This window comes from Paraburkholderia dipogonis (genome assembly GCF_046027395.1).
GTDB classification, from domain to species: Bacteria; Pseudomonadota; Gammaproteobacteria; order Burkholderiales; family Burkholderiaceae; genus Paraburkholderia; species Paraburkholderia dipogonis_A.
The window spans coordinates 55,216-149,091 of record NZ_JAQQEG010000023.1 but is presented as its reverse complement, the minus strand read 5'-3'; the positions used below and the strand labels follow the sequence as shown (position 1 = coordinate 149,091).

At 61.1% G+C, this 93,876-nt stretch carries 86 protein-coding genes, 2 tRNA genes and 1 pseudogene (1 of these 89 only partly in view); 43 read left to right on the top strand and 46 right to left on the bottom strand.

The window, feature by feature from the left end; all coding sequences use genetic code 11:
• Nucleotides 1-77 precede the first annotated feature (77 nt).
• From fabF to PQR32_RS24090, 8 genes are all read right to left on the bottom strand, one after another.
• Nucleotides 78-1,316: a beta-ketoacyl-ACP synthase II gene (gene fabF / locus PQR32_RS24125; protein ID WP_408232577.1), complete on the bottom strand. Its 1,239-nt coding sequence runs from the start codon at nucleotides 1,314-1,316 to the stop codon at nucleotides 78-80.
• Nucleotides 1,317-1,535: 219 nt separating this feature from the next.
• On the bottom strand, nucleotides 1,536-1,775 hold the full coding sequence (acpP, locus tag PQR32_RS24120; protein WP_004197638.1) for an acyl carrier protein: 240 nt from the start codon (nucleotides 1,773-1,775) through the stop codon (nucleotides 1,536-1,538).
• A 151-nt stretch (nucleotides 1,776-1,926) separates the two neighbouring features.
• On the bottom strand, nucleotides 1,927-2,676 hold the full coding sequence (gene fabG, locus PQR32_RS24115; RefSeq protein WP_408232574.1) for a 3-oxoacyl-ACP reductase FabG: 750 nt from the start codon (nucleotides 2,674-2,676) through the stop codon (nucleotides 1,927-1,929).
• A gap of 100 nt (nucleotides 2,677-2,776) precedes the next feature.
• A complete protein-coding gene (gene fabD, locus PQR32_RS24110; RefSeq protein ID WP_408232571.1) occupies nucleotides 2,777-3,712 on the bottom strand; it encodes an ACP S-malonyltransferase in 936 nt (311 codons plus the stop codon).
• 111 nt (nucleotides 3,713-3,823) lie between these two features.
• Nucleotides 3,824-4,813 (bottom strand): beta-ketoacyl-ACP synthase III, encoded by a 990-nt coding sequence (locus tag PQR32_RS24105; protein ID WP_408232568.1) that lies wholly within the window; start codon nucleotides 4,811-4,813, stop codon nucleotides 3,824-3,826.
• Nucleotides 4,813-5,919 (bottom strand): phosphate acyltransferase PlsX, encoded by a 1,107-nt coding sequence (gene plsX, locus PQR32_RS24100; RefSeq protein ID WP_408232565.1) that lies wholly within the window; start codon nucleotides 5,917-5,919, stop codon nucleotides 4,813-4,815. Before plsX ends, PQR32_RS24105 begins: the two co-directional genes overlap by 1 nt.
• 172 nt (nucleotides 5,920-6,091) lie before the next feature.
• The gene (gene rpmF / locus PQR32_RS24095) at nucleotides 6,092-6,271 is read right to left on the bottom strand and encodes a 50S ribosomal protein L32 (protein WP_006051932.1); all 180 of its coding nucleotides are present in this window, start codon (nucleotides 6,269-6,271) and stop codon (nucleotides 6,092-6,094) included.
• Nucleotides 6,272-6,372: 101 nt separating this feature from the next.
• Nucleotides 6,373-7,008: a DUF177 domain-containing protein gene (locus tag PQR32_RS24090; protein ID WP_408232562.1), complete on the bottom strand. Its 636-nt coding sequence runs from the start codon at nucleotides 7,006-7,008 to the stop codon at nucleotides 6,373-6,375.
• A gap of 259 nt (nucleotides 7,009-7,267) precedes the next feature.
• Here PQR32_RS24090 and PQR32_RS24085 point away from each other — a divergent pair, with 259 nt between their 5' ends.
• Together PQR32_RS24085 and PQR32_RS24080 are read left to right on the top strand one after the other, a co-directional pair.
• Nucleotides 7,268-7,885: a Maf-like protein gene (locus PQR32_RS24085; protein WP_408232559.1), complete on the top strand. Its 618-nt coding sequence runs from the start codon at nucleotides 7,268-7,270 to the stop codon at nucleotides 7,883-7,885.
• Nucleotides 7,882-8,601 (top strand): SAM-dependent methyltransferase, encoded by a 720-nt coding sequence (locus PQR32_RS24080; protein ID WP_408232557.1) that lies wholly within the window; start codon nucleotides 7,882-7,884, stop codon nucleotides 8,599-8,601. The genes PQR32_RS24085 and PQR32_RS24080 overlap by 4 nt, the downstream gene beginning before the upstream one ends.
• 93 nt (nucleotides 8,602-8,694) lie before the next feature.
• Here the strand turns inward: PQR32_RS24080 and PQR32_RS24075 are convergent, their stop codons facing one another.
• Genes PQR32_RS24075 through PQR32_RS24060 form a run of 4 tightly spaced genes read right to left on the bottom strand, consistent with a single transcriptional unit; the run spans nucleotide 8,695 to nucleotide 11,811 of the window.
• Nucleotides 8,695-9,699 (bottom strand): S49 family peptidase, encoded by a 1,005-nt coding sequence (locus PQR32_RS24075; RefSeq protein ID WP_408232555.1) that lies wholly within the window; start codon nucleotides 9,697-9,699, stop codon nucleotides 8,695-8,697.
• 33 nt (nucleotides 9,700-9,732) lie between these two features.
• Nucleotides 9,733-10,137, bottom strand: coding sequence for a Rieske (2Fe-2S) protein (locus PQR32_RS24070; RefSeq protein ID WP_408232552.1), 405 nt, complete (start codon nucleotides 10,135-10,137; stop codon nucleotides 9,733-9,735).
• Nucleotides 10,134-10,793: an HAD-IA family hydrolase gene (locus PQR32_RS24065; protein WP_408232550.1), complete on the bottom strand. Its 660-nt coding sequence runs from the start codon at nucleotides 10,791-10,793 to the stop codon at nucleotides 10,134-10,136. Before PQR32_RS24065 ends, PQR32_RS24070 begins: the two co-directional genes overlap by 4 nt.
• Nucleotides 10,786-11,811: an RluA family pseudouridine synthase gene (locus PQR32_RS24060; RefSeq protein WP_408232589.1), complete on the bottom strand. Its 1,026-nt coding sequence runs from the start codon at nucleotides 11,809-11,811 to the stop codon at nucleotides 10,786-10,788. The genes PQR32_RS24065 and PQR32_RS24060 overlap by 8 nt, the downstream gene beginning before the upstream one ends.
• 731 nt (nucleotides 11,812-12,542) lie before the next feature.
• On the opposite strand from PQR32_RS24060, the gene PQR32_RS24055 reads away from it, so the two are divergent.
• The 6 genes from PQR32_RS24055 (at nucleotide 12,543) to PQR32_RS24030 (ending at nucleotide 19,977) form a co-directional block, all read left to right on the top strand.
• Nucleotides 12,543-15,818, top strand: a complete 3,276-nt coding sequence (locus tag PQR32_RS24055; protein ID WP_408232547.1) for an Rne/Rng family ribonuclease — start codon at nucleotides 12,543-12,545, stop codon at nucleotides 15,816-15,818.
• Nucleotides 15,819-16,022: 204 nt separating this feature from the next.
• The gene (moaA, locus tag PQR32_RS24050; protein ID WP_408232544.1) at nucleotides 16,023-17,132 is read left to right on the top strand and encodes a GTP 3',8-cyclase MoaA; all 1,110 of its coding nucleotides are present in this window, start codon (nucleotides 16,023-16,025) and stop codon (nucleotides 17,130-17,132) included.
• A gap of 10 nt (nucleotides 17,133-17,142) precedes the next feature.
• Nucleotides 17,143-17,757 carry a molybdenum cofactor guanylyltransferase MobA gene (gene mobA / locus PQR32_RS24045; RefSeq protein ID WP_408232541.1) on the top strand — a complete coding sequence of 205 codons (615 nt, stop codon included), beginning with the start codon at nucleotides 17,143-17,145 and terminating at the stop codon, nucleotides 17,755-17,757.
• A gap of 74 nt (nucleotides 17,758-17,831) precedes the next feature.
• Nucleotides 17,832-19,133: a molybdopterin molybdotransferase MoeA gene (gene moeA, locus PQR32_RS24040; RefSeq protein WP_408232538.1), complete on the top strand. Its 1,302-nt coding sequence runs from the start codon at nucleotides 17,832-17,834 to the stop codon at nucleotides 19,131-19,133.
• An 80-nt stretch (nucleotides 19,134-19,213) separates the two neighbouring features.
• Nucleotides 19,214-19,489: a hypothetical protein gene (locus PQR32_RS24035; protein ID WP_006053283.1), complete on the top strand. Its 276-nt coding sequence runs from the start codon at nucleotides 19,214-19,216 to the stop codon at nucleotides 19,487-19,489.
• On the top strand, nucleotides 19,489-19,977 hold the full coding sequence (locus PQR32_RS24030; RefSeq protein ID WP_408232535.1) for a GNAT family N-acetyltransferase: 489 nt from the start codon (nucleotides 19,489-19,491) through the stop codon (nucleotides 19,975-19,977). Before PQR32_RS24035 ends, PQR32_RS24030 begins: the two co-directional genes overlap by 1 nt.
• Nucleotides 19,978-20,065: 88 nt before the next feature.
• Here PQR32_RS24030 and PQR32_RS24025 read toward each other — a convergent pair whose 3' ends face one another.
• The 5 genes from PQR32_RS24025 to pncB all read right to left on the bottom strand — a co-directional run bounded on the left by PQR32_RS24025 (nucleotide 20,066) and on the right by pncB (nucleotide 26,044).
• Nucleotides 20,066-21,514 (bottom strand): DNA recombination protein RmuC, encoded by a 1,449-nt coding sequence (locus PQR32_RS24025; protein ID WP_408232532.1) that lies wholly within the window; start codon nucleotides 21,512-21,514, stop codon nucleotides 20,066-20,068.
• Nucleotides 21,511-22,500, bottom strand: coding sequence for a 2-hydroxyacid dehydrogenase (locus PQR32_RS24020; RefSeq protein ID WP_408232530.1), 990 nt, complete (start codon nucleotides 22,498-22,500; stop codon nucleotides 21,511-21,513). Before PQR32_RS24020 ends, PQR32_RS24025 begins: the two co-directional genes overlap by 4 nt.
• A 42-nt stretch (nucleotides 22,501-22,542) precedes the next feature.
• On the bottom strand, nucleotides 22,543-23,973 hold the full coding sequence (locus tag PQR32_RS24015; protein ID WP_408232527.1) for a sodium:proton antiporter: 1,431 nt from the start codon (nucleotides 23,971-23,973) through the stop codon (nucleotides 22,543-22,545).
• A gap of 74 nt (nucleotides 23,974-24,047) precedes the next feature.
• The gene (locus PQR32_RS24010) at nucleotides 24,048-24,710 is read right to left on the bottom strand and encodes a LutC/YkgG family protein (protein ID WP_408232524.1); all 663 of its coding nucleotides are present in this window, start codon (nucleotides 24,708-24,710) and stop codon (nucleotides 24,048-24,050) included.
• Nucleotides 24,711-24,847: 137 nt separating this feature from the next.
• Nucleotides 24,848-26,044, bottom strand: coding sequence for a nicotinate phosphoribosyltransferase (gene pncB, locus PQR32_RS24005; RefSeq protein WP_408206849.1), 1,197 nt, complete (start codon nucleotides 26,042-26,044; stop codon nucleotides 24,848-24,850).
• 302 nt (nucleotides 26,045-26,346) lie between these two features.
• Between pncB and fdxA the strand changes: the two genes are divergently transcribed.
• The 8 genes from fdxA to PQR32_RS23965 all read left to right on the top strand — a co-directional run bounded on the left by fdxA (nucleotide 26,347) and on the right by PQR32_RS23965 (nucleotide 30,929).
• Nucleotides 26,347-26,670 carry a ferredoxin FdxA gene (gene fdxA / locus PQR32_RS24000; protein ID WP_168794833.1) on the top strand — a complete coding sequence of 108 codons (324 nt, stop codon included), beginning with the start codon at nucleotides 26,347-26,349 and terminating at the stop codon, nucleotides 26,668-26,670.
• Nucleotides 26,671-26,786: 116 nt separating this feature from the next.
• Nucleotides 26,787-26,862, top strand: a tRNA-Asn gene (locus PQR32_RS23995).
• Between the two features lie 62 nt (nucleotides 26,863-26,924).
• A tRNA-Asn gene (locus tag PQR32_RS23990) sits at nucleotides 26,925-27,000 on the top strand.
• Between the two features lie 212 nt (nucleotides 27,001-27,212).
• On the top strand, nucleotides 27,213-27,689 hold the full coding sequence (locus tag PQR32_RS23985) for a CreA family protein (RefSeq protein WP_408232520.1): 477 nt from the start codon (nucleotides 27,213-27,215) through the stop codon (nucleotides 27,687-27,689).
• Nucleotides 27,690-27,788: 99 nt separating this feature from the next.
• The gene (locus tag PQR32_RS23980; RefSeq protein ID WP_408232517.1) at nucleotides 27,789-28,619 is read left to right on the top strand and encodes a helix-turn-helix transcriptional regulator; all 831 of its coding nucleotides are present in this window, start codon (nucleotides 27,789-27,791) and stop codon (nucleotides 28,617-28,619) included.
• Nucleotides 28,620-28,791: 172 nt separating this feature from the next.
• A complete protein-coding gene (locus tag PQR32_RS23975; protein WP_408232514.1) occupies nucleotides 28,792-29,553 on the top strand; it encodes an AzlC family ABC transporter permease in 762 nt (253 codons plus the stop codon).
• Nucleotides 29,550-29,873: an AzlD domain-containing protein gene (locus PQR32_RS23970; protein ID WP_408181065.1), complete on the top strand. Its 324-nt coding sequence runs from the start codon at nucleotides 29,550-29,552 to the stop codon at nucleotides 29,871-29,873. Before PQR32_RS23975 ends, PQR32_RS23970 begins: the two co-directional genes overlap by 4 nt.
• A gap of 285 nt (nucleotides 29,874-30,158) precedes the next feature.
• Entirely contained in the window at nucleotides 30,159-30,929 is a 771-nt protein-coding gene (locus PQR32_RS23965) for a DUF4088 family protein (protein WP_408232511.1), read from the top strand.
• 44 nt (nucleotides 30,930-30,973) lie between these two features.
• Here PQR32_RS23965 and PQR32_RS23960 read toward each other — a convergent pair whose 3' ends face one another.
• The 3 genes from PQR32_RS23960 to PQR32_RS23950 form a co-directional block, all read right to left on the bottom strand.
• Entirely contained in the window at nucleotides 30,974-33,127 is a 2,154-nt protein-coding gene (locus tag PQR32_RS23960) for an ATP-dependent helicase (RefSeq protein WP_408232508.1), read from the bottom strand.
• A 237-nt stretch (nucleotides 33,128-33,364) separates the two neighbouring features.
• Nucleotides 33,365-33,628 carry a hypothetical protein gene (locus PQR32_RS23955; RefSeq protein ID WP_408232505.1) on the bottom strand — a complete coding sequence of 88 codons (264 nt, stop codon included), beginning with the start codon at nucleotides 33,626-33,628 and terminating at the stop codon, nucleotides 33,365-33,367.
• A 99-nt stretch (nucleotides 33,629-33,727) separates the two neighbouring features.
• Nucleotides 33,728-34,183 (bottom strand): hypothetical protein, encoded by a 456-nt coding sequence (locus PQR32_RS23950; RefSeq protein ID WP_408232502.1) that lies wholly within the window; start codon nucleotides 34,181-34,183, stop codon nucleotides 33,728-33,730.
• Nucleotides 34,184-34,501: 318 nt separating this feature from the next.
• Between PQR32_RS23950 and PQR32_RS23945 the strand changes: the two genes are divergently transcribed.
• The 5 genes from PQR32_RS23945 (at nucleotide 34,502) to fumC (ending at nucleotide 41,155) form a co-directional block, all read left to right on the top strand.
• Nucleotides 34,502-34,720, top strand: a complete 219-nt coding sequence (locus PQR32_RS23945; RefSeq protein WP_011489423.1) for an RNA-binding S4 domain-containing protein — start codon at nucleotides 34,502-34,504, stop codon at nucleotides 34,718-34,720.
• A 248-nt stretch (nucleotides 34,721-34,968) separates the two neighbouring features.
• Entirely contained in the window at nucleotides 34,969-36,381 is a 1,413-nt protein-coding gene (locus tag PQR32_RS23940; RefSeq protein WP_408232499.1) for an MATE family efflux transporter, read from the top strand.
• A 459-nt stretch (nucleotides 36,382-36,840) separates the two neighbouring features.
• Entirely contained in the window at nucleotides 36,841-37,800 is a 960-nt protein-coding gene (gene panS, locus PQR32_RS23935; protein ID WP_408232496.1) for a ketopantoate/pantoate/pantothenate transporter PanS, read from the top strand.
• Nucleotides 37,801-38,119: 319 nt separating this feature from the next.
• Entirely contained in the window at nucleotides 38,120-39,739 is a 1,620-nt protein-coding gene (locus PQR32_RS23930) for a phospholipase D family protein (RefSeq protein ID WP_408232493.1), read from the top strand.
• Nucleotides 39,740-39,754: 15 nt separating this feature from the next.
• On the top strand, nucleotides 39,755-41,155 hold the full coding sequence (fumC, locus tag PQR32_RS23925) for a class II fumarate hydratase (protein ID WP_408232490.1): 1,401 nt from the start codon (nucleotides 39,755-39,757) through the stop codon (nucleotides 41,153-41,155).
• Nucleotides 41,156-41,297: 142 nt separating this feature from the next.
• Here the strand turns inward: fumC and PQR32_RS23920 are convergent, their stop codons facing one another.
• The 4 genes from PQR32_RS23920 to PQR32_RS23905 all read right to left on the bottom strand — a co-directional run bounded on the left by PQR32_RS23920 (nucleotide 41,298) and on the right by PQR32_RS23905 (nucleotide 44,810).
• Entirely contained in the window at nucleotides 41,298-41,804 is a 507-nt protein-coding gene (locus tag PQR32_RS23920; protein WP_310814291.1) for an acyl-CoA thioesterase, read from the bottom strand.
• Between the two features lie 274 nt (nucleotides 41,805-42,078).
• Entirely contained in the window at nucleotides 42,079-43,281 is a 1,203-nt protein-coding gene (locus PQR32_RS23915; protein WP_408232487.1) for a GlxA family transcriptional regulator, read from the bottom strand.
• Nucleotides 43,281-44,546: an MFS transporter gene (locus PQR32_RS23910; RefSeq protein WP_408232484.1), complete on the bottom strand. Its 1,266-nt coding sequence runs from the start codon at nucleotides 44,544-44,546 to the stop codon at nucleotides 43,281-43,283. The genes PQR32_RS23915 and PQR32_RS23910 overlap by 1 nt, the downstream gene beginning before the upstream one ends.
• A 126-nt stretch (nucleotides 44,547-44,672) precedes the next feature.
• Nucleotides 44,673-44,810: a hypothetical protein gene (locus PQR32_RS23905; protein WP_408232481.1), complete on the bottom strand. Its 138-nt coding sequence runs from the start codon at nucleotides 44,808-44,810 to the stop codon at nucleotides 44,673-44,675.
• A 318-nt stretch (nucleotides 44,811-45,128) separates the two neighbouring features.
• Between PQR32_RS23905 and PQR32_RS23900 the strand changes: the two genes are divergently transcribed.
• Nucleotides 45,129-45,842: an ArsR/SmtB family transcription factor gene (locus PQR32_RS23900; protein ID WP_408232478.1), complete on the top strand. Its 714-nt coding sequence runs from the start codon at nucleotides 45,129-45,131 to the stop codon at nucleotides 45,840-45,842.
• Between the two features lie 181 nt (nucleotides 45,843-46,023).
• Complete coding sequence (locus PQR32_RS23895; protein WP_408232475.1) at nucleotides 46,024-48,768, top strand: DUF6600 domain-containing protein; 2,745 nt, start codon at nucleotides 46,024-46,026, stop codon at nucleotides 48,766-48,768.
• Between the two features lie 105 nt (nucleotides 48,769-48,873).
• Here PQR32_RS23895 and PQR32_RS23890 read toward each other — a convergent pair.
• Nucleotides 48,874-49,089: pseudogene (locus PQR32_RS23890) on the bottom strand (thymidylate synthase); the annotation flags it as partial.
• Between the two features lie 388 nt (nucleotides 49,090-49,477).
• On the opposite strand from PQR32_RS23890, the gene PQR32_RS23885 reads away from it, so the two are divergent.
• The 9 genes from PQR32_RS23885 (at nucleotide 49,478) to PQR32_RS23845 (ending at nucleotide 59,570) form a co-directional block, all read left to right on the top strand.
• The gene (locus tag PQR32_RS23885) at nucleotides 49,478-50,641 is read left to right on the top strand and encodes a tyrosine-type recombinase/integrase (RefSeq protein ID WP_408232472.1); all 1,164 of its coding nucleotides are present in this window, start codon (nucleotides 49,478-49,480) and stop codon (nucleotides 50,639-50,641) included.
• Nucleotides 50,634-52,745: a site-specific integrase gene (locus PQR32_RS23880; RefSeq protein ID WP_408232469.1), complete on the top strand. Its 2,112-nt coding sequence runs from the start codon at nucleotides 50,634-50,636 to the stop codon at nucleotides 52,743-52,745. Before PQR32_RS23885 ends, PQR32_RS23880 begins: the two co-directional genes overlap by 8 nt.
• 2 nt (nucleotides 52,746-52,747) lie before the next feature.
• Nucleotides 52,748-54,637 (top strand): tyrosine-type recombinase/integrase, encoded by a 1,890-nt coding sequence (locus tag PQR32_RS23875; RefSeq protein WP_408232466.1) that lies wholly within the window; start codon nucleotides 52,748-52,750, stop codon nucleotides 54,635-54,637.
• On the top strand, nucleotides 54,630-55,082 hold the full coding sequence (locus PQR32_RS23870) for a hypothetical protein (RefSeq protein WP_408206080.1): 453 nt from the start codon (nucleotides 54,630-54,632) through the stop codon (nucleotides 55,080-55,082). Before PQR32_RS23875 ends, PQR32_RS23870 begins: the two co-directional genes overlap by 8 nt.
• Before the next feature lie 12 nt (nucleotides 55,083-55,094).
• Entirely contained in the window at nucleotides 55,095-55,928 is an 834-nt protein-coding gene (locus PQR32_RS23865; RefSeq protein ID WP_408206082.1) for a thymidylate synthase, read from the top strand.
• 329 nt (nucleotides 55,929-56,257) lie between these two features.
• Complete coding sequence (locus PQR32_RS23860; RefSeq protein ID WP_408206084.1) at nucleotides 56,258-56,944, top strand: ImmA/IrrE family metallo-endopeptidase; 687 nt, start codon at nucleotides 56,258-56,260, stop codon at nucleotides 56,942-56,944.
• 127 nt (nucleotides 56,945-57,071) lie between these two features.
• Nucleotides 57,072-58,052, top strand: coding sequence for a toll/interleukin-1 receptor domain-containing protein (locus PQR32_RS23855; protein WP_408232462.1), 981 nt, complete (start codon nucleotides 57,072-57,074; stop codon nucleotides 58,050-58,052).
• A 163-nt stretch (nucleotides 58,053-58,215) separates the two neighbouring features.
• Entirely contained in the window at nucleotides 58,216-59,064 is an 849-nt protein-coding gene (locus tag PQR32_RS23850; protein ID WP_408232459.1) for a hypothetical protein, read from the top strand.
• 137 nt (nucleotides 59,065-59,201) lie between these two features.
• Nucleotides 59,202-59,570 carry a helix-turn-helix domain-containing protein gene (locus PQR32_RS23845; protein ID WP_408206090.1) on the top strand — a complete coding sequence of 123 codons (369 nt, stop codon included), beginning with the start codon at nucleotides 59,202-59,204 and terminating at the stop codon, nucleotides 59,568-59,570.
• 65 nt (nucleotides 59,571-59,635) lie between these two features.
• On the opposite strand, the gene PQR32_RS23840 is transcribed toward PQR32_RS23845, so the two are convergent.
• From PQR32_RS23840 to PQR32_RS23830, 3 genes are all read right to left on the bottom strand, one after another.
• Nucleotides 59,636-59,944: a hypothetical protein gene (locus PQR32_RS23840; protein WP_408206092.1), complete on the bottom strand. Its 309-nt coding sequence runs from the start codon at nucleotides 59,942-59,944 to the stop codon at nucleotides 59,636-59,638.
• A gap of 324 nt (nucleotides 59,945-60,268) precedes the next feature.
• Nucleotides 60,269-61,015: an HNH endonuclease gene (locus tag PQR32_RS23835; RefSeq protein WP_408206094.1), complete on the bottom strand. Its 747-nt coding sequence runs from the start codon at nucleotides 61,013-61,015 to the stop codon at nucleotides 60,269-60,271.
• 81 nt (nucleotides 61,016-61,096) lie between these two features.
• Nucleotides 61,097-61,867 (bottom strand): hypothetical protein, encoded by a 771-nt coding sequence (locus PQR32_RS23830; protein WP_408232455.1) that lies wholly within the window; start codon nucleotides 61,865-61,867, stop codon nucleotides 61,097-61,099.
• A gap of 361 nt (nucleotides 61,868-62,228) precedes the next feature.
• Between PQR32_RS23830 and PQR32_RS23825 the strand changes: the two genes are divergently transcribed.
• From PQR32_RS23825 to PQR32_RS23810, 4 genes are all read left to right on the top strand, one after another.
• The gene (locus PQR32_RS23825) at nucleotides 62,229-62,891 is read left to right on the top strand and encodes a hypothetical protein (protein WP_408232452.1); all 663 of its coding nucleotides are present in this window, start codon (nucleotides 62,229-62,231) and stop codon (nucleotides 62,889-62,891) included.
• 286 nt (nucleotides 62,892-63,177) lie between these two features.
• A complete protein-coding gene (locus PQR32_RS23820) occupies nucleotides 63,178-64,110 on the top strand; it encodes a hypothetical protein (protein WP_408232449.1) in 933 nt (310 codons plus the stop codon).
• The gene (locus PQR32_RS23815) at nucleotides 64,110-64,550 is read left to right on the top strand and encodes a hypothetical protein (RefSeq protein ID WP_408232446.1); all 441 of its coding nucleotides are present in this window, start codon (nucleotides 64,110-64,112) and stop codon (nucleotides 64,548-64,550) included. Before PQR32_RS23820 ends, PQR32_RS23815 begins: the two co-directional genes overlap by 1 nt.
• A gap of 1 nt (nucleotide 64,551) precedes the next feature.
• A complete protein-coding gene (locus PQR32_RS23810; RefSeq protein WP_408232443.1) occupies nucleotides 64,552-66,612 on the top strand; it encodes an ATP-binding protein in 2,061 nt (686 codons plus the stop codon).
• A 238-nt stretch (nucleotides 66,613-66,850) separates the two neighbouring features.
• On the opposite strand, the gene PQR32_RS23805 is transcribed toward PQR32_RS23810, so the two are convergent.
• From PQR32_RS23805 to PQR32_RS23795, 3 genes are all read right to left on the bottom strand, one after another.
• Complete coding sequence (locus PQR32_RS23805) at nucleotides 66,851-67,069, bottom strand: DUF6566 family protein (RefSeq protein WP_408232440.1); 219 nt, start codon at nucleotides 67,067-67,069, stop codon at nucleotides 66,851-66,853.
• 34 nt (nucleotides 67,070-67,103) lie between these two features.
• Nucleotides 67,104-67,382 (bottom strand): hypothetical protein, encoded by a 279-nt coding sequence (locus PQR32_RS23800; RefSeq protein WP_143326689.1) that lies wholly within the window; start codon nucleotides 67,380-67,382, stop codon nucleotides 67,104-67,106.
• 154 nt (nucleotides 67,383-67,536) lie between these two features.
• Nucleotides 67,537-68,412 carry a restriction endonuclease gene (locus tag PQR32_RS23795; RefSeq protein ID WP_408232437.1) on the bottom strand — a complete coding sequence of 292 codons (876 nt, stop codon included), beginning with the start codon at nucleotides 68,410-68,412 and terminating at the stop codon, nucleotides 67,537-67,539.
• A 234-nt stretch (nucleotides 68,413-68,646) separates the two neighbouring features.
• Here PQR32_RS23795 and PQR32_RS23790 point away from each other — a divergent pair, with 234 nt between their 5' ends.
• The 4 genes from PQR32_RS23790 (at nucleotide 68,647) to PQR32_RS23775 (ending at nucleotide 73,171) form a co-directional block, all read left to right on the top strand.
• Complete coding sequence (locus PQR32_RS23790; RefSeq protein WP_408232434.1) at nucleotides 68,647-69,927, top strand: RES family NAD+ phosphorylase; 1,281 nt, start codon at nucleotides 68,647-68,649, stop codon at nucleotides 69,925-69,927.
• 808 nt (nucleotides 69,928-70,735) lie between these two features.
• Nucleotides 70,736-71,935, top strand: a complete 1,200-nt coding sequence (locus tag PQR32_RS23785; protein WP_408232431.1) for a PfkB family carbohydrate kinase — start codon at nucleotides 70,736-70,738, stop codon at nucleotides 71,933-71,935.
• Nucleotides 71,923-72,528 carry a 7-cyano-7-deazaguanine synthase gene (locus PQR32_RS23780; protein ID WP_408232428.1) on the top strand — a complete coding sequence of 202 codons (606 nt, stop codon included), beginning with the start codon at nucleotides 71,923-71,925 and terminating at the stop codon, nucleotides 72,526-72,528. Before PQR32_RS23785 ends, PQR32_RS23780 begins: the two co-directional genes overlap by 13 nt.
• Entirely contained in the window at nucleotides 72,515-73,171 is a 657-nt protein-coding gene (locus tag PQR32_RS23775; protein ID WP_408232425.1) for a nitroreductase family protein, read from the top strand. Before PQR32_RS23780 ends, PQR32_RS23775 begins: the two co-directional genes overlap by 14 nt.
• A 24-nt stretch (nucleotides 73,172-73,195) precedes the next feature.
• On the opposite strand, the gene PQR32_RS23770 is transcribed toward PQR32_RS23775, so the two are convergent.
• Nucleotides 73,196-73,978, bottom strand: a complete 783-nt coding sequence (locus tag PQR32_RS23770; protein WP_408232422.1) for an 8-oxoguanine DNA glycosylase — start codon at nucleotides 73,976-73,978, stop codon at nucleotides 73,196-73,198.
• A gap of 357 nt (nucleotides 73,979-74,335) precedes the next feature.
• Between PQR32_RS23770 and PQR32_RS23765 the strand changes: the two genes are divergently transcribed.
• The gene (locus tag PQR32_RS23765; protein WP_408232419.1) at nucleotides 74,336-75,160 is read left to right on the top strand and encodes a DUF2971 domain-containing protein; all 825 of its coding nucleotides are present in this window, start codon (nucleotides 74,336-74,338) and stop codon (nucleotides 75,158-75,160) included.
• A 153-nt stretch (nucleotides 75,161-75,313) separates the two neighbouring features.
• On the opposite strand, the gene PQR32_RS23760 is transcribed toward PQR32_RS23765, so the two are convergent.
• Genes PQR32_RS23760 through imuA form a run of 4 tightly spaced genes read right to left on the bottom strand, consistent with a single transcriptional unit; the run spans nucleotide 75,314 to nucleotide 81,588 of the window.
• Nucleotides 75,314-76,276 carry an SOS response-associated peptidase family protein gene (locus PQR32_RS23760; protein ID WP_408232416.1) on the bottom strand — a complete coding sequence of 321 codons (963 nt, stop codon included), beginning with the start codon at nucleotides 76,274-76,276 and terminating at the stop codon, nucleotides 75,314-75,316.
• A gap of 49 nt (nucleotides 76,277-76,325) precedes the next feature.
• Entirely contained in the window at nucleotides 76,326-79,475 is a 3,150-nt protein-coding gene (locus tag PQR32_RS23755; protein WP_408232413.1) for an error-prone DNA polymerase, read from the bottom strand.
• Between the two features lie 6 nt (nucleotides 79,476-79,481).
• Nucleotides 79,482-80,951: a Y-family DNA polymerase gene (locus tag PQR32_RS23750; protein WP_408232410.1), complete on the bottom strand. Its 1,470-nt coding sequence runs from the start codon at nucleotides 80,949-80,951 to the stop codon at nucleotides 79,482-79,484.
• Nucleotides 80,881-81,588: a translesion DNA synthesis-associated protein ImuA gene (gene imuA / locus PQR32_RS23745; protein WP_408232407.1), complete on the bottom strand. Its 708-nt coding sequence runs from the start codon at nucleotides 81,586-81,588 to the stop codon at nucleotides 80,881-80,883. The genes PQR32_RS23750 and imuA overlap by 71 nt, the downstream gene beginning before the upstream one ends.
• A gap of 148 nt (nucleotides 81,589-81,736) precedes the next feature.
• Here imuA and PQR32_RS23740 point away from each other — a divergent pair, with 148 nt between their 5' ends.
• Nucleotides 81,737-81,946 (top strand): hypothetical protein, encoded by a 210-nt coding sequence (locus PQR32_RS23740; protein WP_408206115.1) that lies wholly within the window; start codon nucleotides 81,737-81,739, stop codon nucleotides 81,944-81,946.
• 225 nt (nucleotides 81,947-82,171) lie between these two features.
• Here PQR32_RS23740 and PQR32_RS23735 read toward each other — a convergent pair whose 3' ends face one another.
• The 5 genes from PQR32_RS23735 to PQR32_RS23715 all read right to left on the bottom strand — a co-directional run bounded on the left by PQR32_RS23735 (nucleotide 82,172) and on the right by PQR32_RS23715 (nucleotide 88,165).
• Complete coding sequence (locus PQR32_RS23735; RefSeq protein WP_408232404.1) at nucleotides 82,172-83,512, bottom strand: MFS transporter; 1,341 nt, start codon at nucleotides 83,510-83,512, stop codon at nucleotides 82,172-82,174.
• A gap of 80 nt (nucleotides 83,513-83,592) precedes the next feature.
• Nucleotides 83,593-85,050, bottom strand: a complete 1,458-nt coding sequence (locus PQR32_RS23730) for an aldehyde dehydrogenase family protein (RefSeq protein WP_408232401.1) — start codon at nucleotides 85,048-85,050, stop codon at nucleotides 83,593-83,595.
• Nucleotides 85,051-85,087: 37 nt separating this feature from the next.
• Entirely contained in the window at nucleotides 85,088-86,149 is a 1,062-nt protein-coding gene (locus PQR32_RS23725; RefSeq protein WP_408206121.1) for an alcohol dehydrogenase, read from the bottom strand.
• Nucleotides 86,150-86,158: 9 nt separating this feature from the next.
• Entirely contained in the window at nucleotides 86,159-87,211 is a 1,053-nt protein-coding gene (locus tag PQR32_RS23720) for a Rieske 2Fe-2S domain-containing protein (RefSeq protein ID WP_408206123.1), read from the bottom strand.
• Between the two features lie 141 nt (nucleotides 87,212-87,352).
• Nucleotides 87,353-88,165: a helix-turn-helix transcriptional regulator gene (locus PQR32_RS23715; protein ID WP_408232397.1), complete on the bottom strand. Its 813-nt coding sequence runs from the start codon at nucleotides 88,163-88,165 to the stop codon at nucleotides 87,353-87,355.
• 240 nt (nucleotides 88,166-88,405) lie between these two features.
• Between PQR32_RS23715 and PQR32_RS23710 the strand changes: the two genes are divergently transcribed.
• Nucleotides 88,406-89,638, top strand: a complete 1,233-nt coding sequence (locus PQR32_RS23710) for a porin (RefSeq protein WP_408206127.1) — start codon at nucleotides 88,406-88,408, stop codon at nucleotides 89,636-89,638.
• Nucleotides 89,639-89,661: 23 nt separating this feature from the next.
• Here the strand turns inward: PQR32_RS23710 and PQR32_RS23705 are convergent, their stop codons facing one another.
• From PQR32_RS23705 to PQR32_RS23685, 5 genes are all read right to left on the bottom strand, one after another.
• Nucleotides 89,662-90,441 carry a FadR/GntR family transcriptional regulator gene (locus tag PQR32_RS23705; RefSeq protein ID WP_408232394.1) on the bottom strand — a complete coding sequence of 260 codons (780 nt, stop codon included), beginning with the start codon at nucleotides 90,439-90,441 and terminating at the stop codon, nucleotides 89,662-89,664.
• A gap of 72 nt (nucleotides 90,442-90,513) precedes the next feature.
• A complete protein-coding gene (locus PQR32_RS23700) occupies nucleotides 90,514-90,957 on the bottom strand; it encodes a Zn-ribbon domain-containing OB-fold protein (RefSeq protein WP_408232391.1) in 444 nt (147 codons plus the stop codon).
• A complete protein-coding gene (locus PQR32_RS23695; protein WP_408232388.1) occupies nucleotides 90,954-92,138 on the bottom strand; it encodes a thiolase C-terminal domain-containing protein in 1,185 nt (394 codons plus the stop codon). Before PQR32_RS23695 ends, PQR32_RS23700 begins: the two co-directional genes overlap by 4 nt.
• Nucleotides 92,135-93,445, bottom strand: coding sequence for a CaiB/BaiF CoA transferase family protein (locus PQR32_RS23690; protein WP_408232385.1), 1,311 nt, complete (start codon nucleotides 93,443-93,445; stop codon nucleotides 92,135-92,137). Before PQR32_RS23690 ends, PQR32_RS23695 begins: the two co-directional genes overlap by 4 nt.
• A gap of 59 nt (nucleotides 93,446-93,504) precedes the next feature.
• On the bottom strand, nucleotides 93,505-93,876 hold the 3' end of the coding sequence (locus PQR32_RS23685) for a PDR/VanB family oxidoreductase (protein ID WP_408206136.1). It continues 591 nt past the right edge of the window; 372 of the gene's 963 nt are visible here — the last part of the coding sequence; the start codon falls outside the window, past its right edge; its stop codon occupies nucleotides 93,505-93,507.

Sequence of the window (93,876 nt, the reverse complement as noted above, 5' to 3'; positions counted from 1 at the left end):
GGGGGGGGTGGCTGATTCAGGGGAAAACGCCGGCAGAGCCGGCGCCGTCGACTGGCGCGTCACCAACTATCAGGCGATCAAGCGCGCTTGAAGACCAGCGTGCCGTTCGTGCCGCCGAACCCGAACGAGTTCTTCAGCGCCACGTCGATCTTCATCTCCCGCGCGGTGTTGGCGCAGTAGTCCAGATCGCAGGCCGGATCCTGGTTGAAGATGTTGATGGTCGGCGGCGACACCTGATGATGCACGGCCAGCACGGTGAACACCGACTCCAGACCGCCGGCGCCGCCCAGCAGGTGGCCCGTCATCGACTTGGTCGAGTTCACGACCATGTCTTTGGCGTGGTCGCCGAAAGCGCGCTTGATGCCGGTGGTTTCAGCCAGATCGCCGAGCGGCGTGGAGGTGCCGTGCGCGTTCAGGTAATTCACCTGATCCGTGTTGATGCCCGCGTTCTTCAACGCAGCCAGCATGCAGCGGCGAGCGCCGTCACCGTCTTCCAGCGGCGCGGTCATGTGATAGGCGTCGCCGCTCATCCCATAGCCGCTGATTTCGGCGTAAATCTTCGCGCCGCGCGCCTTCGCGTGTTCGTACTCTTCGAGCACCATCACGCCGGCGCCCTCGCCCAGCACGAAACCGTCGCGATCCTTGTCCCACGGACGGCTCGCCGTTGCCGGATCGTCATTGCGTTGCGACAACGCGCGCGCCGCCGCAAAGCCGCCGATACCGAGCGGCGACACGGTCGATTCCGCACCGCCCGCGATCATCACGTCGGCGTCGCCGTATTCGATCAGGCGCGAAGCCTCGCCGATACAGTGCAGGCCGGTCGTGCAGGCGGTGACGATCGCCAGATTAGGACCTTTGATGCCGAACTTGATCGACAGATGGCCGGAAATCATGTTGATGATCGACGCCGGCACGAAGAACGGCGAAATACGGCGCGGGCCGCGATTGAGCAGTTCGGTTTGCGTCACTTCGATCATCGGCAAGCCGCCGATGCCCGAACCGACCACCACGCCGATACGCTCCGAATTCTCGTCGGTGACTTCGAGGCCGCTGTCCTGCATCGCCTGGATGCCCGCAGCCACGCCGTAATGGATGAACGTATCCATGTGGCGCGCTTCTTTACCGGGGATGTAGTCCTCGATATTGAAGCCCTTCACCTCGCCGGCGAAACGAGTCGAGAAGTTCGACGCATCGAACTTCGTGATATTGGCAATACCCGACTTGCCGGCGACCAGATTGGCCCAGCCGTCGGCAACATTATTGCCAACAGGCGAAATCAGCCCCAGGCCTGTAACAACAACACGACGGCGGCTCACGGTAACCCCTTTTTCATAGATGACAAAAGCAAAAGCCACAGCGGCCCCAGGAACCTGCCCTGTGTGCCCTGTGGCTGTTAATCCGGCAATCGCGCGAAAACTTGCGCAGTCAACATCGCTGGCTCCTGCACGGCAAAAAGCGCCAACCCTGCTGGCGTCGGCAACCGACACGGCAGGGCGTCATACGCCGCCAACGCAGAAACGCGGGCGTGAATGACTTTAGGCCTTGACGTTCGCGCGAGCGTAGTCGATCGCTTGCTGAACGGTGGTGATCTTCTCGGCTTCTTCATCCGGAATTTCCATGCCGAATTCGTCTTCGAGGGCCATCACGAGTTCAACGGTGTCGAGCGAGTCGGCGCCGAGGTCGTTCACGAACGAAGCTTCGTTCTTGATCTCAGCTTCTGCAACGCCCAGTTGTTCTGCGACGATCTTCTTGACGCGCTGTTCGATATTGTCCATTACCCCTCCAAGGGAAAAGAAGTTCAAAAATACAGGTGCGCGCATTTTATCAGGTTTGACCCGGCAAAAAAGCGGCGCATCGGGTTACTGTCAAGGCATGCGCCCTACGCATTTACAAACGCATCAAGGCGCGGATAGTAACCGAATTTGGTTACGCCATGTACATTCCGCCGTTCACATGCAGTGTCGTGCCGGTGATATAGCCGGCTTGCGGCGACGCCAGAAACGCCACGGCGTGCGCGATATCTTCCGGGCTGCCCAGGCGGCCCAGCGGAATCTGCGTTTTCAGCGCCGTTTGCTGCTCTTCCGGCAGAGTCTTGGTCATGTCGGTATCAATGAAGCCCGGTGCGACGCAATTCACCGTGATGCCGCGGCTGCCGATCTCGCGTGCGAGCGCGCGCGTCATGCCGGCCACGCCCGCTTTCGCGGCGGCGTAATTGATCTGCCCGGGGTTGCCGGCCGAGCCGACCACCGACGTGATGTTGATGATGCGGCCGCCCTTTGCCTTCATCATGGGACGCAGCACCGCGCGCGACAGACGGAACACCGACTTGAGATTGGTGTCCACCACCGCGTCCCAATCGTCGTCCTTCATACGCATGGCGAGTTGATCCTGCGTGATGCCGGCGTTGTTCACCAGCACGTGCAGCGCGCCGAATTCCTTCACCGTGCCGTCAATCAGCGCTTCCGCCGCGGCCGCGTCGTTCACGTTGAGCACCGCGCCGCGGCCGTTCACGCCGGCCGCGTTAAACGCTTCGCTGATGGCGGCCGCGCCGCTTTCGGTGGTCGCCGTGCCGATCACCGTCGCACCCTGGCGCGCCAGTTCCATGGCAATCGCACGGCCAATGCCGCGCGAAGCGCCGGTGACGATTGCGATCTGCTTGTCGAGAGTCTTTTCCATCTGTCAGTCCGGATGCCCTTCGGAGGGCTGATTGATTCTTGATGCGCAGTCCTGATGCCGTCGCTAAGCGCCTGCTGCCAGGTGCCGCGCGATGTTGCGTTCAGCCTGCCTTCACGAGTTTGAGCGTTTCTTCGAGCGAAGCCGGATCGAAAATCGAAGCGCCGACCAGGTTGCCGTCGATACGCTTGGTCAGACCCGCAAGGACCTTGCCCGGACCGCATTCGATCACGTGCGTGACGCCTTGAGCCGACATGGCTTGCACGCTTTCGACCCAACGTACCGCGCCGGCCGCCTGGCGCACCAGCGCGTCCTTGATCTTGACCGGCTCGTTGACCACGGCGACGTCGACGTTGTTGATGACCGGAATAGCCGGCACCTGCACCTCGACGCTCGCCAGATACTCACGCAACTGATCCGACGCCGGCTTGAGCAGCGACGAGTGGAACGGCGCTGATACCGGCAGCGGCAACACGCGCTTCGCGCCCTTCGCTTTCGCGACTTCGCAGGCCTTTTCGACCGCGGCCTTATGGCCCGCGATCACGACCTGCGCCGGCGCATTGAAATTCACCGCTTCGACGACGCCCGCCACCGACGCTTCGGCGCACACCGCGCGCACGGTGTCGTCGTCGAGACCGAGAATCGCGGCCATGCCGCCTTCACCGACCGGCACCGCCGTTTGCATGGCTTGCGCGCGAAAACGCACGAGCGGCACGGCATCGCGAAACGCCATCGCGCCCGCCACGACCAGCGCGGTGTATTCCCCGAGGCTATGGCCCGCGACGATCGCCGGCTTCGGCCCGCCAGCCTGCAGCCATGCGCGATACATCGCGTAAGCGGCAGTCAGCATGACCGGCTGGGTGTTGGTGGTGAGGTTCAGATCTTCGACAGGGCCTTCGGCGATCAGCTTGCCGAGGTCCTGATTGAGCGCATCGGAGGCTTCCTGAACCGTTTCACGCACGACCGCGTGATCGGCGAATGCGTTGAGCATGCCGACCGACTGCGAACCTTGCCCAGGAAAAACGAACGCAAATTTCATATCGTCCCCAAAATCGATTTAGTCAGATGTGGGTGGCGCGCCCGGTTGACGGCGAGCGCGCTCAAGCGTAGCCGAGCGCCGCAAACGGCGCTCGCCATAACGTCGCCGCTATCAGTAGCGGATAACCGACGCGCCCCACGTGAAACCGCCGCCGACACCTTCGATCAGCACGTTCTGGCCGCGCTTGATGCGGCCGTCGCGCACCGCGACGTCGAATGCGAGCGGAATGGACGCAGCCGACGTATTGCCGTGCTCGCCCACCGTGACGACCATGCGTTCCTGTGGCAAGCCGAGCTTGCGGCAGGTGCTTTGCATAATGCGGATATTCGCCTGATGCGGAATCAGCCAGTCGATCTGCTCAGCCGACAGATTGGCTTTTTCGAGCGCTTCGACCGCGACCTTTTCGAGCACATTGACGGCGAGCTTGAACACGGCTTGCCCGTCCATATGCAGGAACGCGCTGCCGGCCACCACACCGCCGTTCACGTTGCCCGGCGTGCAAAGAATATTCGAATGGCTGCCGTCGGCGTGCAACGCGCTTGCCAGCACGCCCGGTTGTTCGGACGCCTGCAGGATCACCGCGCCCGCGCCGTCGCCGAACAGCACGCAGGTGGTGCGGTCCTTGAAGTCGAGAATTCGCGAGAACGTTTCCGCGCCGATTACAAGCGCCGTGCGATGCTGACCACTGCGAATGAAGCTGTCCGCCGTGGCCACCGCATAAGCAAACCCGGAACAGACGGCCTGCACGTCGAATGCCGCACCGTGGTTCTTGATGCCGAGTTTGTTCTGCAACAGGCACGCCGTGCTCGGAAACACGAAGTCCGGCGTGGAGGTGGCGACGATGATCAGATCGATGGACTGCGGGTCGATGTCCGCCGCTTCGATCGCGCGTTGCGACGCGATGAGCGCCAGATCGCTGGTCGTGACATCAGGGTCCGCGAAGTGGCGTGCATGGATGCCCGTGCGGGCGACGATCCATTCGTCGCTCGTCTCGACACCCTGCTTGGCGAGACGCTCGGCCAGATCCTGATTGGTGACGCGTTGGGGCGGCAGATAGCTGCCGGTGCCCAGCACGCGGGAATAAATTGTCGATTGAGCCATTATGCCTTCGAGGATTGCGCAGCGTAGGGCTCGGCGGGCTGGCCTGCGATCGGGCTTGCGTGACCCGCACCGCTCGCGTCGCGCGCCGCCTGTTCGAGAGAACCCGCATTCTCTTCCATCGCTCGCGCAAGGCGTTCCAGCACGCCGTTTTTGACGGCATCATACCCGCGTTTGATAGCCCACTCAAACCCGTAAGCATCCGCCGAACCGTGGCTTTTGATCACCAGCCCGCGCAGGCCGAGCAACGCGGCGCCATTGTATTGCCGATGATCGACGCGTTTCTTGAAGCGCATCAATACCGGCAAGGCGAGCACCGCCATCACCTTGGTGAGCCACGAACGGCCGAACTCTTCCTTGATGATGTTGGACAGCATCTGCGCGAGGCCTTCCGACGTCTTCAGCGCGACATTGCCGACAAAACCGTCACAGACGATGACGTCGACCGTGCCCTTGAAGATATCGTTGCCTTCAACGTTACCGTGAAAGTTAAGTGTACTCGCGCGCAGCAGTTCGCCGGCACGTTTGATGGTGTCGTTGCCTTTGATGACTTCTTCGCCGATATTGAGCAGGCCGATGGTGGGCCGATCCTTACCCTCGAGCGCCGACACGAGCGCGTGCCCCATCTCCGCGAACTGCAGCAGATGCTGCGGCTCGCAGTCGACGTTGGCGCCCAGGTCGAGCATCATCGTGTAGCCATTGGGATTGGGCAGTGCCGACGCGATGGCCGGGCGTTCGATGCCCGACAGCGTTTTCAGCACATAGCGCGACACGGCCATCAGCGCGCCGGTGTTGCCGGCGGAAATGCAGGCTTGCGCCTCGCCTTCCTTGACGCGGTTCAGCGCCACGCGCATGGATGAATCTTTTTTCTTGCGCAGCGCGACTTCGACCGGATCGTCCATGGCGACGATCTCGGAAGCGGATACGACGGTCAGCGCAGGCAGGTCCTGAGCCTTCAACTTCTTCAACTGCGCACGAATCGCACTTTCAATGCCGACGAGCAGCAACTCAGCATCGGGATGCGAACGAACGAAGTTGACGGCCGCGGGAACGGTCACGGACGGGCCGTGGTCGCCTCCCATGCAATCTATCGTGAGCTTTACTGTCATGGAGTGCGACGAATTTCAGACGCCCTGCATGGGATCACAGTAAGCGCCAAAGCGCCAACTGCGATCGACACAAAAAAGCGGCAGTTGAATGCCGCCTTTTTGCCGAGCCGGGAAAATGTCAAGCGAGCCGATCGCCACGCGAAACGCCACAGGGCGCAACGCAGTGAAACGATTAGTCGTTCTTCGTCTTGACGACTTTCTTGCCGCGATAGTAGCCGTTCGGGCTAACGTGGTGACGCAGATGCACTTCGCCCGTGCTCGGTTCCACGGCCAGCGGCGCTGCCGTCAGGAAATCGTGCGAACGGTGCATGCCGCGCTTCGACGGCGACTTCTTATTTTGCTGAACTGCCATGACTAACTCCTAAAAATTTTCCGAATTCTAACACAGCCCGATCCGGTCTCCGCCACTGGCCGAATGGCCAATGCGCCCGCATCGCGCTCCCATGCAACTGTTCAGTGCTTCTTGTCGTCCGGCTCACCGCGCTTGAGACTCTGGAGCGCCGCAAACGGATTGGGCCGTTCGGGCTCACCGCCCTCGCCAGCTTCATCCGGCGCGACCTCGCCTTCAGCACCGGCCACACCAGAGACGAGACTCTCGTGCACTTCGGGACAGACCTCGTGCTTGGGCACGAGCGGCAAGGAAAGCAGCAGCTCTTCTTCGATCAAGTCGATGAGATCGAAATGGTTCGAACCCACGATCACTTCGACTTCATCCTCGTCGAGCGGAAACTCTTCGGCTTCCGCCTCAGTGTTGACGATCCGGTAAGTTGCATCGACGTTGATTGCCTGCAAGTACGGTGTCATGCACCGCTGACATTCGAGCCATGCGGCGCCGTGAATCGCCACCCTCAAATAAGGCTGGGGACCCTCGGTGCCGTCGTCCTGCAATTCCGGCTGCGTCGCCCCTTCGGCTTGCCAGGTGAACGCGGTATCGCGGTCTGGCGCTTCTGCCGGGACTTCGTTTAACATGCGCGGCAGTTGCGAGACGCGCACGACACCCGCGGCCTGACGCCCACTCCGCGCAAATTCGAATAGATCGATATCATGCGGGTCGGACAGACCTGCAGGGTTGCCAGGATGTTGAGTCATGTGCGCTCCTGCGTCGGCAAGGATTTCGCCGGGTATAAACCGCGAGGTATAACTGATTTGCGAGACAGCCCGCGAGACTCATGTGTTGCACGCAGTTACCACTGCAGTTGATACACACCGAGGCGCGCTTAGCGCAAGCATACCGATGAAAAGCCCGAAATCATATCCGTTTTGTCTTTTCGAGTCAAACACTTAAGCCCGTACACGCGCGAGCTTCGCGCAACTCCGTACGCCCCGCCTCTCTAGCCGTTGATTGCCCATGCCAGATTCCCCCAATCGCCCGCCACGCCTGATTCTGGCGTCGAGTTCGCCGTATCGTCGCGAACTGCTCGAACGCCTGCGCGTACCGTTCGATGTCGTCGTGCCGGCGATCGACGAGACGCCGCTCGCCGGCGAAACACCCGAAGTCACCGCGCTGCGGCTCGCGCAAGCCAAAGCTCGCGCGGTAGCCGACGGTCTCGGCGCCGGTGAGGCGGCGCTCGTGATCGGCTCCGACCAGGTCGCCACTTACGACGGTCTGCAGATCGGCAAGCCAGGCACGCACGACAAGGCGCTTGCCCAGTTGCAGGCGATGCGCGGCCGCGAAGTGCTGTTTCATAGTGCGCTGTGTCTGTTCGACAGTCGCTCGGGAAACGTACAAACCGTCGACGCAATCACCCGCGTGCATTTCCGCAATCTGCCGGATGCCACGCTGGAAGCCTATCTGCTGGCCGAAACGCCGTACGACGTTGCGGGCAGCGCCAAATCCGAAGGGCTCGGCATCGCCTTGCTGGAAGCCATCCATTCCGACGACCCGACCGCGCTCGTCGGCCTGCCGCTGATCGCACTCTCGCGCATGCTGCTGGCGGTGGGTTATCCACTCTTGGAGGCTCAATGAGCGGCACGCTCTATCTGATTCCGAACACGCTCGGCGAAGGCGACGCCGAGGCACTCGACGCCGTCCTGCCCGCGCCGGTGCGTGCCCGCGCAGCTTCGCTTCACTATTACATCGGCGAAAATGCGAAAACCACGCGCGCTTTCCTGAAGAAAGTCGGCACGGAACGGCCGATCCAGGAAATCGAGATTCGCGAACTGAATGTGAATACGCCGGCCGGCGAGATCGACAAGCTGCTCGCGCCGCTTCTCGCCGGCACGGACGCAGGCCTTGTTTCCGAAGCGGGCTGCCCGGCGGTCGCCGACCCAGGCGCGCTGCTGGTGCGCCGCGCGCATGAGCGCGGTGTGAAGGTCGTGCCGTTTGTCGGCCCGAGTTCGATTCTGCTGGCTTTGATGGCGTCCGGGCTAAACGGGCAGAGCTTTGCGTTTCACGGCTACCTGCCGGTCGATGCCACGGAGCGCGCCAAGCGTCTGCGAGACCTGGAGCAACAGTCGCGCAAAGGCAAGCAAACGCAGATTTTTATCGAGACGCCCTACCGGAATCGCGCGTTGCTCGACACGCTGCTGGCGACGTGCGCGCCGTCCACGCTCGTTTGCGTGGCGGTCGATCTGACGCTGGAAACGGAGACAATCGCCAGTCGCGCCGTGACCGACTGGAAGAAAAAGCCGGCGATCGATCTGCACAAGCGACCGGCTATTTTTCTGATCCTTGCCGTTTGACTCAGGCTGGATAGCCAACGAGGCGGAAAACAAAAAGCCCCGCGCGATCATCGAATACCGATCGCGCGGGGCTTCTTCAATAACAAGAACAGATCAACGCAGATTCATCTTCCCACCGAGCGCCATGGCGTGCACCGCGCCGCTGCCGACCGCCGCGCCGAATTTGCGCGCCACGCGATCCGTAATGCTCTCTTTCACCGTGTAGTCGACGATATCCGGCGCCTTGAACAGGTCGCGCGCCACGTAATCGGCGTCGCCCAAACCGTCAGCAAGGCCGAGTTCGACGCTCTTCTGGCCGGTCCAGAAAAGGCCCGAGAACATATCCGGCGTTTCATGCAGACGCTTGCCGCGCCCTTGGCGTACCGCGTCGATGAACTGTGCGTGGATCTGATCGAGCATATCCTGGGCATGTTCGTCCATCTTCGGCGTTTCCGGCGAGAACGGATCGAAAAAACCCTTGTTCTCACCCGATGTGTGCAGACGCCGCTGTATCCCGAGCTTATCCATCAAGCCGGTAAAACCGAAGCTGTCCATCAGCACGCCGATCGAACCGACGATGCTCGCCTTGTCGACATAAATCTTGTCAGCCGCCGCGGCCGCGTAATAGCCACCCGACGCGCACATATCACCTACGACCACATACAACGGAATCGACGGATATTTAGCGCGCAAACGGCGAATTTCGTTATAGATGATGCCCGCCTGCACCGGACTGCCGCCAGGGCTATTGCAGCGCAGGATTACGCCGGCAGTGCCAGCGTCGTCGAACGCGCTTTCCAGCGCGGTGTTGACATCTTCTGCGTTCGCATTCGTATCCGCCGATATCTCGCCGTCAAGCGTCACCATAGCCGTGTGACGGCCCGTGGCGGCGACCTTGTCGCCGGAGAAGTCGATGGCAACCCATATTGCCAGCACCAATACGACCAGAAAAACGAAACGGAAAAAAATCTTCCAGCGCCGCGCTGCGCGCTGCTCGTTGATCGCCGCGAGCGCGATACGCTCGAGCGCGGCACGTTCCCAGCCCGGCTCATCGGCAGGCGTGCGGGGGCGGCCTGTCAGGGACGGTTCCTTCGGCTCGGGAGTCAAATTGTCGGACATGCGGTGCAGTGGAAAGGTCTAAAGGGAGAAAAATCAGAGTGCGGCCGGGCGGAGTTCGCCGTCGGGCAGCCAGAATACGGCACGGCCTTCCGGCGTATCGCGTTCGTCCACCTGAACCGGCCGCAATCTGCCTCCGCGGCACGGACCACCAACGCATTTGCCCGTATCCGGCGCGTAAATCGCGCCATGTGTAGCGCACATCAAGTATAAACCGGACGATTCGAAGAACTGCCCCTCGGCCCAATCCAGCTCCATCGGCACGTGGGCGCAGCGGTTCAGATAGCCGTATGCGCGGCCATCATAGCGAACAAAAAATACGACGACGTCGCCGCCACCGAGCTTCGCCGCGTGACGCACGCCCGCGCCGCCGTCGACCAATTCGTCCGATGCGCAGACGCGAACCGCCTCCGCCGGCGCTTGCGTGGCAGCGGTGCTCATGCGTTCTCTCGCAGCCAGCCGGACAGCACACCGACGCTCGACGCAACGAATTTCGGCGACAACGCGCTCAACGAATCCGCAGGATGCGCCCCGTATGTGACGCCAATGCCCGCGACGCCTGCATTGATCGCCATTTGCAGATCGTGCGTCGTGTCGCCGACCATCACCGTACGCGCGTTGTCCTGCCCCAGTTCGCGCGTCAATTCGTGCAGCATCGCCGGATGCGGCTTCGAGAAGGTCTCGTCGGCGCAGCGGGTGCCGTCGAACAGGCTTGTCAGGCGCGACTGATCCAGGGCTCGATTCAGCCCGACGCGACTTTTACCCGTCGCCACGGCCAGCAGATAGCCCTGATCGCGCAGTTCCTGCAACATTTCGCGCACACCGACGAACAGCTCGGTGGTCTGATCCTTCACCAGATAATGGAAGCGATAGCGCTCGGCCAGCCGCGGATAGTCCGACGGATCGAGCGTGGGCGCGGCAATCTGCAGCGCGTCGCGCAAACCCAGGCCAATCACATAGCTGGCCGCCTCGTCGGCGGGAACCGGCAAACCGAGATCGCGGCACGCCGACTGGATGCTGCGCGTGATGTGCGCGGTCGAATCCATCAGCGTCCCGTCCCAGTCGAAGACGATCAGATCAAATTGCTCTCTAGCCATGCGGTGTCGTCTCCGGGTTTGACCCATTTCGTAATTCGTTGAGCTGCGCGATGAAGCTACGGCATTCTGCCGGCAACGGCGCCTCGAACTGCAGCGGCGCGCCGGTTGCCGGGTGCGTGAGCTTCAACCGGTAAGCGTGCAGGAACATGCGCTTCAGGCCAGGTTTGGCGTTGGCGCGCGCCAGTGCCTTGTTCAGCGCGAAGTCGCCGTATTTGGCGTCGCCCACGATCGGCAGTTCCAGATGCTGCAGGTGGACACGGATCTGGTGCGTGCGGCCGGTCTTCAGTTCCGCCTCGAGCAGCGCGTACTCCGGCCAGCGGTCGATCAGATTGAACACCGTGTGCGACGCGAGACCGTCCGGCTGAACGCGCACGCGGCGCTCGCCGTCGGCCGTCAAATACTTGTGCAGCGGCTCCTTGACCGCGCGGCGACGACCCCAGTCGCCGGCCCAGTCGCCATGAACGCAAGCATAGTAGCGCTTATCCATCTTGTTCTCGCGAATCTGCTCGTGCAAATTGACGAGCGCCGAGCGCTTCTTGGCGAGCATCAGAATGCCGGACGTCTCACGATCCAGCCGATGCACCAGTTCGAGGAATTTCGCCTGCGGACGCGCTTCGCGCATCTGCTCGATCACGCCGAACGCGACCCCGCTGCCGCCGTGCACCGCCACGCCGGCCGGTTTGTCGATCACGAGCAGGTGCTCATCTTCAAAAATAATTTTGAAATGCGCGGCTGGCACCGGCGCCTGAGCGGCCGCTTCGTTCTGTTGAGCGACGCGAATGGGCGGCACGCGCACCAGATCGCCGAGTTCGAGACGGTACTGCGCGTCTATCCGACCCTTATTCACGCGCACTTCCCCGCTGCGCAGGATGCGATAAATATGGCTTTTCGGCACGCCTTTACAGACGCGTAACAAGAAGTTGTCGATGCGCTGTCCGGCCGCACTGTCGTCGATCTCGATCATCGAGACCTGGTCGCTTGCGACCGATTTCTGGGATATTTTGCCTAACTCTTTCATTCTGAATATAATTTGCCCAGCAGTCTGCGGCGGCCGGCGCATTGTCCGGAATTCGGGCGGATTGCGCAGGTGCAAGCGATAAACCGTTATTTTACTTGCGCCGGGGTCTGGTTGCTCACCCTGAAAATGAGATGCAACAAGTTGCACGCACGAAGTCAGTGCCCGGCAGGGACGGCGCCCACAGGCGCGTTCGGTCAAGGTCGGCTTCGACGGTAACGGAATTTTGGTAAAAAAGAATTTAACTTTCAGCTTCGGTATCGGGCGGTCTGACGCCCTGCTGTACGAAGCTGCAGGTTGCGAAAATACGGCGTGCGCCCGAGGCGTCTTGTAGAAAGTACAAGACATGGCGACGTCAAAATGAGGCGAGACACCCCCAGCAGGAAAAGACGCGCCGACTGCGCGAACTTCCCGTTGCGGCACGACCGCAGCCTTCGACCCTCCGGTCACGCGCCCAGTTGGCGCACCGGCGCGAGTGGACGAAGGCTTATGAAGGTCGTCCGGCAGAACCCGCGGCGTGTCGGGTCGTTATTTGAAGCCGTGTTCGCATGTGCCCTGCGGCACCGTGCCCATTTTCAATGGGCCGGGCCCTCTCAGGCAATTCTCCCGCCAGCTTTCCCGCTCCAGCGTGCTTGTGAAAACACAATAAGGCGCGGCATGCCGCTGCCCGCTTCGCTCTCGCGACTGACAACCGCGCAGCGGAGGGACAGGCTAAGCCGCTCTGGAGCCGTTCAATGAAACGAATGTTGTTCAACGCGACGCAGCAGGAAGAACTGCGCGTCGCCATCGTCGATGGGCAAAAACTCATCGATATCGACATCGAAACCGCCGGGCGCGAACAGCGCAAAGGCAATATTTACAAGGGCATCATTACTCGCATCGAGCCGTCGCTCGAAGCCTGTTTCGTCAACTACGGCGAAGACCGCCACGGCTTCCTGCCGTTCAAGGAAGTCGCCCGCCAGTATTTCCGCGACGGCGTCGACATGCGCTCCGCGCGCATCCAGGACGCGCTGCGTGAAGGCCAGGAACTGATCGTTCAGGTCGAAAAAGAAGAACGCGGCAACAAGGGCGCGGCCCTCACCACGTTCATTTCGCTCGCCGGCCGCTATCTGGTCCTGATGCCGAACAATCCGCGCGGCGGCGGCGTGTCGCGCCGGATCGAAGGTGACGACCGTCAGGAACTGCGCGAAACCATGGCGCAGTTGCAACTGCCGGAAGGCATGAGCATCATCGCGCGCACGGCCGGCATTGGCCGCAGCGCCGAAGAACTGCAGTGGGACCTGAACTACCTGATGCAACTGTGGCGCGCGATCGAAGCCGCGTCGCAAAGCGGTTCGAGCGGTCAGCCGATGCTGATCTATCTCGAATCGAGCCTCGTGATCCGCGCGATCCGCGACTATTTCCAGCCGGATATCGGCGAAATTCTGATCGACACCACCGAAATCCATGATCAGGCCCGCGCCTTCATGGATATCGTGATGCCGGACAATGTCAGCAAGGTGAAGCGGTATCACGACGACGTGCCGCTCTTCTCGCGCTTCCAGATCGAGCACCAGATCGAAACGGCGTACTCGCGCACGGTGCCGCTGCCCTCGGGCGGCGCGATCGTGATCGACCACACCGAAGCGCTGGTCGCGATCGACGTGAACTCGGCGCGCGCCACCAAGGGCGCCGACATCGAGGAAACGGCCGCGCGCACCAACCTCGAAGCCGCCGACGAAGTCGCCCGCCAGCTGCGCCTGCGCGATCTGGGCGGCCTGATCGTGATCGACTTCATCGACATGGAATCGGCCAAGAGCCAGCGCGAAGTCGAGCAACGCCTGAAAGATGCGCTCAAGCATGACCGTGCGCGCGTCCAGATGGGCAAGATCTCGCGTTTCGGCCTGATGGAACTGTCGCGTCAGCGTCTGCGTCCGGCCCTGTCGGAAGGCAGCCACGTGACCTGCCCGCGTTGTAACGGCACGGGTCACATCCGCGACACCGAATCGTCCGCGCTGCAAGTGCTGCGGATCATTCAGGAAGAAGCGATGAAGGAAAACACCGCGGCAATCCATTGCCAGGTGCCGGTCGAAGTGACCGCCTTCCTGCTGAACGAGAAGCGCGCCGAGATCAACAAGATCGAGTCGCGTTTCAAGGTCAACGTCGTGCTGATTCCGAACAAGCACCTCGACACGCCGCATTACAAGCTGGAGCGTCTGCGTCACGACGACGCGCGCCTCGACGAGCCGCGTGCTTCGTGGAAGATGGCCGAGGAAGCAGCCCGCGAACTGGAATCGGAAACCGGCTACAGCAAGCGTGCCGAGGAAGTGAAGCCGAAGCAGGAAGCGGCGGTCAAGGGCATCACGCCTGAAAAGCCGGCGCCGAGCGCACCGGTTCGCCAAGTCGCTACTCCGGCTCCGGTCGTGGTCACGCCGGCGAGCGGCGGCTTCATCGGCTGGTTGAAGAATCTGTTCGGCATGCAGCCGGCCGCTCCGGCGCCTGCCGCGCCGGCCACGGCGGAAAAGCAGACGCGTCCGCAACGCGGCGAACGCACGGAGCGCGGTGAGCGCACGGGCGAACGCGGCGGCGATCGCAACCGTAATCGTCGTAGCGGCGCAGGCACTCGTGATACAGCGGGCCGTGGCGAAGGCACGACCGGTGGCCGTCAAGCGCAAGGCCAGCAACCGTCGCAACGTCGCGAAGAACGCGAGCCGCGTGAAGGCCGCGAGGTGCGCGAAGGCCGCGAGCCGCGCGAAGCACGTGAAGCCCGCGAACCGCGTGGCAATCGTGAGCCGCGTGAAGCCCGCGAAGGCCGTGAACCGCGCGAGGCCCGTGAGCCGCGCGAGGGTCGCGACAACCGTGACCGCGACAATCGCGGCGCCGAGCGCGCGGAAACGGCGGAGGCCGCACCGCGTGGCGAACGTCAGGAACGCGGCGAGCGCCGTGAGCGCGGCGACCGTGCTGAACGTGGCGAACGCCGCAAGCCGCAGGCGGAAACCGCGGATGCACTGACGCAAAGCGAAGCGCAAACAGCGGAAGAATTGGTGCAAAACCAGACCGCTTTGGGCGAAAACGGCGCGCCGGTCGATCAGGAAGCGGTGGCGCGTGAAGGTGAAGAGCGTCGTCGCCGCCGTCGCGGCCGTCGTGGTGGCCGTCGTGAGCGTGAAGAGGACGTGAACGGCAACCTGGCGGCGGACGTCGCCGAAGCCGAAGGCGACAACGCGAGCGCAACCGACGAAGCACCGGTGCGCGCGGCGCATCAGCCGCTCGAACGCAAGCCGGAAGTCACCGAGGCGCAGGACGTGACGCCGGTGGAAGTGGTGGTCGCTGCTGTCGCGACTGAAACCGCCGTGGTGACCGAACTGCACGCTGCAACCGAAACGCCGGCTCTGGCCGTCGAAAAGGCTGCGAAGACGGAAACGGTGGTACCGGTCGCGGAAGCGCCGGTTGCGCCGGCAGCCGTCGAGCCGGTCGCCGAAACGCCGGTGGCGCAAGCCGCCGCCGAGCCGGTCGAAGCAGCGCAAGCTGCGCCGGCCGCTAGCGAAACGGTTTCGCTGGTTGAACCGGTCGCACGTGTCGAAGCCCCAGCTCAAGAGCAGGTCGAGGCACCGGCAGTTGCGCCTGTTGTCGAAGCGCAAACCGCTGCTCCGGCTCCGGTCGAAACCGCGGCTCCGGCAGCGGTGGTCGACGCGCCGGCCTTCCAGCCTGCGCCGCAAGCTGAGATCGTCGAACCGCAGCCGGTCGTGGCAGCGGTTGCGCCGGTTGTCGAACCGGCCGCGGTTGAACCGGCGCCCGTCGCCGTTGCGCAACAAGCACCGCGTCAAGTCGCCGTGTCGGCGGAAGCCCTGCAGCCGGTGCTGGAACAAGCCGGTCTCGTCTGGGTGAACACCGACGCCGACAAGCTGCGCGCGGCTCAGGAAGCCGCTGCGCAGACCGCCAAGCCGACTCGGGTGGTGCGCGAACGCAAGCCGCTGCCGCCGCTCGACAGCGCGCCGATGCAACAGGTGGAAACAGGCCGGCATCCGCAGTAAGCTGACCTGCCGCACTCGAAAAGCCCGCCCTCACCGGCGGGCTTTTTTTTGGACGCGCGGCGCAGCCCGAGCGCGCCGCGGTAAGCCACTCCCCGTATACCCCGACACGGCCTGGGGTACCCCTGCCGTCGGAAGCATTTCCGATAGAATGAATATCTAGCTTTAATTTCAAGCACTAACCGACGCAATTCATCGAAGCAATTCATGTCCCGACGCATCATCCCTGTTGCCGATCTCAGCGCCGTGCCGGTCATCGCCGGCCCCGTGCAGACGCCCAGCGGCGCGCTGCACGACACGCTTGCGCGTCCGTTGCGCGACCTGCGCATTTCGGTCACGGATCGCTGCAATTTCCGGTGCGTCTACTGCATGCCTCGCGCGGTGTTCGACAAGGACTACACGTTTTTGCCGCACAGCGCCTTGCTGAGCTTCGAGGAAATCGAACGGCTGGCGCGGCTGTTCGTCGCACATGGCGTCGAAAAAATCCGTCTGACCGGCGGCGAACCGCTGTTGCGTAAAAATCTGGAATTCCTGATCGAACGGCTCGCGCAACTAACCACGCCGGCGGGCCGTCCGCTCGATCTGACGCTGACTACCAACGGTTCGCTGCTGGAGCGCAAGGCGCGCAGCCTGAAAGACGCCGGTTTGAGCCGCGTCACGGTGAGTCTCGACGCGCTCGACGACACGCTGTTTCGCCGCATGAACGACGCTGACTTCGCCGTCGGCGACGTGCTGGACGGCATTGCCGCGGCGCACGCGGTGGGCCTCGCGCCGGTCAAGGTCAATATGGTCGTCAAACGCGGCACCAACGACAGCGAAATCGTGCCGATGGCGCGTCATTTCAAAGGCTCGGGCGCGGTGCTGCGCTTTATCGAATACATGGACGTCGGCACGTCGAACGGCTGGAACATGACTGAAGTGCTGCCGTCCGCCGACGTCGTCACGCGCGTCGCCGAGCACTTCCCGCTCGCACCGCTCGAAGCGCACAGCGCCGCCGAAACGGCGCAACGCTGGGGTTACGTGGACGGCAGCGGCGAGATCGGCGTAATTTCGAGCGTGACACGCGCGTTTTGCGGCAGTTGCACGCGAGCGCGTCTCTCGACCGAAGGCAAGCTCTACTTGTGCCTGTTCGCATCGTCGGGTCACGACCTGCGCGCGCTGGTGCGCAACGGCGCGAGCGACGCCGACATCGCCACCGCCATCGCCGAAATCTGGCAGGACCGCGGCGACCGCTATTCGGAACTGCGCGGCAGCGCCGCGGCCGAGTCGCGCGCGCGGGATGGCCGCCGCGTCGAAATGTCGTACATCGGCGGCTGAGCGGCGGCGCATGAAGCCGACGCGCGAACACATCACCGGATTGTTGCTGGCGGGCGGCCGCGCCACGCGCATGGGCGGCGCCGACAAGGGCCTGCAAACGCTGCACGGCGAACCGCTCGCCGCGCACGTGCTCAAGCGCCTCGCGCCGCAAACCGGCGCCCTCTTGATCAGCGCCAATCGTCACCCTGAGGCTTACAGCGCGCTCGGCGCGCCGTTCGGCGCCACAGTGGTGGCGGACACTCTGGCCGGCTTTCCGGGCCCGCTGGCAGGCCTGCTCGCCGGCCTGGGCGCAGCCACCACCGCCTATGTACTCAGTGCCCCCTGCGACTCACCGTGGCTGCCCGCCGACCTGGCCGATCGCCTCGCGCACGCGCTGGACTCGAACGGATCTGACATCGCCACGGTCGCCACCACCGACGCGCACGGCCAAACGTCCTTGCATCCCGTCTTCGCGCTCTTGCGCGCGAGCCTCGCCGACGATCTGTCGGCCTTCCTGGAAGCCGGCGAGCGTAAAGTCCGCGCGTGGTACGCGCGCCACAAGACGGTGGAAGTCGTCTTTACCGACGAGCGCGCGTTTTACAATATCAATTCGCTACAAGAACTCGCCGACCTCCAGCGTGATTGAGGCCCCGGTTGAAATCCCGCTCCGGCCGCACGGCAACCGCCGCTCCCGCCTTCGGTCGCGACGCCCAGCTCTTCATGACCACGCTTAACGAATTTTCCCGCTGCGTCGCGCAGTACGATCCTCACGCGCTACCTGTGCCGGCCGCTCAGGCGATTGTTCGCCAGTGGGCCGCGCCGGTCACGGCGGTTGAACGCGTGGCCTTGCGCGACGCGCTCGACCGCGTGCTCGCGGCCGATATCGTGTCGCCGATCGACGTCCCTTCGCACGACAACTCCGCCATGGACGGCTACGCGTTCAACCGCGCTGCTCTCGCCGTCGGCGGGACCACCGTCGAACTGGCGATCGTCGGCAAGGCGCTGGCCGGGCATCCGTTCGCAGGCCGCGTCGACGCTACACAATGCGTGCGCGTGATGACCGGCGCCTGCATGCCGGCCGACTGCGACACGGTCGTGCCGCAGGAACTCGTCGAGCGCGGCGCCGATTCCGTTTCGATCCGCTTCGCGGCCAACGCCGTGGCGGGCGGCGCAAACCGGCGCCTCGCTGGCGAAGACCTCTCGCGCGGCCACGCCGCGCTGCGGGCGGGCCGCATCATGCGCGCGTCGGACCTCGGTTTGCTGGCCTCGCTCGGCATCGGCGAAGTCAATGTCAGGCGGCGTTTGCGCGTCGCCTTCTTCTCGACCGGCGACGAATTGCGCTCGCTCGGCGAGCCGCTCGATCCGGGTTGCGTGTACGACAGCAACCGCTACACGCTGTTTGCCATGCTGCGGCGCCTGAACGTCGACACGCTCGACCTCGGTGTGGTGCGCGACGAGCCCGCCGCGATGGAAGCCGCCTTGCGCAGCGCCGCGGCGAACGCCGACGTGGTGCTGACCTCGGGCGGCGTCTCGGTCGGCGAGGCGGATTTCACCAAGCAGCTGCTGCAAACATTCGGCGACGTCGCGTTCTGGAGTCTCGCCATGCGCCCGGGGCGCCCGCTCGCATTCGGCCGCGTCTGGTCCGGCGAGCGGCCGGGCGTCGGACTTCCCGCGTTATTCTTCGGTTTGCCGGGCAATCCGGTCGCCGTGATGGTGGCGTTCTATCAGATCGTGCGGGAAGTGCTGCTGCTGATGTCGGGCGCCATGCCGCAACCGCTGCCGGTCATTCACGCCATGAGCCGCCGGACCATCCGCAAACGCGCCGGGCGCACCGAATTCCAGCGCGGCGTAGCGGAACAGGACGCGCACGGACATTGGCACGTCACGCCGACCGGCTCGCAAAGCTCCGGCGTGCTGAGTTCGATGAGCGAAGCCAATTGCTTCATCGTGCTCGGGCACGATGAAGGCGAGATCGCAGAAGGAGAGCGCGTCGCTATCATGCTGTTCGACGGTCTAATCTGACGCACGGCTCAGGCAACGCACCGGCCGGCGTTCATTTGCAGCTTTACCCATTACCACTACGACACACGGGTTTGACTTACATGAAAAAACAGATCTCGTTCATTGCACCGGGACAGACGGCCAAAGCACTGATCCTCGTGTACCTGACGTTTTCGGTGCCTATCGTGCTGCTGGGCGTGCTGGTCGCGTTCGTGCGCTATGGTTCGGTGGAATTGAGCACGGTGTTCAGCGCGTTGCTGCTGAATGCGATTCTCGGTTTCATCCTGCTGTGGATCGCGTGTCATGCGTACAACTGGGTGGCGTCGCGCTTCGGCGGCATTGAAATCCAATTGACCGACGCGCCGGAAGAGGCGTAATGCCCGCGACGATCCGCGCCGCCACGCCCGCGGACACCGGCGCCATCTTCGCGCTGACGTACGAGCTCGCGCAGTTCGAAAGCCTTACGCACGTGTTCGTCGCGACCGAAGACGGCTTGCGCGACGCGCTGTTCGGCGCACGGCCTTCGATCGAGGCGCTGGTGGCGGAGAACGAAGGACGCGTCGTCGGCTATGCGCTGTTCTTCCACAATTACTCGAGTTTCGTCGGCAAACGCGGTCTGTATCTCGAGGACGTGTACGTGCAACCCTCGCAACGCGGTAGCGGCCTTGGCACCGCGTTGTTGCAGCGTCTTGCCGCATTGGCGGTGGAACGGCAATGCGGGCGGTTCGAATGGACCGTCCTCGATTGGAACAAGCAGGCCATCAGCTTCTATGAAAAGTTGGGCGCGACCATCATGCCGGATTGGCGCGTGGTGCGTCTGGCGGGCGAAGCGCTGGAGCAGTTGGCGGCGGGCGCAGGCGCCTGAGCGAGTGCCGGGCGGGTTATCGCGCGTTGGTTTCCGCGAAGCCAACTTGCCGCGCCACCGCGACTACCCAACCGCTAGCACCGCTCCGTCACTGCTCGTCGGGATCCACACCCGACAGCGCATCGCCGAGCAACCCGCTCGCCTCCCCGCCCGGCAACGCCTCGACGTCGCGCAATCTGCGGCTCATGACACGCGTGCGCGTTTCCGCCGCCTCGATAGAACGCGTGACGGTTTCCAGTTGCGCCTTCGTCTTCGCCAGCACATCGCCGAATTTGCCGAACTCCGTTTTCACCGCGCCGAGCACCTGCCACACCTCGCTCGATCGCTTCTCGATCGCGAGCGTGCGGAAACCCATCTGCAAACTATTGAGCAATGCGGTCAGCGTAGTCGGCCCCGCAATCGTCACCCGATAGTCGCGTTGCAACAGGTCCGTCAAGCCCGGCCGGCGCAACACTTCCGCATATAGCCCTTCAGTCGGCAGAAACAGCAGCGCGAAGTCCGTGGTGTGCGGCGGCGACACGTACTTCTCCGCGATCGTGCGTGCCTCGGCACGAATCCGCGCTTCGAGCGCGCGTGACGCTTCTTCCACCGCGACCGGATCAGCGCGCTCCTGCGCTTCGATCAGACGCTCGTAGTCTTCACGCGGAAATTTGGCGTCGATGGGCAGCCACACAGGTGTGGCCGCAGCGCCCTGCTCCGCGCGTCCCGGCAGCTTGATCGCAAACTCGACGCGCTCCGCGCTTCTCGGCACAGTCGCAATGTTTTTCGCGTACTGGTCGGCGGTGAGCAGTTGCTCGAGCAATGCTTCGAGCTGCACTTCGCCCCACGTGCCGCGCGTCTTCACATTGGTGAGAACCTTTTTCAGATCGCCGACGCCGGCCGCCAGCGTCTGCATCTCACCCAGGCCGCGGTGAACCTGTTCGAGCCGGTCCGACACCAGCTTGAACGACTCACCCAAACGCTGTTCAAGCGTAGCGTGCAATTTTTCGTCGACGGTGCGGCGCATTTCGTCGAGCTTGAGCGAGTTGTTCGCCTCGATATCCTTCAGCCGCTGCTCGATGGTCGTGCGCACTTCGGCGAAGCGGCGGTCGTTCGCCTCGGTGAGCTGCCCAAGTTGCAAGCTCAACGTATCTCCGAACTGTTTGAGCGAGCGGCCTTGTTCGTCGCGCGCCTGCTGGGCCTGCGCTTGCAGACTGTGGCGCACGGCGTCGAGCTGTTGCGCGAAGCCGTCGATCTTGCCGGCCTGCACTGTCGTCATGCTGCTGAACTGCGCGGCCAGCGTCTGCTGAAAATGCGCGAAGCCGCTGCTCTGTTCGGTACGCGACACGCGCGCCGTCTCGGTGATGTCATTGCGCAGTTGCCGTTCAAGTCGCTCGTAGGCATGCGCTTGCGCGTCGGCCGCGACGTCGATGCGTTCATTGAGCAACTCGAACTGCTCGTTGTCCTCCGCGCGGCTACGGCCGCGCATCAGCAAGGCCAGCGCGATAACCAAGGCGACCGCCAACACGGCGACGGCCGCCACCAGATACATTGTCATGAACGCGCCTTGCCGATGACCTCGGGGTTGACCGGATTCGGCGGCCGCCCCGCGCGCGGACCTTCACCCAGGCCCGCGATCAGATTGTCCGCGGCGAGATTCGCCATGGCGCGGCGCGTGGCTTCGGTCGCGCTGGCAATGTGCGGCGTCAGCACGACATTCGGCACGCTGAGCAGATCCTGATTCAGATTCGGCTCGCCTTCGAACACATCGAGACCGGCGGCGGCAATCTGCTTCGAGCGCAACGCCTCGACCAGCGCCGCGTCGTCGACGATGCCGCCGCGCGCGATATTCGTAAGCGTCGCGGTCGGTTTCATCAGCGCGAGTTCGGCCGCGCCGATCGTGTGATGGTTCTCCTTCGTGTACGGCAAAACGAGCACGACGTGATCGGCGCGCCGCAACAGGTCCTGCTTCGATACATACTCCGCGTTCAACTCGGCCTCGATCTCGGGCGCCACGCGCGAACGATTGTGATAAATCACCTGCATGTTGAAGCCCTTCGCACGACGGGCGAGCGCCTGGCCAATGCGACCCATGCCGATCACGCCGAGCGTCGAGCCGTGCAGATCGCTGCCGAGAAACGCGTCATACGCCCACTTCTGCCAATGGCCCGCGCGCAGCCAGTGCTCCGATTCGGTGATGCGGCGCGCCGCCGCCATCATCAGCGCCCAGCCGAAGTCCGCCGTTGATTCGTTCAGCACGTCCGGCGTATTGGTGGCGAGCACGTTAGCCGCGTTGAAGGCGGCCATGTCGAAGTTGTTGTAGCCCACCGCCATATTCGACACCACGCGCAGACGCGGCGCCGCCGCGAGTTGCGCCGCGCCGACCGGGTCGCCCGCGGTCAGCGTGCCGTCTTTGTCCGCGAGACGGCGCGTCAGTTCGTCGGCGGGCAACACGTCGCCCTGATTCCAGTCGACGTCGAAATACTGTTTGAGCCGTTCGATCACATCGGGAAAGATCGGACGGGCGACGAGGATCTTCTGCATTGCAATTCTCCGTATAGCGCGTCGAGTTCGATTGCCTCGGCGTCAAAAAAAGAGCCAGCCGGTGACGAGGAAAAGCGGCAACAACACCACGGCGGACCAGCCTAGATACGCGAAAAAACCCGGCATGCGTACGCCGCGCGATTCCGCAATTGCCTTCACCATGAAGTTCGGCGCATTGCCAATATACGTGTTCGCCCCCATAAACACCGCGCCGGCCGAGATCGCCGCGAGCGTGGTGGCGCCGGTGGTCATGAGCGTCTGCGCGTCGCCGCCGGCCAGGTTGAAAAACACGAGGTAGGTCGGCGCGTTGTCCAGAAACGAAGATAGCAGGCCGGTCGCCCAGAAGTACATCAGGTCGTGCGGCTGGCCCGAGGCGTCGTTGACCAGATGGACGATGCCCGCGAACGCGCCCGCCTCGCCGGCGCGCAGAATCGTGATGACCGGCGCGATCGTCACGAAGATGCCGGCGAACAGTTTGGCCACCTCTTCGATCGGCGCCCAGTTGAAGTCGTTGCCCGTGCGGGCTGCGCGCGGCGTGAGCGCCAACGAGAGCAAGGTGACGCCGATTAGCGCGATATCGCGCACGGCATTTTGTAAAGCCACGTGCGTGCCGAACACGTCGAATTCCACGCCTGGTTTCCACAGCCCGCTCATCAGCACGAGCGCGATCACCGCGGCAAGCAACACAAAATTGATTTTGCCGTCGATGCCGAGCGGCGGCGAGTCGGGCGTCGGATCGAGAAAGCGCGAGCGCTCTTCCTCCTTCCGATGAAAGTAGTACGAGTCCAGCGCATAGAACCCGAGCAGCAGCACGCCGCAGACGAACAGCATCGGCAGCGCGAGATGCGTGGTGGTCCAGAAGAAACTCACGCCCTGCAGAAAGCCGAGAAAGAGCGGCGGGTCGCCCAGCGGCGAAAGCGAGCCGCCCGCGTTGGCCACGAGGAAGATAAAGAACACGACCACGTGAACGACGTGCTTGCGATTGTCGTTGGCGCGCAGCAACGGACGGATGAGCAACATGGCCGCGCCAGTCGTCCCCATGATGCTCGCGAGCAACGTGCCGAGCGCGAGGATCGCCGTGTTCAGGCGCGGCGTGCCATGCAGATTGCCGCGCACGCAGATGCCACCCGCCACGGTGTACAGCGCCGTCAGTAACACGATGAATGGAATGTATTCCTCGAGCAGCGCATGCACGAGCGAGCCGAATGCGACGCCCGTGCCGAAGCTGAATCCAAACGGCACGAGAAATACAAGCGCCCACGCCGCCGCGATCTTGCCGAAGTGGTGATGCCAGAACGCCGGCGCGATCAACGGAAATACCGCGATCGACAGCAGCACGCCCGCGAATGGCAGCCCCCACAACGCCGACAGAGTCGCGCCATCGAGCGTGGCGGCCGACGCCAGCTGCGGCCAGCCGGCCAGCGTCAATGCAGCCGCGAGCCCCATGCCCGTCCAGACGGCACGTCCTTTCATAGGTTTGAAGTCCTTGTTATTGATTGCGGCCGCGCATCGGAACATGCGTCCTGCGGCACGGCCGTACTTGCCGCTCAGGCGTCTTGCACGACGATCACATGCACGCGGTAAGGCCCATGCGCGCCGAGCACAATGGTCTGTTCGATATCGCCGGTGCGTGAAGGCCCGGAGACAAAATTGACCGCACGCGGCAGTTCGCCGCGTTCCTTGCGGATCAGTGCGAACGCCTCTTCATGACCCGAGACGACGCGCGAAGCCGGCACGATCGCAATGTGCGTTTCCGGCAGCAGACCGGCCGACGCATAAGTTTCGGGCCCGGACAGCAGCACGAGCGTGCCGGTCTCGGCGGTCGCACAGAAGCAGCCGGTGAGACCGACCACGTCGCCGTCTTGCGGCTTGCGAAATTCGACGGTGAGGCCGGCCTCGGTCCACTGCAGATCCCGCAGCGTTTGCCAGGCGATGGCTTGCAGCGGCAACGCATGTTGCGTGAGGTAGCGATGCGCCGCAGCCGGCACGTCGCTCAATGCCTGAACCGAGTCGACTGTGGTCGCCATTTTCTGCGCTTCATCGATAAAGCGCGCGACGAGGTCGGCCGGCATCTCCGGACGCGGGCCGGCAGGATGGCGCGCCAGGTAATCCGCGGCGGTCTCGCGCTCGCAAGCGGAAGGCTCGGGCTCACGCCCTTGCGCCGCGCGGATGCGCGCCAGGATGTTGCGGCGGGCAAGCGATGTGTCCATGTGCGAAATCCTCGTGTCGACAGCCGTGCGATATGGCGAGAATTATACCGGCCACCCTGCGCACGAACACCCTGGCCGAACGGTCTATTGCCACGCATCACACACGCGGCTTACGCTATAGCCAGCTACGAACCGCGTTACTTCGCCGCCTCTTCCTCGGGCTGCGCAATGCCGAACACCTGGCGCAGATAAGCGAGGTAAGCCTTGTCTTCGCACATGTTCTTGCCCGGCGAGTCCGACAGCTTCGCCACCGGCTGACCATTGCAGCGAACCATCTTGATGACGATCTGCAGAGGGTTGTAGCCGAGGTCGTTGGTCAGATTCGTGCCCACGCCGAACGCCAGCTTGCAGCGGCCGCGGAAGCGCTCGTAGAGTTGCAGCACCTTGGGGATGTCGAGCGCGTCGGAGAACACGAGGATCTTGGTGCGCGGGTCGCAGCGATTCGCTTCGTAGTGCTTGAGCAGGCGTTCACCCCAGTCGAACGGATCGCCGGAATCGTGGCGCGCGCCGTCGAACAGTTTGCAGAAGTACATGTCGAAGTCGCGCAGGAATGCCTCCATACCGTACACGTCGGAGAGCGCGATACCCAGGTCGCCGCGGTATTCCTTGGCCCACATTTCGAAGCCGAAGATCTGCGAGTCGCGCAAGCGCGGACCGAGCGCCTGGCACGCCTGCAGGTATTCGTGCGCCATCGTGCCGAGCGGCGTGAGGCTGTGCTTCATCGCGTAGAAGACGTTGCTGGTGCCGGCGAACTGCTCGCCGAGGCCTTCTTTAAGCTTGAGGATCACTTCCTCGTGCCATTGCTTCGAGAAGCGCCGGCGTGTGCCGTAGTCGGCGATCTTGCAGTCGGCGAATTCCGGACGCGCGCCGAGCAGCTTGATCTTGTCGACAAGACGGCCGCGCCCTTCGCTGTAGTCCGGCTTCTGCTGGGTGTTGCGGAAATAGACTTCGTTGACGATCGCGAGCATCGGAATCTCGAACAGGATCGTATGCAGCCACGGCCCCTTGATCTCGATATCGATTTCGCCATTGCCCTTCGGCGACGGTTCGATCGAAATGTATTTCTCGTTCAGATGGAACAGCGCGAGAAACTCGATGAAGTCGCCCTTGATGAAACGCATGCGCCGCAGGTAGTCGAGTTCGTCGTCGGTAAAGCGCAGTTGGCAGAGCTTGCGCACTTCGTCGCGAATCTCGCCGATATACGGCACGAGATCGACATTCGGCGTACGGCAGCGGAAGCGATATTCCACGTTCGCCGCGGGAAAGTGATGCAACACCACTTGCATCATCGTGAACTTGTACAGATCGGTGTCGAGCAGCGAAGTAATAATCATGATGGTGCGAACTGGACTGCGGAGAAACGGAAGGCCTGACACGAAGGCCCGACTCACCCATGCGCGTAGGCACGCCCCGTGCGCACCGACCTGACGCATGTTACCCGAATGCGCCCGCATTCAGCGCGCCGGCAGACTCCCGCGCCGCGCGCCCCACGGAAGTCCCAATGCGGACGCCATAAACTAATCACGAAAACGTATAAACGGTCTTGCGCGATGCTGCATGCGCCTCTTGACGTTACGATACAATAGCGCTTTTGGCGTTTGCGCCTCCCCAGATACCGCATGCAGGAGCTGCCTGAATGACTCACGTTGTGACCGAAAGCTGCATCAAGTGCCGCTATACCGACTGTGTCGATGTGTGCCCGGTGGACTGCTTTCGCGAAGGTCCCAACTTCCTCGCGATCGACCCCGATGAATGCATCGACTGCGCCGTGTGCGTGGCTGAATGCCCGGTGAACGCCATCTATGCCGAAGAAGACGTGCCGGGCGACCAGCAGAACTTCATCGAGCTGAATGCCGATCTCGCGAAGAACTGGCCGAGCATCACCAAGACCAAGGCGCCGCTGCCGGAAGCCGACGAGTTCAAGGACGTGAAGGAAAAGCTCGAGCTGCTCGCACGTTGAGCCTCGCTGCCTGTCGCGTGCGCAGCCGAATTCGAATGAAATCGAGATGAACGCAAGGTATTGACAGGCGCTTAAGCTCCTCCTACAATTTCGTTTCTCTGCTGTTGTTGTTCTGTTCCTCGATAGCTCAGTCGGTAGAGCGCCGGACTGTTAATCCGTAGGTCCCTGGTTCGAGCCCAGGTCGAGGAGCCAAGAATTGCAAAGGCCCGTTAACCAAGACGGGCTTTTTTATGTAGATCAAGTTGTACTGCTGTTCCTCGATAGCTCAGTCGGTAGAGCGCCGGACTGTTAATCCGTAGGTCCCTGGTTCGAGCCCAGGTCGAGGAGCCAAAAAATTTGAAAGGCCCGCATTCGTGCGGGCCTTTTTCTTTTTGCACGGTGCCGAACATGCCACCCTGGTCGATGCCATGCTCACGCCGCTACAGCCAGGCGCGTCGCTCGGGAGCATGAGCCCTCTGAGCCACCGGCCGTTATACGATGGCGATTTCCCGGCGCACGTCCTGCGCCGAACCCAGGCGCTCAACTTCCGGCAATCTCATCCCATGAAACCCATTTTGTTGCGCATCGCGCTTGCGGCGGCCGCCGCCCTCCTGCTGCCTTCGGCACACAGCGAAGAAGTCGGCAGCGTCAATACCAATTTCCGCGTCACGGGCTCCGACCGCGTGGTCGTCGAAGCCTATGACGATCCGGTCGTTCAAGGCGTGACCTGCTACGTGTCGCGGGCACGTACCGGTGGCGTCAAGGGTACGCTCGGCATCGCGGAAGATCCCACCGAGGCGTCGATCGCCTGTCGTCAGGTCGGCGAAATCCACTTCACGGGCCCGGTGAAGAAACAGGCCGACGTGTTCTCGGTGAGCATGTCGTTCATCTTCAAGTCGCTGCATGTGGTGCGGGTGGTCGACGCGAAACGCAACTCGCTGGTGTATCTCACCTATAGCGACCGGGTGGTCAGCGGCAGCGCGAAGAACAGCGTGAGCGCCGTGCCGGTGCCGGCCGGAACAACGATCCCGGTCAAGTAGGCGCCGCCCTACGGCAAAACGCAGCCGGCCGGCACGTCGGTGCATGACGTGGTACCGGTCGCGACGCGCTACACTGACCGGTCCAGCCGGACCTTCATCATGACCGCCGCCCATCGTTTCCAGGATTCCGCCCGCTACTGGCGCACGCCGCTTCTGCCCGGCGCGGACCTGCTCACGGCCGAATATCACGATCACGAGTTCACGCCGCATTGGCACGACGCGTACACGATTCCGGTGATCGTGGCGGGCGCCGAGGGTTACCGGTATCTCGGGTCCGACTATGTCGCCGAAGCCGGCAGCGTGCCGATCATCAATCCCGGCGAGTTGCACACCGGCTCGAAGGCGGTCGAGGCGGGCTGGCGGTATCGCGTGATGTATGCACCGGTGGATTTCATCCACGCCCTCGCCAATGAGGTCAGCGGCAAGCCGCAGGCCTTGCCGTGGTTCGCGCCCGGCGTGATCCGCGATCCGGATCTGGCCGCGCGGCTGGCGCGCGCGCATCGTCTGCTGGAAGCGGGCGACGACGCGCTCGCCGCCGAGGCCGCCATGCTCGACGCCTTGTCCACGCTGCTGGTGCGCTATGCGCAAACGCAGCCGTCGCGTTCGCGCCTCGCCCCCGACGACGCTCGCGTGGCGCTCATGCAGGAGCGCCTGACGGGCGACCTCGTCGAGCCCGTCACGCTCGCTGAAGTGGCCCAGGCGGCGGGACTCTCGCCGTTCCACGCGGCGCGTCTTTTCACCCAAACGGCCGGTCTGCCGCCCCACGCGTGGCGCAACCAGGTGCGCTTGCAGCGCGCGCTCGCGCCACTGCGCGCCGGCGTTTCCGTCACGGATGTCGCGGCCGCCAGCGGCTTCACGGACCAAAGTCATTTCACGCGACACTTCCGGCGCATGTTCGGGGTGCCGCCCGGACGCTGGCAAGGCGTGTGAGGCGGCGCCGGGGCATGCGTTGTGCGGACCATCTTTGCGCATGCCGCGTTAGCCAGCCCAGCCGCAAACCACGCCTGGCGCCCACACCGCCGCATCAAACCACCCCATCCGCAAGAACGTACAAGCCCCGTCCAGCCGCCGCCGCTATGCTTCCCGAATCAAGGAGGCCAGATTGACCCATTCCACCGCAGGCCAGCCCACGAGCCCAGGCCATTTCAAAGAGTTCACCGCCGGCGCGCGCGACATCATCCCGATGATGGTCGGCGCGGCGCCTTTCGGCGTCATTTTCGGCACCCTCGTCGCATCCGGCCCGCTGCATCTATGGCACGGCCAGTTGATGTCGCTCGTCGTGTTCGCCGGCTCCGCGCAGTTCATCGCGCTCGGCCTGATCGCCGGACACGCGAGTTTCGCCGTGATCTGGGCGACCACGCTCGTCGTCAATTTGCGCCACGTGCTGTACAGCGCCACGCTCGCGCCGCATATCGCGCATCTGCCGGCACGCTGGCGCTGGGTGCTCGGCGCGCTGCTCACGGACGAAGTCTTCGCCGTCGCGTGGGAGCACTACCGGCATCGGGAACCCGGCACGGTCGGCCCGCACTACTTCTTCGGCGCCGGCCTCGCCATGTACCTGAACTGGCAACTCTGGACGGTCGCCGGCCTGCTTTTCGGCGCGGCTTTCCCGGGCCTGCAATCGCTCGGCCTCGATTTCGCCATGGTCGCCACGTTCATCGCGATCGTCGTGCCGCAACTCGTCGCGTTGCGCTATATCGCGGCAGCCGTCACCGCGGGCACGCTGGCCTTCTTCTGGCAGGCGTGGCCGTACAAGCTCGGTTTGCTCGGCGCGGTGTTCGCGGGCGTGGCGATCGGCGTCCTGCTGTCGACGTCGCGGCCCAACCTGCGCGGCACGGGCAAAACCGCGGAGGCGTCGCGATGAACTACGTCGTCCTGATTCTCGGCATGGCGGCCATCACGTGGGTGATCCGCGCCGCCGTCTTCGTGCTCGGCGACCGGTTGGTGTTTCCGCCGCTCGTGCGCACCGCCCTCGGCTTCGTGCCGGTCACCGTGCTGACCGCGATCATCGTGCCGATGGCGGTTTCGCCACACGGCAGCGACGCCGAGCTGACCTGGCGCAATCCGCAACTGGTCGGCGCGCTCGCCGCGGTGCTTGTCAGCGCGTTGACGCGGCGGCCGCTTCTGACCATCGCCGTCGGGCTGACGGTGTTTTTTGTCTGGCAATGCGTCGTGCTCAAATAGGCGCACGCCGCTTTCAAGGCGGCATTGGCGTCGTCCGGCTCGCGTCACCCGCGCGCAGGCACGGCGACGCTTCCCTCTAAAGCGGGCTCCCCCTGCCCCGTACTCCCTTAAGTTTCCCGTCAATCCGCCGTTATGCAGTCGAGGTCCGCTCGTCGGGATACGTCCCGCTGATTACGCGGCATCAGGCAGGAATCAAGCGCGCCGGCATCGAACGCCGCGTCTCCCAAGGCCCGCGCGGCCGGGCGACGTGGCGAGGCCGCGCGGCAGGACCAAACGGGATAACACATGGGTCAAATCACCCTCACGCTTAAAGACGAGACCATCGCGACCTTGCGCAAGGATTTCGATGCTTTTCTGCGGGTATCGCTGAAGCTCGATCCGCAGTTCGCGACGCCGTCGTTTGAGGATTTTTTGCGCGCCAAGCTGCTCGACAATATGGTGCCGCTGACCGAACACGCGGTTCAGCGGATGTTGCAGGGCGGCCAGTACGCCTGGGCCAAACGCACGCTGGACAAGGAGTTTCCGGATGTCGTCGCGATTCTGATGCGGCAGGCAGGCGAGTTCGGATTCGGCTTCGCGGCCCGTTCGGAATGGACGCCGGAGGAACTCGCCAAGCAGTGCCGCGACTGGGCAGCAGCGATCGTCAAGGAAGCGGAAGGCGACGCCGTGCTGATCGACCCGCTCGCGGCGCAGATCAAGAGCGCGGCGCAGGACATTCAGGCGCTCGAAGAAGTCATGCAGACGCCGGCCTGGCGGCTGGTGGAATCGCTGCGCCAGCGCGTCTACGAGGCCAAAGTGGCGTGCGAAACGAGCGTGGGCAGCACGGCGCGCGAAAAGCTCGGCGAACTGCGTGGGCTGCTGCGGCTGGGAATTTCGCACGGCTCGTTCCAGAAGCAGGAAGCGCAGCAGATCATGGAGTTTTTGCGCCTGCTCAAGCCGGAGATTTTTGTCGAAGAGCCGTATGACGTGTTTTCGCGTATGGCGGCCTGGTTGCGTAATTTCTTCGTGCCGCCGCGGCCGGTGCCGCAGCAACAGCAGCAACGGCAGTCGCGCTGAAGTAAGCGGGCGCCACGCGCAGAAGCGCGCCGCCCGCCGCGCTCTCAATCCCACATCTTCCTGAGTTGCGCCCCGATCTCGATCTTCGCTTGCGCGGCCGCGGCCAGCCCGGCCGCCGTGGGCGTGCTCGGAACCGGCACGCGCGGCCATGCATAAGCGTCGAACAACGGCATCAGATGCGCGGGAATGAAGCGCGTACGCGACGCCCACACGTGACGATCGCCCATATGCGTCTGGTTGTGAACGTAAAAGCGCTGTGGCACGACGATATGCAGGTCCTCTTTCGCGCGCGTCATCGCCACGTAGAGGAGGCGCCGCTCCTCGTCGATTTCCTCTTCGCTGCCGGTGCCGAGATCGGACGGAATGCAGCCGTCCACGCCGTTCAGCACGAACACGTTGCGCCACTCCTGCCCCTTCGCCGAATGGATCGTGGACAGAATCAGGTAGTCCTCGTCGATCAGCGGCACGCCGGATTCGTCGCTGGTGGCGTCGGGCGGATCGAGCGTCAACTCGGTCAGAAAGCGTTCACGCGAGGGATACGTGCCCGCGATGCTCTCCATCTGCAGCACGTCGGCATGACGGATCGCCGCGTCCTCGTGATCGCGTTCGAGATGCGGCTCGTACCAGCGCCGCACCATTTCGAACTCGGCGGGCCACGGCGTCTGGCGCCCGTACACGCTCGACATCAGCTTGACGAACGGATGCCAGTCTTCCTGCGCGCGAGCCGGCGCGGTGAAGGCGGCCAACGCGCCACCGGCGGTGTCGACGGGATTGCCGCTGCCCGCACGCGCGACGATCTCATCGAGCACCTTCGCCGCGGTGGCCGGTCCCACGCCCGGCAGCAACTGCACGACACGAAAACCGGCGACGCGGTCGCGCGGATTTTCCGCCCAGCGCAGCACGGCAAGCACGTCTTTCACGTGCACCGAATCGAGAAACTTCAACCCGCCGAACTTCACGAACGGAATGTTGCGCCGGGTCAGTTCGATCTCCAACGCGGCGCTGTGATGCGCGGCGCGGAACAGCACCGCCTGCGACTTGAGCTTCATGCCCTGCTCGCGCGCTTCCAGCACCTGTTCGACGATGTAGCGCGCCTGGTCGGCTTCATCGGCGACGGTCACCAGACGTGGGCGCTGCGCCGACGCCTTGTCGGTCCATAAATTCTTCGTGTAGCGCTCGCTGGCCAACTCGATCACCGCGTTCGACGCCGCCAGAATCGGCGTGGTAGAGCGGTAATTGCGCTCGAGCGTGACCCGTTTGGCCGGCGGATCGAAGTGCGCGGGGAAATCGAGAATGTTGCGCACGGTCGCGCCGCGAAACGAATAGATCGACTGGGCGTCGTCGCCGACCACGGTCAGGCCGCGGCCGTCCGGCTTCAACGCGAGCAGGATCGACGCCTGCAGACGGTTGGTGTCCTGATACTCGTCGACCATTACATGGTCGAAACGCGCCGACAAGTCGGCGGCGATGGCCGGCTCGGCGGCCATGTGCGACCAGTAGAGCAGCAGGTCGTCGTAGTCGAGCACGCTCTGCTTCTGCTTCGCTTCGACGTAGGCCGCGAATAGCATGCGCAGATCGGCCTCCCATTCCCGGCACCACGGAAACGCCCTGTCAAGCACCTGGCTGAGCGACGCGCCGGTGTTCACGACGCGCGAGTAAATGGCAAAGCATGTGCTCTTGGCCGGGAAGCGCCGCTCTTTCGCCGACAAGCCGAGTTCGTGGCGCACGAGGTTCATCAAGTCGGCGGAATCCTCGCGGTCGTTGATCGTGAAGGCGGGCGCGAGGCCGATCAGATCCGCGTATTCACGCAACAGCCGCGCGCCGACGCTATGGAACGTGCCCGACCACGTCAACCCTTGCGCGAGCGCGGCTCGCGATCCGAGCGCCGCGCCGGCGATTCGCGTGACGCGCCGGGTCATTTCGAGCGCCGCGCGGCGCGAAAAGGTCAGCAGCAGGATGCGGCGCGGATCGGCGCCCTTCACCACCAGATTGGCGACCCGATGCGCGAGCGTGTTGGTCTTGCCGGAACCGGCGCCCGCGATCACCAGCAGCGCGCCGGGCGGCGCGGCGGGCGTGTCGGCGCCGTAGTCGACGGCTTCGCGCTGCGCGTCGTTCAGCTTTGCCAGCCAGCCGGCGGTGTCGGACGTCGAGGACGCCTGGGATGGCGAGGAAGGCGCGGTTTCGGCGACGGAGAGCACGATTGATTTGGGCGTTGGATGGATTCAGAGCGGCGACGCATACTGTATATCCATACAACCAGCGCAGACAAGCGACCCTTTTTTAGCCGCGCGCCCTAGCCGCATTTTCGAGCCCGCCGCGTGGGCGAAAACGAGCACACAAAAATGGCCCGTCGCACGAATGCGCACGGGCCTTTTCCGCAGGCACAACATCGAGACGCTCACGCGCCCTGCGTCTGCCGCTGGCCGCGAAGCCTGCTATTGCTTCTTCGCGTCCTTCACATTGGCGTCGGCGTTGGCCTTGTCGGCGTCGGCCTGCGCATCGGTCTTCTTCTTGTCGGCCTTGGCCTGCGCGACGGACGCTTTCTTGTCCGCCTTCGACTGTTCCTTGGCCGCCTTCTTGTCGGCGTGGGTAACCGGCGCCGCAGCCGGATCGCTAGCCTGCGCGAAAGCAGCCGACGACAGGCAACCCGCGATCAACGCGGCGACAAGCGTGGTCTTCGTGGACTGGGTGATGTTCATGCGATACCTCCGTTGAAACGAGATGCCCGGACCTGAAAGTCCGTTAAAGCGGCCGCGGCGGCAAACCACACCGCCACGCCGCTCGATCGAAACTCCGCTTTAGTGCTTGACGTCGGTGCCGTCCGACTGGTCGCCCGTCTGGCCTTGCATGTTCATCTTCATTTCGTTGTTGGCGGTCTGCTTATCCGCCTTCTGGTTGATCTTGGCGTCGCGCACCTGTTCCTTGTACTGAACCTTGGCGGCCTTCTGCTGATCCTTCAGTTCCGCCTTGGATGCCTTCTTCGACGCGCGATATTCGGCGTTAGCCTTCGCGTTGGCGTCGCGCTTCTGCACCAGCGGATCGGTCGAGCCCGACGCCGTCAGACGTGTCGGCGGCGGCGTCACCGGCTGCACGCCCTGGGCGGCAGGGGCGGCGGTCGCGGCATCGGCGCCTTGCATCTGAACCTGCGGCTGGCCGTCCGTACCCGCTGCCGGTTGCGCGGTCTGTGCGAACGCGGCCGTCGAAGCAAGAGCCGTAAGGGCGGTACCGATCAGAAGCGTACGAATCTGGGTCATGGCTAATCCTCTCTAAAGTTGTTGTGACGCGGGCGACCTGTCCGGCCCTGCGCAGTCAAGCCGCTGAGTGAGCGTGCTCTGCGCGCCTCGCCCGGTCTGCTCCCTACCAGATAAAAATCCAGCAGGCTTTCCCTACTGATCTGCACTTTACGAGTCAAGTTCGTGTTTTACGACCGTCGTTACGGAACGTTTCACTTTCTGACAATCGCATAACATCTGCTTGCAGATACTCACATGACGGTGGCGCACACCGCGAATTTCATCCAGGGCAAGCTTCTGGCTTATGATGCGAACCCTTTGCCTGAAGGTGCAAACGCCATGCCCAACCTCGATTTCACGCTCACCGGCGACTACGTCGAACTGCACAATCTCCTGAAGATAACGGGGCTGGCGGATAGCGGCGGCTCGGCAAAAATGATGGTGGCTGACGGTGCGGTCACGGTCGACGGCCGGGTCGAAACGCGTAAAACCTGCAAGATCCGCGCGGGTCAGGTCGTGTTGCTCGGCGATACGCGGATCGCGGTCCACGAGGCTTGACACACGGGCCGTCGCCCGCAGTCCGGAAACTCGGAGGAACGCGCGCACCAAAATCGTGCCTCTTCCATCGACATCGCCGCGCCTAAGCAATAAGCTGTCAGTTTCGACAGACCAACAATCGGCTGACACACCCGGCCGGCGGCTGCCTCGGCATTCGCCGAGGCTCATCGAGCCGCCGCCCTCGCCACCGCCCGCGCGCTCGTCGCGCCCGCCGTCGCGCTGTCGCCACTTCCGCCGCCAGGCGCTCCATGACTCAATCCGGCATCACCCGGGTGGCCACCCGGCCGCCGACCCTGACCCGCCACGCAGCGGACACCGCGCGGCTCGCCGCGCCACTCGCGATTGCGCAACTCTCGCAAATGGCGATGGGCGTCACCGACACGATCCTGCTCGGCTCGCTCGGCCCCGACGCGCTCGCCGCCGGCGGCCTCGGCGCGAACCTGTTTTTCGTGGTGGTCACGCTGCTGCAAGGCGTGCTGACATCGGTCAGCGTGAGCGTCTCGCACGCGCGCGGCGCCCAGGACGAAGGCCGCGTGCCGCACATCTACTGGACCGGCTTCGTGCTGTCCGTGCTGCTGTCGGTGCCGGCGTTCTTCCTGCTCTCGTTCGCCACGCCGATCCTGCTCGCTTTCGGCGAACCCGCGCTGCTCGCGCACAACGTCGGCGAATATGCGGCGGTGCTGCGCTGGGGCGCGCTCGGCAGCCTGATCGGGGTCGGCCTGATGCGTTCGTTCCTTCCGGCGATCGGCGCGGCCAAACGGCTCTTGTGGGTGTCGCTGGTAAGCGTCGGCGTGAACGGTTTTCTCAATTACGGCCTGATCCACGGCGCGTACGGCCTGCCGCGGCTCGGCTTTCTCGGCTCGGCGGCCGCAACCTCGATCACCGTCTGGCTGAGCGCACTCGTGTTGATGGCGCTGTTGCACCTGCGGCCGCGCTATCGCCATTTCGTCGTCGCCACGCGGCCTAACGTGCCGCTAATGGGCGAACTGTTCGGCATCGGCTGGCCGGTCGCGATCACCTACGGCGTCGAGTCGACGCTCTTTCTCGCCACCGGCCTGATGGTCGGCCTGCTCGGCGAGTCACAACTGGCCGCGCATCAGATCGCGCTGAACGTCGCCTCGGTGGCCTTCATGGTGCCGCTCGCGATCGGCCAGGCGGCCAACGTGCGCGTCGGCTTCTGGTCCGGCGCCGGCCAGCCGCTCGCCGCGCGTCATGCCGGTTTCGTCGCGCTCGCGCTCGGCGTCGCCTTCATGACGCTGTCGGGCCTCGTGCTGATCGCCGCGCCGCACTGGATCGTCGGCCTCTATCTGCATCTCGACGACCCGGCCAACGCGGCCACGGTCACGCTCGCGAGTTCGCTGCTCGGTGTGGCGGCGATCTTCCAGATCGTCGATGGCATGCAGACGGTCGGCTCCGGTTGTCTGCGCGGCTTGAAAGACACCCGCGTGCCGATGATCGCCGCCGCCTTCGGTTACTGGGTGATCGGTTTTCCGACCGGCTACACGCTGGCGTTTCACTTCGGTCTCGGCGCGCGCGGTTTGTGGTGGGGACTCGCAGCCGGCCTCGCCAGCGTCGCGTTGCTGATGACGCTGCGCTTTCATAAACTGAGCCTGCGGCGCGTGCCGGCCACGTCTGGCGGGTCGCCGGTCAAACCCGTTTGACGTTGGTTTAGAGGCGCGTGCTGGCCGCGCCCGGCCCGGTGCGTCACGGAGCAATCACGCGCGAAGCTGCACCCGCGGCGCGATCCGGCAACGCACGGCTCGTTGTCGGCCAAATCCGCGTGAAGCTGAACTTGCAGCGCGGCGCGGCCACACTCGGCACGCCACCACCCATCCCCGGTAGAACGATGCGCGCCTGGTTGCACGTGCAACCATAGACGCACGAGGAATTCGCCGCGAACGGTAAAATACCGTGTTCCGGCTTATGGACGCGCACCCGCGCCCTAGGCCGAAAACCCGCTCGCGCGCCTCAAAAAGGCCAGCGCCGCCCGAAGGCTCATCACCCGCCATCAAGGCTTGCCGCGCTCACGCGGCAGACTCCTGCAAGCGCGCCACCGCCGGTGGCGCGCCGCTCGACCGCCCCTGCTTCTCGCGCTAAAACATAACCAAGGACCACCCGTCATGCTTGCCCGCGTCACCCGTCTTTTTCCGCTCTGGGCTGTGCTCGTTTCTATTGCCGCGTACTTCTCGCCTGCCTCGTTCTCCAGCATCGCGCCGCACGTCACTACGCTTCTGACGATCATCATGCTGGCGATGGGCGTCACGCTCTCCGTGGCCGATTTCCAGCGTGTCTTCACTCGGCCCGCGCCGGTGATCGCCGGCATCGTGCTGCACTATCTCGTCATGCCACTCGCCGCCTGGGTGATCGCCAAGGCGTTGCGCATGCCGCCGGATCTCACCGCCGGCATGGTGCTGGTCGGTAGCGTCGCAAGCGGCACGGCGTCGAACGTGATGATCTATCTGGCGCGCGGCGACGTCGCGTTGTCGGTGACGATCAGCGCGCTGTCGACGCTGGTCGGCGTCTTCGCGACGCCGCTGCTCACGCGTCTTTATGTGGACGCGTCGATCGCCGTCGACGTGCACGGCATGCTGATGAGCATTCTGCAGATCGTCGCGTTGCCGATCGTGGTCGGCCTGATCGTCAATCATCTGTTCGCCAAGGTCGTGCGCAAGATCGAACCGATCCTGCCGCTGATCTCGATGGTCGCGATCGTGATGATCATCGGCGCGGCGGTGGGCGGCACGCAGAAAAGCATCGCGTCGGTCGGCCTCGTGGTGATGCTGGGCGTGGTGCTGCATAACGGCATCGGGTTGCTCGGCGGGTATTGGGGCGGCCGTCTGCTCGGTTTCGACGAAGCCGTGTGCCGCACGCTTGCGATCGAAGTGGGCATGCAGAACTCGGGCCTCGCCGCAACACTTGGCAAGCTCTATTTCACGCCGATCGCGGCGTTGCCTGGCGCGTTGTTTTCGGTGTGGCACAACCTCTCGGGTTCGCTACTGGCGGGGTACTGGGCAGGGCGTCCCGCGAAAGGCTCCACGCATATGGATGGCGAACAGGGGTTGAACGCCGAACGCGGCTAACAGGCAGCGCGCGTCGCGATTGCTTCACGATCCCGACCCGCGCAGCCTGCACGATCAGCATTCAATAGCAGCTTCTGCCGGTGCGTCCACGACGTATCGGCAGAGCCCGCAACGCGCGCCGCCGAAAGCGAAAGTTCCATCGCCGCGACCGTGTGCAAGAACAAAAACCCATCAGCCTGATTCCCCTTAGAATGCATTTCTCGACAGAGTGAGTCCACTCACCCGCTGTCGCCATGAGAAGCCTGCAAACTAGGGGAAAAGCGTGCCGTCGCATCAAGATCAAAGCTGGGCCGCACTGCAACGCACGTGCGCGTCCTGCATGCCCCGAAGGAAGTCCCCTTGGGGGACAACGAGACATTTCTTCCTGCTGTGTTGCGCAACGGCATTTTTGACTGCCTGCGCGACCAGACCGCCCGCCACCGCGTTCGACCGTCAGGTCACCCACGCGCTCCCCGCCACGGAAACGACTCCGCTGCACACGGCGCTCACGCCGCTCGAAGTAGCACATCCGGGTCAATCCGGTTTCCGCGTCCTCGCGAGCGGCACCGACGCCTTGCAGATGCGCATCGCACTTGCGCGCGCGGCGACCAGGACGCTCGACATGCAGTACTACATTGCCAACGAGGACACCACCGGCAAGCTGCTGCTCGGCGCCGCGCTCTACGCGGCCGATCACGGCGTGCGGGTGCGCATGCTGGTCGACGACCTGAACTTCAAGGACATCGACCGCGTGATGGCGGGCTTGAACTCGCACGACAACATCGAGATTCGCGTTTTCAATCCGTTCGGCAGCGCGCAGGAAGGCGTGTTCGAACGCACCACCAACGTGTTCACGCAGCTCGGCCATTTCACGCGCCGCATGCATAACAAGGCGATGATCGCGGACAACCAGGTGGCGATCGTGGGCGGCCGCAATCTCGGCGACGAATATTTCAGCGCGAGCGAAACGCTGCAGTTCCGCGATCTCGACGTGCTGGCCGCCGGGCCGATTACCGCCGACGTCTCCGCGAGTTTCGACGACTACTGGAATAGCAGCATCGCCTATCCGCTGCGCGTGCTGAACAAGCAGAAGTTCGACGCGAAGGAATTGGACCAGACACGCGATGACTTGCGTCAGCACTGGCGCACCAACGCGGATCCGTACAACGCAAAACCGCTGAACGCCACGCCGCTCGCCTCGCAGATCGCAAACGATCAGCTCGGCCTGACCTGGGCGCCGGCCGAGTTCAAAGCGGACTCGCCGGAGAAGATCGTGCATCCGTCGCCGGACTATGTGAGTCCGCCGATGCAGCGGCTCGGCGAATTGATGCACGACGCGCAGAAGGACTTCCTGATCATTTCGCCCTACTTCGTGCCGCACGATACCGGCGTCAAGGCGGCCGGCGAACTGACGCATCGCGGCGTGCGTATCGCCGTGCTGACCAATTCGCTCGCCGCTACCGACGCCGTCGCCGTGCAGGCCGGCTACAGTCCGTTTCGCGTGCCGCTGCTGAAACAGGGCGTCGAGTTATACGAATTCAAGCCGCAGCAGAACACGCCGACCGCAGGCGTTGCCGGCTCGCGTTCGCGCGCCAGTCTGCATGCGAAGACGTATATGATCGACCGCAAGATTCTGGTGATCGGCTCGATGAATCTCGACCCGCGTTCGGCCAATCTGAACACCGAACTGGCGCTGGTGATCCACAGCCCGCCGCTCGCCGAACAGGTTGCGCAAATCTTCGAACGCGCCACGGCGCCCGAGGAAAGCTATCGCGTCACGCTCGCGGACGACGCGCAACTCGCCTACCTGCGCTCGATCGGCGCTCCGCTCTCGCCGCTCGTGTGGACCGACGTCGAAAATGGCATGCGCCGCACCTACATATTCGATCCGCAGGCCGGCTTGTACCGGAATGCGCTAACAGGTCTATTCTCCCTATTGCCCGTCAACGCAGAACTTTGAACAGCGGAGTGGAACATGACTGAAGACGTACGAATGGAGCGTGACACGTTCGGCGAGATCGCCGTGCCGAACGCTCGTCTATGGGGCGCGCAGACTCAGCGCTCGCTGCAGAATTTCCGCATTTCGACCGAGAAGCAATCGCCGGAACTGATCACCGCGCTGGCCGTTATCAAGCGCGCTGCCGCTGAAGTCAACCTGGGCCTCGGCGTGCTCGACGAAAGCAAGGCGAAGGCGATCATGCAGGCCGCCGACGAGATCATCGACGGCAAGCATCCGGATGAATTTCCGCTCGCCGTCTGGCAGACCGGTTCCGGCACGCAGACCAACATGAACCTCAACGAGGTGATCGCGAATCGCGCGAGCGAGCTGCTCGGCGGCGAGCGCGGCGAAGCGCGCAAGGTGCATCCGAACGACGACGTGAATCGCGGCCAGTCGTCGAACGATGTGTTTCCGACCGCCATGCACGTCGCCGCGGCGTATGCAATCGTCAAGCATTTGCTGCCGGCGCTGAAGACGCTGCGCGATACGCTCGACGGCAAGGCGAAGGCTTTCGTCGACATCGTCAAGATCGGCCGCACGCACTTGCAGGACGCCACGCCGCTCACGCTCGGCCAGGAGTTTTCAGGCTACGTCGCGCAACTCGAGCACGGCATTCGTCACGTGGAATCGGCACTGCCGCATCTGTACGAACTGGCGCAGGGCGGCACCGCGGTGGGCACCGGTTTGAACGCGCATCCGCAGTTCGCTGACAAGGTCGCGGCCGCCATCGGCAAGCTGACCGGTTTGCCGTTTGTCTCGGCGCCGAACAAATTCGAAGTGATGGCCGCGGCCGATGCGCTGGTGTTCGCGCATGGCGCGTTGAAGACGGTGGCGGCGAGTTTGAACAAGATCGCCAACGACGTCCGCTGGCTGGCGAGCGGCCCGCGCTGTGGCCTGGGCGAACTGTCGATTCCGGAGAACGAGCCGGGCAGCTCGATCATGCCGGGCAAGGTCAATCCGACCCAGTCCGAAGCGTTGACGATGCTGTGCTCGCAGGTGTTCGGCAACGACGTCGCGGTGAATATCGGCGGCGCGAGCGGCAACTTCGAACTCAACGTGTTCCGGCCGATGATCGCGCACAACGTGCTGCAATCGGTGCGCCTGCTCGCCGACGGCGCGCACAGTTTCAACGACAACTGCGCGGTCGGCATCGAGCCGAATCACGAACGCATCGATACGTTGCTCAACGAATCGCTAATGCTGGTGACGGCGCTCAATCCGCACATCGGCTACGACAAGGCCGCGAAGATCGCGAAGAAGGCGCACAAGGAAGGCACAACGCTGAAGGCGGCGGCGCTTGATCTCGGCTTCGTCACCGAGCAGCAGTTCGATGAGTGGGTGGTTCCGAAGGATATGGTCGGAAATTCGGCGGGGTAAGCATCTGCGTATTCACGCGTGGGGCGGCCAGCCTGGCGGGTCGCGGGCGACACGCTTCTGCCGCCCAGCGTGATTCGAAACAACAGCGGGCCGCGCGGATCCCAACTCCGCGCGGCCCGTAAGCGGCACCTTCAGGCGCCGCTCAAACCTTTCCCTGCGCCACCTCTTCCGGCTTCAGTTCGACGATCGCGTCGAGCGCTTCCTTCACGTCGATCGCGTACCTGGCCAGGCGTTTCTGTTCGTCCGTCTCCGGCACGAAGGCCGGCACGGGCACTGGCTGGCCGTTCTCGTTGACGGCGACCATCACGATCAGACAATCCGTGGTTTGCAGCAACTCGCCGCCCTTCGGATCGCCCGCCTGCACCGAAACGTGAATGTGCATGCTGGTGCGGCCCGTGGCTACGACCCTGGCGCGCAACTCGACCAGGTTGCCGACCAGAATCGGCCGGCGAAAGCGGATATTGCCCACGCTGACCGTCACGCAATAGCGTCCCGACCACACCGCCGAGCACGCGTACGCGGTCTCGTCGATCCACTTCATCAACGCGCCGCCGTGCACCTTGCCACCGAAGTTGACCGAGCTCGGCTCGGCCAGAAAGCGGAAAGTGGTTTCGGAACGGTCCAGCGGCGCTACGGGAGGGGTGCTCATCTTGACTCCGGTCAATCGGATGCATTGAAAGGAGGCGATTATACGAGCGCAATATTGACCCGTCGTGGCCGGGATGCGGCGCGCGGGAGAAATCCCGTGAGAGCGCCGCTTAAGCTTTCGGAGAGCTTTCGTTTTGCGTTCGCGCGACGTTTGCCTCGGCATCCTCGGAGGCGGCTTCGCCTCGAGGCGCTTTCGTTGTGCGCGCGTTCCATTCTCCTGGAGAATCTCGGAGCCGGCCTCGTCGCTCCGAGGCGCTTTGGTTGCGCGCATGCGTTCAGCTAGCCTCGACAATCTCGGAAGCGACTTCGGAAACGGCCCCGCTTCGCGGCGCGACCGCCGACATGAAGCGCTCGCGATAATCGAGCGGCAGCACGCCGAAGCGCCGCAAAAACGCCCGCCGCAAGTTCTGTTCGCTGCCGAAGCCGCACTCGAGGGCGATCCGCTTGAGCGGCCGGCGCGATTCAGCGAGCGCACGCGACGCCGCTTCGAGCCGCAGCGCCGAGACGGTTTTGGCCGGCGTGCGGCCGACCTCGTCGACATAGCGCCGCGCGAAAGTGCGCGGACTCATCCGGGTTCGCTCGGCGAGCCGTTCGACCGACAGGTCGTCGCACAGATGCGCCGCCATCCAGCTATGCAAAGCCTCGAACGGGCCGTCCGCCGAGGCCTGCGCCGCCAGCGCCGCGCTGTACTGCGACTGGCCGCCGGGCCGCTTCATGAAGACCACCAGCCGCCGCGCCGCCTGCATCGCAACCGCATGGCCGACGTCCTCCTCGATCAACGCCAGCGCCAGATCGATGCCCGCCGTCACGCCCGCCGAGGTCCAGACGACGCCGTCGCCCTCGTGGCGCCCGGCGTCGCGGATAAAGATCGGATCGGCATCCACCTGGACGCTGGGAAAACGGCGCGCGAGGCGCGGGGCGTCGCGCCAGTGCGTGGTCGCGCGGCGGCCGTCGAGCAGGCCCGCCGCCGCCAGATAGAACGCGCCGGTGCACACCGAGCACACTCGCCGCGCCCGCGGCGCATGGCGTCGGATCCATGCGACGAGTTCCGGCTGCAGTGTGCAGTGATCGTCGACCGGGACGCCGGGAATGATCAGCGTGTCGATCGGCTGGTCGTCGAGTGAATCGAGCCGTTCGGTGACGATCGGCAAGCCGGGGAAAGTCTGCAATATGCCGCCGTCGATCGATGCGACCGTCGTGCGGTAGGCCACTGGCTGTGGCGCGCGGCGACCCGAGCTGGCTGAACTGGGTGAGCTGGGTGAACCGGCTGAACGGTCCGAATTAGCCGAACTGATCGATATGCCCGATCGGCCCGCGTCGCGGGCGACTCCCTCGCCTCTGTCTACGGCTTGGGCGACACCCGCTCCCGCCATCCCGGCAACCGTCAACTCCGCGCGCCAGAACGCCTCCAGCGGCCCGCAGGCGTCGAGCAGCACCAGATCCGGTGCCACCGCGAAAACGATATGACGCGCCGTCATCAGGACACCTCCGTGATTAACTGCCGCTTACGCGACCACGCGTAGCCGAGCGTGGCCAGCGCCGCCGCCGCGAGCAGCGGAAAAATCGCGACATTGATCGTCGTCCAGCCGAAGCGCGCCAGCAATTGACCGGCAAACAGGGAACCCAGCGCGGAAAACGCGAACGTCGTGAATTCGCTGGTCGCCTGCGTCTTGGCGCGCTCCGACGGCCGGTACGACTGCGCGAGCAACGTCGAGCCGCCGACGAACATAAAATTCCAGCCCACGCCGAGACAGGCGAGCGCCGCGTAAAAGTGCGGCAGATCGGTCGAACGCAAGGCGAGCACACCGCACAGCGCCGACAGCGCAATGCCCGCGCCGATCACCCGCAGCACGCCGAAGCGTTTGATCAGCCGCGCGGAAAAGAGCGACGGCGCGAACATGCCGACCAGGTGCCACTGAATGATCGCCGCGCCGTCGCCGATCGTGTGGCCGCAGGCGACCGCGGCGATCGGCGTCGCGGTCATCACGAACATCATCACGGCGTAGCCGAGCGCGTTGTTGGCGAGCGCCGCCGCGAAGATCGGCTGTCGCACGATGTCGCCGAGCGGCCGCGCCGCCTCGTGAGTCGCCGTCGTGCTCACGATGGGCGCCGCGTCGCGATACAGGAGCGCCAGCAAGGCAATCGATAAGAGCCCGAAGCCCGTCACCAGCGCATACGAACCCGCGAACGCGACCGGCGCCAGCCAGTCCTTGCTCCACGCGGCAAGCAGCGGTCCGCAGACGGCGGCCACCACGCCGCCCGCCAGCACGGTCGAAATCGCGCGGCTTTTGTCTTCGACGCCGACCGCATCGGCGGCGGCGAGCCGGTAGTACTGCGCGAACGCCTGAAACACGCCGACCGTCGCCGTGCCGGCGCAGAACGCCCAGAAACTGTGGTGAAAGATGGCCCACACCGAAACCGCGCCGCCGAGCGCGCCGACGCCCGCGCCGAGCACGAAGCCCGCGCGCCGGCCGATGCGCGCCATCAGGAACGACGCGAAGATCGTCGTCAGCGCGGCGGCGACGGTGATCAGCGAGAACGGCAGCGTGGCGAGCGCCTTGTCGTCGGCGAGCGTGTAGCCGACCAGACCGGTCAAGGTCAGATCGATCGATACCGATGATGTGTATAGCGCCTGGCAGACGGCCAGCACGCGCGCGGCGCGCCGGTCGTGCGGATCGGAGTCGCGCAGGCCGGTCGAATGGGTGGGAACGGGGGCAGCAGCAGAAGCGGCGGACGGCGGCATCGAAAGGTCCCGGGCGGCGGAAGTGAGATGACCTGATCGTCACATGAGCGTCGATGGCAGAGATGACAATGATGCATCAATTTCTGCCAGCCGTAGCCGTTATCCGGAGAAGCACTCGGCAGCCGCCTATTTGCGGACCGTGATGCCTTCGTCGATGGTGCCGTACATCGTGATGCTGCCGGTGCCCGCGCCCGAACCGCCGCCGCCTTGTGCACATGCACCGAGCAGCAACGCCGCGGCAACGACGGCCAGAAGAATTTTCATGACAGCGTGTTTCCTGCTAGGACAGGCTTCGATTCTAGCCTGGCGGCCCTGCGTGGCACCGAAGCGCGGCGTGCGTCACCGGCGGCGGTCCTGCGCGCCATCAAAGCTCAGCGTGCGTCACCGGCGGCGGTCCTGTCCTGCGCCACCGCCAAAGCGCGGCTTTCGGGCGCCTGCGCTCACCAGCGCTGCGCGTCACATCTGCCGTGTTTTCGTAGCTGCTGCATTCGACGCTTCACGCTAAGCTGAAACATCGAATCGCGCAGCCCGATACAGTGGACTGCATGGCGCACGAACCGCGCCGCCCTCTGGAGACGTCAAATGGCCGCCACCCTTGCAGACGAACAGAACCACTTCCCCGGCTTGAGCCGCATCGGCGCGTTGCTCGCGGACCCCGGGCGCGCCGCCATGCTGTGGGCGCTGATGGACGGCAGCGCCCGCCCGGCGGGCGAACTGACGATGATTGCCGGGCTCTCGCCGTCGGCGGCCAGCGCCCATCTCGCGCGCCTCACCGATGGCGGCCTGCTTGCGCTCGAAGTGCGCGGCCGCCATCGCTATTTCCGGATCGCGTCGTCGGATATCGCCGCGTCGATCGAAGCGCTCGCCAACGTCGCGCAAGTCAGCGCGCCGCAGCGTCCCGTGCCGCGCCCCGTGCGCACCGTGCCGCTGGACATGCGTTACGCGCGCACCTGCTACGACCATATGGCGGGCGAATTATCCGTGCGCGTGTTTGAGCGGCTGGTCGAACGTGGACTGCTGACGCTGCACGGCACGTCGCTGGAAGCCACCGCCGACGGCGCGGCCCGCCTCGCCGACTGGGGCATCGACATGTCGGCCCAGAAAAGCCGGCGCCGCCGCTTCGCCTGCACCTGCCCCGACTGGAGCGAACGGCGTCCGCATCTGGGCGGCGCCCTCGGCGCGGCGCTGCTGGATTCGTGGACATCGCATGGCTGGGTCGAGCGCACCGAGCGGCCGCGAATCCTGCGCATCACGCCGGCCGGCCATCGTCATTTCGATGCGTTCCTCGCCCCGTGAGGCGCATCTGACTCCCTGACACAGTTACAGGAAATCGGAACCCGCTTACGAATCGCCATGTCGAGACCTTTTGTTACACGGTGGTGAGGCCGCCTTACAAAAGTGCGGGCCTTGAAACAAACGCCGCGGGTACAGTGACTGCACGGATGCCGCAAGATGCCGCGTCCGTCGGAGCCAAATCATGAGAACAGTCACCCCACACCGCCATCCGAACCGCAGGGTTATCGGCTACACGCTGATCGCAGCCGCCACGTTCCTCTTTGCAAGCCAGGCCATCTTTGCTCAGGAAATCCAGGAGGCGCCGCAGAGCGCCGCCGCCACGCAGAACACCGATCCGCCCGGCCGCGTCGCGCGCCTGAACTACACGGCGGGCGCCGTGACCACTGAACCGGCCGGCGCCACCGACTGGTCGTACGCGCAGATCAACCGTCCGCTCACCACCGGCGACCAGTTGTGGAACGATCAGAACGCGCGCTCGGAGTTGCACATCGGCTCGACCGCGGTGCGCCTCGGCCCGTCCACCAGCCTCGATCTGCTGAATCTCGACGACAACAGCGCCCAACTCAAAGTCGCGCAAGGCACGTTATCGGCACGCATGCGTGAACTCGCGCCAGGCTCGTCCTATGAAATCGATACGCCGAATCTCGCGCTCAGCCTCGACGGCCCCGGCGACTATCGCGTCGACGTCGCGCCGGACGGCAGCAGCACCACCGTCACCGTGCGCAGCGGCGGCGCGACGGTGTACGGCGACAGCGGCCAGGTGCCGGTCGCGGCCGGGCAGCAGGTCCGCTTCGGCGGCACTAACCTGCAACAGGTCGCCGACAACGGCGCGCCCGGCCTCGACGGCTTCGATCAGTGGGCCGCCAGCCGCGACGCCGCGGAAGACCGCTCGGTGTCGGCGCGCTACGTGTCGCGCGACATTCCCGGCTATCAGGATCTCGACGCCAATGGCACGTGGCAAAGCTCGCCGCAATACGGCGAAGTGTGGGTGCCGCGCGGTACGCCCGCCGGCTGGGCGCCGTATCACGACGGCCATTGGGTCTGGCAGGCGCCGTGGGGCTGGACCTGGGTCGACGACGCGCCGTGGGGCTTCGCGCCCTACCACTACGGCCGCTGGGCCCAGGTCGACGACACGTGGGTATGGGTGCCGGGACCAATCGCCGTCAGCGAGCCGCCCGTGTACGCGCCGGCCCTCGTCGCCTTCGTGGGCGGCGGTGGCGGTGGCGTGAACTGGGGTGTGGATCTGGCGATCGGCGGAGTGGTGGCAGCCGGCGTCGCGTGGTTCCCGCTCGGCCCGGGCGAGCCGTGGCATCCGCACTGGGGCGGTCACGACCACTGGAGCCCGGGCTACTACAACCGCGTCAACAACTACAACCGCAACGTGAATGTGACCAATATTCACAACACGTATATCAACTACCGCGCACCGGGCGGCGTGACCGCGGTGCCGGCGACGGCCTTCGTGCATGGCCAGCCGGTCGGGCGCTTTGCCCAGAAGGTCGATCCGCGGCAATGGCGCAACGCGCAGATCAACCCCGGCGGTCCGGGAATCGCGCCGGTGCGGGAGAGCTTCGGGCCGGGCCAGCGCAACGCGAATTACCGCCCGCCCGCGGCGGTGATGACACGTTCGGTGGTGGCGACGCGTAGTCCGGCGATGCCGGCGGCTTACCACGACAGTCTCGCCCAGCGCTTCGCGCAAAGCGGCGGACGGGTGCCGGGCGCGGGTCAGCCTATCGTGCGGACCTCGGTGCCGGCGCATATGGCGGGCGGACCGAGCGCGCTGCCGGTGCAGAACGTGAGGGTCGTGCAGTCGCATATCGCCGGACGCGCGCCGGGCATGGCGCCGGGGGCGCCGGGTGGGCCTAGCGGTATGCAGCAGGCCGCACAGCGGCCAGGTGAGGCGCCGCATGTCGGCGAACCGCAAGTACGCCCGGGCATGCCGCCGGGCGGAGCCGGCGCCATGCAGCAACAGGCCGGGCAGCGGCCGGGTGAAGCACCCCATAGTGGCGAACCGCAGGCGCGGCCGGGCATGCCGCCGGGTGGACCTGGCGCCCTGCAGCAACAAGCCGGGCAGCGGCCGGGTGAAGCACCGCATAGTGGCGAACCGCAAGCGCAGCCGGGTATGCCGCCGCAGATGGCCAACCAGCGGCCGCAGCCTGGTGAGATGGGACATCCGTCGAACAGTGTTCCGCGTCCGCCGCAAGCGAACGTCGGCAATCCAGCGGCGATGGCGCAGCAGCACGGGATGCCGCAGCAGGCGAGTCAGCAGCCGGGTGTGAACCCGGGTGTGAACGAGCGTCACGAGCCAGCCTGGACTCAGCCGCACACGCCGATGGCCCAGCAGGCACAGCAAGCCCAGCAGCACGGCGGTCCGCAGCCGCAAGCGGGACGGCCGGAGTTTGCGCAACAGCACGGCGCGCCTCGTCCTATGGCGAACCCGGCGATCCAGCAACAACAGCAGCAGCCGCGTCAGCAGGAGATTCGGCCGCAGCCGCAGGCCCAGTTGCAGCATCAGCCTGAGCCGCAGGCGCCGCGTCCAGCGGAAATCCAGGCGCAGCAGCAACCGCGCCAGGAATATCATCCGCAGCCCGTGCAGCAACCGACGCAGCAGCCGCGTCAGGAACCGCGCCCCGAGCCGCGCCAGCAACAGGTGCAGCAACAGCCTCGGCCGGAGTTTCATCCGCAACCGCAGCAGCAGCCACGTCCGCAACAGGTGCAGCAACAACCTCGGCCGGAGTTCCATCCGCAACCACAACAGCAGCCGCGCCCGCAGCAGGTGCAGCAACAACCTCGGCCGGAGTTCCATCCGCAACCACAGCAGCAGCCGCGCCCGCAGCAGGTGCAGCAGCCACGTCCTCAAGCGCAGCCACAGCACGGCGAACAGCATTCCGGTGGCGGCAACCGCGACGAACATCACAAAGGCTGAGCGCCCCTTGCTGCGAATTGGCACGGAGCATAAAAAAACCGCCGCGATTCGCATCGCGGCGGTTTTTCCTGGTGCGGCTCGGCCGCTTACCGACCCAGCCGACGATCAAACAGCCATCGGCGCCGTAAGCGGCTCGTGATGCCGGTAGCCGACCAGCGAGAAATCCGACGGCTCGATCTTTTCGAGCCATTCCGGTTCATACACGCCGGTTTTCGCATACTCCGGCACGCGCTCCGAGATCGCGAAGGCCGGGCTTTCGTACGGCTCTCGCGTGAGCTGCTGCTGCAGCATGTCGAGCTGATTCTCGTAGATGTGTTTCTGGAACCTAAAAATAACAGCCAATCTATGAACGTATTGCCTGTTTTAAGGGGTTTTCGTGGCAGCGGCGGCAGTTTCCATAGGAACTAAAATTGTTGGCCTTTTCATCAATATAATTCGCCTCTCCTCTATCCGCTGGAGCCCGTCCGATGTTGGACCTTCAGCAGACTCGACCTGAAATAGTCTCAAAATAATGCGGATAAGTTTTTTTGACTTTTTCATCAATTCACTGTCTACTCTGGCTCGAAAGCGCGAACCGAACGGATGTACTTTTCAACTTTGAGTGACAGGAAGCGATGAAGTGACGGCAGCCGATGACCCCCTCAGTGCGCACTTTGCATACTCCAGTGCACGCTTTGTACACATTAAGGAACCCCCACGAGTCGTAACCGTGGCATCCAACGGCGAGACTCTCGAACTGTCCCGAACCGGGAGCAAGCCCGTTCTCAGCGTCATCGACAGTCGCGCCGCTGTCGTGACTACTGCTCATATGTGGTTGAGCAGCCTTGTTGCAGCCGCTGGCGTGTCTATCAGCATGAACACCGTGTTGGTGTATGGCCGCATCCTTTCTTATCTGGTCCGCTGGATTGAAACGAAAGGCCCGTTCCCGCGCCTGACCGTCGACGAGACCATCCTTCGGCTGAGCCGCGAGAACCTGACGTCGTGGCTGAGCGACATGAAAGAAAACCGGGGCTTGGCCCACTCGACCCTGCACGGGCGTGAGGCGTGCATTCGAACGTTTTTAGACTGGCTCACCACGAAAGAAGCGGGCAATCTCAGACACCCAGAGAACTCCCCATACGGTCGAGATGGCAATTTGCGCTATATCACGGCATCGCCCGTACCTCTGAGTCCAAAGTTCATTGCTACGGAGCATGTCATTGCTGTGCTAAGCGGTATGCACAACGAGTGCGAGAGGTGCATGTTCCATGCGCAGTTCGACATGGGTCTTCGAATCTCCGAGGTATCGGACATGGTTGTTAGCCAACTCCCCGACCCGGCGATGTACAACCCGGCGTTCGAATTCATTCCTCTTTCGGTCCGGCGCTCAAAGGGCCGAGGCGGCCAGACTCCAAAGCATTCAACTTTGATTTCGCGCGCAGTGCTCAATCGCATCAAGCGCTATCACAGCAGCCCTGAATATAAGCTCGCACCGGACTGGGACATTAGAGACCCGAAAAAACCCGTCTTTCTGACCGTCAACCAACTCAGATGGAGCCGGAGGAACGCGTCGAAGCAATTCAAAGAGGCGGTGCTCAGAAGCGGCATCAGCGAAGACATGTCGACGCATTGGTTACGACACGGCACAGCGTTTTCGGTCCTTCGCTCTGACATCGGGAAAACGTACGAAGAGAGGATGCTCATCGTTCAGCAGTTGCTCGGTCATGCTTCATTGACCACTACGGAAATCTACACTCACATTCCGCCTGCGTTGCTAATGAAGTTGACCAAGAATGGCCAGCAGATGAACCGGCTGCATGAAGCCGAGGACATCCGCGAAAAGACATTCCTTGGACCATTGCAGCACCGTGAGAAGCGAGGCCACCATGGCTGAGAACGTGGCACGCCTCTACAACGCTCCGCAGCCGACAATGGCGGACCCGCACGCCCAAATAAAATGGATGTTCGGCCAGTTTGAATCCGAACACCAAGAACCTTACGCGGCAAAAATCCGGGGGGCCGCGAACAAGTACATGCGGTTCGTCATCGAAACCAATGCGTCATACCCTGAGCTTGAGAATGACAAGCGCTTCTTCCTGAGCCAGTATTGGGAGGCTGATGCATTAAACCGATACAGTGAGTGGTTGAACAAGCAGGAAATTTCGAGTAAGACCCGTTACAGCGACTACAAGCTTGTCAGGCAGGTAATGGGTATGGCGTACGCCCTCAGAATTATCGACGCCGTGGTGTATCACACCTCGATGCCGAAGGGAGTATCAGAGACGAAAGAGCGCTCCGCATACGCCGAAGATGAAGAAGAGGTCATCAATGAAAGTATTGCTCGCTGGGTTGGTCTAGCGAACAGCATGCTCACAGGCTATCGGCCTTCCGGGAAAGGTCTCCCATTCCGCCCCTCGAAATTTCACTTCCCTCCAATGGTCATTAACGACAAAACTTATACGGTGGAGGAAGCAGCTGAACAATTTGGGGTCGAGTACTGGCAGATTTCCGAGAGATTACGGATGGGAATGACTCCGGCTCAAGCAGTCGGGGTTGAACCCGCTCCTCGGCCTACGTTGAAGCCTTTTGAGGTTGAGGGGACGGTCTTCAGAAGCGTCTCGGCGGCAGCGAAGCATTACGGGGTCTCAGCATCAGCTGCCAACACTCGACTTCGTAAAGGCTATTCTCCGGAGCAGTGCGTTGGCTTGAGTCCCCTTTGGGTTAAACGCAGCGACGAACAGGCGTTGCTGTGGATGTTCGAAAATGAATTTGAGTGCGATGCAACGAAGATGTATGAACACATCTTTCGTAACGGATGGCACCTAGTCTCGCATTACGGTTGTCGGCTATATCGCATACGAAGCCTGTTCGTCCGATGGGGTGTCTGGCCGTACGTCGACGACCGAATCATCGTGCCATTGGCCGCCCAGCTCGGCATGCTTACGGGCCTGAACGTCGAAGCGCTTAAGAAACTTCGGCTGGACAGCTTTCAGAGGCAACATCGACTGACAGGCGAGCCGGTGCTCATTTACGAGAAGCGTCGAGCTGTGAGCGGCAAGAGAACGTTGGAACGGGAACTGCACGTACCCGTGCTTGACGAACTTAGCTTAGATGCAGATGTGGCGGATAAAATCGAGAAGCTGTTTGGCCTCACGATTGCCCTGACCGCAAGAATCCGTGCAGATGCTCCGGAGGCTATCTCCAACAGGCTCTTCATCTTCGAAGACGTAGACCTTTCATACGAGCAAGGAAAGCGAGCTGTCGTCGCGATTGACCCGAAGAAAAAACTCGCTACTTGGTATGAAAGGTTCTGCGTCGACGAGGGGTTCCCAGCAATTTTCGGTGATAAGTTTCGCTTTACCATTTCTCGATGCCGCCCCACGCTCGCGACGAATCTCGTCTTGGCAGGAGCCACCCTGTTTCAAGTACAGGTCGTGCTCGGCCACGCCAGCATCAAGACGACGGCCACATACCTGGACGAGCAGAAGCTGAAACCGGCGTTCAATAGTACGGTGTCGCAAGCCCTGTCGAAAATCGCGGAGCGCTCTCGAGAGGCCTCGCAAACAGCAGAAGAAGATGCTGAGTTGGACACGAAGCTTGGCCCCGAGGACGAGAAGGACATCTTTTACGAGACGCTCTCGGGCTGTGGATGCACAAATCCATTCAACCCCAGCGCTGACGTTCGCGCTGCGACCAAGTACGTGAAAGGCACGGTCTGCAAGTTCTGGAACATGTGCATTCGCTGCGACAGCGCAATCGTGACCGAGCGCTCGCTGCCGAAGCTGCTTGTCTACCGGCGGCAAGTTGGCGCGGCCCTAGAAACGCATTCGCCCGCAATCAGAAGTAGAAGGGAGCTATTCGAAGACACGGTCCAACTCATTGACGGAATCCTGGAGGAAGGTGTGGTGTTTGATGCTCCTACCATCCGCCAGGCAGAATATCAGGCAGCCACCATGGACGACATCCTTACGGACCATCTTATTTATCAGGGAATCTAGCCGTGAAAAATACGTTGACTATCCCGGACGAGACAGCCATCCAGAGCGGAAATGCAGTATTCAGGCCTGACATGCCGGTGTACGGCGCAGTTTTCGGCTCGGACGTTTGGCCTTTTGAAGACTCATCTTCAGAAGAGTACGCTGGCCCTACGAGCAGCAGCTTCGTTTGGCGGGATTACATGGAAGGACGCGGGACAACTTACCAACATCCCGCCTCTACACAAATGAGCAGGTTTGCACTTTGCCTGACTCCCCAAATTGTGCACGACCTTAAAATTTCGGCGTATATCCACGGCCATCACCCGAAAGTCGTAAAAAACTCTCGCGCATCAACGGCAAAACTGAAGCCGATAACGGTTCAAGCACGCACCGAGGAGCTGGCAAAGTTTTTCTCCCACGTGATAATCCTCGGTAAAGAGAAATATGACATATCAGTGAGAAACCTCAGCGATATTTCATTCTCCTTGCTCAAAGCTGCTATAGCTACCTTCAAAGGACGTTCGGCGTCATTGAAGCGAGCTCTCAATCTAATAACCGACCCAATTATTCAACGCAACCTTAGCGCCCCTTTACAATGGACCTTTCACGATTTGAAATCGAGGTCTGTCGCGTGGCGCGTTAGCCCTGACTACAAAGGCATCCCTACTCTTCGAGACGACCAGTTTCTGTTTCTCCTGGAAGAGTGCAAATTGGCAATTACGACATTCAAAGCCGCTACTGGCATGAAGATTCATGATTCCGAGTGTCGAGCGCTGGAGCAAACATCTGAATGGGTCGATAAGGAAATGGCCGCCTGTGCCATCGACGCATATTTTGAAGACAATCAGTTTCGAACGGGCGATTTCGAGAGACACTTTGGCTACTCGCTTAGCCAGATAGACAAAATCATTGACGATGGAAACGCGGCAGCGATGACAATAATACTACTGCTCAGCGGAATGCGACGTACTGAAGTGCGTTACGTTAAAAGAGAATGTCTCGTATTCGAGCACGGATACTGGTTTTTGAAATCAAAAGAGGTCAAAGGAAAACCCAAAGATATGCCCATCTCGGAGGGTTGGCTCGCAATCGACTTGACGAGAGATGCTTATGATATTTTGATGTACATCACCAAGAGAACGGGCAACAACTCCCTTTTCTCGACCCCTTTCCGCGGCTTCACGGTTCGCAGCAACAGGGCCTACAGCCCGTCGACCATCGGCAGACGAATCGCCAAATGGATTGAAAAAATTGATGCCATTGGATTTTTCGAAGACTGGATGTTTTCAATTCATCAATTACGAGAAACGCTTGCTGCCCAACTGGCGAATCAACAGGTCTCGCTGCCGTTCATCAGCATGCAACTCAAACACTTTCATAGCCAATTCAACTCTATGCCCAACGAAGTGACAGTAGGGTATGGACAGTACAGAAAACAGCTCATGACGAGCGTTGCTAATCGCATCGCTACGGCAAGAGAAGACGCTTTGAATGACATATTTGGTGAGGAAGCCCGGTTCGCCGGCGGCGGCGCCGAGGAGCACAAAGCTCGCATCGACTCGTTTTTTTCTGGGCTTGGCTTGTTCGGTGAGGCAAGGGCCAAGTACATCCGCGACATGGCACGCCGAGGAGTGAAACTGATGCCTACCAGTATCGGGCACTGTGCCAAAAACTTCCTTGAGCTAGCCGAGGACGAGCTTCCCCCCTGCTATGGCGACTATCATTGTGACCCGAACTGTTCGAGTCACGTCATCACGGAGCGGTCCGCAGACACTCTCAAGATGAGGCGCGAATACGCACTCAATGAAGCTGAGCTTGAGGCGAAACCTGCGTACAAAGTTATCTGGCTTGGCATGGCTCAGCAGCTCGACACCCATATCAAAAGCCTAGATTCGAGGAGGTCCCATGGCTGACGGTCGCCCCGCAGAGCTGGCACGGCATGTCGAAGCCGAGTCGGAGAAAAATGATAGACTCATTACCGATGCTTTAATCGAGCTCGAGGATATTTCGAAGGCAGGGAAGCGCAAAGCAATTGTGGCAACTGTCATGCAAATGACCGGCCTGTCTCGCAACACGATACGAAGCCGCGATTGGGCTCTGACTAAGCTGCGGGCCATCAAGGCCGCTCGCAAGAGCCATCAAGCCTCTGTGGCCGCGGCCCTGTCTGAGAAAGAGAGTGAACCTACGCCTCGGATGTTACGAGACCGCATTAGACTGATATTGGACCAGAATGCTCTGTTGTACGAGGAAATCCAAGCCCTCAAGGGCGTCATCTTGGACCAAAACATTGAGATTGAAGCGCTCAAAGCTCGAAGCAAAATATCACTCGCACAGCCTCCCGCGCGCGTGCCCAAATAGTTGGACGATGACATGAAGCAATACCTCGAACTCCTCGAAGACATCTTGGAGAACGGTGTTCAAAAAGGCGACCGGACAGGCACGGGGACGACATCCGTGTTCGGCCGCCAATTTCGGCACAACCTGGCGAAGGGCTTCCCGCTCCTCACGACGAAGAAGCTTCATTTCAAGAGCATCGCGAACGAGCTCATCTGGTTCCTGAGCGGCAACACGAACGTTAGCTGGCTCAAAGAGAATGGCGTCTCCATTTGGAACGAGTGGGCCACGGAGGACAACGAGCTCGGCCCCGTGTATGGCAAGCAATGGACCGCCTGGCCGACCAAGGATGGCGGGACCATCAACCAGATTGACTACGTCATTAAGACGCTTCGGGAGAAGCCGAACAGCCGGCGCATCTTGTTTCACGGCTGGAACCCCGAGTATCTCCCGAACGAGTCCATCAGCCCGCAAGAGAACGCGAAGCAAGGTCTCATGGCATTGCCGCCATGTCACCTGCTCTACCAGTTCTACGTCGCGGAAGGCAAGCTATCCGCTCTGCTGTACATCCGCAGTTCGGACAGCTTCCTTGGTCTCCCGTACAACATCGCTTCGCTGGCCCTTCTGACGCACATGGTCGCGCAACAGTGCGATTTGATTCCGCATGAAATCATCGTCAGCATCGGGGACCTACATGCGTACTCAAATCATATGGAGCAGATTCAGACACAGCTCACCCGAGACGTACGGGAGCTGCCTAAGCTGAATATCAAGCGCCGCCCCGATTCGATTTACGACTACAAGTTTGAGGACTTCGAAATCGTCGGTTACAACCCGCATCCAAGCATCGCGGCTCCCATCGCGGTCTGAGCTGTCTCACAGTTGAACCGCACGCGGCCCTCTTCGCTCCATGAGAGGGCCGCGGCAGCAGCTGCCAACCTTCATCCTCCGCCCCTCCTCTCCGCAGCTACTTCGCATCTCCCGGCTTCGCCAACCGAGCCACACACTCCCGCTTCAATCCATGATGAGCAACTCCAGCGTGAATGCGACCGGGCCGCGCACGCAAAAATCGAAGCTTAAATTTATTAAGGGTCCGACTCTAATTAAATTCGTGGCAAGCACGCTATTAGTTGTATATATTTTCATGTGAAGCACCACATCTGGTGCTATACAACGAAATGCGATTTCGGGGTTCCCACATGCACGACATCGACAAGCTTTCCATTGCGGCCGAGGTGCGACGCTTCCAGTTTGAAATCTGGCAGCGCGCGGGGACCACGCACAGCACGATTCCGCATCTGCTTCAGCTCTTCCGCCCTGACCACGCGGCCTCGGTGCATAACATTGAGTACGAAGTAACCGCGGGCTCGCTGGGCGCGCACGGGGTCGGTAACACCCAATACCAGGTAGCCGGGTTGGTCGACGTTCCGCGCTCAACGATTCGTATTGCCGGAAACCTGCCCTACGAGGTTCAGCGCTTCACAGGAGCGCACGAACTCGGCCATATTGTGTTGCATCCTGGGCTCTCGCTTCATCGCGACCGCCCCCTGCTCGGTGACGCGCCGGTCCTCGACCGCCGCGAGCGGGAGGCCAACTACTTTGCCGCGTGCTTCCTTGCGCCGGAGAAGCTATTGCGCCGCGCGTACAAGCAGCGATTTGGCACCGACATGCTCCACCTCGATGACAACGTAGCGTTCGCCATCGCCGGCAACGGCTCGCAGGACCTTCTCCGGTCAAAAACTGGCTCGCTTGAGTTTCCGCGCGCAGTAGCGACTGCGCGGAAATTTGGTATCGGCAACCACTTCAAGTCGCTCGCTGAGGAGTTCGGCATGTCGCCGACCGCTATGGCGATTCGCATCCACGAGCTCGACCTGGTCAGCTACTGATGGCGCGCGGCCTGACAACACGTAGGCCGTCCTGCTTCACGCGTTCGCTCAAGCCAAATCGCCACGTTATGGCGACGACGGCATAGCCGCCTACAACAACCACCTGATTCTCTTGCTGGACGACTGCATGGCATCGGTTTTCTTCTCGTACACGCACATCGACGAGTCGCTGCGCGACCAACTCGAAATCCACCTTTCGCTGATGAAGCGCGAGGGCCTGATTTCGGCATGGCACGACAGACGCATCGTCGCGGGCGACAACCTTGACGACAGTATCAATGAGCAGCTCGAGAAGGCCGACATCATTTTGCTGCTGGTCAGCGCGAATTTCATTGCGTCCGAATACTGCTTTTCAAACGAGATGACGCGTGCACTGGAGCGGCATAAGGCCGGCGAGGCGCGCGTCATCCCCGTCATCCTGCGAGCATGTGACTGGCACAGTGCTCCGTTCGGCAAAATGAATGCGGTCCCGACAGACGGTCGGCCGGTGACGTCCTGGTCCAACCAGGACGAGGCGTTCGCCGACATTGCGAAGTCGATTCGTAAAGCCGTGGCCGCAACAGCCTCGTCGTCCGCACCCAAGCTGGACGCGGCATCGGCAGCGAGAAGCATGCCGCCTCGGCCCGCAGCCATCGAACCTTCCGCGGCCTCGCAACTGCCGCGGTCGAGCAACCTTCGCGTCAAGCATGAGTTCTCAGACCTCGACAAGGACACGTTCGTTTCTGAGACGTTCGACTTCATTGCACGCTTTTTCGAGGGTTCGCTACAGGAACTGGAGAAGCGACACGGCCAGTTCCAAGGACGCTTTTCGCGCATCGATGCGCGCCGGTTCACCGCGAGCATCTATAAGGACGGGAAGAGCGTGTCGCAGTGCACCGTTACGCACGGCGGAGCCTTCGGTGGACACAGCAATCGCGAGATAGCATATTCGAACCAGATTTCCTCGCACACGAACAGCTACAACGAAGCGCTCACGCTCACGGAAGATAGCCAGACGCTTTATCTGAAGCCGATGATGAGCATGGCGAGAGGCGTATCCGAGAAACTGTCTGACACTGGGGCAGCTGAGCATCTGTGGTCGATGCTTATCGAGCGGATACAACGGTGATTTCCGGTGGGCGACCGCGACAATAGCGCCCGATGACGTGCCGCGCGCGTGATAACAACAACGCTCCTGCAGGCCCGGAATTATTCTTTTACGTGCTCGGGCGGCCTATAGCACGCAGCTACAATATGCCTACCTCTTGCGTGAATCGCCCTTGCTATCACCCATGACCACTCTGACCACGAATTCGAATCTTGCCCTCATGTATGACCAGGCAGGCGCGTTTCTGAACCTCGACCAAACTGCTCGTGCACAGTCAGACTGGTTCAGAAGCTTTCGTGACGACAAGGACTTCCGCAGCTTCTTCAAAAAGAAAAAGGTGCTCGCGAAGGGCACGAGTTTGCAGGTCACGGTGATTTCCCAGATTGCCCGCGCGATTGTCGACTGCATCGAGGAAGGCGAACCGGACTTGGCACCTACCGGGTCTGAAGTCAACGACATCATGAAGAGCGCCACAGACCTGGCAACCAAGCTGACTGCGGCGCGCCCTTCCTGGCTTGCTCCGGGTGCCCGGACGCGCGGTTTCCAGGAGCCGCTGCGGACGCTCCAGACGATGCCGTCGATTGTGCCGCCCCGAACTGCAGGCCGCTTGCCGATGACGCAGCGTCGAACGCTGATTATCCGGCTCGCCCACGCCATCTGCGAGGCTTGTGACGAAATTCCCATCCGGGTCATTACGGCGGTCGTCGCACGCGCTTGGGAAGAAACCCTGGAACGCCAAGTCTACGATGTGCTGACCGCTGTCGAACGCGTAAGTATTCAAGCGCTCGTCGAAGCGAAGCGCAGGAACCAGGCCGACGTTGAGAACACAGCACATCTGGCACTGAGCCGCGCAAGTGTTCCGCGTAACCGTGCGGCGCCCACGGCGGACACGCGAACCGACGCTCAGCGGCTAGCTCAGGCTCTCGAAATCGTGGGCGGGTGCGCGGATGAGACTGCGGCAATCGTGCTTTACGACGCGCTCAGCGCCGCCGGCACCGAACTTGGGTTAGAGCTAGATTCAACCGAGCAGTGAAAAACTGCGGAAATTGGGCCCATTTTCCGGCCTATTTCCTCCGGATTTTTTGCGGTTGAATTGGCTTGATATTTCGGTAGCAGTGTTTCGAGCCGACAGGTGAACAATACGTCCTGTCACAACTCCCACTGCATCGAATGCAAAAACACATCAAACCGCAGAATTTCCAGTCCTTCGACCACATCATCGCCAACTGGCCGGACAACACCGCCAAGCATCAGCGTGCGCGCTTGCTCGATGCCATGCGGCTGTGCGCGGGGATTACGACACTGGAGGCAACGCGTTACCTCGACGTCATTGACCCTCGGGCGCGAGTGGTCGAACTGCGCAAAGAAGGTTATCGCATCGTCACCTCGTGGGTATGCCAGCCGTCAGAATGCGGTCGCCTCCACAGCGTCGGGCTGTACACGCTTGCCAGCGTTGCAACCGACATCATCATGGGCGCGAAAGTGCCCCCCCTGACCAAGTCGGGCAGTTCCCAGTTAGTGCTTGCTCTCTGGCACTGAAGGCGCACGCAGCGCGGGTTGAGTTTATTCACCGTTCATCGTTCACCAGCCCGCTAACGGCGACCTCAATGGAGATGCTCGGCCTCCTGCTTCACGGCCGGCCTGCCCTCCTGCAATATCCACACTGACTCTTCGACGTCTTCGTCACTTAGTTGGTAGTCGTCGATGGCAGTAATACCCATCGCAGCCAAGTCGGTTGCGGACGCCTCGTCGCTGGAGATTCTGTATCGCATCGCGTCGGCAATCACGCCGGGCTCGTCCTTCTCGCTATTCAAAATTTCCTCGGCTACCAGGCCAGCCATGCCATGGAGGAAGCTCCAGTTTGCCGGAAAGTCCGAAAAGGTAATTCCGGCCGTCACCGCGGCCCGGCGCATGGCCTCTGGACAGGTCCGAGGACGAAATTGCCCCAACCAGGCGCGTTCCTCCGGGTTCCCGCTATTGTTCTTCCAGACTACCGCGTCACCGGCGCCGCCAAAGCGCTCGTAGACCGTCTTATGAGCCGCTTATTGGTATGCGGCGGTGCGGAGCTCGCGAGCAGCTATAAGTTCTTCGTTGAGTTCAATCATGTTCGTTGCGAGTGTTCGGTTTGGTCACCCCAGCGTATAGCTTGAAAATTGGCCAGTGACGAAGCACCGCACATTTGTGCTCGCAACCACCCGCGGCGCCCTCCCGTCAGACTCGCGGCCGACACTCGGGAATCAAATATCCGCGTAGTTGATTCCGTAGTGCCGCTCTCGATGACAGTTCGGACACAAAGCCATCGCATTCTCAACGGTATCTTCCCCACCGTCTGCCAAACGTCTGCGATGATGAACCTCAAGGTACGGTCTCCCGTCTGAGCGCTGAAACGGTGCCGATTGCCCGCATCCTCCGCACGTCCCATTCGCTCGCAACAGGACTTCCGCAATGACGTCCGGGTTTCGCTTGAATGCGCGGGTCAGCACGACGACCTGCTCCGGTCGCCTGTTTGCATTGGCGAGACGCTCTCGACGTTCATCCGCGGAAGACTTCAGGGACTTCTGAACGGCGGCATCAAGATTCTCGACGACCGTCTCGTGAACGGCCATCCGCTTCAGCGCCTCGACGAACTCATCGTGCACCTGATGCAGTGCGGCTTCCGGACCCTTCGTTTTGCTCTGGAGATAGACGATATGGGACAAGAACGTGTCCAGCGCGACCGAGAGCGGGCCGGCGCCGTCATGTGCAATATCCTCGAGGTAAAGCTTCCAAGCGTTGGCCGCGATTGTCGTCGCGAAGCTTTTCGCGCCGCGGCGCATTGCAACGTAACTTCCGATGTAGCCCTTTGCGGCACGAGGCGACATATCAGGATAGGAGTCGCGCAATGCTCGTTCGGCCTGCGGTAGTTGCAAGCTGCCAGCGACAACCGCCCGCGCCAAGTCGAGCGCAAGCTGAAATGCTGTTGATGGAACCAGGTATCGAGGCATGTTCGGATTCTCGAAAGACTGCGAGGGTTAAGTTCATTCCACCGCGCCAGCCGCATTACGCTCCGCCTGGCTGCCGTAGTCTCACTTCAGCGCCGCCACCGCGCTCCGCAGGTAATCACGCGCCGCATCAATCTTGTCGGGATGTGTTTTCTCGTCTAGGTCGGCGCGGTCCTTCTCGCCCAGAAAATATGCCGTGCGGTTCGGTTCCTCTTTGCGTGGATGGGGGACGCCATGAAGCACGCGTTCCTTGTTCAAGAATCCTTCCTTGGTCAGCCACTCGACGCCTCTCGATGCGGCCGCTCCCACCGGGATGAATACCGCGTCTGGCATAGCTTTGGCCATCTTGCCGAAGTGGCTTCGCATTTGCAGGCGCAGCATCGGGTCTCTTTCGGGATGCCACCCGGCCCTGAAGTTCTCGCCGTTTTTGAACACGGGAAACTGAAGCACGGACGACACCTGCAACAGGTCGCCCGCTTCGCCGAACAGGTCGGCACTTGAGCTCAGACTCAACCACTGATGCACGCCAATATGGTCGAGGAGCGCCACGACGCGTTGGCGCGTCACGCCGGCAAAGGCGGCCGCGAGACTGGCGCGACGTAACGCCTCGCCCACGGGAGCACCCTCAAACAGTGCGCGATTCGCCTCGGTCAATGCAATGTCGGCCTGCGCCTTCCAAGGCGTGGCGTCCACGAGAACGAGCTTCGCCGTGGGATTCACCCACCCGAACGGCGCGTAATACACGACCAGGTCGCCGTTGCCGTGCATGCGAAGGGATGCAGATTGCGGGTCGCCTTGTGGGCCTCGGTAGTCCCGGATTGCAGATTCATACTTCTCGAAAAGCTCGAAATTCACTTGTGACTGGTCCGTATATGTTGTTCTATGTTGTGCAGCTATGCGCAATGCATATCGGCGCTCGCTTCCGGTGGATGGACGCGTTTAAATTCGTCGAGTAAACGCGATATTCGCTATCTAACGGCGGCCGAAATGCAGATGTCGGAGCGGAAGGGCGCCCCAGACCAATATGCTGTCGTCACGTGTCGACCGTGTTTCGGCCAGCCCGGCTGTCGAATATCACACAGATACAATACTGTCGACAACGAGCATGGATGCGCGCGAAGCCGATGCCGATGGTAATTTCGGCCGTTTGCACCGCCTTGCACCTCATGATTTTGAGGGTATATGAGGCCACAAGACAGTAGCCGCATAGGACGCTATGGCACTCGATACCTACGACTGGTTGAAAATCGCGGCATCATCGGCTGTTATTGGCTCAGCGATGGGCGCGATAATCAACGGCCTTTTCGCGCGAGGCAAAGATAGGCGTGAGCGCGACCGCGAATCGTTCCTGGCTGCTCTGTTAGCAGTCGACGAACTCGAGGGCTACGTGCGAAGCTGCGTACAAGTGATTTATACCGACAGCGAGGCTCAACAAGAGGCGGTCCGCCGCAGCAGCTACGACCCGCTGGAGCCGGTGCGGCTTCCCCCTTTTTCGTATTCAGCAGAAATCCAGTGGAAGTGGTTGCCAAAAGACGTAGCGGCGCAGCTTCGTGAATTCCCAAATGCGTACCGTGAGACTGTGCACTACATCCGGAGCAGCGCCGAATTCGGTGACCCCATCGGCACGTGCGACGACATAACTCTCGGCTGCGCGCGGCTTGGCGAGCAGGCGTGGAGGCTTGCGGCCGCGGTTCGAGAGCGTTGGGGACTTCCGTCCGCGCAGGTGCATCAGCATGGAGAAAATGCCCTTCAAACGTTGAGGGAGCGCGTTCTAAAGCATGAGCAGCAAGTCAGAAACCTTCAGTCAGCGCCACCGCTCTGGCCGGTGCCTTTGGGAACAAGCACACAGCAGGCGGAAGCAGGCGGTCCGACAAACTGAGCCACGTGCGTTGAATCTTGGAACGCAGTGCCGGCAGTTAGCACGCGGCTCGCTTGCCATTGTTGCAGGAGCGCGAATGCCACTGAAGCAAACTGCACTAACTGGTAGATTTTTAGGTTAAGCGCACACATAATCGCCCGAAAGGTCAGACCTGCCTGCGCCAGTGTGCGACGAGTGAACAGAATCGGGGTTCTCCTTAGAACGTCATCAATATGCCCGATTCCACGGTCACGGAGACCGCGCGAGAAAAGTCGTATCTGGACGATACATGTAGATTGGGGGCTTCGTGATACAAACCGATTTCGGGACTTTCGATGGCACGAGCTGGGAGCGCTTGTGCCAGTCGGCGTTCAAATTGAAATATGGACCGTCATATCAGCGCATGCCAGCTTCGCCTGGCGACTATGGAATCGAGGGTTGGACGACGGACGGCCTCGCGTTCCAGTGCTACTGTCCCGAACGGCACTACACGCAAGAAGAGCTCTATGACAACATTCGCGACAAGATTACGCGCGACGTTGGCAAGCTCAAATCTTATGCGCAACAGATAGCTGACCGCATCGGCTCCACGAGAATTCACAACTGGCTGTTTGTGACGCCAACGATAAATGACAACGAGCTCCACAAGCACGCGCGGAAGAAGGAGAAGGATGCCCGTAAATGGGAACTCACCATCCTGACCGAAGACTTCAATATTTCCCTTCTGGACGCCGGCTACTATTCGAGCGAATTCGAGCAATGCAGACGCAATGCCGGGACTGCTCTGCAGCTTGGTCCAGCAGTGGACAAGTCGATTGCCTTGCCCGAAGCTCCCGAGGAGTATGACGAGCTCATAGCTCGAAAGAACAGGATGCGCCTAAAATCACGGCAGGCCAGCCCGACGTTTGAAACCGAGCTGTCAGAATTCAACAAGCTCGTCCAAGGCAAATTCTTACGCTGCGACGACCACCTCGCGACGATAGAGCGGACGTCGCCTCAAGCCTTCGCACAAGTCATTCGCGTCATCGGCCTCTACGCTGACGAGATGCAGGAACTCAAGTATTTCTGGACGGGCGAGCCGAACGAGCTTGTGGAATCGGTCAGAGCTGAACTCGGCAACCGGCTTGAGAAAGAGCTCGGTGGTGTTGTCAGTTTCAGCGACGCGCGCACTCTTGCAGACCTCGTCGTGGCGCGCTGGCTTGCTGTGTGCCAGCTCGACTTCTCGGAGCCAGTCCAATAATGGCAACTCTCGAGTTCAACGTTCGCCCCTCATCCGTACTTCCTGACCATCGACCGCTCTTCAAGATTACGCAGCTTCTGCTTGTCCTGTTGCTGGCGTCGCGCGGGAGCAAGTCTAGCCTCGTTAGGCTGCAGTTGTTCAACTGGGTCTTGAAAGAAAATGCCCGAAGGGAAAAACTCATTCGTGCCGCCAAGAGCCAGGAAATTGATTTTCCCGCTTGGGGCCTCGACCCGACCGTGCAGACGGCGATGACCCTGGCCGCGGCAGATGGGCTCATCGAGGCGACCGCCAAAACAGTGGTGCTGACGGACAAGGGCAGCGCATTCTGCCAGCGAGCTTTGGAGGAACAGCTGTACGACGATGACGCTGCCTTCCTGCGTGGTCTCAAGACGTCTATTACCGAGAAAATGGTCGACAGTATCGTGGAGAAATGGGTCTAGTATGCTCATCCGTGGGATTGAAATTCGAATCATCAGTGATGGTGAGACCTTCGGCTTTCGTACACCCTTCAAGCCAGGGCTCAACATCATCAAAGGTCGTAACTCATCAGGGAAAAGTACCCTGGTGAACACTTTGATGTACGGCCTCGGTTTTGAAGAGCTGGTCGGCGTTAAGGGTGAGCGCGCCCTGACGTCAGCCGTGCGCGACAGCTTCCAGTTCGACGGCAAGGCGAGAGTCATAAGCCAATCTGCCGTCTTGGTGGAAGTCGAAAACGACTCAGGGAAGGTCGTCACTTTCCGGAGACCTATCCGGAACGAAAGTAAGCAAACCAAACTCGTCGAAGCATTTGACGGGGGATTGGTCACCAAGCCCGACGATGCTGTCGGTGAGCCCACGCCGCTCTTCCTGCACGACCCGGGGGCCGCGCAGTACGAGCGCGGGTTTCTGCGCTACCTCGAGACCTTTCTTGGCATGCAGCTACCGCGCGTGCAATCTTCTGTTGGCGGCCTCACCCGGCTTTATCCGCAAGTCGTTGCCGCCGCGCTGTTCATCGAACAGAAACGCGGCTGGACCGACTACATAGCGAATATCCCGTTCTATCAAATCTTGGGTGCTCCCACTCGAGTTGTTCAGTACCTCTTGGGCCTCGACAACTTCAAGCTCGAAGAGGAACGGGCGCTCAACGAGCAGCTCCTCAATCAACTGCAGGCTCGATGGACGGACAATCTTGCTGAGCTTCATGCCGCGCTGCGCGTGGTGGGTGTATCAGCTCAGGGTATTCCCAAGACCCTCCACAGGTCGTTCGAGCCCGGCCACGCGACTCTTTGGGTGAGAATCGAATCGGAGAACGTCGCTGTATCGCAGGCTGTTTCGAATAAGACGGAGCAGTGGCACGCAATCGAGCGCCGCCGCAAAATCGGCCCGGCTTCGGCGACCCCGGATGTTATCGACCTGTTGAATGAGCAGACCGTCAAGCTGGACATGCTCATGGCGCGCTATGAGACCTTTTCGAGTGAAGCTCGACTGCGACAGAGCGACCTGGTCGAGTTTCGACAGCTCCTCCAACAGGCGGAGTCCGACCTTCGCAAGAACAAGACGACCCGAAAGCTGCACGACTTGGGCGCTAGTCTTCAGCTTAAATCGGCCGAAGGAAAGTGCCCAACTTGTGGCGCCCACATCGAGAACACACTGTTGCCTCACACTGACGGCGTGACACCGATGGACCTGCAGCACAACATCGATTACCTCGAAGCCCAGCTGCGCATGCTCAAAGGGCAGATTGCCGGTTTGGAGAATATGGGCGAGCAATCTGCTGGCCACATCGCAGCGTTGGAGAGCGAGATGGCGCAGCAGCGAGCCTACGTCATAAATCTTAGGAAAAACATCTCGCAGTCGGATGCAACACTTGAAGCCGACGTCAGGAAGCAGATAAATCTGGAGCAAGACATTCGCTCGCTGCAGAGTGCGGAGTCCCGTCTATCGACCTTCCTTGAGCGTGCGGAAGGTCTTGTAGACAAACTTGTCGGCGCCCAGGAGGAACAGAAGAAGTTTCCGAGCGACCTGTACAGCAAGAGAGACCGCGTCAAGATTTCAGTTCTCGAAAAGAACTTTCGCGCAAACGCGTCGGCGTTCAACTACACGAGCGCCGACATTCCGGAGGTCCAAATCAATGCGGGGACCTTGCTTCCGGCATTGGGTGACATCACGCTGCGCGAAGTTTTGAAGCGCAACGTGAAATCCGAATCATCTGCAAGTGACTTTGTCAGGCTTATCTGGGCATTCCTGCTCGCGGTTTATCAAACATCGGCGACACGGGACTACGCGGGCAATCACCCAAGTGTGTTGATGTTCGATGAGCCGGGCCAGCATTCGATGAGCGAGACGAGCCAAAAGGCGCTCGTGAACCTTATGAGCGGATTGAAGCAGCTGCAGAGCATCCTTGCGGCATCATTCGATGAAAGCGTCGCCGTTTTCGACCGCGTGACTGAAGGCAGCCACTTTCACCTTATCGAGTTGCCCGATAAGTTCATTGGACCGATGCGACACAACGGTGCAATGTAGCCATATAGAGTGGCGGCGCCGGAGACGGCCGGCGCGACAGAATTCCTCAGAGAGGCGCTGACGGGCGATGACGCAAACTTCCATGCCGGCTTCAGGCCGACGCGCGATAGTGAGAGCCGCTCACGATGTCTATCGACTTTATCGTCGACCTTAGCAAGCGTGACAGCGAAGTGCATCCGCAGTTCCTGTCATTACGGGAAGCCTCTACTGGCACTTGCGGCATGCAAGCTGCCCAGCGCTATCCATGGGAGTCGACCCACGCGCGCGCCCACGACAGTCCGGCATCTTGCGCTTCCTCTTCGGTTTCGAAGACACCGAGGACTCCAGAGGCTTCTACGAATTTCCGGTCCCGAGTAATCGTCCCGCTCGCGGCGTATTGCTCGGGCGCGAGTGCCTGTTCCTGCTGCTCAATGGCGTGGCCCCATAGCACGTAACCTTTATAGGTAGCCTGCTGCATTGTGTTCGTGTTCCTATGCGAGTGCTTCGACTTGTCAGGCGCCAAACATGGTCGAAATGAATCGTTTCGCATCTTCGCGGCTCACATGCTCGAACGGTGCTGCATGGTGAGCGTACAGAAATTGTGTGCCTTCGCGGTCAGTCAGCTTCACCGAGAGCCGGAACAGCGAGCCGGCTGGATACTGCCGCCGCATGGAACGACTGCACTCGATTTTGAGGTTTGGGTCTACCCCCTGCCCAGGAAGCGGTCTCACGCGCAAGCCTGCAGACGAAGGTTCGCCAGAGGGCACATACGTCTCAACGATGATTTCCATTCGATGACTCGACTTAGGTATGCGTCTGTCAACGCGCGGCCGGCGCGCAGCTCGCCAAAAGGTTCGCCTCCGGAACACGACAGAGGGGCGAGCATCCTCGCAGTCTGTTTGCCTGTTAGCCTCCGATGCATCGGCATAGCTATCCAGGTTTCACTCACGCAAAAAGGTCCCGAACGCGCTCGAAAGGAAGCCCCGATTCCGCCGCACGCCGGACCTTCCGTTCGAGCACATGGTTCAAGGGAAGCTGTCTGTCCAGTGTGTCGAAGAGGTCTAGACCATCCATACAAATAACGCGCTTGGCGCGACCGAAGGCGGCTAACCCGTCTGCGGTAAAGCCACTGTTGCTCACGAACAAGCCTCGGGCCCATGCTGCTTTCTGCTCAAGCTTCCCGTGAAAAGCGTGCAAATCGCCCGCTCCGGTGGGCTCGGACTGCCACTTCGCCTCGACAAGGTAGGTTTCTCCCTGCAACACGAAGCTGCCGTCTATCTGCTCGCCGCGATGGCGGAAAGGCTCACGTGCTTCGAGGCCGAAGCAATCAAATGCCTCCCTGAGCCACACCTCAAACGCGTAACCGCGCGGATGCGGAGGCAGTGACGACAGTTCAAGAAGCTTGTTCTTGAGTCCCAAGATTCGGTGCGCATCAAGCGCAGGCTTGGGTGGTGGATTCCCACCAAAGGCGGCCTCGGGCTTGCCCTCGAGACGGTTAATCAGGGAAAGGAACTGTCCTTCCGCATTGACTATCCAGTCGTCCCGACGCTGCGACTGCCGAACGGCTTCGCGATATTTCCAAAGAGCCTTGAGTGTCTTGACGGCGGTAGCCAAGTCCACCTTATTTAGAAAGCACCTTAATCGCTTGGCTTTGGAGGTACCGTTATCAAGATAGGCTGGGTCATCGATGTCGACATTAAGCTCCTCCAGGAAGAATATACCCATGGTCCGGTCGGAGAAATCGAGAACATACCCGCCATTCATCTCAAATAAGTCGTCGACGAGTTTCATGTCGAAGGTTCGAATATTCGGCGTCTTCATACGTTGCATCAGGCCCCTGCCTGGTCTTGGGAAACGAAGAAAGTATGCCCGAAGAAGAGCCGGACGTTGCGACAGGTTCGGAGTCGATGACGGTAGGCTGACTGGCATGTAATTGTCCCCGCACATCAGTGCCAGCAGAGATTGGTCTTATCGACAACCCTATGGACGAACATCTCATATTATTCTGCGCAGGCGCTGCATTTCATCGACGCCTCGGACCGTTAAGGAATTATCTTGCCTGACCACATCTGCTATGAATGCTTTGAAGATTCCATCCTCCGTGAAAGAGTACATCGGGAAGGGGACGTTGACGAGTGCAGAGTCTGCGAGGAACGGCGCGAAGGTATATCCGTCGAACAACTCGCCGAATGGCTAGAGCCCGTTATGCGCGACAACCTCGGTTGGGGCCGCGAGGTGCCGGACTTTGGCGGCGGCGACAGCGACCGCATCAGTTACCGCCGCCTTGGCGACCCCCTCGAATACTGGGTGCAGACCTTTCTCGGACAGTATTTCGATTTCCAGAGCGAAATAATCGATGCGGTCATTGAAAGCGAATTCATCTATCCCGGGGATGGCGAAGAGGCCTTCTGGGACGAAGCGATGGATTACGAGGAGGTCAGGCACAGTGGGGGCGACTTCGGACTTGCGTGGCGCGATACCCTACAGGACGTGCGGCACAGAAGGCGCTTCTTCAGCGAGAAAGCACGCGAGTTCTTTGCCGAGCTGTTCGCCGATGTCGAGGATATGCACTTAGCCGGCAAGCCGCGGTCACCTGTCGTGCGAACGCTCCGAGCGGGCACGCGACTCTTTCGAGCGCGGGTGGTCACAAGCCACTCACTGCTCAACGATATGGTCGACGACCCGTTGGCGCACATCGGTCCGCCTCCTCAGCACCTTGCCCGGGCTGGCAGGATGAACGCGGAAGGAATTTCGGTCTTCTACGGCTCGCTGGAGTCGCCAACCTGCTTGGCAGAAATGCGCCCCGCGATAGGAAATGACGTCGCGCTTATTGAACTGCGAACAAACAGGCCACTGCGTGTTTTGGACTTCACCAGGCTAGAGACAGCGCGCTCAAGCAAGCCGCTCAGCTATTTCCAACCGGACTTCCAAAAGCAGCGAAAGCGGCGTAACTTTTTGAAGATACTTCACACGCTGATTGCGCAGCCCATCACGCCCGGTCATGAATCTGACTACCTCATCACCCAAACAATGGCGGAGTTCCTCTCCCACGTCGCCGAGCCATCGTTCGATGGCATCTTGTTCAAATCGACACAGCGCGAGAACGGGACGAACATCGTGCTATTTCCGAATGCGATGCTCGACGATGCTGGCGTGCCTCTGGCCTTGCCAGTGTCCCTCGCAGACGGAAAAGTGAATCTGTTCCGAACCGAATCAATCTCGTATTCGCACGCGAAGCTGACCTACTATCAGCAGGAGGACGCAGATGGAGTTATTGTCCTTCGGGATGATGCTCCTCTCACAGGCGACGCGGATTGGGACGACTGGCCGGACTAAGAACACGATTGTCGTTTGGGCAACGTTAGCGCGTAACTGGTGAACTTGCGCCGGCATCAGGGTGAATCACCAGCGCGTTGACGGGAACTTGGCGCGCACTCTTCGGGACAGTGCGCGCGCGGAGCGGATTTACGGTTGCTGGAAAGCCCAAGGGTGTTCGAGCGCGAGTCGCAAGAGGTTTTGGGCAACCTTCTTGCTTTGGCCACTTCTTTATGCGTTTCAGATTTTTCGGCGGCCTGTCTGGTGCTTCGTCATGTTCACAAGGAAAACTTTCATTTGACTACGTCGTGTTAATAAATAGAATTGCTGCCGTAGCTTTCATCTGACTAACTCCTGTTCAACGCCCTGATTCGAGCGAATCCGATTATGGCGCCAGGACGTTTTGCGTCTACCGTTTGGTGGTCGGCTCTAAATATAGATAATTAAAGGGGTGCAGTATGTCTGGAGGCGGTGGTGGTGGTGGAGATTGGCGGCCTGAACCGAAGGCGCCTGTAACGACGCCGAATCCGGCTGGAGCCGGCGGCGGAGTCGGTGGCGGAGTTGACCCTTGCGTCATTGAAGAAGTCACAAGTCTTAATTCGGTTAATCCAACCGCGCTTCGAGGCGTTCGCGCTGGAGCTCTTTTAGATGTGGCATTTATCCCAGGGCCGTCTCGCCTCGTTGCACAGGACGCTGGCGGGAATATCGTGGGCTCCATCACGTCGCGCTCAATGTTGCAGTTCATCCAGTGCATCCAGGCCGGCCGGCAGTATGTTGCTGAGGTCCTGGGTGTCCAAAGTGGGACCTGCAACGTCAAGGTGAGACTGAAATGACGTCGAACGCGATAACCGTAGTCGGCGGTGTTTATCACGAACAGTGCCTCTGGCCAGCATGGGACCAGATTTATGGCTCAGGCGGTCGAGCTGCGACGGCAATCGTAGGTCACGTCGAGACGGTAACGCTGCGCACGTATGCTTGCAAGGAACTCGAGGATGAGTTCCGAAAGGCCGCTGAGGTATTCAAGTTCGACCTGGTCACGACACCAGCGCGGACCGGCATTTCGTTCGAATATGTGCATTGCATGTCGACTCCGGTGCTGCGGCCGGCGCTATCCTCCATCCCGAAGCACGCGCCAATCGAAGTGCAACACGAAGCGGTATTACGTTTTGGGATGCTGGAAGGGTCGGCAAAGGTTGACGCCAAGTGGTGCGTGTATGACCCGCAGTCGGCATTTGACCCGGAGTCATTCTGGGAGAACGGTAGTAAAGCCGAGCACCTTGCCATTGTGGGAAACCGCAGCGAAATCGTAGCGATGGCTGGTGAGAGCGACCTTGCGAAAGCCGCAGCCAAGCTGATTCAGGATGGCGCAGAGGTTGTGGTCGTCAAATCGGGCCCAGTAGGCGCATACGTTCACACTGCGGCTGCGAGCCCGACGCTGATTCCCGCGTACCGTAGCGACCTGACGTGGACCATCGGTTCTGGAGACGTGTTCGCTGCTGTGTTTGCAGCACGCTGGGCCGTTCACCGTGAAAGTCCCGAGACTGCGGCAGAGCTGGCTTCGCGTGCCGTTTCACAGTACGCGGAAACGATGGCATTGCCAGTTGCATCCGCTCCTGAGCTTTTTCAGGCTCAGCGTGTGTCGGCGTCAACCGTGCCGGGAAAGGTCTACCTGGCGAGCCCCTTCTTTAACCTAGGACAGCGTTGGCTGGTCGACGAAGCACGACGCTACCTGACTGAGTTGGGGCTGACGGTGTTTTCTCCTGTGCATGACATCGGCCCTGGCCCAGCAGAAGTGGTCGGGCCTGCGGACCTTGCTGCGCTCAATACGTGTGACCGGGTCTTTGCTATATTGGATGGCCTTGATGCGGGCACTGTCTTTGAAACTGGCTATGCGAGAGCCAAGGACCTCCCGGTTTACGTTCTTGCCCAATCCGTAACCGAGGAAGACTTGAAGATGGTCACCGGTTCAAATTGCAAGGTCTTCTTCGACTTCGTCACAGCGTTGCATCACGCGGCATGGAAATCATGAGAACGGCCCTCCTGCTATCCGGTGGAATGGATTCGATAGCCATTGCGTACTGGAAGAAGCCCGAAGTCGCAATCACGGTCGCCTACGGTCAATGTGCCGCACAAGCCGAGGTTCGCGCTGCTGGCGCAGTATGCGAAGCGTTGGGGATTGAGCACCATGTCATCGAAGCTGACCTCCGTGCTCTCGGAAGTGGTGACATGGCCGGTCGAGCGGCGTCTGAGCTTGCGCCGGTTTCAGAATGGTGGCCGTTCCGGAATCAGATGTTGGTCACGCTGGCCGCAATGAAAGCAGTCGCGCTCAACGTGAACGCCCTGTTAATCGGAACCCTTCGCACCGACGGGATGCATGCCGACGGCAAACCGGAGTTCCTGGCTGCGATGAACGCGGTCCTGGCTTGCCAGGAGGGTTCGATAGCTCTCACTGCACCGGCAATCGAACTAAGTGGTGCAGAGCTTATAAAGGCCTCGGGCGTCCCCGCCGACGTTCTTGCGTGGGCCCATTCTTGCCATGTTGCTAACGAGGCTTGCGGAATGTGTCGAGGGTGTGCGAAGCACTACGAGGTGCTGGAGGAACTCGGCGTTGACCCATACTGAAGACCCCCAGCCTTTGGAGGGTCGTCCGTTCCAGGACTATCCTTGGCCGATTTTGCGCACTGTGCCATTCGGACAGCACGGCGCGCCGGCCGAGCGGTTTTTCCTGGATGTCTTCGAAAGTCGACGCTCGGCTCGAGCACTGACATCAGCGCCGCTTGAAGCAATCGTTGATGCGCTGCGTCTTGCTCTGGTGCCGCGCTTTTGGAAGGACGGCGACCCGCTAAGGCGAAGTCGCCGTCCCGCGCTTTCAGCGGGGGCGCTACACCCAATCTCAGTTTTGCTATTTGCAGGTGTCGCCGTCTATCGAGTGAACGCGGACGAGTCGGTTCTCGAAGAACTGCATGTCCCTCCCGAACTGCGCGCAGGCTGGGTTAGCAAATGCAAACAGTTGCTCCCGGCCGCAGATGGAGCGTTCATTGTGCTCATTGCCGACATGGCGAGGCCGATGGCTGCATACCAGTACAGCGAGTCATTGGTATGGCGTGATGCGGGAGCGTTGCTCCAGACACTTGCGCTCGCTGCCGAATCGTACGGGCTAGGATTCTGCCCGCTCGGAATCCTTGGCGGCGAGGTCGTTGATGGATTGCCCGGAGCCGACCAGCTCCTTGCTGTCGGAGCGGCTGCTATTGGACAGTCGGTCTGACTTACTGAAGCGCAGCAACGTCGGTCAGTGGGCGTTGCTGAACAGGTCGAGTTGCTCGGCTGCTTGTCCCTGAGCCTTTCTCAAAATGATTGATAGCTGGCGCATGTGGTCCCACATCAGGCCGTCAAGGGTCGCAGCCGAGACATCAATCGCGCGCGCAAAGGCAATGAAGCGCGCCTCCAGTTTCCGGTAGTGAGTCTCTGGCTGCCATTCTTCCGGGAAAAGACCGAGATGCTGGCCGACGCGGAGGATGTGAATATCAAGAATTGCGACTTCACTCTGTGGACGCAAATTGCGAACAATCCACGAAGCTGTTTTCAGTCCGATACCGGGAAGTTCATTCAACTGGTCCCGGAACACGATGTCGTCCTCTGAAGGAGTAAAAGAGTGCAGCCGCTGAAGACAGCCGCTCAAATACTTGGCTTTTTGCCGGATGAATCGGTACTTACGGGCGCGACCATGGAAGGTGAACGGTTCGCTCAGAACCTCTTCAAGCTCTTGCGCCGTCGTGCCCGCGCGCAGCATGTCTTTCTCGCGAACACGCGAATAGGCGGCTAGCGCCAGCTCTGCCGGCATACCCCAGCCCCCAAGCAAACAGGCAGCAACTTCTTCCTGCAAAGTTCGACCGAGGCGGAAATCGCAGAACGTCCCAGACTCGGTGTGTTGCCACGCCTGGCCGCGCCAATATGCTGGCGTCATCAGTTCGTCGAATGCTCCCCACGGAAGCCCGGGAAGCACCTCTTCGTGCACCGGCGGCAGTGTCAGCTCGCGGACTTCGCCCGCGATATGAGCGTACATGGTTTGCATGGGGGCCGAAGCTGGTTAGGTAATATTTACGCGATAATAGATGCGCGAAACTCGCGAAGCGCCGAATGATACAACAGGGCTACGGACGCGACAGACGACATGCTCTATCGAGTATAGGAAGAGGAGATTCGATGCACCTCTTTTTTTACCCCCTGAGCCTGATGAGTCGCTTCACTTCTTTGCAGTTGGGCCGTTGTTTCGTTTGCGCAAAATGGGCGCGACCTCGAGCGTGCGCGATGACCAGCGGATACCAACGCACGTTCGACACTCAAAGACGAGGCGGTAATGGTTAAGAATCGGTTGCACAAGTACGTAAGCATCGGCACATTAAAGAGGATACTCGGGGGGGACATCCGCATGAGCCAGCCGAGCGCCTTCAACGACCCATTCGAACTGCTGCCGGAGTTAATCATCCCGGCTGACCAAGCGGGAAAACCAATCAGCTTCTCGTTCGATATAGATGCACCTCGGCGCGAGACTCCGTTGACCGCGGTCGTTCAGCTCAATGATGGACACGTGTCCAGCGACATAACGTCACGGCACATACTCGATGTTCTAAATAAGCAGGTGGGCATTCTTTGTCTGTCCAAAGCCCCGAACTCAATCTTGATGTGGTCGCATTACGCGGACCAGTACCAAGGCGCAGTCGTCGCCTTCGACGCGGACCACGAGTTCTTCGCGCGTCAAATCGAGGTCGAGTACGTTGAAGAGCGCCCGAAGAAACACGTCGACTCGTATCAGCACGAGCCAGTTCCGCTGGCAGAACTTTGCTCGAAATCTATCGAGTGGAAATACGAGCACGAAGTGCGAATTGTGCGCCTCCTCGAGGATTGCAAGAAGACAGACACGACCGACATAAGGGGCTTCCCGGTTTTCACCGCGGACATCCCTCAGCAAGCCATCGTGTCGGTCGCGCTTGGCGAACGGACACCTGTCCCTCAGCAACAAGAGATTTACCAGCTCGTGAGAGACACCCAAATCGGGCTAACGCTGTCCGCTGTCGACAATGCAGGTTATGGGTTTCGCCAGGAAGTCATTCTTTATCCCGGCGACCTCCGGAATCCCACCTTGTCGCCGCGGACCGCTCACATATTCGCGGGCAACGGTAGCGCCCTTGCCGAATTGGCTCGCTCGATGATTGACAACCATCCCATGAGCCCAATCGTGAACAAGACGGTCTAGTCGCAACGACCGCGTTTCGTTATGCAAGGTGAGCCCGGCACCCGCGTCGATTAAGTCAAGAAGTCTGGACCTTTGCGCGACACCGGATGCTGTCAGGCCGTGGCGATAGAAGTCTCCCTTGCCGTGCGCAACCACGTGGCCCCGTGCGGCCAGTCAAGCAGCCAGTCGATGCTCGTAGTAGGGTCGCTCCTTATCATCGAGGACGGCGTACGAGGTCGCGAGGTCCGACGGGTCTGGATTCAGCCATGCGTCGATGTTTTCGGATTTAATCGGAATAATGCATCGGTCATGGCCGGCTGCGGCAACCTCAACGGGCGGCTCGTCAGTTATGGCTGCAAATGACAACAAATCAGGCTCGCCCGGCGCCGACCATCGAGACCAAAGACAGGCGACCAGCATGAGCTCACCGTTGCTTGGATGAAATTCGAGGACGACTTTTTCGTCTCGCTCATGTGTTTCCAACAGTGTCCCCTCCATCTTGGCTTTGCTGACATTCTCGTAGAAAACGTCGACAAGCATCACGCCATGGGTGTACCCAAAGCAAGGCTTCCAGAAACCTTCGAGATTGTCGCGACGGGCGTTGTAGGTTCCAGGGTATTTCACGTCATAGCTCGCGGGCTTGCCAGCAATGCGACACTGGTAACGCATGGGCTTGACGACGAGCTGACCATTTTCCATGACTAGGACGGGGGCGTAGTGTCCCGGGAATATACGCGAATCGCGTGGTTTGGCTGTGGTGCGTTGAATGTCGTCAAGCTTGCCAAGAGTCCAGGCAATTTTGTCCGTAGCAATTCGCTGGCTCTCGGTCGCCGCCTTGGTGATTTTTGTTTGAAGCGTGCGTTCGGCATCTGCCAGCCGCTTCCGCTGTTTGAACAGGTCCTGCTCAAGCTTCGTACTCTGAGCTGCATTGAACTGGTCGATGGAGGTTTTGATTTCGCCTTCAGCGTCGGTTTTCGGTTCGGCGAAGGCATCCTCCATCGCTTTGGGTATCTTCGCTTTGCTGACACCTTCGGCGCGCTTGAAAAACAGACGCGAGAACTCGCCTATGTCCATGATGGCGCCGAACATGCGCACGAACTTGCGGTAGTCAGCCTGAATCTGAGCCGAGTAGCACATGAATACCTCCGTTCAATGCTTCGATAATACGCAACTTTTTTGGCCTCTATTAGCAAAAGTCCCGACTCGCCGTGATTAAGCCGCCCAGCAGATGAGACATGTCAACCAAACGCTGTGCCACAAGATGTCGCACTTCTCCTTGGCATTGCCAGGTTCCGTAGACGGCGAGCAAAGATGCGCCAAGCGCTTCCTTGCGTTGTTTCTCTAGAAGGCTTGGCCAGACAATGACGTTGACGTTGCCCGTCTCGTCCTCGAGCGTGACAAACATCACACCCTTCGCTGTTCCGGGACGTTGGCGCACGGTTACAAGGCCGCAGCCTCGTGCGAGCCGTCCGTCGCGATAGGTACGCAGCGTCGACGCCGGCATCAACCGGTTCGCGAGCAGTTGAGGTCGGAGCAATTCCAGCGGATGCCGCCCCAAGGTCAGTCCGACAGACCTGTAGTCTGCGACGATGTCGTTCGCTTCCGTCGGTGCGCCCAGGTCGGGCGTCTCGTCCTGCACCGCCGCTGCTGCAAGCATGTCCTTGTCAGGCACGGCGGCGACCGATTGCCATAGCGCCTCGCGGCGATTGCCGGCCAGCGAAGCGAGAGCGTTGGCGTCCGCAAGAACGTGGAGGTCCTTTCGGTCCAGTTGCGCTCTACGAGCCAGGTCAGCCACGGTATCGAACGGACGCACGGCTCTGGCGTTTTCAATCCGCTCTGCGGTGCCGTCCTTCATGCCGCGCAGGAGCGACATGCCGAGCCGAACCGCCGGGCGGTCGTTGTCGGGTAGTGACACCAAGACAGAGTCCCAGCCACTGACAGCAACGTCAACTTTCAGCACCTTCACGCCGTGGCGTTGTGCGTCCTGCACAAGCTGCGACGGCGAATAGAATCCCATCGGCTGACTGTTGAGCATGGCAGCAAGGAATGCCTCAGGCTCATGGCACTTGAGCCAGCTACTCGCATACACGAGCAGCGCGAAACTGGCAGCATGGCTCTCGGGGAAACCGTACTCACCGAAGCCCTTGATTTGCTCGAAGATACCTTCTGCGAAAGCCTGGTCGTAACCGCGCTCCTGCATTCCGTTGACGATGCGGTCATAGTATTTCTCGAGGCCACCTTTCCGCTTCCAGGCGGCCATAGCCCGCCTCAACTGGTCCGCCTCCCCGGCTGTAAAACCGGCAGCCAGGATGGCCACCTGCATGACCTGCTCCTGAAAAATCGGGACCCCGAGCGTGCGCCCAAGCGCTGTCTTCAGCGCCTCACTCGGGTAGGTCACGGGTTCAAAACCTTGACGACGTTGCAAGTAAGGATGGACAGCACCACCCTGAATCGGTCCTGGCCTGACGATGGCTACCTCAATGACGAGGTCATAGAAGGTACGCGGCTTCATGCGCGGCAGCATGCTCATCTGGGCTCGCGACTCAATCTGGAACACGCCGACTGTGTCCGCGGCGGAAATCATCTCGTATGTCTGCGGGTCTTCTGCGGGGATGTCCTGCATTTCGAATCGCTCGCCGCGCTGCTCCGACACGATGTCCAGCGCTCGGCGGATAGCCGACAGCATGCCGAGGGCGAGCACGTCGATTTTGAGCAGACCGAGCGCCTCGAGGTCGTCCTTGTCCCACTCGATGACGGACCGGTCCGCCATCGCCGCATTCTCGACAGGGACGAGCCGCGTGAGCTTCCCGCGACTGATAACGAAACCGCCAGAGTGCTGGGACAGGTGGCGCGGAAAGCCAAGGAGCTGGGAGGCCAGTCGCGCCCAAGCCTGGATGAGCGGTTTCTCCGGGTCAAGCCCGGACTCGGCGAAGCGCTTCAGAAGGTCCTGGCTCGTGTCGAACCAGTGGTGGCTTTTCGCGACGAGGTCGACAATCTGCGGGTCAACGCCGAGGGCTTTGCCAGTTTCACGCAGCGCGCCACGCGGCCGGTATGTAGACACTGCAGCAGCGATTGCCGCACGGTCGCGGCCGTATTTGCGATAAATATATTGGATGACCTCTTCGCGTCGCTGGTGTTCGAAGTCGACGTCGATGTCTGGCGGTTCCCCCCGCTCCTTGCTGATGAAGCGCTCGAACAGCATGTTGCCGCGCGCAGGGTCGACTTCGGTGATGCCGAGGCAGTAGCAGACTGCAGAATTGGCGGCCGAGCCCCGACCTTGGCAAAGGATGTGCTGGCTGCGTGCAAAGCGAACGATGTCGTACACAGTCAGAAAGTACGGTTCGTATTCCAGGTCGGCTATGAGCTCAAGCTCGTGCTCAATCTGCCCTTGCACACTGTGCGGGATGCCGGATGGAAAGCGTCGCTGCGCTCCGATGTATGTTTCCTGCCGAAGATAGGCTTTCGGGGTGATGCCCGCGGGTACCAGTTCGTCCGGATATTCATAGCGCAGCTCGTCGAGCGAGAACGTGCAGCGGCTCGCGATGTCGACGGTCGCTGCGAGTGCTTCGGCCGGGTACAGGTTCGCCAGGCGGAGTCGCGAACGCAGATGCTGCTCGGCGTTTGGCGCAAGGTCGTAACCGCATTCGTGTACTGGTCTGCCGACCCGGATGGCGGTCATCGTGTCTTGCAGTGGCTTGCGCGACCGCACATGCATGACTACATGCCCCAGCGCCACCACGGGTACATCCAGTTTGCGCGCGATGAACTCGACCGAGCCGCGGTGAATGTCATCCATGGCGCGTTGATGAAGCACCAACCCTACCCAGGCGCGGCCCGTAAATGTATCGTCCAGCCACTCGACCTGTGCAGCAAGGACATCCTCGTGGGCCGGGAAATCCGGTACAAGAATGGCGAGGCAGTCCGGCATCCCGCGAAGGTGTCGATATTCCTTCTCTGGACGCGAGAGGTCCTGTGGCGTCAGGCGATATTCGCCCTTGGTTGCCCGGGTGCGCGCAAGCGTAATCAGTTCAGACAGGTTTCCGTATCCCTCGCGGTTCTGGGCGAGGAGGATTAGTCCGAATGCGGGCGAGCCGTCGGCGTTGACGAGCCGGAAGAACGAGCCGACGATAAACGGTAGCTTCGTCTCCTTCGCTGCGACGTGCGCACGCACAACACCAGCTAGCGAACATTCGTCTGTGACAGCCAGTGCCGAATAGCCTAGCTGTGCCGCGCGCTCAGACAGTTCCTCGGCATGGGAAGCACCATGCAGGAAGCTGAAATTCGAGAGACAAAAGAGCTCGGCATACGCCGGAAGGATATTGAAGGTGGTGTCCATGACGCATCAACCGAACAGTCCGTGAAGGAACCACCGCTGCTCCTCTTCCGCATCGCGGCTGCTGACACGCTCGCGATATATCCAATAGCAACTCTGGTCTTCCGCCTGCGCCACGAAATAATCGCGCGTCACGAGCTCACCATCAAACCAGCCGGCCTCAATGCGTTCACCGGGAGATACCATCCGCAATGGAGACCCGTAGAAAGGACGATGCTGACGCATCAACAGTCGCACCGGGCTGTCCAGCTGCCAGGTCGGTCTCGGTAGACCGAGCGGGAGTGCCTGCTGCTTCGACTTGAACGTCACCGGCACCCAGCGATTGGCGACCTCCGGGCGATGGTCAGCGGTGGGCGCGGAACGAAGAATGTTGTCTTCGCCGAGTCGCGCAACGAGCAGCTCAAGAAGACGTGCATGGTCTTCTTTCGAACCTCCCGGTTCCGGGAACAGCGTGTCGGAAGCCGGTTCCGCGGATTCCACTTTTGACGCATCAAGTCGCAGCGCAATAACCGGGGCAGCCAGCTCAATCCGATGCAGCCGCTCCTTGAGCAGCCTGACGAGATGTTCCTCTTTCCAGGTCGGCTCGCCCAACGCGATGTCGATGATTGTCGGCTCGATAGCGTCGCGCCCACGTTCATGTTCGAGCAGTAGCTTGACGGCCGTTACCGACAGTTGCTTGGCGCAAAGCCAGCCGCACAATTGCACGATAAGTCGATGGGCACCGAACACTGCGCCGTCCGCATCCTCGAGTCGGTCCGGCATTTCGATACGTGCGGAGAAAGTGGGCGGCAGTTCGAGCCAGTCAAACAGTTCGGGCGCGGTGCCGAATGCGCGGTCGAGTGAGTCGAGCAGATGTTCACCACATCGACGCTGCAGGCCGGCGCGTGGCAGACGTCTAACGTCAGCAATGGTCTCGCAGCCAAGCCCGGAGAACCAGTCTCCGTACGGACGAACTTCGGGAACGGCCATCATCGGCAGAGCGGCCAGTCGTTGCTCGAGCGATGCGAGCTTGAGCACACGGCGGTTCCCAGACTTTGCGAGCAGCCATCCACCCTGGCCGGTGGGCGCAGCGCTGATTCGCGCAGTAAGCCCAAGCGTCCCGAGAACAGTCTTCGCTTCCCGACACAATGCGAGCAACCCGCCAAAGAGTCGAAGACTTGCACCAACCTCAACTACGACGGTCGCTTCGTCAAGCAAGGCGACCTCCGGTGAGAAGCGCATCAGGGCAACACCTACCTCGCGCTGTGCCGCTGCCTCCTTCGCGGCATCGCGTTCATGCATCTCCGTTTCCGGCGACAGTGTCAGCACTCCGCCGCGCTTCATACCGAGGCGCACACCAGCTGCACGTGCCGTGCTGTCTGTAATGACCACTTTGTCTTTCTCCAGTACTGCACTTCCGTGCGCGGGCTCAGATGACCACTTCGGTCGGAACACCTCGAGCGGCAACTTCGGCAAGTGGACGGCGAGAAAGACGCGCATGTCGGGAAAGCAGTACAGGAGTGGGTTGAAGGGGAATTGACAGAGGCTCTGCGCGCGCTGGCCCTCGTCGTTTTACGATGTCGACGGTCAGACCGTCGGCTGATGGTCTTAACGCAAGCCGCAACAGGGCGGGCGATGAGTCCTGTGCCGCTGCCAGAGGCCGGACCATTACAAAAAGTGTTTCGGATGACTGCGCCGCTAGGTGCAGGCGCCTTAGCGATGAGGCCTGCGCGTATTGCGTCCAGAAGATGAGCGCACTGCAACTGCCTGCCCGCAGAATCTGCTCCGCCGACCAGAGCGCATCCGCAGTCTTTTGCGCTTTGACCCGCAAGACCTGGTCAATGGGAAGTCCGATGTAGCTGAGTCCAAGTCCGTCCGGCGTATGCGGGGGCTGCACAAGGGCGACCGGTCGATTGCCAGCGGCGCTGAGCGCCGGGCGCAGCAGCCGCAATTCGCCCACGCCGGCTTGCTGCACCATCAGGTCGACAAGGGCGCCGACCGGCCAGCCCCCGCCGGGAAGCTCCGCCGACAGCGCCGGATAGCCGGTCTCGACCACCCGGCCACGGCCACGCGCGAGCTGGGACGCACGCCACAGGGACGGATGTATCTCTTCGGCCGTGACAGTTGCGCTAGACATGTGGCATCGAAAAACCTGTATATTTATACAGTATCCTACACGCAAATTCGTAGGCGTGAACTGTCACTTTTATTCTAGGGAACGGGGCCGCGCGACATCCCCAGCTCGGCTTCATATCCTGCTCCCGTTGTCCAGAGGAGGTTCCATCATGCGAGCAGATGAATGGGTTCGGGAGGCCGAACGCGAATCAAAACTTGTCGACGCCCTGTACAAGGCGCGTCATCTTATTTCGATGCACAACGGCATGACCGTGCGATGCGACGGCGAGGAATGGGCGCTTGATTTCGGCCAGGAACTGCAGGTGATTGACGCTGCGTTGAACACCGCTGGAATAGACGCCCGGCGCCTGACGCAATAACTGCTGTGGGCCGCCCAAACTGCGGCATCGTTAACCGAGTCGGTGCGACAGACCTCTGGTCGTCGCCGCTCGAGAGATATGGGCAGGAAGCGCTGTACAGGCGTAGGGCTTCATCCTCGCAATGAGGAAGTTGAAAAAGGTGTGGTATTTGTTCCGACCTAACCGACCGTCGGTGTGCCGCGAAAGATGCTGCTCGCGTAGAGCCGGCGTCGGTCCGACGGAAATTCAAAGCTCAGGATTTTTTGTCCGATTGACGACAATTTTGCCAACCACCATCGTCATCAAAGCAGACACAACAAAGAGGACCGCCACGACGATAAGGCCGATGGCCAGGTTACCTGTCGAGGTCTGAATTCGACCAATTCCCATCGGTGCCAACAATCCACCCAGTAGCGCGCCAAACGAGGCAATAAAGGCGATGGCAGCTGGCTTCACTTGCTCAGGGAGGAAGGTTTGAGGAATGGACCAAAAGATGGCCAAAGAAGAAAAAACCCCAATCGTGGCCACGACAAAGCCCGCGGTCGCGGCCAATGCACTGCTGGAAAGCGCAACGGTCCCGTATCCGATTGCGGCGACCAGACATGCACAGGCACCATGCATCACGCGCTCGTCACGACGGTCCGAGGACCTGCAAACGAACGTCATGCCGATGACGCCTAGGAGCGGAGGAATAGCAGCCACCAATCCAATCTGATTCAGCGGGACACCATTCGCGTGAAGAATCTGAGGCTGCCATGCAGTGAGACAAGCATTACCGCAGAAGATGCCGACATAGACAAAGCACATGAGCCACAATGCCGGAGTGCGCAACACGGTTCCGAAGGTATGCAACGACGTCGATTCCGATTGGCTCCGCTCAGTGGCGAGCTCCGCTTCAAGCCAGTTCCGCTCGTGCGTTTCCAGCCATTTTGCTTGATGCGGGCGGTCCGTGAGATAGACAATGCCGAACAAGCCTAGCACGACCGCTGGTAGCCCCTCGAGGATAAACATCCACTTCCACCCTGGAAGCCCGAACGTACCGTCGAGCTTGAGGATGCTGCTCGATACGAGCGAGACAAGGATGTACGCCAGCGCAATGGAATACGTGAACATCGCGTTGTATCGCGCGCGGTGAGACCGAGGAATCCAGAAGCTTAGGAACAAGAACACGCCAGGCGTCAAGCCGGCCTCTGCGACGCCGAGCAGGCCGCGAACAACGTAGAAGCTGGTCGGTCCCTTGACGAAGGCCATGGCCGTCGTCACCAGGCCGAACGCTATCGCGATTCTGGTGAGCGTCACCCGCGCGCCGAACCTTGCGAGGATGAGGTTGCTCGGTACCTCGAACAGCGAGTAGCCCAAGAATAGGATGCCCAGGCCGATGCTGTACATCTGAGCGGTCAGCCCGAGTTCCCGATTCATGGAGAATGAAGCGAACCCGATGTTCGCGCGGTCAATCACGGATATGACATACAGCGCGATGAGGAACCACATGAGGCGGCGTCCGACCTTCCGCACAATCGCATTGCCGTCGAGTGGTTTTACGCCCGAGACATCCGAATCGTGCACCGAGCCAGTTACTGAGTTCATCTCCAAGTCTCCATTTTTGGTGTTCTCGCTTTTACGAAGCGTCGCGTCGCTTCTTGTGTGCGACTGTGACCCAAGAGGCACTACGCCCCCGGTGGGCAGTACAGGGCTCGCGTCTCCGTGAATGCCAGCAGTCCCTCTTTGCCGAACTGTCGGCCCAAGCCCGACTCCTTCATCCCGCCGAACGGAACCAGCGGGTCAACGCCAACGTGGCGGTTTATCCAGACCGTTCCTGCGACGAGACCTGATGCCACTTGCTGCGCCGCGGCGATGTTCGAACTCCAGACAGATGCACAGAGCCCATACTTGCCGGCGTTCGCTTGTGCGACTGCGTCGTCGTCGTCCTCGAAACGCATGACGGGCAAAACGGGGCCAAACGTCTCTTCGTCGACAAGACGCGCCCCCTGTGTAAGCCCGGTGACGATGGTCGGCTCGATGAAATATCCCGGCTTATCTACAGCGCTTCCGCCCACTACAAAGCGAGCCCTCGGGTCAGCCTTCGTTTCCTTGAGCACGGATAGAACCGAGTCGAACTGAGCCTGGTTTTGAACCGGGCCGAGCTTTACATTCGGGGTAAAGCCGCCGCCCATTGGTGTGTCACGGGCAATCGCGGCCATCCGCTCGACCAGTTCGTCGTGTATCGCGCTATGCACGTACATTCGCTTGATGGCCATGCAGACTTGGCCGCTGTTGACGAAAGCAGCGCCAAAGAGTGCAGGGGCAACATGCTCCAGATTCACGTCCTTACGGACGATGGCCGCATCGTTTCCACCTAGTTCGAGGGTAAGCCTCTTCAATGTGCTCGCTGAACTGGCGACGACTCGCTTCCCGGTCGCAATGGAACCGGTCAGCGTAATTTTCGCGACGTCAGCATGCGTGCTCATTTGCGCGCCCACGTCGTTGCCACCGTTGATGACATTGAAGACGCCTCGGGGGAATACATCCCTCGCCAGTTCCGCGAGCTTGAGCGTGGAGAGCGGTGTGTACGGCGACGGCTTCAGGACGATGGTGTTGCCGGTGTAGAGCGCATGCGTAATCTTAGGCACGGCGAGCCCAATGGGAACATTCCACGGTGCGATTGCGCCCACGACGCCGAGAGGCCGATGCTGAAGGACGACGCGACCGCCTTCGTCGTCTCGTAACACTTCGTCTTCGATGTCGATGGTCAGCATGGCTCTCAGCAACATCGCCGCACGCTCGATTTCGACGCGTGTCAGTGCGAGCGGGCGACCTTGCTCCAAGGTCAGAATCGCTGCGAGCTCAGCTACGTTCGATTCGAGCACTTCTGCAAAGGCACGAAGGCAGCGACGTCTTTCCTTTGTCGCTGTCGCAGCCCACGCGGGGAATGCAGCGTCGGCTGCAGAAATCGCCTGCTCGAGTTGCGTCGCTGTCGCGATGGGCGCAATTGCACATTCGGTCGCCGTGGCCGGGTCAATGACGGGCGCATATTGGCCACCCTCGACAAGCTCACCACCGATGAGCAAACGCAGAGGATTTGACTGCAAGTGGGTCATGACTGCGCTGGGACTGTCCAAAACCATGTCTATTTCCAGGTTGATTGCCCGAAGTTGAATATCGCTACGCTTCGTTGACTGCAACAACGCGACCGAGCACGTGTCCCGCTGAGAGCTCACCCAAGGCTTCGTTGATTGACGACATTGGGCGAGCATGCAGCCGGACAGGGAGGTGTTGCGGCGTGCTACGTTGCATAAGCTTGAGCAACGCTCCCATCTCTTCCAACGAACCGACGTAGGAGCCGCGCAACGTGACATTTCGCATCGGCAGCAGCGCCGTCGAAATGGAGAGCGCTCCTCCGAATAGCCCAACGACAATGACGGTTCCCCCGCGCGATACAGCCTTCAAGGACATCTCGACAGTCGTTCCGTTGCCGACGAAATCGACGACAGCGCGGATACCGTTGGGCGCGAGCTTACGCAACTCGGTGAGGGCATCAGGAGACCGCGTATTCAGGACTGCATCGGCACCTGCCTGCTTTGCCTCCTCAAGCTTCGCGTCTTCGATGTCCGCGACAATGATTTTTGTGTCGGTCAACATCCCCGCGATGGCTACCGCAGCCAGGCCGAGGCCGCCGGCGCCAACCAGTACAAGCGCGTCATCTTCGAGCAAGGGCGGAAGCTTCAGCAACGCGCTGAACGCAGTGAGCCCCGAGCATGCACACGTCGCGGCAAACAGAGGATTTAGCGTCCCGTAGTCCAGCAGGTATCGCCCGTGGGGCACCATCACGTAGTCTGAGTACCCGCCAGGCCTTCGAGTACCGAGTGCACGGCCGCTCTCGCAGTCGACTTCGCGGCCGTTGCGGCAATTGAAGCATTCGCCGCATCCGTGCCAGGGGTAGACAACGCACTTCGTTCCCACGGCGATGGTGGCGTCTTCACCGACCGCATCGACCACGCCGACGATTTCGTGTCCCATCGTGAACGGCAATTGGACGCCGACGCTTTCGAACGAGACCTTCTGTCCGTTGCCCAGGTCCAGCGCACCATGCTGAATATGCAGGTCACTGTGGCAAACGCCGCAGGCTTCAACCTTCACGCGAACTTGCGGTCCTACTGGCGTAAGCGTGTCGCGCCGAACGAGCTGGAGCGGCTTACCCCACTCAGTAATGTCGTAGCTTTGCATGTGCTTTTCTCAGTGTGCGACGTGGGCAGCCCTAGCCGACGGCCGCTCGTTCGCAATCAATGCGTCGAGCATTCGTCGAATCCTCAGGAGCGTGCCGTCTGCTGCGATGGCAATCATGGGTGCATCCGGCGCACCGACGATTACCTTCTGCTGGGCTTCAATGATTTGACGGTCTTCGTCAAAGGCGTTTTCGACCTGAGCCGTGAGTTTCCCGGTCAAATCGGCAACGCTTGTCTGGAAGTTGTTGTGGGCTGTTGCCCAGAAATAGTGGGCGGTGTTCTCCGTCTCGGGCGTAACCGCGATGAAGGTGTGCAGCTTGATGGTGGTGGGCGCACTGCTGTCGTAGCCCTCGCCAACGGGAGCAATTACGGAATCCTGGACGAACAGATTCCCTCGAATGCGCCAAACGTAATAATTGAACCGGTCGACGGTCTCCGGCAGGTCGCCGAGCTCGCGCGCAAATGATGGCGCACCGCAGTTCAACGTGGTGAATCGAACCTGCACTGCCTCGTCGGAGAACTCCGTCTCGGGCCGAATGCTGCCTTGCTTGCGGGTTCCTATGGACTTTCCGTGGACAAAGCCAAGATGGGAGAAATCGAGCAGGTTATCCGTGATGAGTTGAGCACTCGAGGCGTAGTGCATGTAGCGCCCTTCCTCGACGGACCATCCCTGCTTGCCCGCCCAGTGCAGCCGCTGAATCTCAGCAGCCCTGGCTGCTGAAGGCTCGCCCATCCAGACCCACGCGAGGTTGTCGCGTATCTCGACCGGATAAGCGCGAACGCGCATCTTGTCCGATACCCGCTCCTGCCCGGGAATTTCGATGCACCGCCCGTGGCAGTCGAAAAGCAGACCGTGGTACATGCATCGAACGGCGTCACCTTCCTGCTCGCCTTTCGACAATGGCGCCGCCCGATGACAGCATCGGTCTTCCAGGGCGGTGAGTGTCCCGTCGGCGCGACGATAGAACACTAGGTCCTCTCCCAACAGCTTACGAGCAGTCAAAACGCCAGGTTTGAATTCGTCATTCCAACCTGCGACATACCAGGTATTTCGTAGATACACAGCGCGTCTCCTGTTTCTGATGGGTGTGCAATCAGCGGCATGGGGCTGCCGCGAAACAAAGCACACGGGTTTTCAGGTCAAGACACTGTATCTGCCGAAATATTGGGCGTCTGCCACCCCTGCGGGGGACAAACACCCAACTTATGGCTCGGTAATTACCCTCCCTCTCTGGGGCCAGGCATGCCAGAGCCGAAGGTAGGCAACCATCAGCTCTCTTTGCGAGGTGATTTGCAACCGCTGGTAGGCGCGCTTTACGTAGCTGCGTGCCGTCTCAGCTCCAATTTCCAACTTCAGTGCCGATTCTCCAATCGTGTGCCCCATCAACAGGTGAGCGCACATCTCGCGTTCACGCTGTGGCATCGCCACGCATTCGCGCAGGCATCGCTGAATCAGGTCGATGGAGCCAAGGCAGTCCGCCACGGAAAACGTCGCAGCGCTTGTGGCGTAATGGCGGTCGATAAGCGCGAAAACAATGGGACACGCCGCTAGCAAGCTCTCAATCTGCTGTTGCTGAAACGGGGAGCTGACGTTCCACCGCAGTGCGCTGAGCGCGTAGGTGCCCGCGCTACCCTGTTGGCATAAAAGCATGCGGTCGACGAGCTGTGGATAGACCTCCGCAAGCAACTGCCCCTGCGGGAGGTCGGCCTTCTTCATTCTCGAATGCGCAAAGTTGCCCCGACGCAATTGCATAGTCGCCTGACGGAGCGCAGGGTCAGCCGTCCAAAGCGAGTGGCGGGTGTAGAGCGTGATTCGAGCAGCTGAACCAAACCGCGTGGGGTCACTTGACGTTATGGCTGTAACTGCATCATCCCGGACCCGATAACAGGCGAAGAAGTCGAGCCTGCAAACGCTCATCAAGTACCGCTCAAGGTGTGTTCCAAACGAATCGGTGCCAATCGCCGCGATAGCGTTGGCAGTCCATGCCTCCGATTGAATTTTTGCTGCCATCTCCATTGCACTCCTCCGTGGCGGTCGCCGGCCCGAAAGAAACGACTGAACAGCAGCGCCACCTTACAGCTAGATGTTACTTCTGAAAGGGTTGCGTCGTCGTCGCTGGCGCGCCAGGGTTCTCCTCAGTTTGACAACCAGTCTCCTCGCTTTTACGATTGGCCCACCAATTGTGGTGGGCCAATTTGGTTGGGCCAGTTTACATCCAATTAAAAATCGAGGTTCGTAAATCAAATGGAGGAGACGTTGAGGAAGCTCATGATTGCGGCGAGCGCGCTCGCCGGCATTGCTGCATTGCCTGCGCACGCGCAAACATCTGTTGTTCTATACGGATTGATTGACCAAGGGTTTGCATATACCAGCAACGTGCAGACTGGTCGGACAGGGGGTGCGCTAAAGGGGAAGCAGCAATACGCGCTCTCCGATGGCGCGGCAGGCATAGGTGGCAGCCGCTGGGGCTTGAAAGGGACTGAGGACTTAGGCGGCGGCTATCAAGCCATCTTCACGCTGGAAAATGGTTTTAACATCAATACTGGCGGACTCGCGCAAGGCGGGCTGATGTTCGGCCGACAAGCGTTTGTCGGCCTCGCGGCTCCGGTAGGTCGGCTCACCTTCGGTCGACAGTACAGCATCGTCGCCGACATGCTGGCGCCGTTTTCAGAGGCGGGAGAAATACCCACTCACATGGGCGCAAACCCAGGTGACTTCGACGACTTAGGTCACTCGTTTCGGCTCAACAATACAATCAAGTTCCGGTCGACCGATTTCCACGGCGTAACACTCGGTGGGATGTATTCGGTTGGAGGGTTAGCAGGAGCCCCAGGCCGAAATCAAATCTGGTCTCTAGCAGCAACATACGCGATGGGGCCGTTCTCAGCCGGCGTAGGTTACACAAATGCTCGAGACCCGAACCTGTCCTATTTCGGAACCAACGGAAACGCTGGTGGCAGTAATACGGACAACATGGGGACAATCGGGACGACGGCCACATCAGTACAGACGAATCCAATTTACTCAGGCTTCGCCTCTGCCAATACGCTGCAGCTTCTCATTGCAGGTACGAAATATCGGCTTGGCAGTTTAACGGTCGGTGGAACGTACACCCACGCGAGCTATGACGGTCTGGGAGATACGACGGCCGGACCGAACCCTGCAAGATATTCAGGCACGGCAATAATCAACAATGGCGAAGTCAACGTCAGCTACATCTTTACGCCTGCCTTTAGCGTTAACGCGTCCTACGGCTACACGCGTAAGGCCAGCGTTGGCTCTTTCGGCGAGGCGACATACAACCAGGGCACGCTGGCAGCATCATATTTGCTCTCGAAGCGGACCCAGCTCTATGCGTTCGCCATCTACCAGAAAGCGTCGGGAACCGACTCGTTGGGGCAGCCTGCGGTCGCCTCAATCACACAGTTGACCGCGTCGTCAAACAACAAGCAACTGCTCATCCGGGTGGGAATCGTTCACACCTTCTAAACGATGCAAAACGCTGCGGCAGGTCAGTCGGGTTGGCCTGCCGCGCGCTTTGCTCGGGACTTGGTCGGCTTGGTAGAAGGCGCATCCTCGCCGCCGAGAATCTCGTTCCAGGCGTCGACCGCGCTGCCGAAGTGCCCTTCCATCAGGATAGTTGCCTTTTTGGTATCGCGCTTCTTCACGGCTTCGTAGAGCTTTGCATGATGCTCCGCCGAAACTTCGCCTCTTGCCGAATCGGAGAAGAGTGCAAAGCGGCGGCTTTCGGAAATCCGATAGAACGAATTCAGCAGCCGCACGAGGACTTCATTGTGTGCGCAGCGGGCCAACGCCATGTGGAACGCAGTATCCTGCACGGAGATGTTTCCCTTGTTGGCCAGCACGGCCTTCGTCGCGTCAATGATGGATACCAGGCCATCGAGGTCAGCTTCGGTTCGGCGCTCACAAGCGAGCTGCACAGCGCGAAGCTCCAATGCCCATCGAACTTCGAGCGTCTCCTTGACTTCTTTCATCGAGGGCTCGGCGCCCATCTCGGTCAGGAGCACAATCGTTTCGAAGCTGCTGTCGGTAGACATCCGACGCAGATAGATGCCAGAGTTCGGCCGCGATTCAATCACTCGAAGCGCACTCAACGTGGACAACGCCTCGCGCAGCGCATTTCGGCCCACGCCGAATCGCTCCGCTAGAGCCCGCTCAGATGGCAGACGCTCTCCGCTCTCAAAACCGCGCTCCTTGAAGAAGGCAAGCATCTTGCCGACGAGCTCGGCGCGCGGGGTGGCTTCACGCGTTGCGGCGGACGTAAGTTCCATATTGCTTACCGATGAAGGTGCCATGAATGTTTGGAAATTATACAGGCCGCCGCATCGTAGCTAGGCGCCTTATCAGGTTGTAAGCCTCCAGTTTAAAAGGGTGTATGGAGGCGCAGAGTCGTGATGGTGTTCGAATACACCCACAACTGGCGTACCTATCGAGACGGTCTGCGTCGGGTCACCTAGGAGATTCCCTAGCATCCGGACGTTGCCAGCCTGAGGAAACTCGACAAGCACCACCACATACGGCAGATTGTTCGCGAGAGAGGGATGTGACGGATGCCATACACGCTCCCAACTGAAGATGTTTCCTTGGGGAGCAATCTCCTCCCAAATGGGGTCGAACTTCCTGCAAGCGTGGCAAATCCACTCCGGTCCGAACTGCCACGTCTGACAATGTGTGCACCGCTGGACCCGGAGCTTTTCTTCGCGCAAGCCTTCCCAGTAAGGTGCCGAGACGCCGTCTGCTTCAGGAACTGGTGCCGGCAGGCCGGCCGGAAGATAAGAGTCGCTCATAGCGTAGCCTCGGAACCGAAAATCAGGCTACTGGCGGGCGATACCATTGGGCCGCCAGTCACTAATGCGACATCACTATTCCGCGCCTGGCTGGTCGACTCTCCACGCACCTGCCTTGCTGCTTCGAGGACGAGTTCGAATCCCTGCAAGTAGACCTCGCCCAGGTTACCGCCGCTTGTATTCAATGGCAGCTTGCCAGCTGGAGCGCTAAGATTTTCGAGCGTCATAAAGTCGTTGATTTCGTCCGGCTTGAAAAATCCGTGCTCGCATAGTGACATCAGGACGCCACCCGTGAAATTCTCATACGCCTGCACCGACCCGACTTCGGCTGGCCCAACCCGCGCCATCTCGTAGAGGTCGTCCGCGATTGAACTGTAGTTGGCGGATGCGTAGACGGGTGCGTTATGAGGAGTGGCGCCGGCGCGCCACTCTGCTCCACTGGCTGCACCGAGGAGATACACCGGCGGGCAGGCAAAATCTCGGGCCTTTTCTGCGGCGACCAGAATCAATGCTGCCGCTCCGTCGTTCTCCATGCAACAGTCGAAGAGACGGAAGGGCTCGACAATCCAGCGGGAGTCGTCGTACGCCTCGGCCGTTAGCGGTTTGGCGTACATCACCGCACGAGGATTGGCTTGAGCGTGTAGGTTCGACGCCAGCGCCACGGCACGTAGCGCCTCGCGTTCGACCCTGTGCTCATGCAAGAAACGTTGGACACGAAGCGCAAACTTCTGGGGCGGAGCCATGACACCGTAGGGCATTTGATAAGCCATGTCACCGGAGACGGTCGTACGTGACGCCGCCTGGCCGAAGCGACCAAACTGCCCCTGCGCGAGCCCGCGGTACACAACCAAACATTGCGCCATTCCCGCGTTAATGGCGGCCGCACCGTTGGCAACGGCGGCGGCACAGCCCCCGCCGCCGCCGCCCCACTGCATGGTGGTTGAGCGCATGCGCTTTACGCCAAGCGCCGTGGCCAGGCGAACTGCATCGTTCCGGTCCTCCCCAAACGATGCGAAGCCATCGATGTCCGATGGGTCGACGCCTGCGTCACGACAGGCAGCCAGAACGGCCTGCAGGACGAGCTTGAACTCAGGATGAGGCGACCGGCCAAACTTGAAGTATTCGCTTTCGCCGACCCCGACGACTGCGACCCTGCCACGAAGCGTTCGCTCATGGCTCATGTCTCAACCTCGGTACGTTTTGTCGGCGCAGTTCTGTCCTTGCCAGCAAAGCTGTAGACCGCGCCCCGTTCAAGCAGCCCTGATGCCGCCTCGGCGTCATATCCCAGCACCTCGGTCAATACATTGAAGCTATGCTCGCCGATTCGAGGGGCAGGCCGCGGGTCTTCGACAGGCGTTCCGCTGAAGCGGAACGGCAGCGCTACATTCGGCAACCAGCCAAGGTCAGGATGCTCCACTCGTGTCACCAGCTTGCGCTCCTGTGCCTCCGCCGACCGAATGGCTTCTCCGACCGACCGCACTTCCCCGCATGGAATCGAGGCGGCACGCATGCGCTGCTGCCAATGCGACCACGGGAACTTCGCAAAGGCCTCATCTAGCACCTTGAAAAGTTCAGCGCGCCGCGCGATTCGCCCGTTGCGGTCGGCAAGCACCGGGTCATTGGCAAGCTCCGGCATTTCCAGCACCTGATTTGCTAGGCGATGGAAAATCTTGTTGTTGCCGCAGTTGATGTAGAACGCCTTGTCGGACGCTTTGAATACGCCAGACGGACAGGTGTCGGGACTCGTGTTGCCGTGACGTTGCGGCTCTGCGCCAGTGAACACGTGCTGCAACGTTGCGTAGCCCGTCATCAGCACTGCGTTGTCGAACAACGAAACCTCTATTGCCTGTCCCTTTCCAGTGCGTTCGCGAGCGACGAGCGCTGCGAGCATCGCATTGCTCGCCATCATGGCCGTACTGATGTCCATGACAGGTGAGAGCGCCCGAACGCCAAGGCGGTCGGGATACCCGTTCATTGAGACGAACCCGCTTTCTGCCTGTGCGATGGGGTCGAAGCCGAGCCGGTCTGCGAAGGCACCCTCGCGGCCATAGGCCGAGACCGAGCAATAGATGACCTCGGGGTTAGTCTCGCGAATCGTCTTGTAATCCAAGCCCAGTCGTTCCATGACGCCGGTCGAGAAGTTCTCAGCGACCACGTCCGCCAAGGCAATCAACTCTTGAGCAATCCGACGTCCTTCTTCCGACTTCAAATCGAGCGCGATACTTCGCTTGTTTCGATTCGACCAGAGATACGGCGCGCCGATGCTTTCGTCCTGAGGATGAGCCGGCGGGTAGTATCGAAACTCGTCACCACGAATGGGCGCTTCGATTTTGATAACGTCAGCGCCCATGTCCGCAAGCATCATTGTGGCGAACGGACCGGCGATGAAGTGTGTGAAGTCCACCACCCGAATTCCAGCCAACGCTCTGGGAGCATCTTTGGGCCGAGGTTCATGTTTGGGGAACTCTTCGGCAAACGTCGAGGACATGAAGTCTCCAATATTCCAGTTCGCGCTGCTTATAGCGCGCGGCTTCTCAGCCGTTTAATTTACAGGTCCAACACCAACGTCTTCGAGGACGCGCCAGAGCAGCACACCATGACCACCGTGTTGCTGGCCTTCTCTTCGTCGTTCAGGAAGTCGTCCCGATGGTCAGGAACACCATCAATGACACCGGTTCGACACGTTCCGCACACCCCGGCGCAGCAGGCGTATTGGACGTCCACTCCTCGGTCGAGCAATGCATCGAGGATGGTTTTTCCTGCTTGAACCGGGATACGCTGGCCGCTTTTCTTCAGCACAACGTCGAAGCCCCCTTCAGTAGCGGACTCACTTGCGGCCGCGAACCGCTCGAAGTGAACCTGCTCTTGTGGTAGCGACGTACACGAGGCGATGAAGTCATCAACCATTCCGCGCGGGCC

What these genes read in the sequence shown, in the direction of transcription:
- acpP (WP_004197638.1), bottom strand. Translation starts at nt 1,775, where the DNA reads ATGGACAATATCGAACAGCGCGTCAAGAAGATCGTCGCAGAACAACTG.
- fabG (WP_408232574.1), bottom strand. Translation starts at nt 2,676, where the DNA reads ATGGAAAAGACTCTCGACAAGCAGATCGCAATCGTCACCGGCGCTTCG.
- fabD (WP_408232571.1), bottom strand. Translation starts at nt 3,712, where the DNA reads ATGAAATTTGCGTTCGTTTTTCCTGGGCAAGGTTCGCAGTCGGTCGGC.
- PQR32_RS24105 (WP_408232568.1), bottom strand. Translation starts at nt 4,813, where the DNA reads ATGGCTCAATCGACAATTTATTCCCGCGTGCTGGGCACCGGCAGCTAT.
- plsX (WP_408232565.1), bottom strand. Translation starts at nt 5,919, where the DNA reads ATGACAGTAAAGCTCACGATAGATTGCATGGGAGGCGACCACGGCCCG.
- rpmF (WP_006051932.1), bottom strand. Translation starts at nt 6,271, where the DNA reads ATGGCAGTTCAGCAAAATAAGAAGTCGCCGTCGAAGCGCGGCATGCAC.
- PQR32_RS24090 (WP_408232562.1), bottom strand. Translation starts at nt 7,008, where the DNA reads ATGACTCAACATCCTGGCAACCCTGCAGGTCTGTCCGACCCGCATGAT.
- PQR32_RS24085 (WP_408232559.1), top strand. Translation starts at nt 7,268, where the DNA reads ATGCCAGATTCCCCCAATCGCCCGCCACGCCTGATTCTGGCGTCGAGT.
- PQR32_RS24080 (WP_408232557.1), top strand. Translation starts at nt 7,882, where the DNA reads ATGAGCGGCACGCTCTATCTGATTCCGAACACGCTCGGCGAAGGCGAC.
- PQR32_RS24075 (WP_408232555.1), bottom strand. Translation starts at nt 9,699, where the DNA reads ATGTCCGACAATTTGACTCCCGAGCCGAAGGAACCGTCCCTGACAGGC.
- PQR32_RS24070 (WP_408232552.1), bottom strand. Translation starts at nt 10,137, where the DNA reads ATGAGCACCGCTGCCACGCAAGCGCCGGCGGAGGCGGTTCGCGTCTGC.
- PQR32_RS24065 (WP_408232550.1), bottom strand. Translation starts at nt 10,793, where the DNA reads ATGGCTAGAGAGCAATTTGATCTGATCGTCTTCGACTGGGACGGGACG.
- PQR32_RS24060 (WP_408232589.1), bottom strand. Translation starts at nt 11,811, where the DNA reads ATGAAAGAGTTAGGCAAAATATCCCAGAAATCGGTCGCAAGCGACCAG.
- PQR32_RS24055 (WP_408232547.1), top strand. Translation starts at nt 12,543, where the DNA reads ATGAAACGAATGTTGTTCAACGCGACGCAGCAGGAAGAACTGCGCGTC.
- moaA (WP_408232544.1), top strand. Translation starts at nt 16,023, where the DNA reads ATGTCCCGACGCATCATCCCTGTTGCCGATCTCAGCGCCGTGCCGGTC.
- mobA (WP_408232541.1), top strand. Translation starts at nt 17,143, where the DNA reads ATGAAGCCGACGCGCGAACACATCACCGGATTGTTGCTGGCGGGCGGC.
- moeA (WP_408232538.1), top strand. Translation starts at nt 17,832, where the DNA reads ATGACCACGCTTAACGAATTTTCCCGCTGCGTCGCGCAGTACGATCCT.
- PQR32_RS24035 (WP_006053283.1), top strand. Translation starts at nt 19,214, where the DNA reads ATGAAAAAACAGATCTCGTTCATTGCACCGGGACAGACGGCCAAAGCA.
- PQR32_RS24030 (WP_408232535.1), top strand. Translation starts at nt 19,489, where the DNA reads ATGCCCGCGACGATCCGCGCCGCCACGCCCGCGGACACCGGCGCCATC.
- PQR32_RS24025 (WP_408232532.1), bottom strand. Translation starts at nt 21,514, where the DNA reads ATGACAATGTATCTGGTGGCGGCCGTCGCCGTGTTGGCGGTCGCCTTG.
- PQR32_RS24020 (WP_408232530.1), bottom strand. Translation starts at nt 22,500, where the DNA reads ATGCAGAAGATCCTCGTCGCCCGTCCGATCTTTCCCGATGTGATCGAA.
- PQR32_RS24015 (WP_408232527.1), bottom strand. Translation starts at nt 23,973, where the DNA reads ATGAAAGGACGTGCCGTCTGGACGGGCATGGGGCTCGCGGCTGCATTG.
- PQR32_RS24010 (WP_408232524.1), bottom strand. Translation starts at nt 24,710, where the DNA reads ATGGACACATCGCTTGCCCGCCGCAACATCCTGGCGCGCATCCGCGCG.
- pncB (WP_408206849.1), bottom strand. Translation starts at nt 26,044, where the DNA reads ATGATTATTACTTCGCTGCTCGACACCGATCTGTACAAGTTCACGATG.
- fdxA (WP_168794833.1), top strand. Translation starts at nt 26,347, where the DNA reads ATGACTCACGTTGTGACCGAAAGCTGCATCAAGTGCCGCTATACCGAC.
- PQR32_RS23985 (WP_408232520.1), top strand. Translation starts at nt 27,213, where the DNA reads ATGAAACCCATTTTGTTGCGCATCGCGCTTGCGGCGGCCGCCGCCCTC.
- PQR32_RS23980 (WP_408232517.1), top strand. Translation starts at nt 27,789, where the DNA reads ATGACCGCCGCCCATCGTTTCCAGGATTCCGCCCGCTACTGGCGCACG.
- PQR32_RS23970 (WP_408181065.1), top strand. Translation starts at nt 29,550, where the DNA reads ATGAACTACGTCGTCCTGATTCTCGGCATGGCGGCCATCACGTGGGTG.
- PQR32_RS23965 (WP_408232511.1), top strand. Translation starts at nt 30,159, where the DNA reads ATGGGTCAAATCACCCTCACGCTTAAAGACGAGACCATCGCGACCTTG.
- PQR32_RS23955 (WP_408232505.1), bottom strand. Translation starts at nt 33,628, where the DNA reads ATGAACATCACCCAGTCCACGAAGACCACGCTTGTCGCCGCGTTGATC.
- PQR32_RS23950 (WP_408232502.1), bottom strand. Translation starts at nt 34,183, where the DNA reads ATGACCCAGATTCGTACGCTTCTGATCGGTACCGCCCTTACGGCTCTT.
- PQR32_RS23945 (WP_011489423.1), top strand. Translation starts at nt 34,502, where the DNA reads ATGCCCAACCTCGATTTCACGCTCACCGGCGACTACGTCGAACTGCAC.
- PQR32_RS23940 (WP_408232499.1), top strand. Translation starts at nt 34,969, where the DNA reads ATGACTCAATCCGGCATCACCCGGGTGGCCACCCGGCCGCCGACCCTG.
- panS (WP_408232496.1), top strand. Translation starts at nt 36,841, where the DNA reads ATGCTTGCCCGCGTCACCCGTCTTTTTCCGCTCTGGGCTGTGCTCGTT.
- PQR32_RS23930 (WP_408232493.1), top strand. Translation starts at nt 38,120, where the DNA reads ATGCCCCGAAGGAAGTCCCCTTGGGGGACAACGAGACATTTCTTCCTG.
- fumC (WP_408232490.1), top strand. Translation starts at nt 39,755, where the DNA reads ATGACTGAAGACGTACGAATGGAGCGTGACACGTTCGGCGAGATCGCC.
- PQR32_RS23920 (WP_310814291.1), bottom strand. Translation starts at nt 41,804, where the DNA reads ATGAGCACCCCTCCCGTAGCGCCGCTGGACCGTTCCGAAACCACTTTC.
- PQR32_RS23915 (WP_408232487.1), bottom strand. Translation starts at nt 43,281, where the DNA reads ATGACGGCGCGTCATATCGTTTTCGCGGTGGCACCGGATCTGGTGCTG.
- PQR32_RS23910 (WP_408232484.1), bottom strand. Translation starts at nt 44,546, where the DNA reads ATGCCGCCGTCCGCCGCTTCTGCTGCTGCCCCCGTTCCCACCCATTCG.
- PQR32_RS23905 (WP_408232481.1), bottom strand. Translation starts at nt 44,810, where the DNA reads ATGAAAATTCTTCTGGCCGTCGTTGCCGCGGCGTTGCTGCTCGGTGCA.
- PQR32_RS23900 (WP_408232478.1), top strand. Translation starts at nt 45,129, where the DNA reads ATGGCCGCCACCCTTGCAGACGAACAGAACCACTTCCCCGGCTTGAGC.
- PQR32_RS23895 (WP_408232475.1), top strand. Translation starts at nt 46,024, where the DNA reads ATGAGAACAGTCACCCCACACCGCCATCCGAACCGCAGGGTTATCGGC.
- PQR32_RS23880 (WP_408232469.1), top strand. Translation starts at nt 50,634, where the DNA reads ATGGCTGAGAACGTGGCACGCCTCTACAACGCTCCGCAGCCGACAATG.
- PQR32_RS23870 (WP_408206080.1), top strand. Translation starts at nt 54,630, where the DNA reads ATGGCTGACGGTCGCCCCGCAGAGCTGGCACGGCATGTCGAAGCCGAG.
- PQR32_RS23865 (WP_408206082.1), top strand. Translation starts at nt 55,095, where the DNA reads ATGAAGCAATACCTCGAACTCCTCGAAGACATCTTGGAGAACGGTGTT.
- PQR32_RS23860 (WP_408206084.1), top strand. Translation starts at nt 56,258, where the DNA reads ATGCACGACATCGACAAGCTTTCCATTGCGGCCGAGGTGCGACGCTTC.
- PQR32_RS23855 (WP_408232462.1), top strand. Translation starts at nt 57,072, where the DNA reads ATGGCATCGGTTTTCTTCTCGTACACGCACATCGACGAGTCGCTGCGC.
- PQR32_RS23850 (WP_408232459.1), top strand. Translation starts at nt 58,216, where the DNA reads ATGACCACTCTGACCACGAATTCGAATCTTGCCCTCATGTATGACCAG.
- PQR32_RS23845 (WP_408206090.1), top strand. Translation starts at nt 59,202, where the DNA reads ATGCAAAAACACATCAAACCGCAGAATTTCCAGTCCTTCGACCACATC.
- PQR32_RS23840 (WP_408206092.1), bottom strand. Translation starts at nt 59,944, where the DNA reads ATGCGCCGGGCCGCGGTGACGGCCGGAATTACCTTTTCGGACTTTCCG.
- PQR32_RS23835 (WP_408206094.1), bottom strand. Translation starts at nt 61,015, where the DNA reads ATGCCTCGATACCTGGTTCCATCAACAGCATTTCAGCTTGCGCTCGAC.
- PQR32_RS23825 (WP_408232452.1), top strand. Translation starts at nt 62,229, where the DNA reads ATGGCACTCGATACCTACGACTGGTTGAAAATCGCGGCATCATCGGCT.
- PQR32_RS23815 (WP_408232446.1), top strand. Translation starts at nt 64,110, where the DNA reads ATGGCAACTCTCGAGTTCAACGTTCGCCCCTCATCCGTACTTCCTGAC.
- PQR32_RS23810 (WP_408232443.1), top strand. Translation starts at nt 64,552, where the DNA reads ATGCTCATCCGTGGGATTGAAATTCGAATCATCAGTGATGGTGAGACC.
- PQR32_RS23805 (WP_408232440.1), bottom strand. Translation starts at nt 67,069, where the DNA reads ATGCAGCAGGCTACCTATAAAGGTTACGTGCTATGGGGCCACGCCATT.
- PQR32_RS23800 (WP_143326689.1), bottom strand. Translation starts at nt 67,382, where the DNA reads ATGGAAATCATCGTTGAGACGTATGTGCCCTCTGGCGAACCTTCGTCT.
- PQR32_RS23795 (WP_408232437.1), bottom strand. Translation starts at nt 68,412, where the DNA reads ATGAAGACGCCGAATATTCGAACCTTCGACATGAAACTCGTCGACGAC.
- PQR32_RS23785 (WP_408232431.1), top strand. Translation starts at nt 70,736, where the DNA reads ATGACGTCGAACGCGATAACCGTAGTCGGCGGTGTTTATCACGAACAG.
- PQR32_RS23780 (WP_408232428.1), top strand. Translation starts at nt 71,923, where the DNA reads ATGGAAATCATGAGAACGGCCCTCCTGCTATCCGGTGGAATGGATTCG.
- PQR32_RS23770 (WP_408232422.1), bottom strand. Translation starts at nt 73,978, where the DNA reads ATGCAAACCATGTACGCTCATATCGCGGGCGAAGTCCGCGAGCTGACA.
- PQR32_RS23765 (WP_408232419.1), top strand. Translation starts at nt 74,336, where the DNA reads ATGAGCCAGCCGAGCGCCTTCAACGACCCATTCGAACTGCTGCCGGAG.
- PQR32_RS23760 (WP_408232416.1), bottom strand. Translation starts at nt 76,276, where the DNA reads ATGTGCTACTCGGCTCAGATTCAGGCTGACTACCGCAAGTTCGTGCGC.
- PQR32_RS23755 (WP_408232413.1), bottom strand. Translation starts at nt 79,475, where the DNA reads ATGGACACCACCTTCAATATCCTTCCGGCGTATGCCGAGCTCTTTTGT.
- PQR32_RS23750 (WP_408232410.1), bottom strand. Translation starts at nt 80,951, where the DNA reads ATGCGCGTCTTTCTCGCCGTCCACTTGCCGAAGTTGCCGCTCGAGGTG.
- imuA (WP_408232407.1), bottom strand. Translation starts at nt 81,588, where the DNA reads ATGTCTAGCGCAACTGTCACGGCCGAAGAGATACATCCGTCCCTGTGG.
- PQR32_RS23740 (WP_408206115.1), top strand. Translation starts at nt 81,737, where the DNA reads ATGCGAGCAGATGAATGGGTTCGGGAGGCCGAACGCGAATCAAAACTT.
- PQR32_RS23735 (WP_408232404.1), bottom strand. Translation starts at nt 83,512, where the DNA reads ATGAACTCAGTAACTGGCTCGGTGCACGATTCGGATGTCTCGGGCGTA.
- PQR32_RS23730 (WP_408232401.1), bottom strand. Translation starts at nt 85,050, where the DNA reads ATGGTTTTGGACAGTCCCAGCGCAGTCATGACCCACTTGCAGTCAAAT.
- PQR32_RS23725 (WP_408206121.1), bottom strand. Translation starts at nt 86,149, where the DNA reads ATGCAAAGCTACGACATTACTGAGTGGGGTAAGCCGCTCCAGCTCGTT.
- PQR32_RS23715 (WP_408232397.1), bottom strand. Translation starts at nt 88,165, where the DNA reads ATGGAGATGGCAGCAAAAATTCAATCGGAGGCATGGACTGCCAACGCT.
- PQR32_RS23705 (WP_408232394.1), bottom strand. Translation starts at nt 90,441, where the DNA reads ATGGAACTTACGTCCGCCGCAACGCGTGAAGCCACCCCGCGCGCCGAG.
- PQR32_RS23700 (WP_408232391.1), bottom strand. Translation starts at nt 90,957, where the DNA reads ATGAGCGACTCTTATCTTCCGGCCGGCCTGCCGGCACCAGTTCCTGAA.
- PQR32_RS23695 (WP_408232388.1), bottom strand. Translation starts at nt 92,138, where the DNA reads ATGAGCCATGAGCGAACGCTTCGTGGCAGGGTCGCAGTCGTCGGGGTC.
- PQR32_RS23690 (WP_408232385.1), bottom strand. Translation starts at nt 93,445, where the DNA reads ATGTCCTCGACGTTTGCCGAAGAGTTCCCCAAACATGAACCTCGGCCC.